This window comes from Bacillus cereus group sp. BfR-BA-01453 (assembly GCF_022662915.1).
GTDB classification, from domain to species: domain Bacteria; phylum Bacillota; class Bacilli; order Bacillales; family Bacillaceae_G; genus Bacillus_A; species Bacillus_A paranthracis.
This window is the reverse complement of sequence record NZ_JAKUEN010000009.1, coordinates 57,672-173,014: the sequence shown is the minus strand read 5'-3', so window position 1 is coordinate 173,014 and position 115,343 is coordinate 57,672. Positions and strand designations below refer to the sequence as shown.

Sequence of the window (115,343 nt, the reverse complement as noted above, 5' to 3'; positions counted from 1 at the left end):
GAATGATACGATGCTTTGTATGAATGAAGAAACATTTGGACCGGTTGCACCAGTTGCGAAATTTAAAACGGTTGAAGAAGTAATTGAGCGTGCAAATAATACGCCATATGGTTTAGCCGCGTACATTTTCACGAAAGATATTAGTCAAGCATTCCAAATTAGTGAAGCGTTAGAGTACGGTATTATCGGTTTAAATGATGGCCTCCCATCAGTTGCACAAGCACCGTTCGGTGGGTTTAAAGAAAGCGGTATTGGCCGTGAAGGTGGTCATTTCGGTATCGAGGAATATTTAGAAATTAAATATATTTCATTAGGACTATAAGTAGTATACTAGAATCTCTATAAGGTAACAGAGAAGGAGATTCTAGTATGGTATATTGGCTATTATTACTTGTAACAATTATTTTTGAAGTAGCTGGAACAATTGCGATGAAATTATCAAACGGTTTAACAAAGCTCATTCCAAGTGTACTTATTTTTGTATTTTACGGAATTTGTTTCAGCGTATTTGCTATCGTTGTCAAAAAAATTCATTTAAGTATCGCTTATGCCATTTGGTCTGGCGTAGGAACATTACTTATTACAATCATTAGCGTATATTTTTTTAAAGAGCACATTAGCTTATTCCAAGCGTTTTGTATTCTCTTTATCGTTTTAGGCGTAATTGGACTTAAGGTTTCATCTGCATCATAAAAGGCTATCTTCCAGTGTGGAAGATAGCCTTTTGCTTTTATTAAAACGCCCAATTACCTTTACGGAAGATTGGTTCATGTCTGCCATCAGCTGTAATGCCGTCGATATCAAGCTCAGCTGATCCAATCATGAAATCTTCGTGTGTAATACTAGCGTTTGCGCCATTTTCAGCAAGTTCTTCTTTAGACATCGTTTTTCCGCCAACTAAGTTAAATGCATAAGCATTTCCGATTGCAAGGTGGCAAGATGCGTTTTCATCAAATAGCGTGTTGTAGAATAAAATATTTGTGTTTGAAATTGGTGAATCATGAGGTACTAAAGCTACTTCTCCTAAGAAGTGAGAACCTTCATCTGTTTCTACTAAATGTTTTAAAGCTTCTTCTCCAACTTCAGCTTTATAATCTACGATACGTCCGTTTTCAAATGTTAACGTGAAGTTATCGATAATGTTACCTGCAAATGCTAACGGTTTTGTACTAGATACTTGGCCATTTACACCTGTTTTAAGTGGCATTGTAAACACTTCTTCAGTTGGAATGTTCGCCATAAATGGTACGTTCTTTTCATTTAAGCTACCAGCACCAGCCCATACATGTTTTTCTGGAAGTTCGATCGTTAAATCTGTTCCAGGACCTGTATAGTGAAGAGCTTTATAATGCTTTTCGTTTAAGTAATCAACTTTTGTATGTAATGTTTTATCGTGTTCTTTCCATGCTTCCACAGGATTTTCTAAATCAGCACGAGTAGCTTTGAAAATAGCATCCCATAGTTTTGCTTCTTGTTCTTCTGGTGCAACGTCAGGGAATACTTTCGCAGCCCATTCTTTCGTAGGAACAGAAATGACACACCAGCTTACTTTATCAGCTTGTACGTAATCACGGTATACTTTCATTGCTTCACCAGCTACTTTATGAGCTGTTGCGATACGCGTTGGTTCTACACCTTTTAATAAATCAGGGTTTTCTGCATAAATAGACATAAATGCAGCGCCTTCTTTTGCTAATTCTTCACGAGCGTGTGCTTTCCAAGATGGAAACTCAGCGAATGCTTCTTCAGGAGCTAGATCGAACTTTAAGCGTGTTAACGTCTCATCATTCCAATCCACATATACGTGTTTTGCACCAGATTTATATGCTTTTTCTGTAACGAGGCGTACAAATTGTACAGCTTCAAGAGGTGCGCTAATTGATAATGTTTGTCCTGGTTGAATATTAACACCAACATTGACTGCAAGGGCAGCATATTTCTCTAACGTTTGTTCAAATGACATATGTATAATCTCCTTTAATTTGAAAGATTTCTTACTATATATAATACAAGAAAATTCAAAAAATATATATAAATATAGCGTAAAAAGAGAGCTCAAAATATATTGAGCCCTCATCGTTATTTAATCGAAGAAGCAAACTGTTCTACGGTCGTCGTATGGTGTATGCGAACACGCTTCATTTTTAACAATTCATCGGGTTCACCTTTTGTAATGAATTTTCCGGGTTTTGTTGTCGTCGCAAATTGATAATATTTCTTCGTTTCTGCAACGACTTTATCATCTACATGACCGAATGGATAAGCAACTGCGATAACGGGCTTACCTGTTATTTTTTCTAACTTTTCTTTTGATCCTTTTAATTCCTCTTCATAGTTTGTAATTTTCGGTAAGTCTGCATGCGTCGCTGTATGAGATTGCACTGAGAAAATGCCGGAATCGACCATTTCTTTTATTTCAGAAGTAGACAGTGATCCTTCTACATCAACGTTATCAACAATCATATATTCTGTTGCCGCCGGTTTAAATGTATCGTCTTTTAGCTTTTGTAAAACATGGAATGCATTCATATTATTTTTCATACCGTCATCAAATGTAACAAAGATAGGTTTATTTACTTTATTAATATCACCCCAACGTTCAAAAGTTAGTAATGTATAGCCGTTGTCTTTTAAATATTTCATTTGGGCTTCAAAGTTAGCAGGTGAGACGAATAAATCTTTAATGCCTTGTCCGTGATAATCATCGATTGCATGATACATAAGAACGGGAACCTTTTGTTCGAAAGTAATAGCAGATTTTGTGAGTGGAATGGTTTTCCCATCTTCTTTTATGCCTATTGCTTCAATTTGGAACTCACCACGTTTTCCTTCAAATTCTTTTATATCAAAAGGAAGTGTAAACTGTTTCTCCTTTTCTTTAGAAGAAAAAGATTTAGTGTGTTCCTTTCCATCAGCAGTACGCCAAATTTTATATTGTACTTCAGTTAAAGTATCTTTTATATCTGTTATATGAATAGTAGTATTTGTAGACTCGTGTGTAATGGGCTGATAAGAAATTTTACCTTGTTCTTGCACAGTTTCTGTTTGTTTCTTAACTTCTTGAACCTTTTTCTCTTTTTTAAGTTCCTGGCTTACATTGCTAGTATTACAACCTGCTAGAATGGCAGATGTACATAAAGCAATTGCTGCGTATTTTCTCATAAAATCACCTTCTATTGTGTAGTATGTTACATATTTACATTAAAATCCCCACCGCTATAAGAGTGGTGGGGACATACCCTTGTTCATCATATCATTTGAAGAAAATGGATGGAATGAGAAAAGTAACAATAGATAAAAAAATCACCTTACTTCAACGAGTAAGGTGATTTTTACTAAATAAACAATCCAGCGATTGTTGCAGATAAAATAGAAGCAAGTGTTGATGCAAATAGCATTTTCCAACCAAATTTCGATACGACGCTTCCTTGTTTCTCAGAAAGAGCACGAATTGTACCAACGATCGCGCCAATTTGGCTAATACTTGCGAAGCTAATTAAGAATACTGTAACGATTCCAACTGTACGTGGAGATAATGTTGCTGCAACACCTTTTAAATCAAGGATTGCTACAAACTCGTTTAATACAATCTTCGTACCCATAATTCCGCCAGCTGGGATAATATCTTGAGCTGGAATCCCCATTAAGAATGCGAATGGAGCAAGTACGTAACCGAAGATTTGTTGTAACGTAATAGCGTGTCCCATTGCACCTGAAGCTGCGCTAATTACGTAGTTTACAACTTCCATAACACCGATGAAAGCGATCATTAATGCGGCAACGATACCAGCTACTTTTAAACCATCAAGCGCACCGTTAATCATTGCGCCAATAAAGCTGTCTCCGAATAAAGTACGATCAAATTTCTGAACTACTTCGTCTTCTTTTTTCGTATCAACAGGTGTTAATAACGAACAAACAATTAAGCTTGAGAATAAGTTTAATGGAAGAGCTGCTAGTACATATTTCGCATCTAACATCATTACGTATGATGCTGTAACAGAAGCAGAAACTGAGCTCATCGCAGAACAACAAATGATAAACATACGGTTTTTATTGAAATGTTGTAAATCATTTTTAATAACGATTAACGCTTCACTTGAACCGAAGAATACAGAGTTTACCGCATGGAACGATTCAACGCGTGGTAAACCAGTAATTTTTGAAATGGCACCGCCGACAACGCGAACGATGAATGGTAAAACACCTAAGTAACTAAAGATAGAAAGTAGTGCTGAGAAAAATACGATAATTAATAGTACGTTTAAGAAAAAGACAAAGTCTCTTTGAATTCCATTAAAGAGAAAATCAACACCTGTCGTACCAAGTTTAATTAGTTTGTTGAAAACTTTACTAATGAAAATAATGATTTGTTGACCAATCTTTGTGCCAAACATAAACCAACCGATTAAAATTTGAAAACCAATCATAATAGCAATTGCACGGAAGTTGATTTTACTTTTGTTGTTTGACAAAGCAAAACATAAACCTAAAACAACAAGAATACCGATAATGCTCATTACATATTGCATGTAGTTGCCCCTTTCAGAAGTTCGTATAAAGTTTGTACATAAAACGCTCGTTGTATTACTAAAAATAAAACAAAGAGGTTTTATGTCATACGTAAGATGTCTGACCTTTTAGAAAAATGGAAATAAAAAAAGACCCATATGGATTCACTTTCATCTATGAGAGAAAGCTAATCAATATGAGTCCTTTTTTGCACATAGGCTAATATTCATTAGTTTTCCCCATAGTCCAGCAATTTAAGGTTGCCGGGTAGAAACTCTCGATCCATATTATCGAGTATATATGAGGTAACATCGTCCGTATTAAATTAGTAGTAGCGTAACATTAACAGAGAACTATCGTCAATAGCTTTTTTTCTTCCAATAGAAATAGACCATATAAGTATGATAAAATGTAACGCAGTGTTATGAAAAAGAGAGGTCGGAAAATGAGTACAAAAATGACGCCACCAGTTGAAAAAAACGAGTTTATAGATGTAGTATTTGAAGATTTAACACATGATGGTGCCGGTGTTGCGAAAGTAAAAGGCTATCCTATTTTCGTTAAAAACGGATTACCAGGTGAAGAAGCGCAAATTAAAATTATTAAAGTGAAGAAAAACTTCGCATTCGGTCGTTTAATGAAGCTTCATACAGAGAGCCCATATCGTAAAGATGCCGAATGCCCAGTGTACAATCAATGCGGCGGTTGTCAGCTTCAGCATTTAACATATGAAGGACAATTACAAGCGAAAGAAAAACAAGTACGCGACGTTATGCAGCGCATTGGAGGACTAAGCGATGTTCCTGTTCATCCTGTACTTGGCATGAAGAATCCGTGGGTATACCGTAATAAAGCACAAGTACCAATTGGAGAACGTGAAGGCGGACTTGTAGCTGGTTTCTATCGTCAAGGAACGCATGACATTATTAATATGGAATCATGTTTAATTCAAGCAGAAGAAAACGATACATTGATTCAAGAAGTAAAACGAATTTGTGAAAAACACGGTATTTCGGCCTACAACGAAGAGCGTAACAAAGGAACACTTCGTCACGTAATGGCGCGCTATGGACAAGTAACAGGGGAGATTATGCTTGTCTTCATTACTCGTACAGCAGAACTGCCAAACAAAAAAGCAATCATTGAAGAAATTGCTACGAAATTCCCAGAAGTAAAATCAATTGTTCAAAACGTAAACCCGAAACGTACAAATGTAATCTTCGGAGACAAAACGACAGTACTGTACGGATCAGAATATATTTATGACTTTATCGGCGATATTAAATTTGCGATTTCAGCACGTTCATTCTATCAAGTAAACCCAGAACAAACGAAAGTGTTATACGATAAAACGTTAGAATACGCCAAATTAGATGGCAACGAAACAGTAATTGATGCCTATTGCGGAATTGGATCAATCTCCTTATTCCTAGCACAAAAAGCGAAAAAAGTGTACGGTGTTGAAATTGTGCCAGAAGCGATCGAAGACGCGAAGCGTAACGCAGCGCTAAACAATATGACAAACGCTGAATTTGGCGTAGGAGAAGCAGAGGTAGTCATTCCAAAATGGTATAAAGAAGGTGTAATTGCTGACACAATGGTCGTAGATCCACCGCGTAAAGGTTGTGATGAGGCACTACTTAACACAATCATCGACATGAAACCAAAACGCGTCGTATACGTATCATGTAACCCAGCAACATTAGCACGTGATTTAAAAGTACTAGAAGAAGGCGGATATAAAACACAGGAAGTACAACCTGTTGATATGTTCCCGCATACGACTCATGTGGAGTGTGTAGCTTGGCTTAAGTTGGTATAATAGAAAAGCAGTTGATATAGGAAAATCTATACCATCTGCTTTTTGGTTTATTGAGAGTTTGAAATTGTATTCATATTGAGAGGATTTGAATTTGAAATGATAGATAATTTTTGGCGTGAATTACCACGACCGTTTTTCGTACTTGCACCAATGGAAGATGTGACAGATGTTGTTTTCCGTCACGTAGTAAGTGAAGCTGGTCGTCCGGACGTATTCTTCACAGAGTTTACAAACTCGGATAGCTATTGTCATCCAGAAGGTATGAAAAGTGTACGTGGCCGTTTAATTTTTACAGAAGACGAACAACCGATGGTAGCACATATTTGGGGAGACAATCCCGAATACTTCCGTCAAATGAGTATTGGTATGGCAGAACTAGGATTTAAAGGTATCGATATTAACATGGGTTGCCCAGTACCGAACGTTGCATCAAGAGGGAAAGGTAGTGGCCTTATTCTACGTCCAGACGTTGCGGCAGAACTTATCCAAGCTGCAAAAGCAGGCGGACTACCTGTCAGCGTAAAAACAAGACTTGGCTTTAAAGAGTTAAGTGAGTGGGAAAATTGGTTAACGCATATTTTCAAACAAGATATCGCGAACCTTTCAATTCACTTACGTACAAGAGAAGAAATGAGCCAAGTGGATGCGCACTGGGAGCTAATTCCGGAAATTAAAAAATTACGTGATCGTATTGCACCAAATACGCTACTAACAATAAATGGTGACATCCCTGACCGTAAAACTGGGCTGGAACTTGCTGAAAAATACGGCATTGATGGCGTAATGATCGGACGAGGTATCTTTAAAAATCCGTTTGCTTTCGAAAAAGAACCAAGAGAGCATAGCAGTAAAGAACATCTAGATCTTTTAAGACTACAACTTGATCTTCAAGATCAATATGCAGAAGTACTGCCACGCTCAATCACAGGACTTCATCGCTTCTTCAAAATTTATGTAAAAGGCTTCCCAGGAGCTGCTGAATTGAGAAATCAATTGATGAGTACGAAATCGACTGATGAAGTGCGTGCATTGCTTGATAAGTTTGAGGCGAGTGTTAGTGAGACACAGGGTAGTGAAACGGTGTAACTTTTGAAAGTTAGAAGGGATGGAGTGTAGTAATTTTATTAGTGTAAGGTGAACCGTATCATAAGTAAGTGAGGTATTCTATATAAAACAAGGGTAAGAAAAGAATACAGGAGAAAATGGTAGGTTGATCTTGATGTTCACTGATATTAGCATGTTTATTTCACCCCGCTATTTGCGGGCAGTAAAACTCCCACCTTAAAATTCTGCTAGTGCAAAGAGGTTAGGTTGGATTCAGGCTGATAATAAGTGGGGGGATGAATCACCACCCCCCTCACTTATTAAAGTTGCACTTTATTACGCCTATAATTGGAGGCTATGCAAATGTTAAGTGATCAGACGAGATATTCTAGGCTCGCGAATATAACCAAAATAATAAATACAAAATTAGAATTACGTGAAGTATTGCAGCGTGTAACAATGGCGATATCAGAGGAGATTGTTAGGTGTGACGCTGTTGGAATTTATTTACCTGAAGAAGATGGAACATTTAGAGGGTTTGCAGGAAAACCAGAGACCATAAATGGCGTAACGCTCGATACGCAGGTAATTGATCCTGAAGTAGACTTACTGGCAAAAGAAGTTATTGAAACTAAAAAAACCATCTATATTCCTGATACCTCAAAGGATCATCGACCGGATTCGAGACCAGTCGATGCGTTTAAAATTAAGTCTTTATTAGCTCTGCCTATCTCATTTGGGCAAGAGTTATTTGGTCTTGTTTTTTTATTTGATTATGGAGTTCCAATGAACTTAACAGATTCAGAAATTCAAAGTGTTGAAGCTTATGTAAACATGGCGGCGGTCGCCATTCAAAACGCAAAAAATTTAACCCAAAAAGAAAATCTTATTGCCGAGAAGCAGCTGTTACTAAATGTTACCCGTGATTTATCAATGTGTTCCTCAATACAGGAGAGTTTTGATAAATGCTTTTTTTACTTAGGACAGATTTTAGAGAGTAAAAACATGGCTGCCCACCTTTTAGATCCGCTAGACAAAACAACGATTAAGACAACGAAGTTAAGCTCGGGCTGTGATTGGATAGAAGCAGATTGGATGGAGAAAAACTATGAAGCCAAGATTCAAGAGATTATTCGAACAAAAAATATAGATAGTAAGGGTTTACTGATGATTCCATTGGTTTCAATGGGAGAAGTATTAGGGGTAATCGTCGTTGGCAAAGAGGAAAAAATTCATAATTACGATGATTCCCGAATTCAACTGGCAAAATCTATCGTTGATGCCACAGCTCCTACGTTTTCAAACTTGTTATATATGGATCAACTTGAAAGCAGGGTGGAAGAAAGAACGAGAGAACTAGCTGCTGCTAATGAAAAAGTTACAAGTGTGATTGAAAGTATTACGGATGGATTCTTGACTTTGAATAATAAATGGGAATTTATGTATGTAAATAAACATCAACATTTCCCGCAAAGAAAAACAGTAAAAGACGTATTAGGTAAGAATATATGGGAGGTCTTCCCAAGTAGCGTAGATACAGTTATATATAAGGAGCTTCATCGTGTAATGTCAGAGCGAACTACAGTTCATTTTGAATTTTTTTCTACCTCTGATGAATATTGGCATGAAGTTATTGCATATCCGTATGATGATGGTATTTGTTGTATTTGTAAAAACATAACAGAAAAAAAGCAATATGAGCAGGAATTGAAAAGGTTATCCAACATAGAGTTAATAGGGCAAATGGCAGCAGGTATCAGCCACGAGATTAGAAATCCAATGACAACAGTACGAGGATTTTTGCAGTTATTAAAAGAAGAGAACAACTATGAGAAACATAGTAAGTACTTTAATTTAATGGTTGAAGAACTTGATCGTGTCAATTCTATTATTACTGAATTTCTCTCAATAGGTAATACAAAGAAATCAGATTTACAGATGTTAGATTTAAATTCGATTATCCACGATATTATTCCTTTAATAAAGATAGATACGCATAATCAAAATAAATATATTCAAGTCGATACAAATGACGTTCCAGTATTACTTTTAAATCGTAATGAGATACGGCAATTATTAATGAACCTATACCGTAATGGCTTAGAAGCGATGAGTACAGGGAAAACTCTAACTATTAGCACCTATAAGGAAGGGCAAAATTGTGTGGTGCTTGCAGTGCGGGATGAAGGGAAAGGTATCAGCCCTGAAGTATTAGAGAAACTGGGGACTCCATTTTACACAACTAAAGATAATGGAACTGGATTGGGATTAGGCGTATGTTATGCCATTGCTACCCGTCATAATGCAAAAATAGAAATTCAAACAGGATCGGAAGGCACTACCTTTTTTGTTAAATTTAATTATGAAAATAATAAAAAATAATCTTATTTAGATTAGTTACGATAAACTGTATTACAAATAAAAAGTTAAAAATAATCAACATTTCAGGAGGAAACCCAATGGCAATGAGCAACAACGATATATTAAAAAGAGTAAGATATGCTTTAGATATAAAAGATATAGATATGGTAGAAATTTTTAAACTTGGCGGAATGGAAGTAACGAAAGAAGACGTAGTTGATATGCTTACAAAAATAAAGAGAGCGCCTCAGCACGAACCTGAAAACCCTGATGTGGAAGAAGATGAGTACGTAAAAACATGCGATATGATGATGTTAGAGGCATTTTTAAATGGATTTATTACTTTAAAAAGAGGTAAGCAAGATCCGAAACCTGGACAACCGGCACCTGTACAAAGCAAAGAGAGTGCTAATAACCTTCTTCTAAAGAAAATGAAAATCGCACTTTCATTAACGAGTGAAGATGTACTTGATATACTAGATAGCGTAGGCGTTAAGGTGACAAAAGGAGAACTAGGCGCTCTATTAAGAAAAAAAGGCCATAAAAATTACAAAGAGTGCGGCGATAGATACGCAAGGAATTTCATTAAAGGATTAGCTGTAAAGTATAGAGGATAATGATTCCGTTAAAGCGGTAAATGATATAATAGGTAGAGTAGGGTGTTCGTATCCTACTCTTTTTTATTTGTAAAAATAATATGCTAGGTGATGAAATGGTACATACATATTTAGGCGAAACAATTAATTTTCATATAACTTATAAAAAGAAAAAATCGGTGCGTTTTTTGGTGGATTCTTACGGGAATGTTGAGGTGCAAGCTCCAAAAGGGACACCTGTTGAATATTTAGTCCAGTTGCTAGAAGAGAAGTGGGATTGGATTCAGACAACACGTAAGGAAATGGCGGAGCGAGCGCGTGGACCACAGGAAAAGGATTATGATCAAGGAGAAGGCTTTTTGTATTTAGGAAGTACGTATCCGATACAAATTTCTCAAGATACAAATATTACGCAAGACAATGCAGTGTTTGAAGGAGATAAGCTACATATTTATGTGAAAGATCTTAAAGATGAGAAAATACAGCAAGCTTTAAAACGATTTTACTATAAGCAGTGTAAGTCATTAGTAGAGAAGAGTATTAAAGCGCATCAAAGTAACTTTAAAACAAAACCACGTTCTATTCGTATTACAGATAGTAGTCGCACGTGGGGTACTTGTGATTCGAATTTACAACTAACCTTCAATTGGAAGCTAGCGATGGCACCACAGCGAGTAATTGATTATGTAGTCGTTCACGAAATGTGCCATATGGTTCATTTAAATCATGATCGCTCTTTTTGGCGTCTTGTCGGGAAGATAATGCCCGATTATAAGGAAATGGAGAACTGGTTAGCGTTATCTAGTTGGAAGATGACGGTTTAATGTTACGCTTTGTATAGGTTGCGATTATTGTCAATCTTTGTCGGTAAGTCGATATATTTTGGAAATCGCTGATATATTTGGAGTTGCGCCGATATATTTCAAAAATCGCTGATATATTTGGAGTTGCAATCGATATGTTCAATGAAGAGAAAGCAAAAGGAGATGTCACAGCAGACATCTCCTTTTTTTCTGGCGTAGCAATTATCGTCCAAACTTCACAACAAAATCTCCGTCCACTTTCTCCATTTCATACCCGCGATAACCATCCGAAAGCAAAGCCTGCTGTCCAACAGCATCACTCATCGGAACACTCTTAATCTCCGTCCAATCTCTTTCCTTGTCCCCACGCAATTCCTTCACAAAAACATACCGCAGACTCCCACCATACTTTTCCTTCAGCGCAGCAATCTCCATCCCTTGTGAGAACTTATCTTTTAAGCTTGGAATGTTAAAAGGTGCAACGGTGCAGCACACATAATCATATTTGCTGTTTTCTTTTTGTAATTCGTCCATGATGACTGTCGCTAATATTTTTTGCATCCCATTACCTCGGCAGTTCGGGTGAACGTTTGAGATTTCTTGATAGATGACGCGGTGCAGTTCACTTTCTGGTAAGCCGATATCAAGTCCTAAATGTTCATCGTCAATAGGAGGGACGAGTAGGGCGCGAAATGCGATGAGTTCGTTTTTGATAAAAGCACCGATCATCATGCCATTTCCTTCTAGAATGTATTGAAATTCTTCTTGGGAGAGTGGTTGTAGACGACTTTTATCTTCTAGTGCTTCAACTACAACGTTTTGTAATAATAAAATTTGTTCGATGTGCTCTAGTGATAGTAATGTAACGTGAAATAGCTCGTTATTTTGTTTTAATCTGCCCTCGTATAGAACTGTCATGCGTTAGCCCTCCTTTAGCGTACAACGTCTTGAAAGACGGTGAGTTCTTGCAGGATATCCTCATTTATTTCAATGCCGAGTCCTGGCTGTTCGTTTAAGCGAATAAATGGTACGTCGTAATGTAAGTTTCCGATGTCTTTCGTGAACTTTAATGGACCTGTTAGCTCGACGCTCGTAATGATTTTTTTCGAGAAAGCGACATGGAATCCTGCGGAAGAGGCAACGGATGATTCGACCATGGATCCAACTTGGCATTCGATGCCGGCCATTTCTGCTTGGTGAGCGAGTTTTACAGCGGGATATATGCCACCGCATTTCATTAGTTTTATATTTACTTTATCAGCCGCGTCTAATTTAATGATTTGGCGCATTTCACGAGAACCTTTTAATCCTTCATCAATCATAAGCGGAAGGTCTGTTTTCGAACGAATGTGAACCATTGCGTCAATATCGTCTGCAATGACAGGCTGTTCAATCCAGTCGATGTTTAAATGACCTAATGAACGAAGTGCTGTTAATGTGTTGGCGCTATTTTTCCAACCTTGGTTTACATCAACACGAATCGCAATATCATTTCCTACACGTTCACGTACCGCTTCAATTCTTTTTACATCTTCTTTTACATTTGTACCGACTTTCATTTTGAAAGATTGGTAACCTTTTTGAATCATAGAGGCAGCTTCTTCGGCCATTTCTTCTGGATCTGCGATACTTAATACATGAGTGATAGGAAATTCTTCATGGTATCGTCCACCAATTAATTGATATACAGGTTGATTTAATTTTTTACCTATTATATCAAAACAAGCAATATCAATCGCAGCCTTCGCTGTTGGAACACCGTAAATGGTATTGTCCATCATATCGTGTATTTTTTCTATATTCATTGGATTTTGTCCGATGAGCGCAGGAGCAAGTGTATGTTTTAAAGTATGGAAAGTACTTTCCCATGATTCGCCTGTAACGTGATCATCAGCAACGCCTTCACCATAACCGATAATACCTTCATCTGTTTCCATTTTGACAATAATAGAAGGCATATCAGAATAAGAACCGTAACTAATAACAAACGGATCGCGAAGCGGTAAACGAATTGCATAAAGATGAATAGCTGTAATTTTCATTAGGTAGAGACCCCTTCCTGTTTACAATGTTTTTGTACATTTGATATAGTTGACGTTAAATAGTCGTTAATTAATGATAAGGAGTTAGAGAAATGATGATAAAAATTGCAGTTGTCGGTTCAAAAGAGTTTATGGAGACACTTTTACCTATTGCTCATAAAATAGAAGAAATAGAAATTGATCCATATATTTATCTTCATCCGGCAGAATCTTCTGAACTATTAAAGCGTTTAAAGCCTTGTGATGTCATCTTTTTCTCAGGTGCTTTACCTTATTATATGGCAAAAGAAATAAGAGAACAATTACGAATTCCAAGTACGTACTTACAGCAAGACGAGACAACTGTCGCATCTTCCATTCTTTCTATCATGTATCATCAAAGTATTCAACCACATAACATTTCTATCGATTTAGTAGACCGCTCATTTATTACAAATGTGTTCCATGATATCGGTATAAAAGAAAGTCCACAAGTGTTTGATTATGAAAATATGCTGTGGAGTAAAGATGAAATAAATAGAGTTATCGATTTTCATGTAGCTAAATATCAATCTGGAGAGGCTCATTTAGCTTTAACTAGTATTCACGCTGTTTACGACGAGCTTCAAAAACTAGGTGTTCCTTCAGAGCGAATGATTGATCCAACACAGTCCATTATACATGGGTTAAAAGGTGCAAAAATAAAAGCGGAGTTAGCAAAAAGCTATTCAGCTACTGTTGGTGCTTGTATTATTTCTTCCTTAGAATTACGAACGAATTTGCTTGAAAAACTAGATGTCATTTCAACAGAACTACGTGGTTCATTTAAACAAGTGGATGAAATGACATGCATTTTGTATACAACTCGTGGTGATATCGAATCCATTATAAAAACAAATATAATAAATAATTTATTTGCGAGTATAGAAGGAACGATAGCTATTGGATTTGGTTACGGAAAAACTGTGAAAGAAGCGGAGCAAAATGCAAAAATTGCTCAAAGTTTTGCAAAGAATAATCCAATAGATCGTTGTTTTTATATACTAACAAGTGATAAAGATTTATTTGGTCCGTTCCCGAAAGAACAGAGAGTACAAAGTTTGAAAAATGATAATCCGGAACTAATGAAAATAGCGAAGGAAACGAAGCTTAGTCCGGCCAACTTGTCAAAAATTATTCAATTTAGTCAATCGCATCCGTCATTGAAGTTTACAGCAGCTGACCTTTCTGAGTACTTACAAGTGACTCGAAGATCGACAGAAAGGTTGTTAAAGAAATTAGTTGATTACGGGTATGCTCATATTTGCGGCGAGGAAATGCCCTATCAACAAGGACGCCCTCGCGCAATATATGAACTGAGTTTACCGTTATCTTTAAGCTTCTAATTGAGCTTTTTGTTTTTTTAGTAGTTCTGCTTTCTCAATGTCAGATAGTTTTGTAATTGTGAGGCCAGTTATACCGTAAATGATTGAGATAATAGGTACAATGAAATTCAAAATAGCATAAGGGGCATATTCAAATGCACCTACGCCAAGTGTTGCGAGAATAAATACACCGCACGTATTCCAAGGAACAAAGACAGAAGTTAATGTTCCACCATCTTCTAATGCTCTGGATAAGTTTTTTGAATGTAGTCCTTTTTCCGTGTATGCATTTGCGTACATTCTTGAAGGGACGACAATTGAAATATATTGTTCAGAGCAAGTAAGGTTTGTTGCAAAGCAAGATGCGATAGTAGAAGCGATAAGCCCTTTTGCTGATGTCGCTAATTTTAAAATTTGATTTACAATGGAGCGAAGAATACCTGTATGTTCTAATACTCCTCCGAAAGTCATAGCGACAATTGTCATAGAGACTGTATTCATCATCGAATCTAAGCCACCGCGGTTAAATAGTTCGTCTACTAGCTTGTTTCCAGTGTCTATAACAAATCCAGCTTGGAGTGCACCGACAGATGCGGAGACAGAACCACCTTGAATAAAGACTTGTGATAAAAATCCTAAAATAATACCGACGAGAATGGCTGGTATGGCAGGAACTTTTTTAGCAACCAATACCATAACAACTACAGGTATGATTAATAGGAAAGGTGAGATAACAAAGTTTTGCTGCAATACTTGTAATGTTTGCTCGATACTTTTGGCATCAATATTGTTAGCACCGAAGCTTCTTCCTAAGAACGCATAAACGATAAGAGTAATAATTAAACCTGGAATTGTAGTAAATAACATATGACGAATATGTGTGAATAAATCTGTATTTGTTAATCCTGCGGCTAAGTTTGTTGTGTCTGAAAGCGGTGACATTTTATCGCCGAAATAAGAACCGGAAATGATAGCACCGGCAACCATTGGAGCTGGGATTCCCATACTAAGGCCAATGCCCATTCCTGCAACACCAATTGTTCCCATTGTAGACCAAGAGCTACCAATAGCTAATGCAACAATAGAACAAATAATTGTAATTGAAACTAAAAATAGTGATGGAGTTAATAGATTTAAACCGTAATAAATCATTGTTGCGACGATTCCACCACCAATCCAAGCACCGATCGTTAAACCTACTAGGATAATGATAACGATAGCGGGTAATGCGAGGCGAATTCCTTTATACATTGCTTCTTCAATGTCGTTCCATTTGTAACCGTAACGCCAAGCGACGATGGAAGCAACGGTTGTACCGATAATAAGTGGGACGTGAGGGCTTTGTTTTAATACAACAATTGTAACCATCATAACTGCAACTGTAATGATAATAGGGATCATGGCTACACCAAAAGGTATTTCTTTTTTCATAAATGTCCTCCTTGTTATGTATGTTTGTTTGTATTTTTAGAATTGTCGTAAAATAGACGTTTATTAGGTTATGATAACTAAAAGTTTATGTAAGCGTCAACATAAAAACAGAAAATAACGAATGTTCTAGTTGTTTGTTTAGTTTGTAATATAGGTGAGAAGTAAGCTTTTTAAGTATTTAAAAATAAATAATTGACTTTTTTCTTAAAATTCAATATGTTCATAAAAACATCTGTTTTTCATAAGTATAATTAACCCGAATCGTTTGTAATGTGGGAAGGAGACTGGAACGTTGAAAACATTAGAACTACAAGAGCGCTTAACGGAGATTTTTCAGCATTTACACGAAAACCCTGAAGTAAGTTGGAAAGAATATGAAACGACAGCATATATTACTGACTTTTTAAAAGAAGAAGGAATTTCATATAGAACATTTGATGATTGTCCAGGTGTAATTGCTGAGATTGGAGGCGGGAATCCAGTTATTGCGATTCGTGCTGATATGGATGCACTTTGGCAAGAAGTAAATGGAGAATTTAAAGCGAACCATTCATGTGGCCATGATGCTCATATGACCATTGTAATGGGGCTTATTTTACAATTGAAAAATATGAGATGGAAAAGTGGTACGGTTAGATTTATTTTTCAGCCGGCAGAAGAGAAGGGGAATGGTGCTTTGAAGATGGTGGAGAAAGGTGCTGTAGATGATGCCGATTTCTTATTTGGCGTCCATCTAAGACCAATTGAAGAACTATCTTTGAAACAAGCAGCCCCATCTATTCGTCATGGAGCAGCAGGGTTTTTAGAGGGTATGATTCATGGGGAGGATGCACACGGTGCAAGACCACACCAAGGTGTGAATGCAATTGATGTCATTTCCATGATTAATATCGGTTTGAAAAATATTTGGCTGCCACCGCAAAGTTCTTATTCAGTAAAAATGACGAGATGCCAAGCTGGTGGTGATAATTTAAATATCATTCCGGGAAATGGTCATTTCAGTTTAGATGTAAGAGCAGAGAGTAATATACTATTAGAAGAATTAAAGAAAAAGATTGAGCATGTAATAGAATCAGCTGCATCGATGGGATCAAAAACTTCATACGAATGGATGGATCTTGCACCAGGAGCAGAGGTTTCCGAAGAAGCAGAGCGCTTTATGCGTAAAGGTATTCTCGAAGTGTATGGGGAAGAGAGATGCACAGGGCCTCTCTATACGACAGGAAGCGATGATTTCCATTACTATACAGTGAAAAGACCACATTTAAAAGCTGTCATGCTTGGACTAGGAGCAGACCTACAACCTGGATTACACCATCCGTATATGAAGTTCGATCATAGTTGTATTATGGATGGGGTAGAAATATTAAAACAAACTGTATTGAAAGTGTTAGAAGACAGGGGCTAGAGAGCTCCTGTTTTTTGTCGTGAATTGTCGGCAAATCGATATATTTGAAAAACCGTTGATATATTTTGAGTTATGATAGATATATTGAGAAAATCGTTGATATATTTGAAGTTACGATAGATATATTAAGAAAACCGTTAATATAATTTCACGTACCTATTAATTTGATGAAAAATGAGCCTCCAGTACATGGTGTATAATAATAAGTACCATTTTCTAATAGGAGAAGACGAATGAACGAACAATATTACGATGCAGTTTTACATATAAAAACAGTCGGTGAGCAAAAAGGGTTTAACAAGTCTATGCATTATCATCGCTATGAACCGACACCGTATAGCGGGTTAGATGAGTTATTGAATCAATATGAAATACGAAGTAGCGACCGAATTGTAGACTTTGGGTGCGGAAAAGGGCGATTAAACTTTTATATGCATCATAAATGTGGTGCTTCAGCAGTTGGAATTGAAATGAGTGAAGAGTTTTATAAAGAAGCGATGGATAATCGAGATCGTTATGCACGAAAGGCACGAAACAGTAAGGGGAAAATTCAATTCCAATGTTGTTTAGCGCAGGAATATGAGATTGATCCACATGATAATAGGTTTTATTTCTTTAATCCGTTTTCTGTGCAAGTGTTTATGAATGTAGTAAATAACATTTTGCTTTCAGTAGAAGAAACGGGGAGAGAAGTAGATATTATTTTATATTATCCTTCTGAGGACTATATTTTCTTCTTAGAAAATCAGACTGCGTTTGAGCTGCAGAAAGAAGTTAGATTGCCAGGTGCTTATGAGAAGAATGGGAATGAGAGGTTTTTAGTTTATAGATTGGAGTGTTAATGTATGGGGGCTTGGGGAGTAGTAATATTATCAGACGATATTGCTGAGGATATTAAGTTACTGTATAAGGATTTGTTAGCAAATGAATATTCAAATGAGGAAGCAAGTAGGATTGTAATTGAGGAATACATGAATGAATTAGATGATGAAGAGACTATTGTTTTTTGGTTAGTATTTGCTTCCATACAATGGAGGTTAGGGAGACTTCAAGAGAATGTTAAGCAGGAGGCATTGCAAATAATAGAAAGTGGTGCAGATTTAGCCCGCTGGGAAGAAGAACCTAAATTACAGAAGAAACGTGAAGTAGTTTTAAATAAACTAAGAGAGCAGTTACATTCTCGGCAGCCAGAAGCTAAAAAAGTGCCGAAAAGATTTATAGCTAATACTTCTTTAAAAGCAGGTGATGCTGTTAGTTATGAATTAGCATCAGGGAGTTATATTATTCTTAAAGTCATTGAGATTATTGAGGAATGGCACGGAGATCGGTATCCTCTATTTGAAATATGTGACTGGGAAGGCAAAGAAGTTCCTTCAAAGGAACAAATTAACCAATTCGGTTTAAAGAAAAGGATTTATGAAGATGGAAAGCAAGAAATGATGAAACTTGCTATTTATCCTTCAGGAAAAAGAGATAATCCAACTAAGAGAATGCAAGTAGTAGCAGAAAATGTAAAGGTAGTATTAAATGTAGGAACACCTTATACAGTAATGAGTTGGAAGGAACTTGATAACTATTTACATGAAATATAATAAAAAAGACGCGCTACCTATTGGTAGCGCGTCTTTTTTATTAGTTACGGATTAAGTAATCAAATGCGCCTAAAGCTGCGTTTGCACCTGAACCCATAGAGATGATGATTTGTTTGTACGGATTATTTGTACAGTCACCTGCAGCAAACACTCCTGGTACGTTTGTAGCGCCGTGCTTGTCTGTTACGATTTCACCGCGAACGCGTTCAACTGTTTCGCCTAACCAGTCTGTGTTTGGAACAAGACCGATTTGTACGAATACACCTTGTAATTCAACGTGATGAACTTCTTCAGTTTCACGATCGATGTAAGAAATACCGTTTACTTTATCAGTACCAGTAATTTCTTTTGTTTGAACGTTTTTCAGAACAGTTACGTTTGGTAAGCTGTTAAGACGTTCTTGTAATACAGCATCAGCTTTTAATTCTGGCATGAATTCAAGAACAGTTACGTGCTTAACAATACCAGCTAAGTCGATAGCTGCTTCAATACCAGAGTTACCTCCACCGATAACTGCTACGTCTTTTCCAGTGAATAATGGACCGTCACAGTGTGGGCAGTATGCTACACCTTTATTTTTGAACTCAGCTTCACCTGGTACGCCAACATTACGCCAGCGAGCACCTGTTGAAACGATTACGCTCTTACTTTTCAGAATAGCGCCGTTTTCAAGTTCCACTTCAATAAGTTCTTTTTTCTCTAAACGTTTCGCACGTTGTAGATTCATTACATCGATGTCGTATTCTTTAACGTGCTCTTCAAGACTTGCCACTAGCTTAGGACCTTCAGTGCGTTTTACGCTGATGAAGTTCTCAATGCCCATAGTATCCATTACTTGACCACCGAAGCGCTCAGCAACGATACCAGTGCGGATTCCTTTACGTGCTGCATAAATTGCTGCACTTGCACCAGCAGGGCCGCCACCAACAACAAGAACATCGTATGGATCTTTATCAGAAAGCTCTGATGCATCTGGACCGTTACCCATTTTAGCTAAAATTTCTTCAAGTGTCATACGACCGCTGCCGAAAGATTCGCCGTTTAGGAAAACTGTTGGTACTGCCATGATGTCTTTGCTTTCTACTTCCTCTTTGAATGCAGCGCCATCAATCATAGTATGTGTAATACCAGAGTTAAGAACGCTCATTACGTTAAGAGCTTGTACAACATCAGGACAGTTATGACAACTTAGGCTGATATAAGATTCAAAATGATATTCGCCTTGAATGTTTTTAATTTGATCGATTAATTTTTGTTCAACTTTTGGAGCGCGTCCACTTACTTGTAGTAAAGCTAACACTAATGAAGTAAATTCGTGTCCTAATGGAATACCAGCGAATACGACACCAGTGTCTTCACCAGGGCGGTTTACGCTAAAGCTTGGTGTTCTCTCTAATTCAACTTTTTCTACTGTAATCTTAGATGACATAGTAGCTAATTCGTCTACTAGAGCTAACATATCTTTAGATACGTCATCGTCTCCTGCGCTTACTTTAAGTAAAATATCGTTCTCCATTAATTGAAGATATTGGGATAGTTGTGTTTTTATATCTGCATCTAGTATCATTTTGATCGAACTCCTTAGATTTTGCCTACAAGGTCAAGGCTTGGTTTAAGTGTAGCAGAACCCTCTTGCCATTTAGCTGGGCAAACTTCACCTGGGTTGTTACGTACGTATTGAGCTGCTTTAATTTTGTTAACAAGAATGCTTGCGTCACGGCCGATACCGTCAGCATTGATTTCCATAGATTGGATAACGCCGTCTGGATCGATGATGAATGTACCACGAGCAGCAAGACCTTCTTCTGCCATTAAAACGTTGAAGTTTGTAGTGATTGTGCGAGTTGGGTCACCAATCATGATGTACTCGATTTTACCGATAGTTTCTGAGCTATCATGCCATGCTTTGTGAGTGAAGTGAGTGTCTGTAGATACAGAGTATACTTCAACGCCTAACTCTTTAAGAGTTGCATATTGGTTTTGTAAGTCTTCAAGTTCAGTTGGGCAAACGAATGTGAAGTCAGCTGGGTAGAAACAAACTACACTCCATTTTCCCTTTAAACTTTCGTCAGTAACTTGGATAAATTCTCCATTATGGTAAGCGTTAGCTTTAAACGGTTTTACTTCTGTGCCGATTAATAACATATTAAAATTCCTCCTAAATGTTGGTTTTGAGCATCAAAAAATAGTGTGCTCATAAAATATATTTTTTAATTAACTATAATAATTCTAATTCGATATTAATTATCATATAGAAGTGGTTATTTTGTCAAGCGAATAAACGAACTTTATATCAATTTAATTAATATTTATTCTCAATTAAGGATAACAGGGAATGGAAAGATAATTTTAAGTTTATAAATTTTCAATGAGTGCTTGAAAGAGTAGTGTGTATGTTAGAGATATGATGTAAGTATAAATTCTTAGGAAGGAAATATTTCTTAGAAGTTGTCTTTTTGAAAAGGAACTGCGTATTTCTATTTTACAAAGAATTGTGTGATAAATAAAATAAAATGAACTAGAATCTTTTTGAACAATTTTTGTCCTCTCAAATATATAATTAGGAAGCATATTGCAATGACATAGAAACGTTGACTCAAGATATTAACAAGATATAATAAAACCTAGATATACATTTCAAAAAGAAGAACATATATTATAGGATGAAAGATTTAATCCTATTATTTTTTATAGCTTTTAGAAAACGCTTACAATTAGTGTGGAGGGGAAACCATGTCTAAGTTCACGAAGTATTTTTTAATGGAAGCTAGCGATGTGATTGTATATGTGAAAGAGAAATTATGTAAGTTTGAACATGCAAAGGGGTTACAGTGTAAAGAAATAGGTGATGGTAATTTAAATTATGTATTCCGCGTTTGGGATGAACAGAAGAACATTTCTGTCATTGTAAAGCAAGCTGGGGATACAGCACGTATTTCAGATGAGTTTAAGTTGTCGACGAATCGTATTCGTATAGAATCAGATGTTTTGCAGTTAGAGGAAGAGTTAGCACCTGGACTTGTTCCGAAGGTGTATTTGTTTGATAGTGTGATGAATTGTTGCGTAATGGAGGATTTATCGGATCACACAATATTACGTACAGCACTTATAAATCATGAAATATTTCCGAGGCTTGCGGATGATTTAACGACCTTTATGGTAAATACGCTCTTATTAACATCGGATGTTGTAATGAATCATAAAGAGAAGAAGGAGCTTGTGAAGAATTATATAAATCCTGAGTTATGTGAGATTACAGAAGAACTCGTATACGCTGAGCCATTTACAAATCATAATAAGCGTAATGAGTTATTTCCGTTAAATGATGGATGGATTAGAGAACATATTTATAGTGATAAAGAGCTCCGTATAGAAGTAGCTAAACTTAAGTTTTCTTTTATGACGAATGCACAGGCGCTTATTCACGGTGATTTGCATACTGGTTCTGTTTTTGTAAAAAATGATTCCACAAAGGTAATCGATCCTGAGTTTGCCTTTTATGGACCAATGGGATATGACGTTGGGAATGTAATGGCGAATTTAATGTTTGCTTGGGTAAATGCAGATGCAACCATGCCGCCCGGTGCTGAGAAAGATACGTATATGAGTTGGTTACAAACGACAATGGTAGAGGTAATTGATTTGTTTAAGAAGAAGTTTTTAAGTGCATGGGATATTCATGTGACCGAGATTATGGCGAAGGAAGAAGGCTTTAACGAAGTATATTTGCAGTCTGTATTAGAGGATACAGCTGCAGTGACAGGCCTTGAGTTAATTCGTCGTATTGTTGGGCTAGCGAAAGTAAAAGACATGACTTGCATTGAGAATGAGGAAGCACGTGCTAGAGCAGAGCGTATTTGTCTTCAAGTAGCGAAGAAATTTATTTTACAGGCGAATCAATATAAAACAGGTACAAGCTTTGTAGAAACGTTAAAAGAACAGTCAATGCACTATGCGAAGTAAGGGGAGAAGATGATGGAAGAGCAATTAATACCAATCCAGTGGAAAGATGATGCTTTAGTTTTATTAGATCAAACATTATTACCGAATGAGGTTGTCTATGAATCTTTCAAGACAGCTGAAGGTGTGTGGGATGCCATTCAAGTAATGAAAGTAAGAGGTGCGCCAGCGATTGGTGTTTCAGCAGCTTACGGTGTGTATTTAGGAGCCAAGGAAGTTACTCAAAATACGGTGGAAGAATTGATAGAGGAAGTAAAAAAGGTATGTGCATACTTAGCAACATCAAGACCGACAGCAGTAAACTTATTTTGGGCACTTGAAAGAATGGAGGCAGTCGCGACAGAGAACGCACACTTATCAATCGCCCAGTTGAAAGATAGATTATTAGAAGAGGCAAAAGAGATTCATAGAGAAGATGAAGAAATTAACCGTCACATTGGAGAACATGCACTAACATTATTCCATGATGGAATGGGAGTATTAACACATTGTAATGCAGGTGCGTTAGCGACGACTAAGTATGGTACTGCGACAGCTCCAATGTACTTAGCGAAAGAAAAAGGATGGGACTTGAAAATCTATTCAGATGAGACACGTCCTAGATTACAAGGTTCAACGTTAACGGCATTAGAATTGCAGCGAGCGGGAATTGACGTCACTGTCATTACAGATAATATGGCAGCTATGGTCATGTCACAAGGGAAGATTGATGCGGTAATCGTTGGATGCGACCGTGTGGCAGCAAATGGTGATATAGCAAATAAAATTGGGACATTAGGCGTATCTATTTTAGCGAAATACTACAACATTCCGTTTTATGTAGCAGCACCAACACCGACAATCGACTTAAAAACACCGACAGGAAAAGAAATTCCGATCGAGGAAAGGGATGCTTCTGAAGTGATTAATCGCTTTGGGCAATATTCTGCTCCGAAAGAAAGTAAAGTATATAATCCAGCATTTGATGTCACGCCACATGAAAATGTAACAGCGATTATTACAGAAAAAGGGATTGTAAAAGCACCGTTTACGGAGAACTTAAAAAATCTATTTCAATAAGTAGATAGATACAAAGTCAGTCATCATAAGCTTCATACTTAGGGGGATGTATATGTTATTACAAAAAGAGAGAGAAGAAATTGTAGCGTATGGAAAGAAAATGATTTCTAGCGGTTTAACAAAGGGGACAGGCGGTAATATTAGTATTTTCAATCGGGAGCAAGGCCTTGTTGCCATTAGCCCAAGTGGTTTAGATTATTATGAAACGAAGCCTGAAGATGTAGTTATATTAAACTTAGATGGCGATGTAGTAGAGGGAGAGAGGAAACCATCAAGTGAGCTCGATATGCATCTTATTTATTATAGAAAGCGTGAAGATATAAATGCACTTGTGCATACACATTCACCTTACGCAAAGACGATTGCATCATTAGGATGGGAACTTCCTGCTGTATCATATTTAATTGCTTTCGCGGGACCGAATGTGCGCTGTGCACCGTATGAAACATTTGGGACGAAGCAATTAGCAGAGGCTGCTTTCGAAGGGATGATTGATCGCCGTGCTGTTTTACTTGCAAACCACGGTTTAATTGCAGGTGCAAATAACATAAAAATGGCGTTTACTGTTGCGGAAGAAATTGAGTTTTGTGCACAAATTTATTATCAAACGAAAAGCGTTGGAGAACCGAAGTTATTGCCAGAAGATGAGATGGAGAATTTGGCGAAGAAGTTTGAAGGGTATGGGCAGCAGTAGAATAAAAACACCCTCAAGATTTCATTCTTGAGGGTGTTTTTTACGCCTTCTTAAGCAACAAATACATAAAGTAAGGAGCACCAATTAAAGCGACAACAATACCTGCTGGGATACCGTTAGGTTCAACGATATTTCGTCCAATTGTGTCTGCTAGTAGCAATAGCCATCCACCGATTAAAAGGGCGATAGGCATGAAAATTTGATGTCTTGGACCTACTAAAGATTTTGCGATATGAGGAGCCATTAGTCCGATAAAGCTAATTCCTCCTGTTACGGAAACTGCAGCAGCTGCAAGCGCAACGGCTGCCACTAATAAGTATCTGCGTTCTTTTTCAATTTCAATTCCAACGCCAATTGCGACCGGTTCGTTTAATGCTAGAATGTTTAATCGGTTTGCTTTATAGAAAACGAACGGAATGAATACGATTAACCATGGAAGCATTGCTAAAACGAAGATCCAGTCATCTCCCCAAATGTTACCGGCAATCCATTTGGCGATAAAGTCCACTTTCATACGATCTGCGGATGAAATAAGGACAATCATCATTCCAGATAGTGCAAATGCAAAACCGATACCGGTTAATGTTAATCGCACCGGCTGAAGTCCAGTTGATTTACTATATGAAAACAAGTAGATTAGAACAGCTGTTAGAAATGCTCCAATAAATCCAACGACAGGTAGTAAGTAAAGAAATGAGCCTACATCTATTGGAAAGTATAAAAAGAAAATAGCAACAGCAACACCGGCCCCAGAGTTGATTCCGAGAATACCAGGTTCCGCTAAATCATTTCGGGTAATACCTTGCATGATAGCACCTGATAAAGCGAGAGCCATACCAGCTAATAATGTAATAATAATTCTAGGTAGTCGTAAAGAGTATAAAACAAACTCCTCTTTAAAAGTCCCTTGTCCCATTAATGTTGGGAGTAGTCGATCATAAGATAAAGATGCTGAACCGAGCCCCATTCCAATTACAATAGTTGTAATGGTTAGTATAAGTAAAGCGAGTATAATAAGACGTTGTTTTCTTAGAATAGATGGGATCATGAGAACATTTTTCCTCCTTTACGTACAATGAATAGGAAGAATGGTAATCCTACAATTGCGACAATAGCGGCAACTGGTGTTTCGTACGGAGCGTTAATGGTACGTCCAATTGTATCTGCAAGTAGCATAAAGGAAGCACCAGCAATTGCTGACATCGGTATAACAAATCGGTAATCTGGACCGACAATTGGGCGTACCATGTGAGGTACCATTAAACCGATAAATGCCATATTTCCGACAAGTGCTACAGACGCACCTGCAAGTAAGATAATAATGATAAATAGAATGGTTTTAATAACAATAATTTTTTGACCTAGTCCAATAGCCACTTCTTCACTGAAACTAAGAACTGTCAATTTTTTTGCTAGTAAGATAGCGATAAAGATACTAATTGAAATGACTGGAATAATAACTTTCAATTGGCTCCAAGTAGTTCCGATTACGCCTCCAGCAGTCCAAAGTGATACATCTTGTGAAATTTTGAAGTAAATGCCGACTCCTTCTGAAATTGCGAGTAGAAATGCTGAAACGGCAGCACCAGCTAATACAATTCGAAGAGGGGAGAGCCCGCCTTTTTTCACCATACCAATTCCAAATACCATAATTGCGCCAACTGCAGCACCGATAAAGCAAGCTAATGTTAAGTAAAGATAGCTTATGGAAGGATTGAAAGCAAGTGTTAGTGCAAGCGCAGCATTTGCTCCACCAGATAGCCCGAGTAATCCAGGATCGGCAAGTGGATTTCTTGTTAATCCTTGCATAATTGCTCCAGAAACAGCAAGTCCAGCTCCTACAAAAATAGCGGCAACTTCACGGGGCAAACGTATTTCGCGAATAATAGATATTTTATCCCCTTTAGCGGAGGAAGTGAGTGCTGACCATACGTCTTTTATTGAAGTATCTGCAGCACCTAATACCATTGCTACCATAAAAATAAGAAAGAATGCAATTATGCTTAAAATTAATTTGTATGTAAAAGCTATAGAACGTGTATTGTCATGTTCTTTTGTCATTCGTTTCACATCTTTTCTTTTCATAGAATAAAGGAAGAGGAATTCTTAATTTAAGAATTCCTCATGTTTGTATTATTTACCAAGAAAGCTCTTCTTGAAGAAGTCTAGTTGGAAGTCTAATGTAAGTGGATCGTTGAAATAGAATTCCATCATGTTTGCTTCGTATACGCGATTATTTTTTACTGCTGGGATGTTTTTATATGATTCTGTCTCTTGGAATGAGTTATCAGTATCTTTGTTTTTACTTACGATTAAGTAATCACCAGCAAACTCAGGTAATACCTCAGTAGATAATGCGTAGTAACCTTCTTTTAATGCTTTTTCTTTTACTTTTTCAGGCATTTTTAATTTCATTTCTTGGTACAGAATTTCTGTTCCACGACCCCAGTTCTCGCCGTATACATAAAGCTGTTTGTTGAAGTTTTCTACAACAGACACTGTAGCATCTTCACCGATTTTTGCTTTAATTTCTTTACCAGCTTCTTGTGCACGTTTCTTGAAGTCATCAACCCAAGTTTTTGCTTCTTTTTCTTTGTTTAATAACTTACCAATTTCTAAATGCTGTGTTAAGTAATCAACTTTTCCGTAAGTGTATGTTACAGTAGGAGCGATTTTCTTTAACTTATCAACATTTTTAATATTTGATAAACCGATGATTAAATCTGGATTTAGTTCAGCGATTTTTTCAACATTTTCATCTGATACTTCAGCAACATCTTTAAGTTTGCTATCAAATCGTGGGTTTTGTTTAGACCATGAATCTACCCCAACAAGATTTACACCTAGTGACATTACGTTACCAGCGAATGATGATAAAACAACAACGCGTTTTGGATTTGCAGGAACTTCTACTTTACCATTTTCAGATTGGTATGTAATTGTTTCTGATTTACTGCCTTTTGCATCGTTCTTTTTGTCTGTAGAGCCATTGCTACAAGCACTCATAACAAGAACGAAAAGAACTGTTAGTGAAATAAATAACTTTTTCATCGTCTTTCTCCTTTAACATAGATGATATGTGTATACGATAATTTGTTTAACTGCAATCTGTTTGAAAGAGTAGTGGTAATGCAAAATATTTATTAAAAATCTTGAATGTGAGATTCTACAATATAGTATTAACCATATTAATGAGAGAAGATGTAATCTCAAATTTACTAATTATTAACAAATTGATAATGATTATCACTATTGATTCTTTAAATAATATAATTTTATATAGGTGTATTGTCAATAGTAATTTTGATTGTAAATTTTGCGGAAACAGGTTATATTTTATTGAGAATGATAATCAATGATTGATAGCTGAGGAGTGAGCACGAATGAATCGAGAAGAATTGTTTGATGTAACTGTGATAGGCGGAGGACCTGCAGGGCTTTATTCAGCTTTTTATAGTGGACTCAGAGAAATGAAAACGAAAATAATAGAATTTCAACCACAGTTAGGTGGAAAAATACATGTTTATCCAGAGAAGATGATTTGGGATGTAGGTGGACTATTGCCAGTTACAGGTGATAAATTAATTGAGCAACTTGTACAGCAAGGGCTAACATTTAAGCCAGAAGTGGTGTTAGATACAAAAGTAGAATCAATTATTCGCAATGAAGATGGTACTTTTACGCTAAAAACAAACAATGGCGCGGAACATTTTTCAAAAACAGTTATTGTTGCAACTGGAAGTGGTATATTGAAACCACAAAAGTTATCAATTGAAGGTGCGGAGCGATTTGAAGTATCGAACTTAAATTATACAGTTAAATCGTTAAAACGTTTCAAAGATAAAACGATCATTATTTCAGGCGGAGGTAACTCTGCAATTGATTGGGCAAACGAGTTAGAACCAATTGCGAAAAAAGTTTATTTAACATATAGAAAAGAAGAATTATCTGGTCATGAAGCACAAGTGAAGCAACTTATGAACAGCTCAGCGGAGTGTTTCTTTAATACCTCTATTACAAAATTAATTGCTGGTGATAATCATGAAGCGATTGAATATGTAGAATTAACGAATCATGAGACAGGTGAAGTTTCTCATTTACCTATTGATGAAGTTATTATTAATCATGGATATGAACGTGACATTACATTATTAGAAAATAGTGAGTTAGACGTTGCGATTATAGATAATTATTATATTGCTGGTAATGCAAATAGTGAATCTTCAGTAGACGGATTATATGCTGCTGGGGATATTTTAAAGCATGAAGGAAAATTACACTTAATTGCGGGAGCATTCCAAGATGCTGGAAATGCTGTAAATAAAGCGAAACAATTTATTCAACCAGATGCAAGTGAGTACGGAATGGTTTCTTCGCATAATGAAGTATTTAAGAAGAGAAATCGTGAATTGATCAAGCAGATGATGAAATAATAGTAAATAAAACAGAGTGATCTTCTTAGGTCTCTCTGTTTTATTTATATAGATGAATATCATTCGATTATTTCTAAATTCAACGCCTCTAATTCAATGTTCGTTGTAATTAAATCAAGCTTTTTTTCTATAAACAATGGGCAATAATAGCATCTCGTGTATCTCTAAAATATAAATCGTTATAGCCGCCTTTTTTTAAAAAAAGGTTAGTTTCAGAAACGTTTAATTGAAAAGCGAAGCATAAGCTAATTAACGTATTTCTACTTGGATGTTTTTGTCCTTTTTTTATTTGGTAAAAATATGATTTACTTAGGTTAGCTGCATTAAAGATATCTGTATTTTTCACATCGAGTTTTTTACAGATGTTTTCAATGTAATAGCTGATTAAGGTTGGTTGTCCTTTTATATCGTTGTTTAACATAGATATCTTTTTAATTAATGCTTTCACATTTAATGCACCTAGGACTATAGACTTTAAGGGATTATACGAGACAGCGCTAGTTGCCAGAGGTCCAAGTTCATTTGTAATCTCTAATATAATATTACGTTCTGATTTCATAGATTTCCTCCGTTTGGTCTGCTTTTAGTGGACCATTTTTTATAAGTATATATGTATAATTAAATTATAGTAACGAATTACAGAAAAAGGTAGGCTATAAAAAAAAATATAGGGATTGGGTAGTATGGTGAAAAAAATAAAGTGCAGTTTAAAAGAGTGGAGTTACAAATATTTTAATGATGTAGTAATAAAAGGAACTAACGCTAGAAAGATAACGTCTTGGTTTTTTAATATTGGAAATATAACAGCGATGTGTCTTTCATGGGAAAGAAACCACTCAGTATTTTGGTTATTTATTAATACATTTTTTGGATGGTTTTATGTCCTGTATTATTGCGTCGTAAATTTTTTATTTTGATTATATAAGTTAAATAATGAAGGAGTGTAGGATCTATGTTTAATAAGAAAAATATTAAAGAGAAATTTGATAGTAAAAAATTTGAAAAAGAAAATAAAAAGTATCAAAATCGGGCTAGTGCATACTTAGAAGATGAAAGTAAAATACAAACTTTAATACAAAAAGGGATGAAAATATCTCAAAATAATAAAGGGGCTTTAACTGATGTTTGGGATAATCTTCAAGTTTTATTTGAAATGATGAATTGTTGGAGAAAAGGGGAATATCGGGAAATTCCGAAGAAATCACTTCTTGCTATTGTAGGCGCAATTTTATATTTTGTATCACCAATAGATTTAATTCCAGATGTCATTTTAGGATTAGGGCTAATAGATGATGTAGCGATAGTTAGTTTAGCCATTAAACAAGTTAGTAGTGACATTGAAAAATTTAAAGAGTGGAGAAATGAATTGGATAACGAGGATAATGTTAGTAATTTCGAATAAAATGTTTAGGGCCCCCATTTACTTCTCTTTTCGAGTGACGAGAGAGGTAAATGGGGGTTTTCCTGTTTACTATATTTTCAATCATTATAATGACACCGGTTTCATCAGTTCATGTGAAATGAACGTTTTATTTGTAAATCTTCCTATAAAACAATGAGTCTATGTTTTGCTGACGCAGAACAGTCTTACATTATGCTGTTCCTTTAGCTCGTTCGTTAGGAAATGGCATATTTAATATAGAAGCAATGTACTGCTTTCCATGCATTCGAGCTAATGATTCTAATATTTGACGGACACGTTTTGTAAGATGTCCTTGTGCCTTTATAGCTTCACAATATGCGTCATAGAAAGCGTATTTAGCCCAAAGGAAATCATCTTGTTGGAATAAAAAATGATTTTTGTACCATTCCCCAATTGTATGGTAACAATTGTTTTCATGTATTGCTGCGCTTTGAGAAAGAATACGATCAGATAAAGATGTAGTTAAATGCGAAATTGTGTTTTCTGTTTCAACCTGTAATGTTTTTTCTAACATTGTAATGATGTGACGAGTAGCCATATGTTAACTCTCCTTTGTGTAAATGGGTAATACCATTCTATATTTAAAAAAATCCTTACTATATTATTATACAATATATGGAATGCATCCACCTTCTTTTTAAATTGCATTTACAAAATCTTTTTTATCAATTTAGCCAAGAAGACTCCTTCCTCAAGGAACGTGAAGGACGTAGTCCAGTGAGTAGGTGGGAGATGAATTGGCTTCGAACAAGAGATGACAGGAAGTCATCTTAATTGTTCGACATATGTAAAGTGTTACCCAACAATTTGTAATAATCACTTCACTACCAATCGAATATATGTTTGGTATATAATAGACATATATCGAAATGGAGGTGAAACGAAGGATGATTAATAAAGCGTATAAATTTCGTATCTATCCAAATAAAGCACAAGCGATCCTGATTAATAAAACGATTGGTTGTTCGCGTTTTGTATTCAATCACTTCCTATCTCTATGGGATAATGCATACAAAGAAACAGGAAAAGGTTTGACATATGGTACATGCTCTGCCAAACTTCCTGCCATGAAGAAGGAGTTTGTTTGGCTAAAAGAAGTGGATAGTATTGCTATTCAAGCGTCTGTTCGCAACCTTGCGGATGCTTACACACGCTTTTTTAAAAAACAAAACAGTGCCCCGCGTTTCAAATCTAAAAAGAACAACGTACAATCTTATACCACAAAACAAACAAATGAAAACATTGCTGTTGTGGGAAACAAAATGAAATTGCCGAAACTAGGTCTTGTTCGATTTGCCAAAAGTCGTGAAGTAAAGGGACGTATTTTAAATGCTACGGTTAGACGGAACCCTTCTGGTAGATACTTTGTGTCATTGTTAGTTGAAACAGAAGTGCAAGAACTTCCGAAAACACATTCTTATATTGGAATGGATGTAGGATTAAAAGATTTCGCCATTTTGTCAGATGGAACAACCTATAAAAACCCTAAATTTTTTCGCTCATTGGAAGAGAAGTTGGCAAAAGCACAGCGTGTTCTTTCTAGAAGAATGAAAGGATCTTCTCGCTGGAATAAACAAAGAGTAAGGGTAGCTAGAATTCATGAATATATAGCTAATGCTAGAAAAGATTACTTGGACAAAATCTCAACTGAAATCATCAAAAACCACGATGTTATCGGTATAGAAGATTTACAAGTATCGAATATGTTAAAAAATCATAAGTTAACAAAAGCGATTAGTGAAGTATCTTGGTCACAATTTAGAACATTGCTAGAATACAAGGCAAAATGGTATGGAAAACAAGTCATTCCGGTATCCAAAACATTTGCTTCAAGCCAATTATGTTCTTGTTGTGGGTATCAAAACAAAGACGTTAAGAATTTAAATCTACGTGAATGGGATTGTCCTGCGTGCAATAGTCATCACGACAGAGATATTAACGCAAGTATCAATCTTAAAAAAGAAGCTTTAAGGCTTCTAACCGTAGGAACTACGGGGATAGCCTAATGAATTAGAAGCCACTAGGTTTCTGTACTTAGGAATCTCCCACTTTAAACAGTCCATAAGGACGTTAAGTGGTGAGTAGTTCAATTGTTTACAAAAATAAAGTAAGATACAGTATATAGGAAAAAATAATAAAGGAATGAACGAGTTGTATATAACAGTAGAAGAAGCTGCGGAGTATTTAAATTTACCAAAGTCGTATATTGAAGAGTTAATTCAGCAAAAGAAAATTCGTGCACTATTTGATGGAGAGCAGTATTTATTAAATAAAGAACAATTCAATACACATTTAGAACAAATGGAGAAATATAAGCAATTAGTGGAAGAAATATTGAACGAACCAATTCCAGAAGATATGGATGTTAAAGACGAAGATTAAACTATGGGAAATCCCTTATGCAGATACGCAGAAATGTATCTTCATAAGGGATTTTTTGTTTAAAGATATTAAAAGCATAAGGAGTTCTTAGCCTTTCTTCAAATTTTGATAGGTAGTAGTCTACCATGTTAAAAGCATATTTTTTTCTAGCTAGGACAAACATAGAGAACGTAACCTGTACAGATACATATACTATCAGTGCAAAAGCTTATAAATTAATGGAAGGGGTTTTCTCGTGAGTTTATTTCATTGTGATTTTTTGAAAGACTTAATTGGATCTTTTGTGAGAGTAAACAGGGGTGGTCCAGAATCTCAAAAAGGAACAATAATATCAGTATGTCCGGACTACTTCGTATTACAGAATGAAAAAGGTGAGCTTTATTACTATCAACTTAATCATCTGAAAAGTATTACAAAAAATGCGAAAGAATGTGGATCAAGTGATTGCGAGTGGGAAGATTGCGCTTGTGCAGAAGACTTTGAAGCATTGCTTGAAAGTTTCAAATACTGCTGGGTGAAAATTAATCGCGGTGGTCCAGAGAAAGTGGAAGGCATTTTACAAGATGTTTCTTGTGACTTCGTAACATTAATCGTAAAAGAAGAAATTATATTAATTGCAATAAAGCATATTAAAAGTGTTAACTATAATGCTTTAGCATGCGGAGAGAGCGATGAGAGCGACGATAGTAAGGAAAGTAGCAATAATTCAGGTCGTGCTCGTGCACAAAGACAATCAAGTAGAGGAAGATAATAAGAAAGGGGGATACAAAATTGGTATTATGCTGTGACCAAATTAAATGTTTAGTTGGTGAGACTGTAAAAGTAAACCTTCGCGGACCAGAAAGTCGAGTTGGTGAGCTCGTATCGTTAGGCAAAGATTATCTAACGTTACAATTACCTCATGGTGAATTAGTATATTATCACTTGAAACATGTGAAGAGTCTAGTTAAGAAAGTAAAAGAAAGTAAATGTGGCGATTGCTATAGTTCATGTTTCTGCTCTGATGAGGATACTTTTCTAGATATATTAAAAGACTTGAAGTATAAGTGGGTAAAAATTAATCGTGGTGGTCCAGAATGTGTGGAAGGTTTGTTAAGTGAGGTACACCATGATTGCATTACACTAGTAAACTGCGATGAAGTGATTTATGTAGTTAAGTCTCATATTAAGAGTGTGAGTCAAGTAGTTAAATGTAAAAAGAATGAAGATGAATAATGTTTAATAAATAAGAGGGGCATTATGAGGGAAAGAGAAGAACAATTTCTTATTTCGATAGTATGAAAAGGAATTACTTACTATTAAAACAGAACTTTGCCCTGATTATTTTTTTAGAAATGAAAGACAGGAAAGAAGAAATTCATAGGAAGGAGGATATAGATGAATGAGTTAAACAAAAGTATTGGAGAAAATATATATGTTAAATTAATTGGTGAAAAAAGGTTTAAAGGTGTATTAATAGACGTAGGAAATGATATCGTTGTTCTTTACAATGGACAAGACTACGTATATATATCTTTATACCATGTACAATATTATAAATTTTTACGACCACATGATGAAGAAATCTCAAAACCAGATGTGGATTCTGTAATTAAGAGAGAGTCACCTTCAATTTCTTTGAGGAAAGTATTAAGTACTTCCAAAGGGATTTTTACGGAAATTTATGTAGCAGGAAATGCTCCAATACATGGGTATGTTACAAGTGTAATGAACGATTATATTGTTTTTTATAGTCCAGTTTATAAAACTGTATATATATCTTTAAAACACTTGAAATGGTTAATTCCGTATAAAGAAAATCAAGTGCCTTACGCCCTCAATAAAAATGAACTCCCCGTGAATCCCTTAAATATTACGTTAGCTCGAACGTTTGAAGAACAACTTATTAAAATGTCTGGCAAAATTATGGTGTTCGATTTAGGTGAGGAATATAATAAAATCGGAAAGATGGCGAAGATTGATGAAGGGCATATTGAAATATTAAAAGCGCGTGATGCGAAAATGTATGTAAATATTCAACATGTAAAATCTGTCCATTGTCCGTAAGTTAATTGAAAGGGCTGGCTTTTTCTTTTATATGCAGAAGAAAAGGTCGAGCCTATTTGTTTAGCTTGAACTGAATATGAGGGGAAAAATGAATTGAATATAAATATGTTAGTATGACTGTTGAAGAGGAAATTTTGTACTAAATTATAAAGAATATGTACGAGCTATCTTTTGATGTATTCAATTTATTTTTTTGAGGGAGAACTGCTTAACTAATATATTAAAGGGGTTTTGTTGGTGGAGCAGTTTCCAAATTCGTTATCGATTACATTACTTGGTAGTGCTGGTGGAGCAGCAAAAGCAGTTTTAGCGATTTTAAATCAAGCGATAGTAAATGAAAAAGACCCGATTTATGAAGTGATAAAGAATGTTACATTTTATTTGGTTGATATAAAACAAAAAGATAGGACGTATTATGACGAGTTGTTTCCAAATTTGGAAGATCAATTGTTTTTATCCGAAATAGATCTCCAAGATGTAGTGACATTTAAAAAACATTTAAAAGAAAGTAGTACGAGCGTTGTGATTGATGTTTCAGGGGCAGATACGATCAGAGTATTAAGCTGTTGTAATGAACTTGGAATTTGTTATATTAATTCAGCTTTGGAAAACGAGGCAGTAGATCAGGACGATAGTTTAATCGGCTTTCAGCTTACGGAAAGATATACGAGATTTGAGAAGGAAAAAGATAAATTTAAAAATACAAAAGCAATTATAGGTTCAGGTATGAATCCAGGGGTTGTTCAATGGATGGTTGTTGAACTTATGAAGGAACGCCCGAATGAAAAGCCAAGAGCATGCTATATAGTAGAACATGATACGTCATTTTTGAATGATACAGCACTGATAAAGCCTCATACACTGTATGCTTCATGGGCAGTAGAGCGATTTCTAGATGAAGCGATATGGAGTTATCCGATGTATATGAGTCATCATCGTCCTCTTTACTTTTATGAAGATGTATATGCTTCAGAGTATAAAGTAAAGTTGGGAGAGAAAGAGTTTTACGGTTGTTTGATGCCACATGAGGAAATTTTAATTTTAGGGAAAAACTTTAACATGGAAGTAGGGTTTCTTTACCGAATTAACGAGTATACAACAAATATAATTAGACAGAATTTAGATAAGGTAGAAGATCTATGGAATTGGAATCGTAAAGTATTTAATCCAGCCGAAGAAGAGATTGCGGGCGAGGATCTAGTCGGTGTATTACTCGTTTATGAAAATAGCGAGACCTATATGTATAACGTGATGAATAGCAGTCAAGTTTTTCATAAATATAAAACGAATGCGACATACTTCCAAGTAGGATGTGGCATTTATGCTGGCTTGTGTAGTTTACTGTTCGATAACTTTAAACAAGGTGCCTATTATGTAGAGGAATTATTATTAAATACAGAAAGTAAGTACGGAGAATATTTGAATTTATATATGAATGATTTTGTAGTTGGTGGAAATGACTTTACGGATGGACTGCTACATGATCGAGTAAGGTGGATATAAATTGTGATGAAAAGGAAGGGGAAATCTCCTTCCTTTTAGCGTTATAAGGTTATTTTATGAGCAATCCTTTTATATGTTGTACAGATAATGGAAAGTTATGCAGCACAATATAGAGTGAATTTTTAATTGCAAGTAGATGGGAGTAGGAACGAAAGTGGAATTTTCTTTACCGTCAGTATAATGTGCTAGAAGAAAATATTTTTCAGAAAAGTGTTCTTGTTGTGTAAATATAAACATTTGATAAAATGTTTCAAGAAGGGTTTTTTTTATAAAATACTTCGTTTATAATGGAGGAAAATATCGACATGAGATTTGTTATTCATGTAACGGTTCGGTAGTGTTAGAAAAAGAAGGGGTGCACGCGCATCCTTTTTTCTATGCAGATATTATGAAAGAGGTGGTATGATGGAATTAACATTAAATTCGACTGTATGCTTGCACACAATTCAATTTCGAAAAGAGCAAAAGAATTATATTGTAAAAGATACAATTACAGGAGAAAAATATGAAATGCCGCCACTTTGGATTGATGCATTGGCAATGATGCGTGACGGTTTTTTATTAGGGGAAATTGAGGAGAAATTAAAAGAAGAGTATCCGGAAGAAGAAATAAATATGTTAGCATTTACGAGGCAACTGTTAGAGCTAGAGCTTGTCGGAATGGTCGATGGGGAAGAAATAGCTTGTACAAAGAAGAAAGAGAAAGATTATTTAGCTTGGTTACGTCCTCGCGTTGAGCAATTCTTTCTTAGTTTAAATAAAAGAAATAGAAGCAAAGGTCAATGATGATCTTTGCTTTTTTGTATAGTTTGTTTAAAAAATTACAGCGAATGCTCTTGCGAAAGCACCGTCGCTATTTTTAATTTTTAAAGGTGCCGCTGAGAAAAAGAAACGTTTCGCATTAATGGCATCTAAGTTTGTTAAGTTTTCGATTAAATAAATATTATTCCCAAGTAGTATGTGGTGAATTGGCGATGTTTCTGTCGTTACCTCGTCAGGAGAAATGAAATCTAAACCGACAGATTTTACTTTTAATTGAACTAATTCTTCAGCTAATTCTTCGGAAAGATAAAAGGCTTCTTGTTCATACGCTTCTGTATTCCATTTATTAGATAGGTTGGAATGGAAAATGAGAATATCACCTTCTTTTATGTCAGCATTGTGTAATACTTCTTTACGTAGTTTTCGTTCTTGTACATGAGTTACGTCGATAAGAACAGCTTCACCTACAAATTGGTCTAGGGGCAATTGATCAATAGTCGTTGCGCCTGAAATGAAATGAGCAGGAGCATCACAATGTGTACCAACATGAACGACAGAATGAAAATCTGTAACTTGATAGCCTGTCTCTTCAACACTTGTAATGGCTTCTAAATTGATTTTTGGTGTTCCAGGAAATTGAGACATATTGTTTTCAAATGTTTGGGATAGGTCAATTACTTTCACTTTAAATACCTCCAAATATATATTTTGAAATATAAAAAACTCACCTTTCATAATCAAGAAAGATGAGTTTTGCACACAATAGTTACGTCTTATCTTTCAAAATGCAATGCATTTTGCAGGAATTAGCACCTATTCAGTTTGTATAAACTGAGGTTGCTGGGCTTCAAAGGGCCGGTCCCTCTGCCTCTCTTGATAAAGGTATATTCAATTTAAAGTTCGGAATTTTCGTGATAATAAAATTGTAATTCATTTCCTTTTTCTGTGCAATACAAAATAGGTATTCACCCAAATAAAGTTGCTCGCATATTGTAGCTTATGTAAATAGAATGCTGCGAAGGAGTGAGTGCAGTGACAGGGAATGTATTGAATTATTATGCTGGTGGAAATACAGCTAGAGGATTTCATAATTTATATGAAGAGAATTTAAAAGAACTAAACAGATTATTTATTTTAAAGGGTGGACCTGGAACGGGAAAATCTTCTTTAATTAAGGTAATAGGTCGTGAATGGGTTGAAAAGGGATATGATATTGAATTTTTACACTGTTCTTCTGATAATAAATCGGTTGATGGTGTCATTATCCCGAAGTTAAAAGTAGGAATTGTTGATGGAACATCACCGCATGTTATTGAGCCAAAAATGCCAGGAGTTGTCGAGGAGTATATTAATTTAGGAATTGCTTGGGATTCAGATAAGTTAAGAAAGCAGAAAGTGGAAATTGAACGATTTGTTTCAGAAGCAAGCAAGGCTTTTCAAGCTGCTTACGCTCGTTTTAACGAGGCATTAGTTATACATGATGAGTGGGAGAAAATATATATTAGTAATATTGATTTTAATAAAGCGAACGAACTAACCGAGCAGCTCATTCGGAAATTATTTACAGATAAAGTTGGGAAAAAATCGCTTGTGAAACATCGGTTTTTAGGAGCAGCTACACCGAAAGGAGCAGTTGATTTTGTTCCTAATTTAACAGAAGGATTACCACATCGTTATTTTATAAAAGGGCGCCCAGGTTCTGGGAAATCAACAATGCTCAAAAAATTAGCTAAAGCAGCAGAAGAAAAAGGATTTGAAGTTGAAGTATATCATTGTGGGTTTGATCCAAATAGTCTTGATATGGTGATCGTAAGAGAATTAGGGTTTGCGATTTTCGATAGCACCGCACCACATGAATATTTTCCGAGCCGTGAAGGTGATGAAATTATAGATATGTATGCCCTTATTGTAACACCAGGGACGGATGAGAAGTATGCGGAGGAAATTCGTGACGTCTCTATTCAATATAAAGCAAAAATGAATGAGGCGATGTCTTTTTTAGCGAAAGCGAAATCAGTTCGTGATAAATTAGAACGAATTTATATTGCTGCTATGGACTTTTCAAAAGTAGATGCATACAAAGAGGAGATTCAAAAAGAGTTTGAACGAATTGCGGTTAGTGTAACTGAAAAGAACAAGTAAAAAATAACGAATTTTGACAGGCTGTCGGAAATTTTCTGACAGCTATTTTAGTATGTAGTAAACTTAGTAATATATTTGTCGAATTTCCAAGGAAATAATCAAAAAATGGAGAGGGTATGAAATGAGAGAGAAAATTAAGTTGGAGTTAGAACGAATTGAGAAAGAAAATGATGTGAAAATTTTATTCGCTGTGGAGTCAGGGAGTCGTGCATGGGGATTTCCATCAAAAGATAGTGATTATGATGTTAGATTCGTTTATATGCACCCGGTAGAATGGTATTTATCCATTCATGATAAACGAGATGTAATTGAGTATCCGATTAGTGATGATTTAGATATAAGCGGATGGGATATTAAAAAAGCGTTACAACTATTTGCAAAGTCAAACCCAGCTTTACTCGAATGGATTCGATCCCCCATTTTTTATTCGAAAAACTCTAATTTTCCAGAACAGCTTCAGCAAATGAGTGAAAAGAATTTTGATCCAAAAGCAACGATATATCATTACTTACATATGGCTTCAAAAAATTATCGTGAATTTTTGCAAGGTGAGAATGTAAAGTTAAAAAAGTACTTTTATGTATTGCGTCCTATTTTGGCTTGTAAGTGGCTAGAGGAGAAAACAACTTTGCCTCCTGTAGAATTCGATCGATTAATTACAGAATTATCATTGGAGCGTAGCGTATTAGATGAAATTGAACAGTTGTTAATAAAGAAAAAGGCAGGTACTGAATTAGATGTTGGATTAAAAATTGAGGTGTTGAATCAATTTTTAGAAGAACAAATTCATTACTATCAGCAATACGTAAAAGGAATTGAAAAGGGATCAGGGATCGATATTGAGATTTTAAATACATTGTTTCGAGATATGTTGTTTGCGGGATATGAAAAAGAGCACAAGTAAGTTGAACTGCACCCCAATTGTTAGACACAGTCTAACAATTGGAGGTGCAGTTTTTCTATGGCTAAATTTACAGCTGATGAAAAAATCCAAATCGTTCTACGTTATTTGAACGGAAATGAAAGTTATCGAGAAATGGGTAAATCGATTGGTATAAGTGACACAATTATTTTGAATTGGGTAAACCAATATAAACAGAATGGTATGGAAGCTTTTCTAAAACGATGTACAAATTACACACAACAATTTAAACTAGACGTACTAAACTTTATGATTGAAAACGGTATGTCCTTATTTGAGACGGCAGCTATCTTTAACATTCCTGCCCCTTCAACGATTTCTGTTTGGAAAAAACAGCTCGAAACACAAGGAATTGATGCCCTTCAATCTAAGAAAAAAGGGGCGTCCATCCATGAAAAAAGATTCAAATAAACAAGTAAAACAAGCTTTAGCTGAAGGGTCAGTCGAAGCACTTGAAGCACGTATTCAACAGCTTGAAATGGAAAATGAGTACTTAAAAAAGTTGAATGCCTTAGTTCAAAACAAGGAAAAATCACGAAACAAGACAAGGCACAAGTAGTCTATGAATTAAGGCATAAATATTCGGTGAAGGCACTCGTGGAGCTAGCTGGTATTCCACGGAGTACGTATTATGATTTAGTAAAGAAAATGAATCGTCCGGATCAAGATGCCGATTTGAAAGCTGAAATTAAAGCAATTTATGAGGAAAATGAAGGTCGTTATGGCTACCGTCGCATTCGTGATGAGTTAACGAATCGTGGCCAAAAAGTGAATCACAAGAAGATTCAGCGCATTATGAAAGAGCTTGGATTAAAGTGTGTTGTGCGTATGAAGAAATATAAATCCTATAAAGGGAAAGTCGGTAAAATTGCACCTAATATTTTAGAGCGTAATTTTTATACAGATGTCCCGAATCAAAAATGGGTAACGGACATCACAGAGTTTAAATTGTTTGGAGAGAGACTGTATGTATCACCTGTATTAGACTTATATAATGGTGAAATTATTACCTATACAATCGGTTCTAGACCGACATATTCACTTGTTTCAGAGATGTTAGAGAATGCATTAAAACGTTTACCTGAAAACCATCAACTATTAATGCATCCGGATCAAGGATGGCATTATCAAATGAGACAATACGTCCGTACACTTGAATCAAGGGGGATCGTACAGAGTATGTCTCGAAAAGGAAACTGTTACGACAACGCAGTAATAGAGAATTTCTTTGGGATTATGAAGTCGGAGTTCCTCTACATAAAAGAGTTTGAAAGTGTAGATCATTTTAAAATAGAATTAGAAAAATATATAGATTATTATAATACGAAACGGATTAAGGCAAAATTAAAAATGAGCCCGGTACAATACCGGACTCACTTTTATCAAGCTGCCTAATGAAATAACCGTGTCTAACTTTTAGGGGTCACTTCAAAGTTTGTGCTCTTTTTATTTTGTAGGAATAAAGAAAACAGATATAGCCGCGAGAAGACCTGCAAATGAGAATAAGTAAAAATTCCATACTAAGTCATATTGCATTGTCATAATAATACCGACAAGAATAGGGCCAGCAATCGCACCAACTCGGCCAAGTCCAAGTCCCCAGCCTAAGGAAGTAGCTCGGATATGGGATGGGAAGTATTGTGTCACATATGCATTTAATATTTGAGTAATACCGACCGATCCAATTCCAGCAAGACCAATTAAAAGATAAATGATTGTAACAGATGGTTTAATTGTTAATAGTCCAATACATACAGCTGCCAGAAGATAGGAGATGCTAATAACAATTTTGGCTCCTATACGATCTGCGATTGCTCCAGCAAATAATGCACCGATAGCGGCGGTAATATTTAGCATAAGTAGAAATGATAAACTAGATCCAAGAGGATATCCTGCCTGTCGCATCATCTGAGGCAACCAAGTATTTAAACCGTATATTAAAAACATCCCCATTATATAAGTGATCCAAAAAAGCAGCGTTGCTTTTATGTATTCTTTTGAGAATAAAGTAAGAAATCCATTTTTCTTTCGTATATTAGATGGGGGTTGATGAGTTTTCTCTTTTGCATGGAATTCAATTTGAAAACGATTAAGAATTTTATCCACTTCTTCTTGGCGGTTACGTGATAACAAAAATTGAATGGATTCAGGTAAATAACGAATAATGAAAGGAATGAGGAGTAGTGGAATCATTCCGATGCCAAACATAATTCTCCATCCGAAGTCTTCTAACATAAACATGGACAAAATAGCGCCTAACACGATACCTAAAGGATAGCCAGTAAACATAAGAGCGTAAATAAAAGATTGTCGCTTTTTTGGTGAATATTCAACAGTAAGTGCGGAAGCTGTTGGAATAACACCCCCTAATCCGATCCCTCCAATAAATCGCCATATCCCAAATAATTCAGGAGAAGGAGCGATAGCAGCTAGGCCCATTGTAATAGAAAAAAGTGCTAAACAGCATATAAGCGTCCATTTTCGACCGATTAGATCTGTAATGGTTCCAACTAGAATAGCGCCAATAAACATTCCAAATAAAGCATAGCTTGCAATTGTACCAGCGTGAGCTGGTGAAAGTGCCCAGCTCTTATCTTCTAGGAGCTTTGGCAGAACGGCACCGTAAATACCTAAATCATAGCCGTCAGCTAGAATGGCTAGCCAACAAATAAAAACAACAAGTTTTGTAATAGAGTTTGAAAAGATAGTTTTTGTAGGTTCTAGATGAGGTGGAGCTGAAGGTTGCATAGTATTCACCCCTTTTAATTTGTAGCTGAGTATATTATTTTATTTGGTGTTAATATTTTCCTTCTTGTATCGGGATTTATATGAAAAGGTTTTATAACAAATAAAGAAGTTCAACAGAAATCCTGTTGAACTTCTTTATTTATTTACTCATTATCAACTCGTTTTAACGGTTGATCTGCCGGACCTTCAATAACATCTCCCTCAATTGAAAAGCGTGAACCGTGGCAAGGACAGTCCCAAGTACAATCTCCATTATTCCATTCAACTTCGCAGCCGAGATGTGTACAAGTTGTATCGACAATATGTAATTTTCCATCTTTGTCCTTATAAGCACCTGCTCGTTTCCCGTTAACATGTACGACAGATCCTTCACCAACTTCGAGGTCTTCTGGTTTACGTAATACAGTTTCAATCTTTCCTTCAATTAAATGTTTCGCAACATCAAGGTTTTGGGAGAGGAACGTTTTTATATCTGGATTTGCATGGAAGCGTGATGGTGCATACAGTTCTTTATATGGACTGTCTACTTTTAGAATGGAATCCTTCAGTAAATGAGCGGCAGCAGTTCCAGTTGTCATTCCCCATTTACGATATCCAGTTGCAACAAATATATTTGGATTGCTCTCGTTAATATGTCCAATATAAGGGAGCTTATCTAGCGTGATTAAATCTTGTGTTGACCATCTATAAGGAACTTCATCTATTCCAAACGTTGCTTCCGCAAAAGAATAAAGTGCTTCGTAATGAAGCATCGTGTTTATTCCTTGTCCTGTTTTATGACTTTCTCCGCCAATTAAAATTAATTTTTCCCCATTGTTTGTTGTGTAACGTAAGGAGCGTTTTGGGTCATCAATACTTAAATACATGCCACCTGGATAATCTGTTTTTGCTTTAATAGCAAGAGCATAAGAGCGTTCTGCGTACATTCGCGTAAAGAAAAAGCTATTCGCATCATAAAAAGGAAAATGTGAACAAGAGACAATATATTCACAAGTGATGCGATGTCCGCCTTTTGTAATGACTTGTGGATAATCACCCTTTTCTACATCAATAGCTGTAGTTTGTTCATAAACTTTTCCGCCCAACTCCACAAACTTTTCTAAAAGTGTTTTCAAATAAAGAAGGGGATGGAATTGTGCTTGATTTTTCATGACAAGTGCAGATTGTACTGGAATTGGAATCGATAGAGATTGAACATAGTCACAAGGTATATTTAATTTTTGATAGGCTTCATATTCTTTCGATAAATTTCTTAATCCCTTATCGGTAGTTGTATATAAATATGAATCTTCATTTGAGAAATTACAGTCGATTTTATATGTTTGCACAGTTTCATTAATAAATTGTAGAGCATGATTATTTGCTTCATAGTAAAGCCTGGCTTTTGCCAAACCGAAATGATTTATGAATTCATCATAAATTAAATCATGTTGAGCTGTTACCTTTGCTGTTGTATGCCCAGTCGTCCCGTTTAAAATAAGCCCAGAATCAATTAACACAACATCGATGCCTTCTTTTGCAAGTAAATAGGCAGTAGTAATACCTGTAATACCAGCACCGATAACAGCAACTTTTGTCTTTATATTTTCAGATAAAGGGGGAAAAGTTGGGATTTGGGTAGATTCAATCCAATAAGATGATGGGAATTGTGGAAACGTATCGCTTGTCATTAAGGAAACCTCCTGATTTAGAACAATTTTCCTTTTAATATTTCCATATGATATGAAATTCATGTGTGTTGTTTTAGAGGTAGGCTATTTTTATCCCACTTTAATGGGTAGTAAGACCCCCACCTCAAAATTCAGCGAGAGTGAAGAAGTTAGGTGGGGGGCAGGCTACCCATTAAAGTCCGATTGGTGAGGGCTAATAATCAGTGGGAGATGAAGCCCCCCACTGATTAAAGTTTCACTTTATTTAAAAGAAAGATAAAATTATTTTAATATAATTATTGGGCGTTATCGGTATGAAGAGATAGGAGTTGTGTAAAGCTAGATTTAGATGAGTATATTTGTTGTTTAAACAGAGAGTTCTTGAATAAGATAGAGTCTATAGCATGGCAAAGTACGTATATGTATAATGAATGAAACCTTATAAAATCTATGTTTTTTCTTTAGTGGAATAAAGTATAATTATAAAAATATAATCAACTTTTATTACTAGGTCATAAAAGTTGTTGACAATGTGGAAATTCTATTGATATGATTCATCATGTGGAAAGGTTGATAGAGAGTAAAAAGATAAATGTTTTTCATTGATAATAAAAGCGAAAAATAAGTGACGATAGAGTGAGTATATTTTCCTTATAATAGATGCTTTTTAATCACCTAGTAAAATCAATCTGGAAGCAAGAACTGATATATGTAAGTTGCGCAAGGCGCGGCATAAGAAAGGAGCAAAAGGATGAAGGAGCTTCATACGTTTGGGTGGTATGCAGCACGTGTATCACCACATTTGCCGAAAAAAGCATTTAAACCAGTGCCTACTCGTTTATTTGGTGGACTGGCTTATTTCCTTGTGGCATTGGCGGGGTTAATATCGATTGGTGTATTTGAATTGAATGTGTGGGCGAATCTAGGAATTGCGATTGTTCTTGGATTATGTTTTGCTTCACTAGGATTTTTAGGGCATGAAATTTTACATGGAACTGTTGTAAGAAAGGCATGGCTTCGTGACTTCTTAGGCGCGATTGCATTTATGCCATTATCAACAGGGCCAAAGCTTTGGAGAAAGTGGCATAATGCAACGCATCATGTTCATACACAACATGAAGAGAATGATCCAGATGCATGGCCTACACTTGAGAAGCTTAAAAAGAGTAAGTTTTTGAGCTGGGTATATCGCATGCCTCTTCATGTACGTTCATTCTTTAGTTTTCTGTCACTAACCATTCAATTTACATTGCATTCGACTCGAATGTTCTTTCATTTTATAAAAGAGTTCAAGTCATCCAATCAAAAATCTGTATGGCTTCAACTTCTTTTGCCTTGGACAGTTTGGATTAGTTTATTGTTTATTATGGGACCTGGAAAATGGTTATTTGCATATGTCATTCCGTTGTTAATTGCTAACTTTATTGTAATGGCATATATCGCAACAAATCACCGCTTAAATCCAATTGTTCCAGTAAATGATCCGTTAGCAAACTGTTTGTCAGTAACAGTGCCGCGCTGGGTAGACGTTTTACATTTCAATTTCTCATATCATACAGAACATCATTTGTTCCCTGCTATGAGCTCTAAATACTACCCGTTAGTAAAAGAGAAAATTAAAGAAATGTGGCCGGAACGCTATCATGAGATGCCGATGACAAAGGCTTTGGCAGCGCTATGGAATACACCACGTGTGTATTATCAAGGAAGTGAATTAGTGGATCCGCATAGAGAGCATTTCTATGGTTCTTTAGGAAATGGACTAGATCCTCATAATATTTCATATCGTGAGGAACATATAGAGGAAGAAGAGAGTATTAAAAAAGTAAATCAGTAAAAATTGATATATGTTGCAGTGAAAAAGCAAGCCATCTCAGGCTTGCTTTTTCTTATAAAGAAACTTCCTTTTTGTTCTTTGTATGGACTTGGACGGAGTTAGTTTCTTTTCTTTGTAGTCGTTTTTCTAAAAGGTTAACAAGGTAAGTGAATAGGAGAACGAGCACGAGATAATATAAACCAACGATTATATATGTATCTAATTGTTGGAAGTTCCCTGCAGCGATTGATAAACCTGACCCCCATAATTCGGACAATCCTACGTAAGCAACAAGTGAAGAATCTTTTAATCCAATAATAAATTGATTTCCTAAAGGAGGAATAGATTGACGAAATGCTTGCGGTAATACAATACGTCGCATTGCTAAAGAATACGGCATCCCTAGAGAGCGAGCAGCTTCCATTTGTCCACGATCGACAGATTGGATAGAGCCGCGAAAAATTTCAGTAATATATGCACCGTTATGGATTGCTAAAGCAATGGCTCCTGCCCAAAAAGGAGTAAAAACAACAACGGATGTAATCCCAAAATAGAGAATGGCGATTTGAACAATTAAAGGTGTACCACGAATAATGGCGATATATACGTGAGCAATACTATTTAAAACTTTATTGTTAGAGATTCGAAAGAAAGCGAATAGTAATCCAATTAGTGAACCGAGTAATAGGGATGTTAGTGTTAATTGTAATGTGACAATAGTAGCTTTTAAGAGTGTGGGATAGGTAGAGATAAAAATTTCAAACATGCGTTTCACCTCATATTGTATAGATTTTAGTAGAGAATGAAATGCCCCACACAAAGTGGGGCATGATTTATGGAAACTTTGAAGGGCTAAATTACTTCGTTTTTTCCTCTTCACCAAGAATATTACGCCCAAACCATTTTTTACTGATCTTTTCATACGTACCATCTTTAATAATTTCATCTAAAGCTTTATTTACTTTCTCGACCATTTCTTTATCATCTTTACGAATAGCAATTCCCATTTCATCAAGGTTTAGTGGTTTTCCAGCTTCTTTTATATTTGATTTACCTTCTTTGATCATGCGTAAACCAACCATTTGATCTGTAATTACTGCGTCGATACGTCCAGGCTCTAAGTCCATAAGTGCAGTAATATCGCTATCGTATTCTGTAATTTGATCTGTATATTTTGCAACGAGGTCTTTAAAGGTACTAGCTTTTACAACACCAATTTTCTTACCCTTTAAATCTTCGGGAGAAGAGATAGATGTATTCTTTTTAGCTACAAAAATTTGGGCACCAGAACGATAATAAGGATTTGAGAAATTAACAGCTTTTAAGCGTTCTTCTGTAATTGCCATACTGCCTAGTATTACATCATACTTTTTCGCTTTGAGACCTTGGATTAGCGTTTCCCATGGATTTGTAATAGGGGTTGGTTTCATATTCATTTTTTTCGCAAGTGCTTCACCTAGTTCTACATCAAAACCGACAAGTTTTCCGTCATTTTCTTTATAGTTAAAAGGTTTATATAAGCCACTCATCGCATAACGAAATTCTTTTTCACCATTTGAAGAAGTAGTAGCACTTTCCTTACTACAGGCTCCTAGTATAAAGGATGTGCATAATGTAATACTCGCAACAATGGTTAATAGTTTTCTTTTCATAAAACCCCTCCTATATATTAATCATACGGATGGTTTTTAGTATGTTATTGAAATATTTTATTTAGATGATTAGTTGTGCACCGTATGAATGTATTTCTTTTCGTTTGAAACAGAAGTTATATTATAAAACGTTACGTAAAAATTGTTTCGCTCGTTCATGTGATGGAGCTGAAAAGAATTGTGCTGGCGGAGCATCTTCTACAATTTTTCCATCATCCATAAAAATGACGCGATCAGCTACATCTCTTGCGAAATTCATTTCATGAGTAACAATAACCATGGTCATTCCTTCTTCAGCAAGTTCTTTCATAACTTGCAATACTTCTCCAACAAGTTCAGGGTCTAAAGCTGAGGTAGGTTCATCAAATAGCATAATTTTAGGATTCATAGCAAGAGCTCGTGCAATAGCAATACGCTGTTTTTGACCACCTGATAGGAGATGGGGCGTTACATCTGCTTTATCTTGTAGGCCGACTTTTTGCAGAAGCTGATTTCCGATTTCTTTTGCATTTGCTGCTTCTAATTTTTTTACATGAATAGGTGCTTCTATGATGTTTTCTAGTGAGGTCATATGAGGAAAGAGGTTAAAGTGCTGAAAAACCATACCGACATTTTCGCGGACTTTGTTTAAATTTGAATGCTTTGGATCAATTCGTTCCCCTTGTAAGTGAATTTCACCTTCATCGTACATTTCTAAAAAGTTAAGACAGCGAAGTAATGTACTTTTACCGGAACCACTGGCACCAATTAAAACGACAACTTCTTTTTCTTGTACTTCTAAATCAATTCCTTTTAAAACGTCAAGTGAGCCAAATGATTTTACTAGATTTCGAACCTGAATCATACAAAACCCCCAGTCAAAAATATATTTTACAAATGTTGCCCCTTATTTCTGTTATTAGTCACAAATTGTCAGAATCCTTTATTTTTTTTAGTGGATTTGATATTCAAGGAAATAATAATTTTTTAAATCCCTATATCCTTCTATAAGGAAAATATGGATAATAATATATAGGTAGTACTTATATTACTTATAAAAAGGGGGAAAGAAGAGATGGAAAAAGAAAGGAAGGCATTTTCCTTTGGCTTACGTACACAACTTATGCTATTCACTACAGTTTTAGCTTTAATTACATATTCAACAAGTATATTTTTTATTTATGTGATATATGATTATTTTCAAAGTTATGTAAGTCAAACTGCATATAATATTATCGTTATGTTATTAGGGGTAGTATGGTCTGGAATTTTAGCATATGGAGCAGCGGTATTTTTAATTAAACCGCTTCGAAAGTTAGAGGAGGCGGCGAGAAAAGCAGCTGAAGGAGATATTCGTGAAGATGTTCCATTACCAAAGACTGATGATGAAATTAAATCTTTAAGTGTTGCATTTAATATGATGCTAGGGAACTTAAGGGGCATGGTAAAAAATATTGATACAACATTTTCGTATACAAATAATCAAGTACAGCAAATTAGAAAACAAACAGGCGAAGCAACGAAACAAGCACAAGGTGTTTCTGAAACACTTGCAGAGATTTCTTCTGGAGCTGAGCAATCAGCGGCGTCCATTCAGGCAATTGTTTCTGCTGTTGATACCACAACTTCTATTGCAAGTGAAGTAGAAGAGAAAGCGAAACAATCTGATGAGTTGTCTTCAGAAATGGTTCAAGCTTTGGGGCATAGTACTCGTGTCTTTACGTCTTTAATTCATGGTATTCAAACATTGGCGAAAGAAAATGAAGATTCAATGCAAAATGTACAGAAGTTAGAGGAAAGAATGAAACAAGTAGAACACATTGTATCTGTTGTGAGTGAGATTGCTAGCCAAACGAATTTATTAGCACTTAATGCTTCTATTGAGGCTGCTCGTGCTGGAGAGCATGGACGGGGCTTTGCCGTTGTAGCTGAAGAAGTACGTAAACTTGCAGATGAAAGTGACCATTCTGCAAGAAATATATCGCAGTTATTACGAAATATGCAAGAGGAAGTGCAACAAGTTGCAACGAAAATGACAGAACAAGTGAAAATAGCTAAAGAAGAGGCGAAACGTGGGGAAGCTACCGAATTAATTTTAAAAGAAATGTCATCAAGTGTTATGGAAGTAGCGGATGCAACGAAGCAAATTAGTAGCTATATGAATGAACAAGTGAGTCACATTCATCAAACAGGTGCACAGACGAAGGCTGTAGCAGCAATTGCTGAGGAAACATCAGCTGGTTCACAAGAAGTGGCGCGTGTGACGTTGCAACAATCTAAAAATATGGTAGTAATTGATCAATTATTAAAGGATTTAGAGCAACAAGCAGAGAACTTGAAACAAACAATTGAACGATTTTCAATGTAAAAGAGAAGAACAGAATACTGTTCTTCTCTTTTTTAGCTAGATTTAATATCTATAGTTAAAAGATATAAACTATGAACGTTTCCGCAACATTCTTTTCTGTCCCTTTCGGATGAAAATTATAGCGAGCTATAATATTAAAAGGGGTGTCTTTTATGAAAAAAGAAAAAAGACAACGATTAATTAAACAATTTGTAAAAGAGTATGAAATAGAGAAACAAGAAAGATTAGTAGAATTGTTAGCAAAAAAGGATGTATTAGTAACACAAGCTACGGTTTCTCGAGATATTCGTGAGTTAAACTTAACGAAGGTACCTTCTCAAGAAGGATTGATGATATATAAAATTTTCTCAGAAGAGCATTTACAAACTGATATAAAGTTAAAGAAAAAATTACGAGAGGTTGTTGTGAAAATCGATTGTGTAGATCAATTAATGGTTATTAAAACATTACCTGGAAATGCACATGTTATTGGTGTTTTGTTTGATGAGTTAGATTGGAAAGAAAAAATAGGATGTATATGTGGAAATGATACATGCCTTATAATTTCTCAGTCGAAATCAGATAGGGAGGTTTTAGAAGAAAGATTAAATTTAATTCTTTAGATGCAAAATCCTGTTTTTAATTTTTATTAAAAACAGGATTTTTGTGTAAATACGGAAGTTAAATATTCAACATATATGCGTAATATATGTATTTTTTATTAAAAAATCGGGATGGATTATTATAAAAATACAAATTAATATGATTTTAAAAAAATAACTTGTTTAATATTTCACAATGATAATGTGGATGATTTCACAAAGGTGAAAGCGTGTAGCATTTATTATGTACTTGTAAGACATCAAACATATTTAAAAGGAGGTACAACAAATGAAGCATCCGATACATGTTACTTCAGAAATTGGGGAGTTACAAACGGTTTTATTAAAACGACCTGGTAAAGAAGTGGAAAACTTAACACCAGATTATTTGCAGCAATTATTATTTGACGATATTCCATACTTACCAATTATTCAAAAAGAGCATGATTATTTTGCACAAACGTTACGCAATCGGGGTGTTGAAGTTCTTTATTTAGAAAAACTAGCCGCTGAGGCGTTAGTAGATAAAAAACTTCGAGAAGAATTTGTTGATCGTATTTTAAAAGAAGGACAGGCCGACGTAAATGTTGCACATCAAACTTTAAAAGAATATTTACTTTCCTTTTCAAATGAAGAATTAATTCAAAAAATTATGGGTGGTGTACGGAAAAACGAAATTGAAACAAGTAAGAAGACACATTTATATGAATTAATGGAAGATCACTATCCGTTTTACTTAGATCCAATGCCTAATTTATATTTTACTCGTGATCCAGCAGCTAGTGTGGGCGATGGCTTAACGATAAATAAGATGAGAGAACCAGCGCGTAGACGTGAATCATTATTCATGGAGTACATCATTAAATATCATCCAAGATTTGTAAAACATAATGTACCAATCTGGTTAGATCGTGATTATAAATTTCCAATTGAAGGTGGCGACGAGCTAATTTTAAATGAAGAAACAATTGCGATTGGAGTATCTGCTCGTACTTCAGCTAAAGCAATTGAACGTTTAGCCAAAAATCTCTTTAGTCGACAAAATAAAATTAAGAAAGTGTTAGCAATAGAAATTCCAAAATGCCGGGCATTTATGCATTTAGATACAGTATTTACAATGGTTGATTATGACAAGTTTACAATTCATCCAGCTATTCAAGGGCCAAAAGGGAATATGAATATTTATATTTTAGAAAAAGGACCAGATGAGGAAACCCTCAAAATTACACATCGTACTTCTTTAATGGAAACATTAAAAGAAGTATTAGGCTTAAGTGAATTAGTTCTTATTCCATGTGGAGGAGGAGATGTAATTGCTTCTGCTCGTGAACAATGGAATGATGGCTCGAATACATTAGCAATCGCGCCAGGTGTAGTTGTTACATATGATCGCAACTATGTATCTAATACGTTATTACGGGAACACGGTATAGAAGTGATTGAGGTGCTAAGTTCGGAATTATCTCGTGGTCGTGGGGGTCCACGTTGCATGAGTATGCCAATTGTTCGTAAAGATATTTAGTATAAATAACGGAGAAAGTAGGGATGAAGTATGTTAATGACTAGACCAAATTTAAAAGGAAGAAGCTTTCTAGCAGAAAAAGATTTTACACAAGAAGAATTGTTATATTTTCTAGATTTGGCAGCAGAATTAAAAGAGAAAAAGAAAAATGGTATCCCGCATCATTATTTAGAAGGTAAAAATGTGGCACTCTTATTTGAAAAAACTTCCACTCGTACGCGTTGTGCATTTACAGTAGCATGTACAGATTTAGGAGCGAATCCTGAATATTTAGGGAAAGGTGATATTCAGCTTGGGAAAAAAGAATCTGTAGAGGATACAGCAAAAGTATTAGGGCGTATGTTTGACGGAATTGAGTTTCGTGGATTTAATCATGAAACTGTAGAATCTTTAGCACAAAATTCTGGTGTGCCGGTTTGGAATGGATTAACAGATATGTGGCATCCAACACAAACACTAGCAGATTTATTAACAATTAGAGAACATGTAGGGAAATTGAAAAATGTGAAGCTCGTTTACGTTGGAGATGGACGAAATAATGTTGCTAATAGCTTACTAGTTGGTGGCGCAATCGTTGGAATGGATGTACGTATTTGTACACCGGAAACTTTATGGCCTGCACAAGAAGTAATAGATTTAGCAAAAAAATATAATGAACAGGTAATGATAACAAGTAATGTGGAAGAAGCTGTTGCGAATGCAGATGTAATTTATACAGATGTATGGGTGTCTATGGGAGAAGAAGAAAAATTTGCTGAACGTGTCGAGTTATTGAAACCTTATCAAGTAAATATGAAAATGATTAAAGAAACAGGGAATGAAAACGTGATTTTCTTACATTGTTTACCTGCATTTCATGATGTCGAAACAATGTATGGCGAAGAAGTTTATGAGAAATATGGGTTGAAAGAAATGGAGGTAACTGACGAAGTATTCCGCAGTAAACATTCAAAAGTATTTGATCAAGCTGAAAATAGAATGCATACAATTAAAGCGGTTATGGCAGCTACTTTAGGAAACATGGAGTAAAGAAGAAAGGGAGTCTTCCTTTCTTCTTTCTCCTCCTTTAGACACTATCATTCACTATTGCTTTTGTATTGTTATTGCAATTAAAGAGAGGTGAGTGGAATGGGTGAAGATAAGAAACTAGGGTTGTTTACATTAACGGCTCTTGTAGTGGGGTCTATGATTGGCGGTGGAGCCTTTAATTTAGCGAGTGATATGGCAAAAGGTGCTGGAGCTGGAGCCATTATTATTGGCTGGGTTATAACAGGAATTGGGATGATTGCACTTGGATTATCTTTTCAAAATCTAACTGTAAAACGGCCAGATTTAGATGGTGGTATTTTTAGCTATGCAAAAGCAGGTTTTGGTAATTTTATGGGGTTTAATAGTGCGTGGGGATACTGGCTATCTGCTTGGCTTGGGAATGTAGCTTACGGCACATTATTGTTTTCTTCATTAGGGTATTTCTTCCCGATCTTTGAAGGCGGGCAAAATGTAGCGTCCATTGTTGGTGCGAGCATATTATTATGGTGTGTTCACATGTTAATTTTACGTGGAGTTCAATCAGCAGCACTTGTGAATTTAGTAACTACAATCGCAAAATTAGTACCTGTATTTGTATTTATTGTCATAGGAATCTTCACGTTTCATATTGATATGTTTTTAGATGGATTTTGGGGGCAAACTGGTTCTTTTTCATGGGGAGCAGTTGGCAGTCAAGTTAAAAGTACAATGCTTGTAACTTTATGGGTATTTATTGGGGTAGAAGGTGCTGTTGTTTTATCCAGTCGGGCAAAAAATAGAAGTGATGTAGGGAAAGCAACGGTTATTGGCTTAATTGGTACACTCATCATTTACATTTTAATCACATTATTGTCTCTTGGACTTATGCAGCAAGCAGATATTGCTGGTTTGAAAAATCCGGCTATGGCTTATTTATTTGAAAGTGTTGTTGGAAAATGGGGTGCTATCTTTATTAATTTAGGTTTAGTCATCTCTGTATTAGGTGCTTGGTTAGGTTGGACTTTGCTCGCTTCTGAAATTCCATATTTAGCGGCTAAAGATGGAGTATTTCCAAAATGGTTCGCAAAAGAAAATAAAAATAAAGCTCCAGTAAATTCATTATGGATCACAAATGGTTTAATTCAAATGTTCTTGTTAACATTCGTCGTTTCTGATCAGGCGTATAACTTTGCATTCTCTTTAGCATCTTCAGCTATTTTAATTCCATATGCTTTTTCAGCATTTTATCAACTGAAGCATAGCTTAAAGTCTGAGGAAGTAGATCGAAATAAAAATATAGTAATTGGCTTGATAGCAAGTATTTATGGCGTTTGGTTAGTTTATGCAGCTGGTTTAGAGTATCTATTATTAACAATGACTTTATATGCGCCAGGTATTTTTATTTTTTACAATGTTCAAAAGCAAAAGAGTTCGAAGCGAATATTTACTCGAGTGGAATTAGCGTCATCCGTAGCAATTGGTGCTTTAGCATTTTTTGCGATTTATGGATTAATTACAGGCAGCATTACTTTATAAAGCTCTGTGAAAACGAAATAAACTGGAGGGCTGAAATATGGCACGAAGAAAAATTGTAGTTGCACTAGGGGGAAATGCGATACAGTCTGGAAAAGCTACTGCGGGAGCGCAGCAAGAAGCGTTGGAAAAAACGGCGGAACAACTTGTAAAAATAATGGAAAATGATGTAGATATAGTAATTGCACATGGAAATGGCCCACAAGTGGGGAATATTTTATTGCAGCAAAAAGCTGCAGAAACGGAAAAGACACCTGCAATGCCATTAGATACTTGTGGGGCAATGAGCCAAGGAATGATTGGATATTGGATGGAAAATGCGATTGAAAAGGCATTGAAAAAACGGAATATAAAAAAAGATGTAGCAACGGTTATAACACGCGTTGTTGTGGATAAAAAAGATGAGGCATTTAAAAATCCAACTAAACCAATCGGTCCTTTTTATACAGAAGAAGAGGCCAGAAGATTAATGGAAGAAACAAAAGCAGTGTTTAAAGAAGATGCGGGTAGAGGGTGGAGACGTGTTGTTCCATCACCGAAGCCTGTAAGTATTCATGAACATAAAGTGATTAATTCTTTGGTGGAAGATGGAAATATAGTGATAGCTGTTGGTGGTGGTGGAATTCCAGTAATTGATTCTGAAGAAGGACTAAAAGGAACTGAAGCGGTTATCGATAAAGATTTCGCTGCGCAGAAATTAGCAGAATTAGTAGATGCCGATACGCTCGTTATTTTAACTGCAGTTGATCATGTGTATGTAAATTATAATCAACCGAATCAAAAAAAATTAGAGCATGTCACAGTGAATCAATTAGAAGAATACATTGAGGAACAGCAATTTGCTGCGGGAAGTATGCTTCCAAAAATTGAAGCTGCTATCAATTTTGTTAATACAAATCCAGAACGAAAAACAATTATTACGTCTTTAGAAAAAGTATATGAAGCATTAGAAGAAAAAGCTGGTACTATTATTTCAAAACAGAATGTATGCATGTATGTTTAAGTAATTATGTACGCTACTTATTAGTAAAAAGAATGAAGTTAGTAACTTCATTCTTTTTATTTATTAATATTTTTTGTACTCATTGTTCATAAAGTTTTCATGATGAAATCCAAATATATAAGTTAATTATGATAAAATTCAACTTGAATACGCTTTCTTGATTTTTCGATCCAACATACAGCAAGAGAGAGGGAATTTTATGAATAGACGCAACGTAGTTAAAGACTTAAAGCAGTTTGAATTATTTGCTCATTTAACAGAAAAGAAATTGAAAGGTTTGACGGAGTTTGTCTATTGGCGAACTTATAAAAAGGGTCAATTTTTATTTTTAGAAGGGGATTCAAGAGAAAGAATTTACTTCATGTTAAATGGATTTGTAAAGTTAGAGCGGGTAAATCAAAGTGGGAATTTATTATATGATGACTATGTAAAGAGGTATTCTATTTTTCCTTATGGTGGTATGTTTACAGACAGAGGATATAACTATACGGCAGAAGCGATGACAGATGTAGAGGTCTATTATATTCCGACAGTAATTTTTGAAGATATGGTGAAATCTAGTAGGACACAATTAATGTATGTTGTTCAGCAATTATCATCGATATTAAAGCTAAACGAAAATCGAGTACAAAATATTACAATTCCTAATGCACAAGATCGGGTCATTCAAACATTAAATTATTTAATGCAGGATTTAGGAGAACAGAGTGGCGAAACGATTGTAATTTCCTGCCCACTTACAACAATTGAAATATCGAAAATATCTGGTACGTCTCGAGAGACGGTTAGTAGCGTATTAAAACAATTAAAAAATGATAGTATTGTTACAATTCTAGATAAAAAAATTACAATACATAATCCAACATATTTTGAGGAAATCTCTATGTGAAAATTGTAGATTGATTTTTTAATTCATATTGTATATTAATAAGGTTCTTTATATATTTATAAGGAACTTTTTTACGTTATCCTCTATAAAAAGATTGTATAGTATAGTAATAATGGCTAAAATCGATAATAAAAACAAAGTGAAGGGGAGAAGGAATGATTCGCATTGAGTATGATCGATTAGTAGCTATTTTTTACAGTATAGGGGTTTTATTATTATTAAAAATTCCAAATGATAATGAATTAATAGGGGAAAAGCTATTTAGTCTCTATAAGGTTCCGATACATACGGATATTTATATGAATTACAAAGTTTCAAATATATTGATTGTTTCTTTCTTACTACATGTAATTGCATTTATATTATTTTTAAAATGGCTAGGAAAAAAGGAGCCTAGTACATTTAGAAAAATGAATAAGATAAAAGTAGTAGGTATTAGTATTTTGATTTTAATGATGCCGTTTATTTTAAATAACATCCTCCAGACATTGAATAAAACATGGTACTACGCAGGAAAAACAGGCTTAGAAGCAATAGAATATAAAAAAGATGATAGCCAGTGTAGAATGGAGAAAAATGGAGAGGATATCGAACGAAAGTGCATTGTTACTTTAAAAAATTATCGTAATCATTCACAAGCATTAAAAGTTGTTTTATATGAGGATTCAAAAAGTTATCCAGTACCAAATCCAATCTATTTACAAAAACATGAGACAAAGCAAGTCGAATTTCAAATTCCTGTTGTTTATAGTAGCGGTATTGAAAAAGATGAAGTTCCAAATATTAAAATACATTCATTGCATGAAAATGATACGAAATAAAATTAATCTGTAAGTAAAAGTTTATGAGTAGGAGCAATAATTTGAAACGATATAGAAAATCAACTTGAATCATCCGACATGCTACGAGGCAATGGCATATTGGATGATTTTTTATTTTATCCCCTTTTTACGTATGAAAAGGTGGGATACAAAAGAGAAAAATTTTCGTAACTATGATGTAAGCTTCTTAACCGAAATGGTATACGACGTTCACGTGCGTGGACAAGAGCAGTTGAGGAATGAGATTTGCCTTTGTGAGAAATAAATAAAGCATAAGAATAAAGAAACTACATAGAGTTCAATGAAAACAGTTGCAAACTATTCATATTTTGTTATGATAGTGTTACGAAAACGTTTGCATAAAATTATGATGAGATGCAAAAGGAGAGAATGACTATGAATAAGACATGGTGGAAAGAAGCGGTTGCTTATCAAATTTATCCACGTAGCTTTATGGATTCAAATGGCGATGGTATTGGAGATTTACAAGGTATTATTGCGAAACTGGATTATTTAAAAGATTTAGGAATAGATGTAATTTGGATTTGTCCAATGTATAAGTCACCTAATGATGATAATGGTTATGACATTAGTGATTATCAAGATATTATGGATGAGTTTGGTACGATGGAAGACTTTGATGCTTTACTAGATGAAGTTCATAAACGTGATATGAAGCTTATTATTGATTTAGTTATTAATCATACAAGTGATGAACATCCATGGTTTATTGAGTCTCGTTCATCTAAAGACAATCCGAAGCGTGATTGGTATATTTGGCATGATGGTAAAGATGATGCGGAACCAAACAACTGGGAAAGTATTTTTAATGGTTCGGCATGGGAATATGATGAAGTAACAGGACAATATTATTTACACTTATTCTCGCGTAAACAACCAGATTTAAACTGGGAGAATAAAGAAGTTCGCGAAGTGTTATACGACACAGTTAATTGGTGGCTTGATAAAGGAATTGATGGTTTCCGTGTGGATGCGATCAGTCATATAAAAAAAGAAGACGGCTTTAAAGATATGCCAAATCCAAAAGAACTAAAGTATGTGCCATCTTTTGATAAACATATGAATGTGGATGGTATTCAACCGTTATTAGAAGAGTTAAAAGAAAATACATTTTCTAAGTACGATATTATGACTGTTGGTGAAGCAAATGGCGTTAAGATTGAAGATGCTGAGCTTTGGGTTGGAGAAGAGCAAGGTAAGTTCAATATGGTATTCCAATTCGAACATTTAAGCTTATGGGATGCTGAAAAGAAGAAAGACCTTGATGTTGTAGGACTGAAAAAGGTATTAACGAAATGGCAAAAAGGGTTAGAAAATAAAGGGTGGAATGCTTTATATATTGAGAATCACGATAAACCACGTATCGTTTCAACTTGGGGGGATGATAAACAATATTGGCGTGAAAGTGCAACGGCTCTAGGCGCAATGTACTTCTTTATGCATGGTACACCGTTTATTTATCAAGGGCAAGAAATTGGGATGACAAATGTCCAATTACCAAAAGTTGAAGATTACGATGATGTTGCAACTAAAAATTTATATCGTGAGAAAATTGCAGAGGGCGTATCACATCAAGATATGATGGAAATTATATGGGCTTCTTGCCGCGATAATTCACGTACACCTATGCAGTGGAACGATGAGATGAATGCTGGCTTCACAACAGGTGCACCTTGGTTTAGTATAAATCAAAACTACAAAGAGATTAATGTTGAAAAGCAGAAAAATGAAGAAAACTCTATTTTCAATTTCTATAAGAAAATGATTGCCTTGAAAAAAGAGCACGATGTACTGAATTACGGTACGTACGATTTACTTTTAGAAGATGATCCGCAAATTTATGCATATACTCGTACATTAAGCGATGAAAAAATCGTTGTAATTAGTAATATCTCAAAAGAGGAAGCTGTATATAATGAGGGTTCATTCGCACTAGAACGCAAACGTTTGCTTTTAAATAACTACGAAGTTGCGGAACATGAACCAGTAACTACAATCACGTTAAAGCCCTATGAAACAAGGGTTTATCGCATTTCATAATAAAAAAGGATGCTCCTAGAGCATCTTTTTTTATGAAAAAAAATAAATTTCTATTGCAAAGTGAAAACGCTTTTATTAAAATAGATTTATGAAAACGGTTGCGTAAAGGATAAAAACAAATTAAAATGAGGAATCGTTTTCATAAAGGGAACAGAAATTATAATTTAAATCATTATGTTGTTATAAATAAAGGGGAGGAAGAACAGATGAAAATTACGTCTTTTGATTTTTGGCAAAAGTTCGGGAAAGCGTTATTAGTTGTTGTAGCTGTAATGCCAGCAGCTGGTTTAATGATTTCTATCGGTAAGTTAATTGGAATGTCTGCTGGGGATATTAACGCAGTTCATACAATCGCTCGCGTAATGGAAGACATCGGTTGGGCAATTATTACTAATCTACACATCTTATTCGCAGTAGCAATTGGGGGATCTTGGGCGAAAGATCGCGCAGGTGGTGCATTTGCAGCGCTATTAGCATTCGTCTTAACAAACAGAATTACAGGAGCTATATTTGGCGTAAACGCTGAAATGTTAGCGGATTCAAAAGCGAAAGTTTCTTCAGTATTAGCAGGGGACTTAATTGTAAAAGATTACTTTACTTCTGTACTTGGTGCACCAGCATTAAACATGGGGGTTTTCGTAGGGATTATCACAGGTTTCTTAGGAGCTACTTTATATAACAAATATTATAACTATAACAAACTGCCACAAGCATTAGCATTCTTTAACGGAAAACGATTCGTACCATTCGTTGTAATTGTTTGGTCTACAGTAACTGCAATTGTATTATCACTTTTATGGCCATTCATCCAAAGTGGATTAAATGAATTTGGTCGCTGGATTGCAGCTTCAAAAGATAGTGCACCAATTGTTGCACCATTTGTATATGGAACGTTAGAACGTTTACTATTACCATTCGGTTTACACCATATGTTAACAATTCCGATGAACTATACTGAGCTAGGTGGAACATATACGATGTTAACTGGTTCGAAAATTGGACAAGTTGTAGCAGGACAAGATCCTTTATGGCTTGCATGGATTACAGATTTAAATAACTTATTAGCAAATGGAGATACAAAAGCATATAACGATCTATTAAATAATGTTGTACCAGCTCGTTTCAAAGCTGGACAAGTTATCGGTTCAACAGCAGCATTAATGGGTATTGCTTTCGCGATGTTCCGTAATGTTGATAAAGAAAAACGTGCAAAATATAAACCAATGTTCTTATCAGCAGCATTAGCAGTATTCTTAACAGGTGTAACAGAACCAATTGAATTCATGTTCATGTTTATTGCTCCAGTATTATATGTTGTATATGCAATTACAACAGGACTTGCATTCGCATTAGCAGATTTAATTAACTTACGTGTTCACGCATTCGGATTCATTGAGTTAATTACTCGTACACCGATGATGGTTAATGCAGGATTAACTAGAGATTTAATCAATTTCGTTATCGTTTCATTAGTATTCTTCGGTCTGAACTTTACATTATTCAATTTCTTAATTAAAAAGTTCAACTTACCAACACCAGGACGTGCAGGTAACTATATTGATAATGAAGATGAGGCATCAGAAGGAACAGGAAATGTACAAGATGGTTCATTAGCAACAAAGGTTATTGATTTATTAGGTGGAAAAGAAAATATTGCTGACGTAGATGCTTGTATGACACGTTTACGTGTAACAGTAAAAGATTTAGATGTTGTTGCACCAGAAGCGCAGTGGAAACAAAATGGTGCTTTAGGACTTATCGTAAAAGATAAAGGTGTACAAGCGGTATATGGCCCGAAAGCTGACGTATTAAAGTCAGACATTCAAGATATGTTAGGTGCGTAATAATATGAAATTGCTAACTTTAAACTGTCACTCTTGGCAAGAAGAAAATCAAATAGAAAAGATAAAATATCTTGCTAAAGTCATTCAAGAAGAAGAGTACGATGTTATCGCATTGCAAGAAGTAAGTCAGTCGATAGGAGCTAAAAATGTATGCGGTAACAAGAAAGAAGATAATTTTGGACTTTTACTATTAGAAGAGTTAAAAGCGTTACATGTAAAAGATTACAATATTACTTGGGATTTCTCTCATATTGGTTATGATGTGTATGAAGAAGGATTAGCGATTATAACGAAGCATAATGTTGTAAAAGAAGATACGTTCTTTATTTCAGAAAATAAGGATACAACGTATTGGAAAACACGCAAAATTGTAAGTGCAACAATTGCTTACAATGGTAAGAACATCACGTTTTACTCTTGCCACCTCGGTTGGTGGAATGATGAAGAAGAATCATTTAAAGATCAAGTGAATCGTTTGATGGAGCGTGTAGATAGCAATGAACTTTCCTTCTTAATGGGTGATTTTAATAATAACGCTCGTTTGCAAGGGGAGGGTTATGAATATATGATGCAAAAAGGTTTGTACGACACATATGAACTAGCAATAGAGAAGGATGAGGGAACAACTGTCCAAGGTGAGATTGCTGGTTGGGATGAAAATAAACATAATTTACGAATCGATCTAATATTGTGTAACCGAAGTGAAAAAGTTCGTTCTTCAAAAGTTATTTTTAATGGTACAAACCGAAATGTAATTTCAGATCATTTCGGTGTAGAAGTACAAGTAGATATATAATAGAAGAAATCCTCACAGATGATAAAAAGCTGTGAGGATTTTTTTGAGGAATACAAGTATTTCCAAGAGAAAATACTTGTATTTTTTATGACATTTCCTATATATTTGTTATTATTGAATGTAAAACCGATTTGGTCATTTTGTATTCATACTTTGACTTACTTCGTTATATAATGTAGTAAGTCAAAGTTAATGGGAAAAAATAGTTCGTTTTCGGTTAATCCACGATGTAGAAAGTGATATAATTGCAAAATGTATGTATCATTTTCTAAAGAAGGAAAAATATATAATTAGGTGATAACTTCTATGAAACAAATTTGGCGTATTTATAAGACAGATTTACGGAATGTAGCAAAACATTGGGCTGCAATTGTTATTGTTGTAGGGTTAATGATTTTACCATCGTTATATGCATGGTTTAACATTAAAGCTTCTTGGGATCCATATGGAAATACAAAAGAAGTTCCCATTGCAGTTTCTAACGAAGATGCAGGCTCTAATTTAAGAGGAAAAGATATCAATATCGGGAACGAGATTGTAGATTCTCTGAAGAAAAACAAAAATCTTGGCTGGAAATTTGTAGATGAAAAACAAGCAATTTACGGAGTTGAACGCGGGGATTACTATGCAAGCATTACAATCCCAAAAGACTTCTCTGAAAAGATTGCAACTGTTCTGGATGAAAATCCACAGAAACCAGAACTTGATTACTATGTAAATGAAAAGGTAAATGCGATTGCACCGAAAATTACAGCAAAAGGTGCATCAGGTATTACAGAAGAAATTAGTAAAAACTTTGTTAAAACAGCGAACGGTGAGATTTTTAAAATCTTCAATGACCTTGGAATCGATTTAGAAACAAACTTACCAAGTATTGAGAAAGTAAAAGATCTTGTATTTAAGTTAGAAGCGCAGTTCCCAGAAATGAATACACTGATGGATAAGGCGTTAGATGATGCGACTCGAGCAGAGGATGTTGTGAAAGTAGCGCAGAAAGAATTGCCGGTTGTGGAAAGTGTTATTAATGATGGTCAAGAAGCGTTAGGGAATTTAGATAAATTCTTTGCAAACAATGATGAAACATTAAAGAATGCACCTGGAACAATGAGAAATAATTTAACTGTAGCAAAGGATGTAATGGATAAGGCCAATGCTTTTACGAACTTTTTAATGAATCCAGGGATAGACCTTTCTGGTATGAAGGGATTGCCGGAGTTTCCAGCACGCCCGGATCTTTCAAAGATGAACGATGAAGGTTATAAAAATATTGCAAGAAACATTAATCAAACAGTGAATAACGTTTTAAACTCAGCACGTGCAGGAACAGCATATGGAAAAAGTGTTGTGAATGGATTGCAAAATGGTCAGTTTGATCCAGAAAAGGCAAAACAAGACCTTAATGCGGTTTCTGAAAATCTTCAAGGTCGTACAGATAGTATTGCATACCTTATTAATGTATTTACTGAACTTCAAAAATCGGCGACGACTGATTTTGGCCAAAGTTTTTTCAAAGGACGAGTGGATCGCTTAACTAGTCTTAAGGGGAAAATGGAAAATGCTAACAACGGTATTAAAGATATTGTAAATGTTATCGGCACAGGGCAAGAAGTAAAGAAAGATGTAACAGATGTAGCGAATCAAAAATTAGATGCAGCAAATGGATTAATTGATCAAGTGGAAAAAGATTATAATGAAACGTTTGTAGCAGATTACAAAAAAGCAGTTAGCACAGTCGATCAAGCTAAAGCTGATGCAAATGAAGCATACGATAGTGTGAAAAATGAATATGAAAAGGCAAAAAGTAATTTAGAAAGTGTTATAGCAGACGTAAATAATAGAGGTGTTAATGGATTAGATAGTACAAAAGTAGCTTTAAACGATTTAAATGGTCAACTACAAGCTACTAATAATCTAATTGGTGATGCGATTCCGGTTCTAGAAAGTACAAATAAGGTGTTAGCAGATGTAAATAGCGGAAAAAACCTTAATGGCGGAATTGCAAAATTGAACAAAATACAAAATTCTGTTCAAAAAGGTATAGATGCAACGAATAAAGCAACTACACTAATTAACAATGGACAGAAGCCTACAAAAGAGGTTGTAGAAAGTATTAATGAAGCGACTAAAAATGCTTCAGCTCAATTAGGCGATTTCTTAGCAACGTATGATTCAGAAATCGTTCCAAACTTTAACACAGCAATTGAACGTACGAAACGTATGTCTAAAAACACATCTCAAATTTTAAAAGAAGCAGACAAAAAGCTTCCAGATGTTAAAAAATTACTAGAAGATTCATCAAAAGGCTTAGTAGACGGTAGAAAGAAATTAGCAGATATTAAAGCTGAAATGCCAGCTACTGAGAAAAAGATTAAAGAATTAGCAGATAAAATTCGTGATTTTGAATCTGAAGAGGATTTAAAAGACATCATCCGTTTGTTGAAAAACGATGTTGAGAAGCAAAGTGATTACTTTGCGAATCCAGTCAATTTAAAAGAGAATAAATTATTTGCAATGCCGAACTATGGTTCAGCAATGTCACCATTCTATACAGTGCTTGCATTATGGGTAGGCGCATTATTAATGGTTTCATTATTAACAGTAGAAGTACATGAAGAGGGCGCGAATTATAAGAGCCATGAAATTTACTTCGGACGTTTATTAACATTCTTAACGATAGGTCTTTCACAAGCGTTTATCGTATCAATGGGAGATATATTCTTACTCGGTACGTACGTAGTCGATAAGTTCTGGTTTGTATTATTTAGTTTATTTATTGGTGGAGTCTTCGTTTGTATCGTATACTCACTCGTTTCTATTTTCGGAAACGTAGGGAAATCGATGGCGATCATTTTACTTGTACTACAAGTAGCAGGGTCGGGCGGAACATTCCCAATTCAAATGACACCGAAATTCTTCCAAGCAATTTATCCGTTCTTACCGTTCACATATGCAATTAGTGCAATTCGTGAAACAGTAGGCGGAATGCTGTGGGATATTGTAACGCGAGATTTACTTGTATTAAGTGCTTTCGTAGTAGTTATGATTGTTGCTGCGTTATTACTGAAAACACCAATTAACAAATCAAGCGAAAAATTCGTTGAGAACGCAAAAGGAAGTAAAATCATTCACTAACATAAAAGGTTCCTACCGATAGAGGTAGGAACCTTTTTGTTTAATCAAATTTTAATTTCTTTAATGCTTCTGCAAATGGGTTATTTAATGGTTCTTCTTCTTTTTTCTGTTGTTTCATATATTTTTGAACGTCACGCTTATCAGCTTTGTTTCCAGATTCTTTTTTACGTCTTTCTTGGAATGTGGATAATTTTTCGCGATAGCCACATTTACATGCAAAGATTTGTCCTGCACCTTCACCACGTAATTCTAACTTCTTCTTACACTGAGGGCAACGAGCGTTTGTTGTACGAGATACATTTTTACGATGACCACATTCACGGTCTTGGCAAACGAGCATTTTTCCTTTTTTGCCGTTTACCTCTAGCATTGGTTTACCGCAATCTGGACAAGACTTCGTTGAAATATTGTCATGTTTATATTTTTTATCACTCGATTTAATTTCAGAAACAATTTCTTTCGTATAGTTCTTCATTTCGGAAATGAATACTTCTTTTTTCAGTTTACCCTTTGCAATTGCCTCTAGCTTTTGTTCCCACTCACCAGTTAGTGTAGGTGATTTTAACTCTTCTGGTACTAAATCAAGTAACTGACGGCCTTTTGAAGTAATGTGAATATCTTTACCACGTTTTTCAATTAAGAATGAATTGAATAGCTTGTCGATAATATCAGCACGCGTTGCTACAGTACCTAATCCACCAGTTGATTTTAACGTATCAGCAAGTTGTTTATTTTGCGTATCCATATATTTTGTAGGGTTTTCCATTGCTGAAAGTAAAGTCGCTTCGTTAAAACGTGCAGGTGCTTTCGTTTGACCTGATGTTTGCATAATTAACTTTACAGTCAATGTATCGCCTTTTTCAATGCGAGGTAAAAGTTGCTCTTTTACGTCATCAGTTACATCATCATCTTCAAAGCGATTTTCATATACTTCCTTCCAACCTGCATGTAAAATTGTTTTTCCGCGTGCAATGAACGTTTCATTGCCGACTTTTGTGCGTAACGTTAGTTGTTCGTATTCGAATGCTGGGAATAAAACAGCTAAGAAACGTTTTACAACTAAATCATAAATTTTACGTTCTTTATCTGTGAAGGCGGAGAAGTTAACGTATCCTTCTGTCGGAATAATTGCGTGATGATCACTTACTTTACTATCATCAACAAATGATTTATTAGCCTTGATAGGCTTTTGTAATACTTTATGTGCTAAGGAACGGTACTCTCCAACACCACATGCTTTTAGACGTTCTGGAAGTGTTCCAACGATATCAGATGAAATATAGCGTGAATCTGTACGAGGGTATGTTAGGACTTTATGTTGCTCATACAATTTCTGCATAATGTTCAATGTTTCTTTCGCAGAGTAACCGAACTTTTTATTGGCATCACGTTGTAATTCAGTTAAATCGTAAAGACCAGGAGAGAATGATTTCTTCTGTTTTTTATCAATTTCCACAACGGTAGCATTATGCTTATCTAAACCTTTTACAATACCATCAATTTTTTCTTTATTGAAGCTGCGGCTATTGCCGTTTGCATCTTGCCAAGTTAGTTTTAACTGATTTGTCGTTTGAGCCTCGATGCCGTAGTAAGTTTGAGCTTTGAAATTCTTTATTTCATCTTCACGATTAGCGATCATTGCGACAGTAGGTGTTTGCACACGGCCACAGTTTAGCTGGGCATTAAAGCGAGTCGTTAAAGCGCGAGTCGCGTTAAGACCGATATACCAGTCAGCTTCTGAACGTGCGACAGCTGAAGCATATAAATTGTCATATGCCTTACCTGGTTTTAAATTTGCAAAACCATCTTTAATTGCTTTATCAGTAACAGATGAAATCCATAAACGTTTGATTGGTTTGTTAATTCGAACTTTATCAATAATCCAACGAGCAACTAATTCTCCTTCGCGTCCAGCGTCTGTTGCTACAATAATTTCATTTACATCTTTTCTAAGTAGCTGACTTTTTACAGCACTAAATTGTTTCCCTGTTTGTTTAATAACAGTTAATTTCAAACGTTCAGGTAGCATCGGTAAATCTTCTAAATTCCACTTTTTATATTTCACATCATAGCTTTCTGGATCTGCTAATGTAACAAGATGACCTAAAGCCCAAGTTACAATATATTTACTACCTTCAAGGTAACCATTTCCTTTTTTATCGCACTTCAGTACACGTGCAATATCTCGTGCAACGGAAGGCTTTTCAGCGATTACAACGCTTTTTGACATATTTAAAACATCCTTTCAAATTTCCATACGTTAACTATAGCATACATCTTCTTGAGATTCAGTTTCGCTCCATATTTGAACAGTTTTTAATGGGATAACATCTGTTTGAAATTGAATGATCGTGACAAAACATAATATGCACCATGATGAGACTGTGAGAAATAGATAGTTATTATGCGTATTGTTTTATTAGTTGCTTCTATATGAAATAGAAAAGTAAAGAACTTGTTATTTTACTAGAATAAGAGTAGACTTTGAAGTAGAAGAATACTAAACACATGGGAGTTTGTGGATACAAACTGAGAGTATGACTAGTCCGTCATTGACCATTTGAACCTGTTGGATAATGCCAGCGTAGGGAGAGTGTAAAAGCACATGTTCAGGCACTTTGCGTACGCGCAAAGTGCCTTTTTGTGTATCTCCCATAACTATAGTTAGGAGATGAGAAGGATGAATAGGAAAGAAATTAGTAAAGTAGTGGATTTGGTGAGAGAATCTAATCCGCTCGTTCATAATATTACAAATGTTGTTGTAACAAATTTTACAGCTAACGGTTTGTTAGCGTTAGGGGCATCGCCTGTAATGGCGTATGCAAAAGAAGAAGTGGCAGAAATGGCTAGCATTGCTGGAGCGTTAGTATTAAATATGGGAACACTTCGTCCGGAAGAAGTAGAAGCGATGTTACTTGCCGGTAAATCAGCAAATGTGAACAATGTACCAGTACTGTTTGATCCAGTTGGTGCAGGAGCAACATCGTATCGAACAGAAGTTGCGAGACATATTCCGGCTGAAATTGAATTAGCGATTATTCGCGGAAATGCAGCTGAAATAGCGAACGTTATTAATGAGAGATGGGAAATTAAAGGGGTAGACGCTGGTGCTGGAAATGGTAATGTCGTAAGTATTGCAAAACAGGCAGCGGATGAATTGAATACAGTTGCGGTGATTACTGGAAAAGAAGATGTTGTTACAGATGGAGAGCGAACTGTTCTCATTCGAAACGGTCATCCTATTTTAACGAAAGTTACGGGAACAGGTTGTTTACTAACTTCTGTAATAGGAGCATTTGTAGCGGTAGAAAAGGATTATGTAAAGGCAGCGGTAGCGGCATTAACGTTTTATGGGGTAGCTGCGGAACTGGCAGCTGCCAAGACGGTGGAAAAAGGACCTGGTAGTTTTCAAATTGAATTTTTGAATCAGTTAGCGAATACGACTTCAGGTGATATAGAGAAGTATGGGAAAATTGAGGTTATATAGTAAGGAGGGAAAATAAATGTCACGTATTTCAAAGTCAGAAATGTCTAGGTTGTTATCAGTATATTTTATTATGGGAAGTAACAATTGTACGAAGGATCCACTACAAATATTGAAAGATGCACTTGAAGGTGGTATAACAATTTTTCAATTTCGTGAAAAGGGGGAAGGCGCTTTAACGGAAGAGAAACGCATTTGTTTTGCAAAAGAACTACAAGCAATTTGTAAGGAGTACGGTGTACCGTTCATTGTAAATGATGATGTGGAACTAGCTCTCAAGTTAGATGCAGATGGCGTGCATGTTGGGCAAGATGATGAAGGAATTACCTCTGTTCGTGAAAAAATGGGTGATAAGATTGTTGGTGTATCTACACATACAATTGAAGAAGCACGCTGGGCAATTGAAAATGGGGCTGACTATTTAGGTGTAGGACCTATCTTTCCAACGAGTACGAAAAAAGATACGAAAGCAGTGCAAGGAACGAAAGGGTTAGCTCATTTTAGAGAACAAGGAATTACAATACCGATTGTCGGAATTGGAGGCATTTCAATTGAAAATACCGCTTCGGTTATAGAAGCAGGTGCGGACGGTGTTTCAGTTATTTCAGCGATTAGTTTAGCTGAATCTGCGTATGAAAGTACGAAGAGGCTAGTAGAGGAAGTGAGTAACAGTTTGTAGAAGAAGGCTATGTAGTATTAAAACGCTACATAGCTTTTTATGTTTTGATATCGATAGTTAGAAAAAGGGGGAGGATTGTTTGAAAAGGAAACAGTTTATAGAGTTGCAAAATGAGTTGTTTCGTTTATTCGAAAAAAGAGAATTCGAAGCGATTTATAGATGCATAGATAAAGCAAAAAGGGAGTTTCCTGAAAGAATAGAAAAAACTAGTTTCTGGGAAGTGTGTGCACTTTCGGCAGAAGGTAAGTATGAGGAAGCGATTGTTAGTTTAAACGAAGCTTTAGAAAAGGGGATTTGGTGGAATCCACATACACTTATGGGGGATGAAGATTTAAAGGGATTACGAGAGAATGCAGCTTTTAAAATGATAGTGAAAAAGTGTGAAGAAATCTTTAAGAAACAGCAGCTAACAGCCGAACCGAAATTATTTACTTATGGAAATAAAGAGGCGAAGATAGGGTTATTTTCTTTGCATTGGAGAGGATCAAATATAAATGATTTTGCACCATATTGGTGTGAAGAAGAAATACTAAATGAGTATATATTAGGTTTTCCCCGGTCCTCACAAATACATGGAATGAAGTCGTATAGCTGGGATAATCATGAAATAGCTATAAAAGACGTTATGAAAACTTTTAATGATTTTGTAAATAAATATAACTTGGAGGACATAATCATCGCGGGAGCTTCTCAAGGGGGAAATATAGCGATAGAGTTAGCGTTAAAGAATATGTCAGCGACTCAAAAATTTATTGCAGTTATACCTGCTATTCGAGATGTTAAGGAAATTGAAAGTATAGTTGTATCAAATGATATAACGAATGTAGAAGGATATATTGTTACGGGAGACAAAGATCCATTTTATGAAAACACACTTCAATTAATGTCTATGTTTGAGGAATATAATGTGGACTGTAAATTAATTGTGAGAGAAGGTTTGGGGCATCTTTTCCCAGCGGATTTTACACAAATATTAAAGAACATAATGGAAGAATGGACAGCTAAAAATATTTAAACAAACGTTTGATTAAAAAAGCACAAACCCTGTAAATTTGTAGGTTTGTGCTTTTTCTTTAAAACATAATTGATATTAAGAGCATTCCAATTCCTATAGAAGTGAATGTTGCGATTAGGCCTGGAATCATAAAGCTATGATTTAAAACATATTTACCAATGCCAGTTGTACCAGTACGATCAAAGTTAATGGCAGCAACGATTGTTCCGTAGTTTGGAATGAAGAAATATCCATTTACTGCAGGGAACATCGCGATCAGTAGTGCTGGTGGAATACCGAGTGATAATCCAAGAGGCATTAAAGCACGTACTGTTGCGGCTTGGCTATATAGTAAAATAGATAGAATGAATAATGCGATGGCAAATAGCCATGGCGCACTTGTTACTAGATGCTGAATTGATCCTTGAATCATATTTAAGTTTCCGTTAAAGAAAGTATCTCCCATCCAAGCGATACCGAAAATAGCAACAACTGCTGTTGCCCCCGCTTTAAAGACGTTACCAGACACGATGCTTTCTACATTTGGTTTACAGAAAATAATAATAAGAGCTGCAATCGTTAACATAACCATTTCAATTGTGTTTGGCATGGAAAGACGGGCTAACTTCCCATCAACTATCCATCCTGGACGAAGTACTTCAAATGAACCGAGAAGTACGACAAGAAAAGTTCCTACTAGGAAAAGGATAACTGATAATTTAGCGCCTTTTACACCAACAAATTCTTTTTTCTCTTCAATCTTAGGAATCATTCCTTCTTTTAATCGTTTTAAGTATTCAGGGTCTTCATTTAATTCTTTCCCCATTTTGCTAGCAACAAATGCAGCTACCATACAAGCGATGAAAGTAGAAGGGATACTTACTTTTAAAATATCTAATAAAGTGATTTTATAGTCAGCTAACATTGCTAAAAGTGCAACTGTTGCAGCTGATATAGGACTAGCTGTAATTGCTTGTTGGGAAGCAATTACGGCAATTGACATTGGTCGTTCTGGTCTAATTCCGGATTCGCGAGAGACTTCTGCGATAACAGGAAGTACAGAATAAGCAACGTGACCAGTTCCCGCACAAAGTGTGAATAAATAAGTAACAATTGGAGCAAAGAATGTAATGCGTTTTGGATTTTTTCGTAATGCTTTCTCAGCCAGATGAACAAGGTATTCCATTCCTCCAGCGGCTTGGAGTGCACCAGCAGCTGTAATTACTGCCAAAATCATAAGCATTACATCAATAGGAGGAGCTGTAGGTTGTAAGTGGAAGACGAAAACAAGTATTGCCATACCAACGCCACCCATTACCCCTAGACCAACTCCGCCTAGGCGTGCGCCAATAAAGATGCAGAGTAGTAACGTAAGAAATTGTAGCCAAAACATGATAAACTACCTCCGAAATTCATTAGTTAAGATATATTCGAATAATTTAATTTAAATGAAAATTAAAATAAATATTCAAAACAATCCTTGTGTTATATACATTTTTTATTATATAACACAAGAAATGTAACATTCACGTACTTTGTTAAATTATTTCGAAAAAATAATACATTAAAACTTTGCATTTGCATCTCTAAATAGGTAGACATTTTAATTTTTATGTTGTAATCTTTGATAGAGAATAATGTAATTCTCATAGAACTCCCATATCGTTCAACTCGTTCAGCGAGAAAGGCAAACTGGTGGAAACATTAGGACGCAAAACTACAGGAGCTAAGGCCGAAAGGCTACGCTAGCCAGTTACCGGACGGATAGGGTTGGTCTTGACCAATGCTTTTTCATTGGTCTTTTTTTATTTGCAAACAAATGAGAAACCTTATCAGTTGTTGATAAGGTTTTTATTTTAATAGTTTTCCTTTATATTAAGTTAATTAAGAAAGGTGATGTTGATGAAAAAATATTGGCACAAGCTATCATTTCTTCAAAAGAATGTATTGTTAACTGTGTTAGTTATTTTGACGCTTGTTGGTACTATGGGAGCGTTAAGTTTTAACATGTTTCAAAATAGCATGATGTCTATATTTGAAAGGCATTCTTTTGAAACAGGAGATACGGTATTACATAAATTAGACGAAGAAATAGTGAGAGATGTTACAAAGGATCCAGTGGCACAAAGAGAAAAGAGAGAGAAGTTAACAGAGAAATTAGATGAAGCGACGGAAGAATTGAATAGTGTCGGACAAACCTATATTGTTGGAGCAGAAAAAAATGAAAAAGGTGAGTTACTAATCGTCGACTTGTCTACAGACTTATCAAATATTGTTGAAGTAAAGCCGGGAGAATATTATAAACAACCAGATCTTTGGATGGAAGCATATGATAAGGTAATGAGCACGAAAAAAGCAAACATGACAGTAGTATATGAAGATCTATTAGGATCATGGGTAACGATATTAGAGCCAATTAAAGATGGAGACGGAAATATTGTGGCAATTGTTGCAGCCGATGTAGATGCTTCTATTGTTCCTATTACAAAGGAAAAATTCATTATACAAGGTTTAATGTTTATTTGTATTTCTGTTTTAATTGCAACTGTTATTCAATTCTTAATCGTACGTAACGCACTTGCTCCATTGCGGGATTTACGTGAAGGATTACGCAGAGTTGGTGAAGGTGATTTAAGTATTAAATTAGAGGAAAGACCAGATGATATTGGTATTATTAATGCGTATTTTAATAATAACATCGAGAAGTTTAAAGGAATTATAGATAAAGTGAAGCAGACAGCAGAACAGGTTTCCTCATCTTCACAAGAATTGTCAGTGAGTACGAAAGAAAATAGCATGGCAGTCCAAGGAATCGTAAGTTCTATAGTTGAGTTAAGGGCTGGCGTTCAATTGCAAGAAACGTCAGTACCAAAGTATTTAGATATTGTATATGAAATGGAAGATAGGATGGAAGAGATAACTAATATTGCAAAACAAATGACGAAAGAGTCTGAAGGTACGAAGCATCATTCAGAAAAAGGAAATGGTATTATTGAACAGACGATGAATCAAATGAACATAATACAAAATGCAGTACAAGATTTATCTTCTATCATTTATTCTTTGGAAGTAAGATCAAAAGAAATTAGTGATATTGTAACTGTAATTACAAGTATTTCAAATCAAGCGAATTCGCTAGCTTTACATGCTACTATTGAAGCTTCACGTGCTGAGGAAACTGGAGAGGGATTTGCCGTTGTTGCTGATGAAGTGCGTAAATTAGCAGAGCAGACGGAAGCATCAGCAAAAGATATAGCAAAATTAATAGGGGAAACACAAGCAGGAACGGAAGAAGCTGTTGTTTCAATGCAAAAAACCTCAAAAGAAGTAGAGTCTGGAATGAAACTTGTTGAAAGTAGTGGTGCTTTCTTTGAAAAAATGTCGAAATCAGCACAAACTGTTACCAATCAAGTTGGAGTTGTTTCTAGCAATTCAAATAATATATTGCAAAATAGCCAAAATATTGTTCGTGTTGTAAATGAACTATCACTTATTGCAAATAAGTATGCGAATAGTAGTAGTAATGTTGAAGAAATCATGAAAGAACAGGAAATGTCTGTACAGGATATTGCTGAATTAGCCAGTTCTTTAAGCTGGCTCTCACAGGAGTTACAAGAGTTAATTGGGGAATTCAAAAGTTAAATGAAATGATTATACATGCTTTTGTTTGTTCAATAAAATAAATCATGCTACAATGAAAACGAATTAAGGACCGGGGAGCCAATTGGCTGAGAGGATGTGAGCAAACATCGACCCTCAACCTGATCTGGATAATGCCAGCGTAGGGAGTTACTTAAAGTGATGTAGCATATGTTATTCTATAATAACTTGCATACAAGGCTTTCCTACGTAGTAGGAAAGCCTTTTCTTGTTTTAAAATTTAATTTCATAAGGGGGATTTTATTATGTCACAACAAGTTACAATTTCGTTTTCAGTAGTACCACAAGCAAAGAACAAAGATGTGTATTCTGTTGTTGATAAAGCGATTGAGGTTGTACAACAATCGGGAGTTCGTTATGAAGTAGGGGCAATGGAAACGACGCTGGAAGGAGAATTAGATGTACTTCTTGATATCATTAAACGTGCACAACAAGCTTGTGTGAACGCTGGAGCAGAAGAAGTGATTACTTCTATTAAAATCCATTATCGTCCAAGCACTGGTGTAACGATAGATGAAAAAGTTTGGAAGTACCGTGATGAATATGCAAAACCAGAAGCAATCTAAAATAATTACAGCAATTTGGCTTATCCTTCTCATTGCGATATGGGAAGGATCTGTTTCATTATTTAAAATTGAACCGTGGATTTTACCGAAGCCTTCTGCCATTGTTCAAGAATTAATTGGAATGAAAGATTTACTATTACCGAATACGATGCAGACGCTGCAAGAGGTTATAATTGGACTGTTCTTTGCGATTTTAATTGGGACAAGCATTGCAATTCTTATGGACGTTATCCCTTTATTTCGTATTTTAATAAATCCGTTGCTTGTTATTTCGCAAACGATTCCAATCGTTGTACTTGCACCGTTATTTATTATTTGGTTTGGATATGGAATGCTACCGAAAGTAATGGTAGTCATACTCGTTTGTTTCTTCCCGATTGCGCTTAGCATTTTAGAAGGTTTTCAAACGGTAGATAAAAATATGTTGAAGTTGTTGCAAACGATGAAGGCAACGAAATGGCAAGTTTACCAGAAAGTAAAGTTTCCAGCAGTGCTTCCATACTTTTTCTCCGGTTTAAAAATTGCAGTTACATATAGCGTAATGGGAGCGATTATTGGAGAATGGCTCGGTGCCAGTGAAGGATTAGGAGTTATGCTTACAAGGGCTACGAAATCCTTTTTAACAGCCCGAGTATTTGGTGTTGCAGCAATTATTGTAATGGTGACATTATGTCTGTATTTTATCGTGGAGTTTATGGCAAGAATAACAGCACCATGGATATATAGAAAGGACGGCAGAAAATGAAAAAAGGTTTAAAAGTTATGTTGGCTGCCTTATTAGCAGTAGGTGTAGCTGGATGTAATCCGGCGAAGAAAGAAGAAAGTGCAAGTAAAGATCAAAAAGTAAAAGTCGTATTAGATTGGTTTCCGAATACGAATCATACTGGCTTATATGTAGCACAAGCGAAAGATTATTATAAAAAACAAGGCTTAGATGTAGAAATCATTCAGCCTGGTGATAATGTGACGGCGGAGCAAATGATAGCTTCAGGAAAAGCTGACTTCGCAATAAGCGCACAAGAAAATGTAACGTTGGCTCGTGTGGAAGGTATTCCTGTTGTATCTGTAGGTGCGATTATTCAGCATAACACTTCAGCTTTTGCATCGCTTAAGAAAGATAATATGACGTCACCGAAAGATTTTGAAGGGAAACGTTACGGTGGCTGGGGAGGACCAGCGGAAGAAGCGACATTAAAGACAATTATGGATAAGCACCAAGCCGATTTTAATAAAGTTGAAAAAATCATTTTAGGACAAACAGATTTCTTTAAATCAATTGGTCGTGATGCAGACTTTGAATGGATTTATTACGGATGGGATGGAATTGAAGCGAAGCGCCAAGGAAAAGAGTTAAATACGATTATGGTGAAAGACTTAGATCCAGCACTTGATTTCTATAGTCCTGTTATGATTACGAGTGAAAAACATACGAAGCAAGATAAAGACTTTGTGAAAAAGTTTATGAGTGCAACGACAGAGGGTTATAATTTTGCAATTAAAGAACCGAAAGAAGCTGCCGATATTTTAATTAAAGCTGTTCCAGATGTAAATAAAGATTTAGTACAAGAAAGTCAAAAATGGCTAAGTACGAAGTATCAAGATGATGCAAAAGCGTGGGGAGTACAGAAGGAAGAAGTTTGGACGAATTACATGAATTTCTTATATGATAACAAAGTTATTAAGAAGAAAATTGATGTGAAAGATGCCTTTACAAATGAGTTCCTTCCAAGTGAAAAATGAGTGGATTACAAATAAAAGATATTGTGAAATCTTTCGATGGCAAGAATGTATTAGCAAATATTAGTGCTTCTATACGAGAGGGAGAGTTCGTTTCCTTTGTAGGACCGAGTGGTTGTGGGAAAAGCACACTATTAAATATGATCGCAAATATTGAAGATCCAACAAGTGGAAGTGTAACGTATAACGATAAGCAAATGCAAGAGCAAGATGTTGTAAGTTATATGCCGCAACAGGATTTATTACTACCGTGGCGATCAGCTTTACAAAATATCGTTCTTCCGTTAGAAATTGAAGGGAAGCCGAAAAAACAAAGGCTGACAGAAGGAATGGAAGCATTAAAGCAGTTTGAACTAGATGAATATGCAGACCATTATCCAGATGAATTGTCTGGAGGGATGCGTCAAAGAATTAGTTTCCTGCGCACATATTTATGTGAAAAGCCAATTATGCTACTTGATGAGCCTTTTGGTAAATTAGATGCTTTTACAAAAATGGAAGTACATAGCTGGCTTTTAAACTCTTGGCACCAAGAGAAGCAAACAATCGTTATGGTTACACACGACTTAGATGAGGCAATCTTGCTTTCGGATCGCGTATTTATTTTATCTCAAAGACCAGCATCGATAGTTGGCGAGGTACAAGTGAAATTACCTAGGCCGAGAACGATGGATATGTTAACATCACTTGAGTTAAAGAAGGATAAGGAAGAAATTTTGAGAGTATTAGCACCTTATATGAAAAAATAGAAAAAGTCTTTTAACAGTTTTTGGTATAATTACTGTTAAGAGGCTTTTTTTATAGGGGGAGAAAGATGAAATCTATAGAGCAAATAGTTGATTCGTTAACAGCTGATAATCTTGAAAAAGGAAAGTCCTTATTAAAAAATTATATTTTATTAATGAAGTATGGTATGGAACATCATGAATTAAAAGAAGAAGAAATGATAGAAGTTTTAAAGTGGGTTCAAGGCCGGGATCAATTGAGAAAAGGTGTACCAGAATTATGTGATTTACATTTAGTTAAAAAGTTTCAAGCATTATTAGATGAATTTATTCATTCTATAATTACAAATGGTTATGTGGAAGATGCGGTAGAAATTCTAGAGAGTGTATTAAAAAGTATGGGAGCAGTCGCTCATATTGTAAAAATTATGTTTGTTGGCAAAAGGAAAGTTAATAGAAATTCTTTAGAAATGGTAGAAGAGTTAAAACGAGAGTGCTACAACTTAATGGAAAAGCGTGCTGCTGTCGGGTTGCATGCTCAAATCTTTCACGTTTTAGGTTTCGTTCATTCGATTCAGTTTGATTTAGAAGAAAGGTCACAGGAACATGGGCGAAGTGTAATAGGATTTTTAACAGATTTTAAAACGAATGAATTGAAGTCTGTGCAACAATTTCAAACTGAAGATCATATCCCAGAAGTGAAAAATATAGTGAGTAAAGAGTATGGGATAGAATTACAAAGAAGAATTTATATGTGGAAATCGTTAACAATTATCTTTACAAGTCCATATGCATTAGAAAAGATGTATAAAGAAATTTATGCAGAGAACGATAAAACGGAGAAGGAACAAAAAGAACAATAGAGAATAGAATATAAAAGAGTAGTTTATACTCTTAATATCACAAATGTTAAAGGAGTGAAAGGATAAAATGACTTTATCAACTGTTCTTCAAATGGTTTTAGCTTGATAAGGGAGAAGTCTGCCCATTTTTAACGATTAAGCTAAATTGAAGACAGCAGGTAAAGAACCTTAATCCTTTCTTACGATAATATGTAATGGGTAAGGTGTATTCACCTTACCCATTTTTTATATGCACAATTAAATAAGGCGTTATACTGTTGCTTTCTCTATTTAGCTTATGAACCATAAGTAAAGGAGAGAAAAACATGAGTATATTAACAGTAGAAAATTTAAGGCATTCGTATGGTGAGAAGACCATTTTATATAATGCGTGTTTCCGATTATTAAAGGGTGAGCATGTTGGGTTAGTAGGGCAAAATGGAATTGGAAAATCAACATTGTTAAAAATTTTAACAGGAGAACTTATACATGATGATGGGAACATTGAATGGTTTCCGCATGTGAAGGTAGGTTTCTTGCAGCAGCATATGGATTTACAAGAAGGGATGACAATTGAGGGATACTTGCAAAGTGCATTTGCTGATTTGTATGCGATTGAATACGAAATGTTAAAAATTGCTGAAGAAATGAATGGAGCAGGAGAAGTAGAAAAACTGTTAGTAAAGTATGGAGAATTACAAACTATATTGGAAAGCTCTAATTTCTATCACATTCATACAGAAGTTGAAGAAGTAGCAATCGGTTTAGGATTATTTGAAATAGGGCTTAAAAAGGATGTTTCAAAGTTAAGTGGAGGGCAGCGAACAAAGTTATTACTTGGGAAGCTTCTTTTAGAAAAAGCTGATGTTTTATTGTTAGATGAGCCAACAAATTATTTAGATACAGCTCATATAGAATGGTTGCAATCATATTTGAGACTATATGAAAAAGCTTATGTAATCATTTCGCATGACGAATTATTTTTGAACAGTATTACAAATGTTATTTTTCATCTAGAAGGAGGAAAAGTGAAGCGATACGTAGGAAACTATGAAAAGTTTGTGCAAAGTTACCAAGTGCAAAAGAAACAATTACAATCGGCGTATGTGAAACAACAAAAAGAAATCTCTCAGTTAGAAACATTTATTCAAAAAAATAAAATTCGAAAAGCGAAACAGGCTAAAAGCCGAGAGAAAGTATTGGAGAAAATGCAGAGGGTTGAAAAGGTTAATCCTGTAACTCGATCACGTTTTGATTTCAATGTTTATGAGGAGCCAGTGAGTCGTATACTACAAGCTGAGAAACTAAGGATAGGTTATAGTGATCCTTTATGTCCAGAGTTGAATTTACAAGTGAAAAAAGGAGAAAAGATAGCGATTATTGGTCATAATGGAATTGGAAAAACGACGATGTTAAAAACATTATTAGGTCAAATTAAGCCGCTAAGCGGTTCAATTTCTGTTGGAGAACGAGTAAATCCTGCGTATTTTGCCCAGGAAGAGTTTGCTTCAGAAATAACACCTTTAGAGAAAGTTTGGGCAGAACGACCAGATATGACAAAGAAAGAAGTGCGCCAAGCATTAGCAAAGTGTGGATTGCAAGAAGAACATGTATTAAAATCTATTCGTTTATTAAGCGGAGGAGAACAAACGAAAGTACGTTTATGTGAACTTATCGTAAAGAAAAGTAATGTTTTAATTTTAGATGAACCAACTAATCATTTGGATCTAGAAACAAAGAAGGCGTTGCAGGAAGCGCTACAACGATATAAAGGAACCGTTTTACTTGTATCACATGAGCCTTCTTTTTATGAAGCATGGATAACAAAAGTGTGGAATATAGAAGAATGGAACGCTGAACAATATGAATAAAGAAAAGGCATTAGCTTGTATAAGCTAATGCCTTTTCTTTGTGATTAACATGATTTTCGAGAACTCTTACATGAGAATTGTATGAAGAAGCACTCTTATGGTGCGCTTATAAGCGTGCTTTTTCTTTTGTTATGTTTATATTTATAATAATACTAGATGCCTTTCCCTAATAGGCGACTATCCTTCTTTATGTATATATAGATAGTTTGAAATGGAATGAAAATAATTCCTATATGTAAAGGATAATGTGATTAGTATAGGAAGACAATAGAGCTTAAAGGAAATTCATGTAAAATTCAGGTGAACTTCACACGAACTTCATATTGTAAACTAAATATAGTTATAATAGGTTATTATAATGTTGATTTGTGATTTTTCATAAAATTAAAAGTTTGAATTTAGGAGAGAGGAATCAAACCTAAATTCAAACTTTAGTGAAATAATTATTGGAAGTTACGTTTAGTTTTCGCTAATGGATGGATTTACAAGTTCAGCAGGAGTGCCTGTTCCTGCTCCTCCGATTGTAATCGATCCACCAGGAGGAATTTCACCATTCCATCCTGCATTCGTAATTACGTAATGATTATTTATTTTACTACTAATTTTAGAATCCCAAACTTGTGTTAAATTGCCGTTATAATCAAATTCTAATTTCCAGTTTTTAATAGAGGTCGTTCCACTATTTTTAATTACAATCGAGAAGTTGTAACCACTTCCCCAATTTGAAGTGACTGAAAAGGTAGCATTGCTATTTCCACCAGGAGGTGTTGTGTTAGCATCATCTGTTTTTACAATAATAGAAGTAGGCTGTGATTTATTCCCAGCAGCATCTTTTGCTATTATTGAAAATGTGTATTCTGTATTAGGTTTTAAGTTTTTAATTGCAATGCTATTTGTTGTTGTACTCCACTTCTCTTCTCCAGCAGTAATTTCATATTCCGTAACTCCTACGTTATCAGTAGATGCCGTCCAGTTTAATTGAACTGAGTTTGAATTTTTATTTGTTACAGCAATATTTTTTACGTTTGTTGGTGGCTCAATATCTTTTTGAGTAATAGGTCCACCTAGTAATTCTTTTACTAACGTATCAAGTAATTTTGGTCCACTACAACTATATTTTGGACTTGTACGGCAATCCCCGCTTAGCTCCCAAAACATTGCGCCACTTAAACCCTTTGTTTTTATATAGTCTGTTTTATATTTCATAGATTCACTGTCATCATAGCTAATAAAGGTTCCTGTAGTCGCATTATATAAATAAGGTACCTTCGCTACATCGTTCCAATAGCGAACAAAACCATTTTTATTAACATAATTAGCTGCTAAATCACCATAATCGTACACACCTGTGTCACCGGTAGAATAATCATCCCAAGTACCTTTAGAAGCGAGCTTTCCATCACTACCTGGTTTACAAGGTTGGTATTGTCCGTTATTTTCTTTTCCACAACTTTTCCACCCGCGTCCGTAAAATGGTACACCTAATACGAGTTTATCTGCTGGAACCCCTTCATTTGTATAAATGTCTATCGCACCATCTACGTAAAAATTCGTATCCGCTGCTGGGTCATTTGGATCTTTGTATAGAGCTGCATTATGATTAGAAGTAGCTTCCCATCCACCGTGGAAATCATATGTCATAATATTAATCCAATCCAGTATTTGAGAGATTTTCTTTAGCTCTGTATGATCAGCATAACGTTGGCTTGCACCTGATGCAATTGTTAGTAAATATTGTTTACCATCTTCTGCACCAGCTTTCGTTAATGCATTTCGAACATCTTGAAGGAGTAGGGTGAAGTTTTGCTTATCTTCAGGGCGATAACTACCACCAGGAATCGTTTCTACGCCTGGATATTCCCAATCTAAATCAACGCCGTCAAATCCATATTCGCGTAGGAAATCGACTGTAGAATCAGCGAATACTTTTCTTGTTTTTTCATCAGCGGCCATGTCAGAAAAGCGGTTAGACCAAGTCCAGCCACCAACGGAAATAATTGTTTTTAGGTGAGGATACTTAGCTTTTAATCGTTTCAGTTCGCCGAAATTTCCGCAGCGTGCGTATTTATCACAATCTTCCCAAGTTGTACCTGAGCCAGGATAAGATTTTGTGACATCAGCCCATGGCTCACCGAGTACGAGAGTACCATTAGGGACCTCTTTATTTTGCAGTGGTACACCAGATTCTTTACAGTTCCACGTTTGTTTATTTGGATTATCAGGGTGAGTAGAAGGATTTCCATGTTTTCCATTCCAACAAATATCAGCGAAAGCATAGTTTAAATGAGTTAGCTTTGATGCATCAATATCTGCAACTTGATAATTACGTCCGTAAATGCCCCATGAAGGAAAATACCCAACAATTTTTTGACTTTGCTTTTGTGAATCTGCTAATGCGACATTGGGAGTAATAAAGTTTGTGAGAAAAAGAGGTAAGAAGAGTAGTAGGGATAGTAATAGCAGTGTGAATTTTTTTGATTTCATAGCCATTTCTCCTTTCAAAATAAAAGATATATTTAAAGGCATGCGCCAATAAATCAAAATGAATCTAGATAAAAATGATCAGACATCACGAAGTCTATACAAGGAGCTGAAGCTGATTAAATCGTAGCAAATGTAAGATTTGGTGTAAACGCTTTATTGAATTCGAAAAGACTTTCTCAATATGAAATGGCTCTAATACAGATTACACATGAAAATAAAATATCGATTAGAGAGGAAAGGGCTTCTTGGAGTTAAATTTGAGAAAAAATTGTATGAGGTCAATTTGTATTAGCGTAGCAAGATAATGAAATTTCATGTAAAATAATAGTAAAAATATGTAAGGGAGGGAGTAATGTGGATGTCTTTTTGAACATTGCTGAAGAAAAAATTCGACAAGCAATACGGAATGGAGACCTTGATCATATTCCGGGAAAAGGAAAACCACTACAATTAGAAGACCTTTCAACGGTACCTCCAGAACTGAGAATGAGTTATAAAATTTTAAAAAATGCGGGCATGATTCCACCAGAAATGGAACTACAAAAAGATATATTAAAAATAGAAGACTTAATTGCGTGCTGTTATGATGAAGCGGAGAGAAAAAAATTACAAGAAGAGTTAACAACAAAAACGCTGCGTTTTCAGCAGGTAATGGAAAAGAGGAAAATGAAAGATAGTTCAGCTTTTCGTATGTACCAAGATAAGGTATTTCGTAAATTACGCTAAGAGGGATAAGATGAATACATTTGAAACGATAGAAGAATTAGCAACATATGTTGAAGAACAACAATTAGTACTGCTCTTTATTAAAACGGAAAATTGTGGTGTCTGTGATGTTATGCTAAGAAAAGTAAATGGTCTATTAGAGAATTATGATTACGTAGAGAAAGTAGAAATATTACTACAAGACATGCAAGAAATTGCAGGGCGATATGCAGTATTTACAGGGCCAACAGTTTTATTATTTTATAATGGAAAAGAGATCCTTCGTGAATCGCGCTTTATTTCACTTGAAAATCTAGAGAGAACTATTCAATTATTCGAAGATTAAGGGAGGTTTTTATATGGAATTTATTATTTTCATACTATTATTTGTTGTAGTTGTAACAATCTTAACAGCAGTTCGATCAAACAAAAAGAAGGTAAATCTTACAAAACAAAATAACATTCATAACTCATCTAACAACTCATCACCATTATTTTTCTTTGCGGGATCTGATAATGATAGCTCGCACGATGGAGGCTCACATGATTGCGGAGGATCTTTCGGTGGAGATAGCGGAGGTAGCTGCGATGGAGGCGGAGGTGGCGGTGATTGATGAAAATGCGCCTTATATAGGCGTATTTCTTTTTAAAACAAACGTTTGATTAGTTGGCTTACATATGCATAAAAACAGTTAAACAAACGTTTGATTAATATTTTTAACGTACTAAGGGGAATAGAAATGAAAAGGGAACCGAAAGTGAAAAACAAGGGGAAAGTAATGTTATTTTTATTAGCTGCGGGAGGCGTATTTCTTGTTAAATTAGGATTTAAAATTGGAATCATACATATGATTCGAACATGGTTTGAAAGTACGTTTTCTTAAATAAGGAATATAGCCTCTTGCGATAGAGGTTTTTGATTTGTTATTATTAGACTGAACGGTCGGTTTAAAGAGGTGTGAATATGAGAAGAAGTGCAGAAGAGATAAAGAAAGAAATTGCATATAAAGCAGAAAGTTTGTTTTCACAGAAGGGCTATGCAGCTACATCTATGGAAGAGATTTGTGAAATTACAGAGCGAAGTAAAGGAAGCATTTATTATCACTTTAAAAGTAAAGAAGAATTATTTTTATTTGTAGTAAAGCAGCATACGTATGATTGGCTTGAAAAATGGAATGAAAAAGAGAAGTTGTATAGTACGAATACTGAAAAACTATATGGTCTCGCGGAATATCATGTCGAGGACATACAGCAACCAATTTCAAATGCAATAGAGGAATTCTCTATGAGCCAAGTTGTAAGTAAAGAGATTTTGGATGAACTATTAGCTTTAACTAGAGAATCGTATGTTATGTTTGAGAAACTAATTGAAGCAGGCATACAGTCTGGAGAGTTTCGTGAAGATAATACGCGTGATCTTATGTATATTGTGAATGGATTATTATCAGGGCTTGGAGTACTTTATTATGAGTTAGATTATAAAGAGCTACAACGTATTTATAAAAAGGCAATAGATGTATTGTTAAAAGGAATGGCAGCTGAATAATAAGTCAGTTGCTTTTCTATAAAATAAATTAGACCGAACGGTCGGTTTATGAAAGGGGAATGAAAATGAACGCTTTATTAAAAAACCGAGCATTTATGCTCGTTATGGCGTCTGATATTTTACAACAATTTGCAATTTGGATCAGAAATATGGCCCTTCTATATTTCATAATGGAGCGAACGAATAATGATCCAGTTTCCGTTTCATTGTTATCGGTTATGGAATATGCACCTATTTTTATTTTCTCGTTTATCGGTGGTGCGCTAGCTGATCGCTGGAATCCGAAAAGAACAATGGTCGCTGGAGATGTGTTAAGTGTACTATCTATTATAGGTATTGTCTTGTTGTTAAAGCTGGATTATTGGCAGGCTATATTTTTTGCAACACTCATTTCCGCAATTGTAGGTCAGTTCTCTCAGCCATCATCTTCGCGTATATTTAAGCGCTACGTGAAAGAAGAACAGATAGCAAATGCGATTGCATTTAACCAAACATTACAGTCATTATTTCTGATTTTTGGACCAGTGGTAGGATCGCTTGTGTATACACAACTTGGTTTATTTACGTCACTATATAGTTTAATCATTTTATTTTTGTTATCTGCTATCGCCCTTTCGTTCTTACCAAAATGGGTTGAAAAAGAGCAAGTGGCGAGGGATTCATTAAAAAATGATATAAAAGAAGGGTGGAAATACGTTCTTCATACAAAAAATTTACGTATGATTACGATTACTTTCACCATTATAGGCTTAGCTGTTGGACTAACGAATCCATTAGAAGTGTTTCTTGTAATAGAACGGCTTGGAATGGAAAAGGAAGCAGTTCAATATTTAGCCGCAGCTGATGGGATAGGTATGTTAATCGGTGGTATTGTTGCTGCAGTTTTCGCTTCAAAAGTGAATCCGAAAAAGATGTTTATATTCGGTATGAGCATATTAGCGATGTCATTTTTAGTAGAAGGGATATCTACATCATTTTGGATTACTAGTTTCATGAGATTTGGAACAGGTATTTGTTTAGCTTGTGTTAATATCGTTGTCGGTACGCTTATGATTCAACTTGTACCAGAAAATATGGTCGGGAGAGTAAATGGAACAATTTTACCGCTGTTTATGGGGGCAATGTTAATCGGAACTTCACTAGCTGGAGGATTGAAGGAGATGACCTCACTAGTTACTGTATTTTGTATAGCGATGGCACTTATTTTATTTGCTATAGGACCAGTTCTACGCATGCAAATAAATAAAGAAGATGTCGCGAATAAAGAGGAACTAACAAGTTCGTTAGCCTCGAAATAACTATTGTAAGGGAGCAAAACTGCTCCCTTTTTTGTGGTAGTCTTTTGACAATGAAATGTACCGATTATATACTAATGTTGTAAAAACGATTTTACATGTTAGGAGAAAAGATGTGAAAAATCAAATTTATGAATTACGCACTGAAAATAATATTTCACAAGGTGCATTAGCTGATAAATGTAAAGTTTCAAGACAAACGATAAATGCAATTGAGAATAATAAATATGATCCAAGCTTAGCATTAGCTTTTCGTTTAGCGGAAGTATTAGGAACAACTGTTGATAAACTATTTTTGTATAAGATGTAGCGTCTTTCATTGTGGGACGTTATTAATAAAAGTATAGAAAAGATCCTCTTCTTATGTGAAGAGGATCTTTTTCTTATAGTGTTTTAGTCTTTGGATTAGGTGGTGTAACGGATGTATGATTTTCTGGAACTCTAGTTAGTAAGAATCCCCCGATAAGGAATAGTACAATAATGCTAAGGACACCAGCGTTTGTTTTTCCGGTTAATTGCGTTGTAACACCGACTAATATTGGACCCATAATCGCGGCAAACTTGCCAAATATGTTATAAAATCCGAAGAATTCATTTGCCGATTCTTTAGGTACTAGTTTTGCAAAATAGGAACGACTAAGTGCTTGAATCCCGCCCTGAGAAGTAGCAACTAGCATTGCTAAAATCCAGAAATCGAGTGTCGTTTTTAAGAAATAAGCATATATGCAGATAATGATGTAAATAATAATACCGACATATAGCATTTTTTTACCGGTAAATGTCTCCGATAGTTTTCCGTACAATAAAGCGAATGGACAAGCTACAATTTGTGTGACGAATAATATGATTAATAGATTTGTCGCACTAATACCGAGGTCTGTTCCGTAAGCGGTGGACATAGTAATAATTGTATCGACCCCATCAATATAGAAAAAGTAAGCAATTAAGAACATAAAGACCGTTTTATATTCTTTAATATTTTTAAAAGTATCAGCAAGGCGTTTGAAGCTCATTGTAATTGGTCTTGGGTGACGTTCAATATAGTGCGTTTGTTCTACGTTTTTTAGCATTGGAATTGTAAATAATCCCCACCAAAGAGCTGTGATCGCAAATGAAATTTGACTAGCAATGCCGACTGATAAAGGGATAGTTCCTTTTTGAGCAAGAATGATAAGAGCGATACAACCGATAAATGGAATAGTACTCCCAATATAGCCTAAAGCGAAACCTCTTGTAGAAATTCGATCCATTCTATCTTCAGAAGTGACATCTACTAAAAATGCATCATAAAAAATGTTTGCTCCAGCAAAACCGACTAATGCGAGCATATAGCATCCTAGTAATAAGTACCACTGAGATGTTGGAACGACTGCTAGCATACTTGTAAATACGATACCGAGTCCAAAGAAGAATGTGAAAAATCGTTTTTTAAATCCTTTATAATCAGCAACTGTGCCGAGAATAGGAGCAAGTATAGAAATTAAAAGTGTTGCGAACGAGTTTGCATATCCCCAATATGCTGTTGAAGTTGCACCAGATAACCCGGCTTCTTTTGCAGCTGCTTTAAAGTAAATTGGGAATAATGCGGTTGTAATGACGAGCGAATATACGGAGTTCGCCCAATCGTATAATATCCAGCTTTTTTCTTGTCTGGACATTTTTTTCATATAATGTTCCCCCTCAAATTTGTTCTACTAACAGTGTACAAAAATAAAAATTATAAAAAGAGAAACAATGATGAATTTTACATAACTTTTACATATATACACAGTTCTTTACAATTGGAGTAAATCCTCTACAATTGATCCGTCTGTTTCACCTAAGTGTAAACCGAGTAGTCTAGCGATAGTTGGGCCTTCATCAATAAGTCTCATATACGGTATGGTAATGCCGCTTTTTATTCCTTTCCCGACAGCTATAAAAATTGTTTCATAGTTAGGTTTTGTTGGAGAGTATCCATGCGTACCAAATGTATATTTTTTACCAGGCGTAACATCTTTTTCAGTAATTTCTTTTATAAAATCTCCTGTATAGTTTTCAGTAAAATAATACCCTTCTCGTGCTTCTAACATAAATAAACAATTGCCATCTGCACCGCATTCCTTCGCATCCTCATCATGAAGTATAAATTCAATACCGTTTTGTTTATTTTGAAGCAGTTCTTCAAGGAGTAGTTGTACTTCTCGAATTGTATCGGTATCGTTTTTGTCTTTCACATATACATAGGCGGACCCATCGCAACTTTGGCAATAAGCATTCCAGTCTACTAATTTTCCTTTTGAATTTATAGAGATAAGCCCTTTTTGATGAAATAATACATTTAATTGAATGGCTTTGTTTTCACTTAAAGCGCTATGATCACCAAGAGCGATAATGGTGCTCTCTTCGTATAGTCCACTGTCTTTTAAAGCTTGAATAATTTTCCCTAGTCGCTCATCATGTCTATGAATTGCGGCTATTGTTTCTTTTGATTCAAAGCCGTGATAGTGTCTTTGGGTGTCTAAATCGGTGAAATGTACAAACATGACATTAGGCTTTTTCGTCTGGATTGTATGCACAGCAGAAGCAAGTACGAAATCATCAAGTTCAGGTTGTGACAGTCCATTTCGTATATGACCGAAACGACGATTTAAATCTAATTGATATAGCGGGCTACCGCTAAATAATGAAACTAAAACTTGATTTTGCCACGGTCTATTTGGAAAGATTTCTGGTAAATTGTAATCAATATTTGCTCTGCCGGTAACAGGCCATAGAAGGGCAGCTGTCGTTAAATTTGCTTTATGTGCTTCATCATATAACGTTGTTCCTTGTATTGATTTTCGGTACCAATGCCAATCGGGTGATTCACGTCCAGGTTGAAGTAACGTATTGCTAACAACACCATGTTTATTAGGGTAATTACCAGTTACGATTGTTGAGTGACTTGGGTATGTTACAGAAGGATAAATTGGTTCTACTTTTTCGACAACCGTGCCCTTTTTGATTAGAGATTGGAAGTGAGGTAATTTTTGTAGTATAGGAAAATCTAAAGCTGATAAACAGTCGAATGATAAAATGATGACACGATTCGTTAATGCTTTATCCATAAAGTAATCCTCCTAATTATATAAAACCTATTACTATATACTACTATTAATACCTAGTAATAAAAATATGTTTTTAAATAAAATTTATTATTTATTTTCAGAAAAGTTGAACATATAATAAGTATAAGGGAATCTATGGAAGGAGGGAATAGTATGGACTGGTTAGATGGATTTGGTATATTTTACATCATTGGCGGAATCACGATTATCCTTGTATTTGCTATTTCGTATTTACTAAAGAAACGGTTTCCAGACAAGCAGTTCGATATTATATTTGCACTTAGTTTAATACTTCTTTGTTTAGCATCCTTTCCTGTTACAATGATGGTTATTGGTGGATGGGAAGGAATGGGGTATGGGTTTATTGGTTTCTTCGTCCTACTTGGTACACTTATTGGTATGATTGCACATCAACTTTTAAAAATATCACGAAAAAGCTACGTATAAAACTGTAAAAAATGAAAAGAATATATAAAAATAAGAAAATTCACTCTTGTTTTGAAGTGAAATTTATATTATGATATTCAACAAATTTATTTTGTTATAACGATGAAAAAGGACTAGTATATGTTCAACCTTTTTAGCAGAGAGAGAATCCGTCAGGCTGAAAGATTCTTAAAAAGACAACATGGAACCTACCTTTGCGTTCTGCATATGCAGCGGGAATTTCCCGTTATCAAAAAGAGAGCATGCGCAATTTTTGTGCATGAATCAGGGTGGTAACGCCGGCAAAGCTCGGTCCCTATTTAGGGACGCGGGCTTTTTTGTATTTTCTAGAAGGAGGAAAACTGACTATGGCAAAAGAACAAGTACAAGCGATTACGAAGATGGAAGAGGACTTTGCACAGTGGTACACAGATATTGTAAAAAAAGCAGAACTTGTTGATTATTCAAGTGTAAAAGGATGTATGATTCTACGTCCGTACGGCTATGCCTTATGGGAAAATATGCAGAAAGTTATGGATGAGAAGTTAAAAGCAACTGGTCATGAAAATGTGTATATGCCAATATTTATCCCAGAGAGCTTATTACAAAAAGAGAAGGATCATGTAGAAGGATTTGCTCCTGAAGTAGCATGGGTGACACATGGGGGGGATGAAAAATTAGCAGAAAGACTTTGTATACGCCCTACATCTGAAACTTTATTCTGTGAGCACTTTTCAAAAATTGTGCAATCCTATAATGATTTGCCAAAGTTATATAATCAGTGGTGTTCAGTAGTTCGTTGGGAAAAGACAACGAGGCCATTTCTTCGCACAACGGAATTCTTATGGCAAGAGGGACATACAATTCATGAAACAGCAGAAGAATCTCAAGCTGAAACGTTAAATATTTTAAATCTATATGCTTCTTTCTGTGAAGACTATTTAGCGATACCAGTAATTAAAGGACAAAAAACAGAAAAAGAAAAATTTGCGGGTGCAAAGGCAACTTATACGATTGAAAGCTTAATGCATGATGGGAAAGCACTTCAAACAGGAACATCCCATAACTTTGGAACGAATTTCTCTGAAGCATTTGATATTAAATTTTTAGATCGTACCGGTAAGTGGCAATATGTACACCAAACATCTTGGGGCGTATCAACGAGAATGATAGGTGGACTGATTATGGTTCATAGTGATAATAATGGGCTTGTAATGCCTCCTAAAGTCGCACCAGTGCAAGTTGTTATTGTACCGATTGCGCAGCATAAAGAAGGAGTTTTGGCGAAAGCGATAGAGTTACAAGGACATATTCAAAAGGTTGCACGAGTAAAAATAGATGCTAGTAATAAAACACCAGGTTGGAAATTTAATGAGTATGAAATGAAAGGTATTCCAATTCGATTAGAAGTTGGTCCTAAAGATATTGAAAAGAATCAAGTTGTACTCGTAAGAAGAGATACGAAAGAAAAAGAGTTTATATCAATGGATCAATTAGAAGAACGCATTCCAGCACTACTTGAGGAAATTCATAACTCTTTATTTAATAAAGCAAAAGTATTTCGTGATGAAAATACGTATAGTGTGACGAAGTTTGAAGAGATGAAAAAAGTAGCTGATGAAAAGCAAGGATTTATTAAGGCAATGTGGTGCGGAGAACTAGCTTGTGAAGAGAAATTAAAAGAAGAAGTCGGAGTATCTTCTCGCTGTATGCCTTTTGAGCAAGAGAATTTAGCTGACGAATGTATTTGTTGTGGTAAAGAAGCGAAACAAATGGTGTATTGGGGAAAAGCGTATTAATGCTCTTTTGGATAGGAAGGATGAAAAGGACTTTAGGCTGCATAATAAAATGCAATCCAAAGTCCTTTTTAGTTTTACAATTTGTTTCATGTATTTTTAAGATGGAAGGATATGTTTTTATTTTGCGTTTTTACGGCGAATGAATAGTAACATACCAATTAGGAATGTTGAAAATCCCATTAAAATAGATGCAGGATAATGTGTTGCAGTATTCGGTAACTTATCGCCTTGTTTTTTCGCGTTATCTTTTACGTTACCACCTTGAGAGTCAGTTTCTCCTTGAGAACTGCTATCGCCTTTAACGCGGTTTCCGCCTTGAGAGCCACTGCCGCCAGAACCGTTGCCACCAGAGCCACTGCCATCAGAACCGTTGCCGTCAGAGCCATTACCACCAGAGCCACTGCCGCCAGAACCGTTGCCACCAGAGCCACTGCTATCAGAACCGTTGCCGTCAGAGCCATTACCACCAGAGCTATTGCCACCAGAACCGTTGCCACCAGAACCGTTGCCACCAGAGCCATTGCAACCAGAACCGTTGCCAACAGAACCGTTACCACCAGAACCATTGCTACCAGCGCCGTTACCACTAGAACCGCTACCGCCAGAACCGTTGCCACCCGAGCCATTGCCGCCAGAACCACTGCCATCAGAGCCATTGCCATCAGAACCGTTGCCACCAGAGCCGCTACCGCCGGAACCATTGCCGCCAGAACCATTGCCATCAGAACCGTTGCCACCAGAGCCGTTACCGCCAGAACCATTGCCGCCGGAACCACTGCCATCAGAGCCGTTACCGTCAGAACCATTGCCACCAGAACCACTATCGTCCTGAGAACCACCGTTTCCAGGTGGTTTATTATTATCTTTTGAGTTACCTTCTGCGAGATGATCGTTATTTTGTACAATCGCGTTTGTTATTGGAGAGAAGTTTTCTGTTGCTGCATTACCGATATTTAAACCACTAAAAAAAGATAAAGAAAGAGTTGATGCTAAAATAAAAATTTTCGTCATTGATTTCCTCCTGAAAAATTAATATTCCATCTAAAATACATCCCTTTGTAATATTTCATAGGAAAAAGAGTTTTATGCAAAAAAAACTATATATAGAAAAAGGTGGTGTATTTCTAAAGAGAGAAAAGAGTTAGTGTAAATTCTTTATAATAGTAGAGTAGTGGGAATTTCACACCCATTACAGTAGAGGAAGTGACAGCAGATGAAAGAGTATATTGCATTTGATATTGGTGGTACACACATTAAATATGGAATTGTTTCAGAAACAGGAACAGTACTAAAGCATAAAACAGTTCCAACAGAAATTCATTTGGGCGGAGAAAAAATCATTCAAAAACTCATTCTTTTATCAAAAAAATTAATAAGTGAACATACGATTTCGGGAATGGGTATTAGTACTGCGGGAATTGTTGACGTTAATAAAGGGATTGTGACGGGAGGTGTGGATCATATTCCGGGCTATAGTATGATTCCTATTATGAATAGATTGGAAGATGTATTAAAAGTTCCTGTATCTATTGATAATGATGTGAATTGTGCAGCGTTTGGAGAAAAGTGGAATGGTAGTGGAAGAGAGAAAGAAAACTTTATTATGCTCACCCTTGGAACTGGTATTGGAGGAGCGATTTTTATAGATGGAGAGTTATATAGAGGGCATTCGTTTAGTGCTGGTGAGTGGGGAAATATGTTAATAGAAGGAAAAGCGTTTGAAGAGGTCGCTTCCGTTTCAGGGTTAATTCATCTTGTCCGAAAATATAAAGGAGAAGGTGATTGGAATGGGAAAACGATTTTCGAACTGTATGATAAAGGAGATAGGGAAGTTACGCAAGTAGTTGAGGTGTTCTTTAAACATTTAGCGATTGGAATTAGTAATCTTGCTTATATTTTTAATCCAGAAACAATTATTATTGGTGGAGGAATTACAGCTAGAGGAAATGAGTTTTTAAAAGAAGTAAAAGAAGAGGTTAGTAAATACTTAAATAAAGAGATTTATAGTAATTGTGAGATTGAACTTGCGCAAAACGGTAATTGTGCAGGAATGGTTGGTGCTATTTACCACTTCTTACATCATCATAAGTAAATTATATGAATGTTTTCATATAACTGAGAATTTATCCTTTTTATCACTAGGTAAATAATGCTACAATATAAGGGAAGAATACAATATTTTCCGATTTGGAAAATGCTTTGTAGAAAGGGAGAAACTGCATGCCTATTATTTTAGAAAAAGGTCAAAAGATCGATTTAACGAAAGGACAACCAAAAGTAGCAAAACTACAGGTTGGCTTAGGCTGGGATCCAATTGGGCAATCAGGTGGATTTCTGTCTTCATTATTTGGAAGTAAACCAAATGTAGATTGTGATGCATCTGTTGTTATGTTAGAAGGGGATCGTTTTTTAAATAAAAACGATTTAGTTTACTTCGGAAACAAGCTTTCTACTTGTGGTAGTATTATTCATTCAGGAGATAATTTAACAGGTGAAGGCGCTGGTGATGACGAAACAATTTTCGTAGAATTACATAAAGTTCCGAGCCGTATTAATCGTTTAGTATTCGTTGTAAATATTTATGACTGTGTAAATCGTCGTCAAGATTTCGGGATGATTCGTAATGCATATATTCGTATTCAAAACCCGCAAACTGGTGAAGAATTCGCACGCTATAATTTATCTGATAATTATGCTGGCAAAACGACTCTAATTGCAGGTGAAATGTATCGCCACGGAAGTGAATGGAAGTTTTCAGCTGTTGGAGAAGGCACACAAGATAAAAACTTAAGTGAGATTGTATCACGTTATCAATAAAATAAACCGAGGAGGAATTGTGTATGGCATCAATTTCATTGAAAAAAGGACAAAAGGTAGACTTAACAAAAACGAATCCAGGTCTTTCAAAAGTTCTTGTAGGACTTGGTTGGGATACAAATCGTTATGATGGACAAGCTGATTTTGATTTAGATGTTAGTATTTTCTTAGTAGGTGCGAACGGTAAAGTTTCAGGTGCAGAGGATTTCGTTTTCTATAATAATCCAAAAGGCGCAAATGGTGCTGTAGAGCATTTAGGAGATAACCGAACTGGCGAAGGTGAAGGCGATGATGAATCTATCAAAGTAGATTTGAAAAATGTACCTGCACATATCGAACGTATTTGCTTCACAATCACAATTTACGATGGAGAAGGACGCAGCCAAAACTTCGGACAAGTTTCTAACTCTTTCGTACGTATTTTAGATGAAGAAAAGAATGCAGAGTTAATTCGTTACGATTTAGGAGAAGATTTCTCTATTGAAACAGCGGTTGTAGTAGGTGAATTATACCGTCATGCAGGTGAATGGAAGTTCAATGCAATCGGAAGTGGATTCCAAGGTGGATTAGCGTCTCTATGTAATAACTTTGGTTTAGACGTAGAGTAATAGAGTTATATATCCATCCTTAAATATATATTTGCGGATGGATATATTCTTTAAGATTAAAATATAGAGGTGAATATAAATGGCCATTCAGTTACAAAAAGGACAGAAAATCGATTTAGGTAAAACAAGCCCTGGCTTAACGAAAGCAGTAATTGGTCTTGGTTGGGATATTAAATCTTATGATGGTGGAGCTGATTTCGATTTAGATGCATCTGCCTTTTTATTAGATGTGAACGGAAAATGTACGAAGGAAACTGATTTTATCTTCTATAACAATTTACAGTCTCCTTGTGGATCTGTTCTACATACAGGAGATAATCGTACAGGTGAAGGTGAAGGCGACGATGAGCAACTTGTTGTGGACTTAAAGAAAGTTCCAGCAGATGTGCACAAAATTGCTATTACAGTTACAATTTATGATGCAGAAGGCCGTAGTCAAAACTTTGGACAAGTAGGAAATGCGTTCGTTCGTTTAGCGAATGAAGAAACGAATGAAGAAGTTCTTCGTTTTGATTTAGGGGAAGATTTCTCCATCGAAACAGCAGTTGTCTTTTGTGAATTATACCGTCATAATGGACAGTGGAAGTTTAATGCAGTAGGAAGTGGATTCCAAGGTGGCTTAGGTGCGCTTGTAAGAGCGTATGGCTTGGATGCATAGGAAGGAAACGATATTCGTTTCCTTTTTTTGACCTTTCTATAAATCTAGCAAAGAATAGGGGATATAGGTAAGATGAGTATTTTGCAAGGAATCCTTGATACGTATGCTCAATTTTTCGACTTGGACATGTGGATTAAAGTGTTGCAGGATCCAGTATCTTGGGGATTAATAGGTACACTTGTTGTACTTGAAGGATTGTTATCTGCTGATAACGCACTTGTATTAGCGGTAATGGTAAAACACCTTCCGGAAGAAAAACGTAAAAAAGCATTATTCTATGGACTTATTGGAGCTTATGTATTTCGATTTATCGCAATTGGAATTGGAATGTTCTTAATTAAATTAGCGTGGGTAAAAGTGTTAGGTGCACTTTACTTAGCATGGCTTTCAGTTAAATACTTTATTGATAAACGAAAAGGTAATGCAGAAGAAGAGGAAGCTCATGGTATGAACCAAAACAGTATTCTCTTCAGAATGTTTGGTGTCTTCTGGGGAACAGTTGCGATGGTTGAATTAATGGATATCGCATTCTCTGTAGATAGCGTACTTGCTGCATTTGGTGTATCAAATGAAGTTTGGATTCTATTATTAGGTGGAATGCTTGGTATTTTAATGATGCGTGGTATCGCTGGTGTATTCTTAAAATTGTTAGAGCGTATTCCAGAACTTGAAACGACAGCATATATTTTAATCTTAATTATCGCAGCAAAAATGTTACTGTCTGTTATTCATATTGAAATAAGCCATACAGTGTTCTTCATTATTTTAGTTGTAGCATTTGGAGCAACATTTATACTTCACTACATGAAGAATTCTGGACAAGCTAAAGAAGAAGTTGCAGCTACTAAAGAAGACAATAAATAATTGAAATGGGTTTGCTCGTTTTACGAGCGCCCATTTTTTATAACCAAAAATAGTTTATAATAGAAGAAAGACTTAGAAAAAACGTAAATGTTTTTGGAGGTGAACTGTTGTGTTTTCACGTTTTACACTTCAACCATATGCATTAAAAGATGAATCAGATTTAAAGCAATTTGAAACGCTTTTAGAAAAACGTCCACAATATGAGCTGACAGAGAATGAGATGAAATTTAGTTATATAGCATGTCGAATCCTTGGCGTTCCTAATGATGTAGATGAATATTTCAATGAACTATTTGATTATAGTGAAGCGAAAGGAATTGAAGTTTTACATGAACAAAATTTAAATAAAGTAATTGATTCAGAAAAACTTCGTCATATTCAAGAAGTGTTCGGATTACATCAAGAAGCACCAAATGGTCTAACAGTAAATAGGCTAGTGGCGCACTTATCTGGGAAACAACTTTTGCCAAAAGTAGACAATCCGGATTTACAACATTATATACATACGACATTTATTTCTGTATTGAAATTATATGAGAAACAACATAATCAATCTTTAAAGACAGAAGGCTTCCGTCGTTTCTTAATCGATATGATTAAATTAAGCGAAAATTACGTAGCGAAGTGGTTCTCTACGATTAACTATAAGAAACAAATGCCGCGTATCGTTTGGTACGGTGATGCACAGGAAAGCCGTATATATTTCTTATATTTTCTTATTATGCTCGGCTGCGATGTACTTTATTATCATCCAGAAGGAAAAGATGGATTTGAGAATGTTGATGAAGAAGGAAGAAGTTTTATTGTGTCTCATCCAGGTCGCATTTCTCTTGAACCATTTCCAGACCGCCGTCGCGAGCGTGTAGCAACAGTAGCGTATCAAGCTTCAAAAGAAATTGAGCAAGTACTTCACCACGATAATTCACTGCTGTACAAGCCGTGGCAATTTCGTTCCTATACGCCTGTAGCTCGTACATTAAAAACAACATACGATGAACTCTTTTTAATTACGAAGGAAAAGGCGTTCGTACGCCCGACATTCTTTGTTGAAAATAAACACATTTATATTCCTTCTTTATTTGCGAAAATATCAGGTGTTTCAAAAAATGATAAAGAATATTTTCAACGATTAAAGGCTGTTACATCATTTGATAATAGTTTATTAATTAATGTATTTCCGTTTACGAAAGAACAGAAAGCAAATTTCCAATACCATTATCGAGATGCATTAGACCGCGGGGGAAAATTGCATCCAGATTTAATTATGAACAGTCATTGGTGGCCGCATAAACGATTGCCAGAAGGATTACAACATGGTATTGCAGAGGCAATCATCCATACGTGTGAAAGTGAAATGTGTAAACCAATTGCAAAAGAGACGAAACAAGATGTAGCGCTATATGTTTTTGCACAACTTTCTCAAATACCACCAAATATTTTAGAGCAGCTTGAGAAATTTGATTATTCACAAGATGTACCAAAAATTGTTATATTTAATAATGAGAAGAGTGGAGAATTGACTCGTTCTGATGCTGTTTTATTACTATTTTTAAATCAAATAGGAGTAGATGTATTCCACTTCAATCCAACAGGAAGAAACGACATTGAACCGTATATTGAAGCGGAGGCATTTGATTCACATTGGCTTGAAGAAGTTAATTTCGATCTTGAGTTTCATGGTTCATCAGCCTATAAAAATTTATCACAAACAATAAAAGGACTATTTCGTCCATTTTTATAAGGAAAGGGAGAATACCATATGAATAACCCAGTCATACTAGATTCGAAAACAGAATTAAATGAGCAAACAGCACAAGATGTTCGCTTGCAGCTTAGACAAGATGCAGATGTACAACGTATTTATAATGCGGTAGATATTAAAGATCAATTAGAATTAATCGAACTTGGAAAAGAACCTTCTATGGAAATTTCACGTTTCGCTGATCAAATTTTACATACAATGTCATTATCAAAAATAGAAGATTCGGGTGAATTATTAAAACAACTTGGTAAAATTATGGACCGATTCGATAGCAAAGACTTTGCGGAAGAGAAAAGTGGTTTCTTCTCACGTATGTTCAAAAAAGCGGATAAAATGATTGAACAAATCTTTAGCAAGTATCAAACGATGGGCCGTGAAATTGATAAAGTGTATGTGGAAATTACGAAGTATCAAGATGAAATGAAGAAATCAATTGGTACGTTAGACGGTTTATATGAGCAAAACTTAAAATATTACTTAGACTTAGAAAAATATGTAGTAGCAGGGGAAATGTTATTAGAGCGTTTAAATACAGAGCTAGTTCCAATGTATGAAGAGCGTGTACGTAACAATGACCAATTAGCAGGTATTGAATTAGAGTCTCTTAAAAACTCTGTTGAAATTTTAGAACAGCGTATTGATGATTTAGAAAAAGCACGTATGGTTGCGTTACTTACAGCACCACAAATTCGTATGATTCAACGTGGTAATAATAAATTAATTGGTAAAATCAATACAGCATTTATTACGACGATTCCTATCTTTAAAAATGGTATCATTCAAGCAGTAAATGCGAAGCGTCAAAAGCTTGTTGCAGATTCTATGGCTGAACTTGATCGCCGTACAAATGAATTACTGAAGAAAAATGCACAAAATATCGCGACGCAAAGTGTGGAAGTAGCGAGGTTATCAGGTTCTTCTAGTATTAAGATGGAAACGCTTGAGGAAACTTGGAACATTATTTCAAGAGGCATGCAAGAAACACAACAAATTGAAGAGCAAAACAAACGTGAGCGTGAAGAAAGTCGCAAACGTATGGCTACATTAACTGAGAACATTAAAAAAGAATTACAAGGATAAAGTGAAACTTTAATCAGTGGGGTTTTGTTCATTCCCGCTGATTATTAGCCTTCACCGATCGGATGTTTACTGCCCGGTGAATAGTGGGATAAATGAAAAGGCAATGAGGAATAGTCCTCATTGCCTTTTAGTTTTTCTTCGCTAATTTAATGATTTCATTCACAACAAGCGGAATGATACTTAATAAGAGAACAAATCCCCAATCTCGCAGCGTTAATGCATGCACACCAAATATATTTGCAAGGGGCGGGATGGAGATGATACAAACTTGCATAAGAACACCGATAAGAAGGGAGAAGACTAAATATTTATTTGTAAAAATCCCAATTGAAAAAATCGATTTCGTTCTTGAACGTAAGTTAAATGAATGAACGAGCTGAGAAAAACTAAGAACGACAAATGCCATCGTTTGAGCGTGTAATAGAGCGTCCTCATCAATTCGCTCTGGGAAAAGAGGGAATAAATTTGTATCTCCAGTATAGAACTTTGCTCCGGCAATAAAGGCTATTAGCGTTAAAAGTCCAATGACAACCCCATTGAAAATAAGGAAAGGAACGCTACCACTAAATAAGCTTTCTTTCGCATGTCGCGGTTTTTCCTTCATCACATCAGGATCTTCAGGATCAACCCCAAGTGATAATGCGGGCAGCGTATCTGTAATTAAATTTACCCACAAAATGTGAATAGGTCGTAGTGGTGTTGCCCAGCCGAGTAAAATGGCTAAAAATAAAGTGATAATTTCTCCGAAGTTACAAGAGAGTAGGAAGAGAATTGATTTTTTTATGTTACGATAAATGTTTCTACCTTCCTCAACAGCTTTCACGATAGATGAGAAATTATCATCTGTTAATACGACATCCGCTGCCCCTTTTGCAACGTCTGTTCCTGTAATGCCCATCGCTACGCCAACATCTGCTTGTTTTAAAGATGGAGCGTCATTGACGCCATCACCAGTCATAGAAACGATATTGCCTTTTTCACGTAATGCTTTTACGATCTTTACTTTATGTTCTGGAGAGACTCTAGCGAATACATGTAAGTGATCAATTTTGCTTGCTAGTTCTGTATCTGAAATGTTATCTAATTCAGTTCCAATCATAATTTCAGATATTTCTTCAGCAATGCCAAGTTCTTTAGCAATTGCAAAGGCGGTATCTTTATGGTCACCAGTAATCATAACTGTGCGAATACCGGCTTTTTTACATTCTGTAATTGAATCTTTTACTTCAGTTCGCGGTGGATCGATCATACCGACAAGACCAATAAAGATGAGGTTTTCTTCGAGATGATCTATATCCACATCGTTTGAATTGTATTGTTTAAACGCGAATGAAAGTACTCTTAAAGCTTCTTGAGACATTGACCTAGCGGCTTCTAATATTTGATCTTTATCAGCATCTGTTAGAACCTCGATTTTACCGTTTTTAAATATGTGGGTACATCGAGGTAAGAGTTTGTCGATAGCACCTTTCGTCATGCTATAGTAGCTTTCATCATATGTATGCACGGTTGACATCATTTTACGATCTGAATCGAAAGGCAGCTCATTTACACGTTCATGTATTTTTTTCAAATGATCTTTTTGCATATTAAAGGTGCTGCCGGCAACGAGAAGAGCAATTTCAGTCGGGTCTCCCGTTTGTGATTCATTGTTGTAAGACGCATCGTTACATAGCACCATATTTTCTAACAATAGACGTTGCACATCATTATTTACATTTAAATTTTCTAATTGATCGTATGTGTTATCACTATAAAAGTGAGTAACGGTCATTTTATTTTGTGTTAACGTACCTGTTTTATCTGAACAAATAATTGTGACAGAACCGAGAGCTTCAACAGCTGGTAGTTTCCGAATGATAACATTTTGTTTAATCATACGCTGCACACCAATTGCAAGAACGATGGAAACGATAGCTGGCAAACCTTCTGGAATAGCTGCAACGGCTAAACTAATAGCAGTCATAAACATTTCTAGTGTATCTCGTCCTTGTAAAAAGCCGATGAGAAACATAACGATACAAATCACTACAGCAACAAAGCCTAAATACTTTCCGACTTGTGCTAAGCTTTTTTGAAGTGGTGTCATATCATCGTCTGCTTCATGCAACAGGGTAGCAATCTTACCAATTTGTGAGTTCATTCCAGTTTCAACAGCAACACCGACGCCTCTTCCATATGTTACAAGGGTAGACATGAAGGCCATGTTTTTTTGATCACCGAGTGGTACTTGTTCATCACTTTGCATGGAAGGGTGGTAGATTGCCTCTTTATCAACAGGGACAGATTCACCAGTTAGAGCAGATTCTTCAACTTTTAAATTTGCGGTTTCGATCAGGCGTAAATCGCATGGGATATATCGTCCGGCGTCGAGCATAACGATATCACCTGGAACGACGTGCTCAGATGGAATTTCTTTTAGTTCACCATCTCGCTTGACGATAGCTTTAGGTGTCGCCATCTTTTTCAATGCCTCTAAAGCTTGTTCTGCTTTCGATTCTTGGACGACACCGATAACAGCATTTAAAACTACAACGAGTGCAATAATACTTGCATCAGCCCATTCACCTACAAAGGCAGAAATAAGAGCAGCAATAATAAGGACATATACGAGGACGTCATTAATTTGGGCGAAAATACGCTGCAATAAAGTGCGTTTTTGTTTTGTAGCTAATTCATTAAAACCATATTGCTTTAAACGTCCATTTACAATTTCTTCTGTTAAACCGTGTTGTTCGTTTGTTTCTAAGTCGATTAATGTTTGGTCTTTCGTCTTACTGTACCAATTGCTCATAAGTAAGCACCTCCAGTAAAAACAGTTAGCAATGGTAGTGTTGCTATTATTTGTGAGTAGTATGTATGGAGAAAAAATCTAAGGTGAGGTTCTACTTCTATTGTACAATATTTTACAGTTGCTTGAGGGAAAGAGAAGAGTTGTCATGAATTTGTTGGAAATAAAAAAGAGCCTCATAAACGAGGCTCCTTTACTTTTTAATTAATGTACCTAATTCTTCTGTAATAGCTTGCATTTCACTAATGCTGAATGTTTCACGTTTCATAACATGCTCATAAATGTCACGTAAGTCTTCGTACATTTCTTCATTAAAACTAGCAGCTCTCATCGCTCCAGCATTAACCATACGTAATTTTTCTTTAATAGCTTCGACCATATATTCAACGTTTTCTTCTGACTTTACGGATAAATCCACCGAAGTGTCCCCCTTTAAAATAACATAAGGCTATCTTAACATTTTTTATCATTTTCGTTAATGAATCTTTTCAATCCTATTAAATTAGTAGGGATTTCCTTTATATTTAATAATTGGTTGTTTATACTATAAGTATATATAAAGAAATGCACCAAGAAAGGAAGAAACAAAAATATGGTTCAAGTATTGTTTGTTTGTCTTGGGAACATTTGCCGTTCTCCGATGGCAGAAGCGATTTTTCGAGATCTTGTCGTAAAAGAGGGACTCGAAGAGAAAATTGTCATTGATTCTGCAGGAACTGGAGATTGGCATGTTGGCCATCCGCCACATAAAGGAACACAAAAAATTTTAAAAGAAAATGCAGTCACTTTTGAAGGAATTAAAGCAAGGCAAGTAGAAAAAGAAGACTTAACAAAGTTTGATTATATTATTGCCATGGACAACAAGAATATAGCAGATTTAAAAAGTTTAGGTAAAACTGGAGGCTATATTGGTAGGCTGTCCGATTTTGTTCCAGACGGTGGCTGGACAGACGTTCCCGACCCTTACTATACAGGGAATTTCCAAGAAGTATATGACCTTGTAACAGAAGGGTGTGCAAAGCTATTAGCTTTCATTCGAAAAGAACAAGGAATATGAGGAAGCTTAGAAAGAAATACTTTCTAACATAAGAAATGAAAGGGTGAAGGAATATGGCAAAGAAAAATAATATTGCTCGAAACATTGCGATTGGTGTAGCTGCAGGTGTAGCTGTATCTATGTTGAAGAAAGAAAACCGTGAAAAAGTAAAAAATACTGCAGAAAAAGCAAAAACAAAGATGATTGAAATTGGTGAAAATGCAAAGATTAAAGAAAAAGTGCAAACTGTTACAGATAAAGGACGCGAACTTGCTGATTTAAATGTAGTGAAAGCAAAAGTAGCAGAAATTAAAAAATTGACGCCGTCTGTTGTAGAGACGTTAAAAGAAACGAAAGAAATTTTTAGTAAGAAAAAGGTTGAGCCAGCAGAGAAGCCAGAAACGATTGAAATTCAAGCCGTTTCTCCAAAAGTAGATGAACTGAAAGCAGAAGAAGAGCCGGTAGTTGCTGAAGATGGCGGTATGAAAGAAGCGCGTGAACTATTTATGAAAGACTCCAATGTAGAGGAAAAAAAAACTGAAGCGTACATTGAGTTGAAGCAAGATAAAGAAGAGAAGAAAAGCGTTTAACCATATATGAGAAAAATTTTAGAAAAGGTGAGAAGAAATCGTACTTATTCGTTTGGTAAAGATTTATATGACCGAACGATGCGCGATGATGTAGCGGGCTTGGCAGCACAGCTCGCTTATTTCTTCTTGCTTGCGATTTTTCCTGGGCTTGTTTTCTTAATTACGCTTCTTGGATTCATTGACCTTCAAACAGAAAGTGTGCTCAACTTATTAGAACCGTACGTACCCGAAGATGCAATGTCTTTAATTGAAGTAAACGTTGATAAAGTTGTAAATGAGCAAAATGGTGGTTTATTATCATTTGGTTTATTATCAATGCTATGGTTTGCTTCAAATGGTGTAAATGCGGTGATGAATGCTTTTAACCGTGCGTATGATGTAACAGAAACACGTTCTTTTATTAAAACGAGGGCGTTATCAATTGTATTTACATTAGCGATTATTTTTATGATTGTGTTTGCACTAATTGTTCCAGTGTTTGGACAAGTCATTGGGGCAGCTGTATTTAAAGCAATTGGTTTATCGGATAGTTTTTCTTACGTGTGGAGTATTACGCGTTTAGTAGCGAGTTTCTTCGTGTTATTTGCATTGTTTAGTTTTTTATATACATTTGCACCAGATCGAAAATTAAAAAGAAGAGAAGTCATTTCAGGAGCAACATTTGCTACTGTAGGATGGATTGTGGTATCGTACTCATTTGCTTATTATGTAGATAAGTTTGCGAATTACGCCAATACATATGGTGGTCTCGGTGGTATTATTATTTTAATGTTATGGTTTTACTTAACTGGATGGGTAATTTTACTTGGCGGTGAAATTAATGGTTTACTCCATCATTATAGGACGGGTGACAATAATTCCCGTAATGAAAAGTGAGCTCTTGTTCCATAATAATAGGGAACAGGGGGGATATTTCATGAGTAATAATAAAAAGAATCACAACAATAAAAATAACAATAAACAAAAGAGTAGTTCGCATCCAAAGCATAAGACGAGTGGTAGTGCAAACGGGCATAATAGCTACCATTAGAAAAAACGGGTCCTTTATGAGGGACCCGTTTTAATTGTTTCCTTTTAATAATCGTAAGCCATTTAAAATAACAAGAATCGTACTTCCCTCATGCCCGATAACACCGAATGGAAGAGCTAAAAATTGCATGAAGTTTGAACAAATGAGCATTGCAATTACAGCTAGTGAAAAGATTACGTTTTGCTTTACAATACGGTTCATTCGTTTTGATAAACGAATTGCTTGTGAAAGTCGAGATAACTCGTTCTTCATAAGTACAACGTCTGCCGTTTCTAAAGCTACGTCTGTTCCTTCTCCCATTGCTACACCAATGCTAGCAGTAGCGAGTGCAGGGGCATCATTTATACCATCTCCGACCATTGCTACTGTCCCGTATTTTTCTTTTAGCTTTTTAATCGTTTCCACTTTTGTTTCTGGTAAGCATGATGCGTAATATTCCTTTATATTACTTTCAGAGGCAATTGCTTTTGCTGTTTCTTCATTATCACCAGTAATCATAATTGCTTCGACACCGATACTTTGTAATTCGCGAATAGCAGCTATCGTTTCTGGGCGAAGCGTATCTTTTAAAGCGATAAGGCCAAGAATGCCATCCTTATCACTAATATAAACGACAGTTTTACCTTCTTTTTCAAGTGAGGCAGAAACACCATTATGAAATGTCTTTGTTTCTTCACCAATAAAATCAGCTTTACCTATTTTATAAGCTTTGCTTTCAAATATTCCTTTTAGCCCAAAACCAGTTACATCTTCAACATTTTCTGGTTTTTTTAATGTAATGTCATACGTATGTTGTGCATATTTCACAATAGATTCAGCTAAAGGATGTGTAGAGTGACTTTCAATTGCTGCTGTAATAGAAAGTACTTCTTTTTTTGTCATATTTTCTCGAACATATACATCTGTTACAGTAGGTTTTCCTTCTGTTAATGTTCCTGTTTTATCAAAAGCAATTGCTTTTACTGAAGCGAGACGCTCTAAATGTATGCCACCTTTAAAGAGAATTCCGTTTCTTGCGCCGTTAGAAATAGCAGATAACGTTGCTGGTGTAATGGCAGCAACGAGTGCACAAGGAGATGCGACTACAAGTAAGATCATAGCGCGATAAAACGTTTCATTCCAGCTCCAATCTAGTAAGAAATGAGGGACGAACATCATAAGCGCAACAACGAGTAGTACACCTTTTACATATGTTCCTTCAAACTTTTCGATAAATAGTTGTGATGGTGATTTTTCACTTTGTGCACTTTGAACGAGACGAATAATCTTTTGGAATAATGTTTGATCACTCGGCTTCGTAATTGTAACTTCGATAGCACCGCGTAAATTTACAGTACCAGCAAATACTTCATCACCATGTTTTTTTTCATTTGGAATAGGTTCACCAGTAATCGCTGCCTCATCGATATTTGTTTCACCGCTATGAATCGTACCGTCAGCAGGAACGCGCTCACCTGGCTTAATTAGAATAATGTCGTTAATTTGTAATCGTCCAACAGGAACACGTTCTTCAGTTCCATTTGAAATACGTAATGCTTCTTCCGGTTGTAAATCAAGAAGCGCTGAAATTTCTTTTTGACTTTTACTTAATGTATAAGATTCCATCGCACCGCTTAGTGCGAAGATAAAGATTAAAATGGCACCTTCTGCCCAGTAGCCAATAATTGCAGCACCGATAGCAGCAAAGAGCATAAGCATTTCGACATTTAGCTCTTTCTCCTCAATTGTATCTTCAATACCTTCTTTTGCTTTTGCATATCCACCAACTATATAAGCAAGGATATAGCAAGTAATGCCTACATTCATTACATCGTTCTTTGTGAATAACCAACCAGCTAAAATGAAAATACCAGATGCGATTGCAAATATAAGTTCATAATGTTTCTTTAATGTATCCCATAAAGAGGGATCAGAAATAGACTTTTGTACTTGTAATGTTTTTACTTCTGAGTTCATTACTACTCGCTCCTTCCAAATTCTTATTGAGAAAAATAATCAAAATCGAAACCCCTATAAAACGACGAAAGCTGCCATCCATAATGGATAGCAGCATTTCTGTTGAATCTGTTTTTAACAGTTATTATGTTGTAATTATTCTATAGTATAGCATATGTTTTCGTTAGATGATATGTTTTTGTTTGCATATAAACTGAAAACTTGTGTTTTCACACTTCCTTTGGTATATATGAATATTGTTCGTAAAAAAGATCGGAAAGGAAGACAACAAGTGAAGACAGAGAAATTTTTTACCCATCCGATTGGCGTATTTATTGCTGCAATAGTAGCAACTTTTTTATGGGGAAGCGCATTTCCTTTTATTAAATTAAGTTATGCTGAACTTGGAATTCAGCCACAAGAAGTTGGGGAGCAAATATTATTTGCTGGTTATCGTTTCTTCTTATCTGGGGTTATGCTTTTATTCTTCTTTAAAGCGTTAGGAAAAGATATGAGCTTCAAAAAAGGAACGGGGAAGCAGTTAGTACAAATTGGCTTATTTCAAACATTTCTTCAATATATATGTTTTTATATTGGAATGAGTTATAGTTCTGGCATTGAAGGAGCTATCATTTCAGGAACATCATCATTCTTTCAAATTTTACTTGCGCACTTCTTATATAAAGACGATGCGCTCAATATGAAAAAAATAATTGGAGTCTCTATCGGATTTTGTGGTGTCGTTTTAGTAAATGTACCGAGTGATGGTAGTTTGTCATTCCATTTCGGAATTGGTAGTTTATTACTTATGAGTGCAGCAATGTTGTACTCGTATGGGAATATATTGGCGAAAGAAGGTAGTAAAACATTAGATGTTGGCTATATGACAGCATACCAAATGATTTTTGGTTCTATCGGGCTATTATGTATAGGGGGTTTGCAAGTTGGAGTCATGCCATTTACATTTAGTGTACATGCAATACTTATGCTTATCTACTTATCTTTCTTATCCGCAGCAGGCTTTTGTATTTGGAATACAATTATGAAGTACAACAAAGTTGGAAAAGTATCAATGTACATGTTCTTTATACCCGTATTTGGTGTGTTATTATCGAGCATGATTTTAGGAGAAGCAATTCATTCATTTGTATTATTTGGTTTAGCATGTGTAGCCGTGGGAATTATCGTGGTGAATCGTACGCCAGCTAAGCAGAAAATGGAGCAAGAAAAACAAGTAGCATAAATAACAGAAAACCGATTACAATGGAAGAACAGTACTGTTCTTCTTTTTTTATGTAGAAAAAGGATAATAGACTAGGTATAACGAAAAAAGATACAAAAAGCATTTATTGGGGAGAACGTGTTATGAATCTACTTTACATGGTGTTAATTGCACAAATCATTCTTTTTTTAATTGGTGTAATTTATGCAATAGGACAGACAAAAAAGAAAAGAAATAATATGCCGTTACCTTTAGCGGTGCGTCTTATTCTTAGTTTTTCTTTAACAGCAAGTGCAATTTGGATATGGTTACAAGATCCATCAGTAGATTATAGTACGTGGGTTGCACTAGGTATGACGTTATCAACTGTAGGGGATTTATTTATGGCAGGTTTAATTCCAATTGGTCACAGGCTAATTGGAGGGATGATTACTTTCGCGCTTGCGCATTGTTTTTATGTAAAAGCATTTTTGCAAACAGGCATTTCATGGAATGGTTTTTGGATTGGTTTACTCGTATACGGACTCTTTCTCATTATAGGATGGTTCTTTTTTATTCGAAATGAGAAACAAGATAAATTGTTTACGATAGGGGCGCTAATTTACGGATTGTGGGTTGGAGGAATGGCTTGCTTTGCATTCGCCTTATACTATGAGAATACAGGAATATGGTGGATACCAGCTTTTGGTGGTTTACTATTTGTGATTTCTGATTTTATTATTGGCGTGACAGATATTGGAGGGCGCAAATTAAAGTATGAACCACTTTGGATTTGGTTTACATATGTAGCGGCTCAAATGTGTATTGTATATGTGGGAATATAAAAAGATACTCTTCGAATAGTGGATAGACTATTTGAAGAGTATCTTTTTTGTTACTATGCTACAATGTTTTTTTGTTGTAGAGCAGAAAGGCTGTATTCATCTGCTGCTTTATAACCTTGGGATAATAAATCATTGATGTAAAGCTTGTTGTAAATAAAGCAGAAGACTAAGTTAGAGAATCCGAATGTAAACATACTAGCGACTAAAATAATTAAAAACCATTTCCAGTCTCCACGGAATATAGCAGGGAAGAAACCAAAGAAAAATACAGTCCAACTAAAACCAATTTTTGCTTGTTTAATTTGACCGGTATTTTCATTTTTAAGCATAACTTTCATAGAAAAAGTCCTCCTAAGTAACTAAAAATATAATGATAAATGCAAGGTATAGTATATCAAAATAATACATTCTTGAATATTATTATTTGTATTTTTGTAATATTGTAATTTCGCAATTCAGAATCTTGTGGAAAATATACAGTTGAAGTCTTTATAATAAAAGTAAAAAAAACGATAAGATGGTGGAATGATGCAAAAGAAAAAACGTTTGCGTGAATTCTTTGGAACAATTGCAATTGCTTGTTTGCTCGTGCTTTTGGCGAAAATTTTCGTATTTTTTCCTACGACTGTAAAAGGGGCGTCTATGAAGCCAACGTTACAAGATGGGGATAAGGTGATTGTGAATAAGTTGGCAAAGAAATTTGAAAGTTATGGGAGAGAAGATATTATTGTTGTAAAGACAGATAATTTTTATGTGAAAAGGGTTATTGGTTTGCCTGACGATGTTATTGAGGTGAGAAATGATCAATTATATGTGAATCATGAAGTGATAGAGGAATCGTATTTGTATAGTAATAAAAAACAAGCTGAAAAAAAACTTATGAATTTAACGGAGGACTTTGGACCGATTACAGTTCCTAAAAATAAGATTTTTGTTATGGGAGATAATCGCTTAATAAGCAGAGATAGTAGAAATGGTTTAGGACTCATTGATAAAGCTGATGTATTAGGAGAATTAGCAGCAATTTATTATCCATTTGAACATATGAAAATAATGAATTAAAGTAAAAAACCAAGCAAATTTCAGTTTGCTTGGTTTTTTATGTTAAATCGTAGGAGACTCATTAAATTCATAGACGTCTTCATTGTTTTTGTGCGTACTTAAAACGAATTTGTGCTGTAATAGTTGCAGTTTAAAGAATGCTAACGGATCGTGATAAGTTTCTGGGTTGCTTCTTAACGTTGCTAATGTTTGCTCGTCTTCCTGTATTTCAAGTTGAGCGGCTTCTACATTTTGTTTCAGTATGCTAAGTGGATCTTTAAAGAACATCATGATATCTCGTTCTAATGCGCCTTCAAATACTTCAAATTGAAGGAAGAATTGTTTTGAAATCGTTTGAGCAATTTCCGTATAGTCTTCCGTTTCAATATATTGTTTATATTTGTTTGCAAGCATAGATTGATTTTTTTGCATGTTACCAAATAGTTTTCCTGCACTCTTTAAGAAAAATTGTGTCGGTGTAAAACGTAATAAAATATTGATATTCGATACTGTAATTCTATTGGTCATGCGTACAACATCTCGATGCCAATCATCTAGTAATTTGAAATCGCAAGGAAGTTTCATTCGTTCTTCTTTATATAATTTATTAAACGTTTCACTCATTTCATCTAAATAAGATTGAGCTTGAATAAATTCATTATGTGCTGTTTCAATCCACTCTTGAATAAACCCAGTAAATTTAGGGAGAAGCACTTGCTGTACATGTTTTTGAATTCGTTCGTTCATCGCAGTATTTAATTCTTCATGAACTAATTTGAAATCACTATCTTCTTGAACAAGGTCAGAGCAGCTCTGTAATAATTCAGGAATTTGAGAATGGATATCTCTTGTGATTTCTTCTTTCGTTAAAAGATAAGATTCTGTAATAGAACGAATTTTATCTTTTTCAAGAGCAGTAAGATTGTTAATAAATCCGTTTAGTTTTACTGAGATATGTTTATTCCAGCGTACTGATTTGACTAATGTATTTTCTAATTCCACACGTTCATTTACAAGGTATGCGATTGTCTTTTGAGTAAACCATATTAGTTTTTCGATACGTTCTTGTTCTATATCGCGTTCTGCTAGATTAGAAAGAATAGACTCTGTCACGTCCCCAAGTTGTTGGCTCCCCTCTTGTGAAGGAGAGTATGGGAAGAACTGTGCATTTGAGAAATGGACTTTCATCTTACTCATTAGTTTTTCATTCTTGTCCGCACTATTTGTGTGTAATACGAAATGAATTTGTAAGTTTGGTACTTGTTCACGTAAATAAAGTAATGTATCAAGCTCTTCACCATGTAACGGCGAAGCAGAATTTAATACGTAAATAAGGCTATCTGCCGCTTGTAAGTATTCAAAATATGAGCTGTTTTTATCCACTTGTCCTTGAACAGATGGTGTAACAAGAAATGCAAATTTATTCTTTCTCAAAAATCTACTTGGTAATTTAATTTCTATACATTTGTTCTCAAGTTCTGATTGTTCAGGTGTAGCCATTATTTGATGGAATTCATCAAAGTTCGGTATATTGTGCACATCTAACGCAGTGAATTCTGTTATTTCAGTTTGGCTATCATCTTTAAATAGAATAGGAGTTGTTATAGTTTCAGTTAAGATGTTCTCTCCTAATATTGAATTGACGAATGATAATTTATCATGGTCACTAGTTCCCGAAATTAGTAATTTTGTAACATTTAAATCACATAGTTCATGAACGAGTAACGTAAATTGATGACTTAAATCTACATCATTTTTTTCAGCCCATACAGCAATTGTTTCGAATAAATGAGAAACAGTTTCCATATTCACATTTGTTTCAGCTGTTGAATTAGAGAGTAGGGCTCCCGCACTTTTTACGAGTAATGACTCTAAAGTTGTAGGTGAAACTTCATTCCACGCTAACACTGCAGCAGAGACGAATAGGGCGTCTTTTGCTCTCGTTAAACTAAACCAATTTGTTAATAAGTCAGGTACAAGTCCTTGCATTTCATGCATGAAATGTTCACCAGTAATTAATTCAAAGTACGTATCTTGATAGCGTTCAACAATTTCATGCCAATCGTCATTGTTGTCTGTCTCAATATGTAAGAATAAATGATTGATTGTTTGAATCCAAGGTAGATGTGACTTTTCATTTTGATAGCTGTTCCAAAGAGCGATAACAAGTTCCTTAAATTGGACTTGATCAATTGCATATAAAGCTTTTAAAGATTCATAGAAATATTCTGGTTTGATTTGTTTCGTAAATCCTTGATTCACATAATTAATTAAAGTATCGAACCAGTGTAATGATTTTGTTCGAATTCCTTCTTGAACGGCAAGTTCGATGGCATTATTCCAATCTTCTTGTTTTTCATAGAACGAGCGAGCAATTGAAGTAATATTTGGATAGTCAGGTTGAAATGCAACAGCTTCACTAATCGTCTTAAATGCTAGACCTAAACGATCTTGTTCGATATAAAGAGAAAGAAGTTGTAAGGAAACTTCCATTGTAAGAGTTGTATCTTCCGTTTGGATAGATTGATACATTTCTTCTGCTTTTGGTAAGAATCCTAGTTCAAAATAAGCATCTGCAATATTTTTGGTTGCCCAAAGTGCAAGCTCGTTATTTACTTTCTCCCATTTAAATATCGCTGCTTCAAAGTCTTTATTTTGGTAATAAAATTCACCTTGAGCAAAGCGAATATTAGAAATGTTGGAGAATTCATTTGTAGATTCATTTATATATGCTTCACCGAGTACTTCTGATACTGGAGTAGAAGTTTCTTCTGTTAAAAATGTTTTATAGTAAACCTTTTGGATAAATTGATTTTCAATGGTCATGTTCGTTCCCCCTGTATAATTTAGAAAAATGATGTTGTATGTAAAGGGTGCATGTTCTTTTAATAGGTAGAAGTTGCATTATATCGACCAAACTGTGTTTTTGCTAGGTATATCATTTTTCCTGAGAGTTAAACCGTTGCGAAAAGTAACTTTCCTTTATTGTAACAAAAAAACAAGCATATGAATTTTTATTTTTTTATCATGGTATTTGTGGATAGTAAGATTAGTCCTTCAAGAGGAGATGGATATAAGAAAAGAAGGCGGGAGTCTAAGTCTAGCACATGATTGATGTCACTGATTAATAGTTCAATTTCTGCCTGCTAAAGGAATGGATAGAAGTAGAGTTCATTATAAAAACAATGTATAGTGAATATGTATACCATGTTTGTCTGAAAGATAGAAAGGGCACAATGTGGAATAACGATCGTGTATAGGATGTGTCTTCCGAATGGAACAACATATTGGCGAGTTAATCGCACATTATGGGTATTTTGGAATTATTATAGCTTTAGCTGGCGGGATTGTTGGATTACCGATACCAGACGAGTTTTTATTGACCTTCGTTGGTTATAACGTTTCAAAAGGCGTTATGTCAGGAACTGCTGCGTTTTTAAGTGGGATGGCTGGTGCGATGTTAGGCATTACATTAAGCTACATATTAGGTTTAAAACTTGGACTCCCTGTTTTAAAAAAATATGGACCGAAAATTAGAATTAAAGAACATCACATTGAAAAAACACATATTTTATTTGAAAAATATGGCCCATTTCTTTTAATAGTTGGTTATTTTATCCCAGGAGTACGTCATTTAACAGCGTATTTTGCTGGGATGTCGAATTTAACACTTTGGCGTTTTTGTTTGTACGCTTACGGTGGTGCACTTATTTGGATAAGTGTTTTTATTGGACTTGGCTGGAAGTTAGGAGAGAAGTGGCGTTTCGTTGAGTATAGTTTGCATCATTATGGAATATGGATTTTATCCATTTCAGTAGTTGTTACATGTGTCGTATGGTTTTACATAAAGAAAAAGAAAAACCGCGAGTAGCGGTTTTTTAGCTGAAAGCGATAAATAGTACACCAGCTGTAATAAAGACAACACCAATACCAGTCATAAAGTTTAATTTTTCGCCGAGTATAATCATAGCGAGAATGATAGAAAATACGACGCTTAATTTATCGACAGGAGCTACTTGTGAAACTTTTCCTGTTTTAAGGGCAAGAAAATAAAATAGCCATGACGAAGCACCTGCAATTCCGCTTAATGTGATAAAGAGAAGTGCTTTTTTATTTAGTAGTACGTCGCCAATATTTTGAAATTTACCTTGTATAATAATAACGCCTACCATAAATAATGCCATGATAATAGAACGAACCGTCGTAGCAACATTGGCATCGATTCCATCTAAACCAATCTTACCGAAAATAGATACAAGGGCAGCAGCAATTGCTGATAATAGTGCGAATAAGAGCCATGAACTCATAGTAAAATTCCTCCAATCTTACATTATTATACATGAAAATCATTCTCATGTATAAAGTGAATGGGGTTTTACCGCCTCGCAAAGAGCTGGATAGATAACGAAATAATCCCCACCTTATATTTTTCATAAGGTGGGGATTATTATACTACTCTGCAATTTCTTCATATAAAAAGTACGTTACATTATAAATATGTTCTACTTCATCGTCTGTCATAAACAATAATTCGTCACGCTCAATCCCTTTTTTCTTTTCGATAAACTCAATCATGTTTTTACGTTCTTCTCTTTTCATCAATTTTATTTCTCCTCTCAATCTGTTTTAATACAGTTTATTTAAGTTACTGCTATTATATAACAGAATCTTTAGAAAGTTCCACCTATTTTATTGTTTTTTTCAGAAGAACTTTTCGACAAAACAAGCCCACCTAAAGGGGGCTTGTTTTATCTTATAGTCGTAAAAACTCGGGCTCCGTCGTACCGGCACCATCGATGTAATAAATTGTATCGGGATTGATTTTAATTAGTACATAATTAGGGTCTTCAGGACCGAGTAACCAACGTTTTAAGCTATTATTCCAAAACTTGTTTTTTAATGTTGAGTCTTCCTCGATGGAGGCTAAGCCTTCCACTTCAATATAATCTTCATCTAATTTTTTTCCTTCACGACCAAGTAGTACATGTACATTTGGATTGTTTTCGATATCTGTTATCTTTTTTGATTGTCGATCTGTTGCAACATACAGTACAAAATCTTCGTGGAAAAACATCATAAAGGCGCTATGTGGTTTCTCATTTCGTACTGTAGATAATACACCGGTACGTTGACCTTGAATAATAGTTGCGATTTTTTCTTTTAAGTGCATAATTTTAACCCCTTTTCATAATTTATAATTCTGTCTGTTTCAACAAGGTAATTTAAATATCTTTCATACTGTTTTCTTCAATCCGATTTTTTAAACGTAATTGTGATGAAATCGGACAAGTTAGGAGAAGAATAATAATAATATCGAGGAGAAATACATACGATGGAAGGATGAAAAGCATGTTTAATAAAATATTTCTTATAGTGGCGCTTATAGGTGTACCATTGTCTGTACTTGGGAAAACACTTCATTGGCCTCAAACAATTATGTTTGCTGTGTATTGTATTACGATTATCGCATTAGCGGGTTTTATGGGGAGAGCGACAGAAAG

General features: G+C 35.4%; 105 protein-coding genes, 1 pseudogene, 5 riboswitches and 1 other annotated feature (2 of these 112 cut by a window edge). Of the genes and pseudogenes, 73 read left to right on the top strand and 33 right to left on the bottom strand.

The genetic code is table 11. The features are described from left to right. Together gabD and MR070_RS18475 are read left to right on the top strand one after the other, a co-directional pair. Nucleotides 1–322 carry the final stretch of an NADP-dependent succinate-semialdehyde dehydrogenase gene (gene gabD / locus MR070_RS18480; protein WP_070805114.1) on the top strand. It extends 1,130 nt beyond the left edge of the window, so only the last 322 of its 1,452 coding nucleotides appear in the window; its start codon lies off the left edge, out of view; its stop codon occupies nucleotides 320–322. Nucleotides 323–369: 47 nt separating this feature from the next. Further along, nucleotides 370–693 (top strand): DMT family transporter, encoded by a 324-nt coding sequence (locus MR070_RS18475; RefSeq protein ID WP_000263254.1) that lies wholly within the window; start codon nucleotides 370–372, stop codon nucleotides 691–693. 40 nt (nucleotides 694–733) lie between these two features. Here the strand turns inward: MR070_RS18475 and MR070_RS18470 are convergent, their stop codons facing one another. The 3 genes from MR070_RS18470 to MR070_RS18460 all read right to left on the bottom strand — a co-directional run bounded on the left by MR070_RS18470 (nucleotide 734) and on the right by MR070_RS18460 (nucleotide 4,532). Beyond that, nucleotides 734–1,963, bottom strand: coding sequence for an aminopeptidase (locus tag MR070_RS18470; RefSeq protein WP_000007360.1), 1,230 nt, complete (start codon nucleotides 1,961–1,963; stop codon nucleotides 734–736). Nucleotides 1,964–2,079: 116 nt separating this feature from the next. Further along, nucleotides 2,080–3,162 (bottom strand): polysaccharide deacetylase family protein, encoded by a 1,083-nt coding sequence (locus MR070_RS18465; RefSeq protein WP_242261773.1) that lies wholly within the window; start codon nucleotides 3,160–3,162, stop codon nucleotides 2,080–2,082. A gap of 173 nt (nucleotides 3,163–3,335) precedes the next feature. After that, complete coding sequence (locus MR070_RS18460) at nucleotides 3,336–4,532, bottom strand: NupC/NupG family nucleoside CNT transporter (protein WP_001200502.1); 1,197 nt, start codon at nucleotides 4,530–4,532, stop codon at nucleotides 3,336–3,338. 202 nt (nucleotides 4,533–4,734) lie between these two features. After that, a riboswitch (purine riboswitch) is annotated at nucleotides 4,735–4,836 on the bottom strand. Between the two features lie 121 nt (nucleotides 4,837–4,957). On the opposite strand from MR070_RS18460, the gene rlmD reads away from it, so the two are divergent. The 5 genes from rlmD to MR070_RS18435 all read left to right on the top strand — a co-directional run bounded on the left by rlmD (nucleotide 4,958) and on the right by MR070_RS18435 (nucleotide 11,159). Further along, nucleotides 4,958–6,334, top strand: coding sequence for a 23S rRNA (uracil(1939)-C(5))-methyltransferase RlmD (gene rlmD / locus MR070_RS18455; protein WP_000105046.1), 1,377 nt, complete (start codon nucleotides 4,958–4,960; stop codon nucleotides 6,332–6,334). Between the two features lie 96 nt (nucleotides 6,335–6,430). Further along, the gene (locus tag MR070_RS18450; RefSeq protein ID WP_242261772.1) at nucleotides 6,431–7,420 is read left to right on the top strand and encodes a tRNA dihydrouridine synthase; all 990 of its coding nucleotides are present in this window, start codon (nucleotides 6,431–6,433) and stop codon (nucleotides 7,418–7,420) included. Nucleotides 7,421–7,741: 321 nt separating this feature from the next. Then, a complete protein-coding gene (locus MR070_RS18445; protein ID WP_242261771.1) occupies nucleotides 7,742–9,760 on the top strand; it encodes a GAF domain-containing sensor histidine kinase in 2,019 nt (672 codons plus the stop codon). Between the two features lie 77 nt (nucleotides 9,761–9,837). Further along, nucleotides 9,838–10,356, top strand: a complete 519-nt coding sequence (locus tag MR070_RS18440; RefSeq protein ID WP_001251708.1) for a YehS family protein — start codon at nucleotides 9,838–9,840, stop codon at nucleotides 10,354–10,356. 95 nt (nucleotides 10,357–10,451) lie between these two features. Continuing rightward, on the top strand, nucleotides 10,452–11,159 hold the full coding sequence (locus MR070_RS18435; RefSeq protein WP_044790837.1) for a M48 family metallopeptidase: 708 nt from the start codon (nucleotides 10,452–10,454) through the stop codon (nucleotides 11,157–11,159). A 201-nt stretch (nucleotides 11,160–11,360) separates the two neighbouring features. On the opposite strand, the gene MR070_RS18430 is transcribed toward MR070_RS18435, so the two are convergent. Further along, complete coding sequence (locus tag MR070_RS18430) at nucleotides 11,361–12,056, bottom strand: hypothetical protein (protein WP_044790836.1); 696 nt, start codon at nucleotides 12,054–12,056, stop codon at nucleotides 11,361–11,363. A gap of 14 nt (nucleotides 12,057–12,070) precedes the next feature. Next, the gene (locus MR070_RS18425; protein ID WP_242261770.1) at nucleotides 12,071–13,180 is read right to left on the bottom strand and encodes a mandelate racemase/muconate lactonizing enzyme family protein; all 1,110 of its coding nucleotides are present in this window, start codon (nucleotides 13,178–13,180) and stop codon (nucleotides 12,071–12,073) included. A 92-nt stretch (nucleotides 13,181–13,272) separates the two neighbouring features. Between MR070_RS18425 and MR070_RS18420 the strand changes: the two genes are divergently transcribed. Further along, nucleotides 13,273–14,544 (top strand): transcriptional regulator, encoded by a 1,272-nt coding sequence (locus tag MR070_RS18420; protein WP_242261769.1) that lies wholly within the window; start codon nucleotides 13,273–13,275, stop codon nucleotides 14,542–14,544. On the opposite strand, the gene nhaC is transcribed toward MR070_RS18420, so the two are convergent. Next, nucleotides 14,533–15,954 (bottom strand): Na+/H+ antiporter NhaC, encoded by a 1,422-nt coding sequence (gene nhaC / locus MR070_RS18415; RefSeq protein WP_000711543.1) that lies wholly within the window; start codon nucleotides 15,952–15,954, stop codon nucleotides 14,533–14,535. The genes MR070_RS18420 and nhaC overlap by 12 nt on opposite strands. 292 nt (nucleotides 15,955–16,246) lie before the next feature. Between nhaC and MR070_RS18410 the strand changes: the two genes are divergently transcribed. The 3 genes from MR070_RS18410 to MR070_RS18400 all read left to right on the top strand — a co-directional run bounded on the left by MR070_RS18410 (nucleotide 16,247) and on the right by MR070_RS18400 (nucleotide 18,954). Beyond that, entirely contained in the window at nucleotides 16,247–17,362 is a 1,116-nt protein-coding gene (locus MR070_RS18410) for a M20 peptidase aminoacylase family protein (protein WP_000853515.1), read from the top strand. Nucleotides 17,363–17,595: 233 nt separating this feature from the next. Continuing rightward, complete coding sequence (locus MR070_RS18405; protein WP_242261768.1) at nucleotides 17,596–18,204, top strand: SAM-dependent methyltransferase; 609 nt, start codon at nucleotides 17,596–17,598, stop codon at nucleotides 18,202–18,204. Nucleotides 18,205–18,207: 3 nt separating this feature from the next. Continuing rightward, nucleotides 18,208–18,954: a hypothetical protein gene (locus MR070_RS18400; RefSeq protein WP_242261767.1), complete on the top strand. Its 747-nt coding sequence runs from the start codon at nucleotides 18,208–18,210 to the stop codon at nucleotides 18,952–18,954. Between the two features lie 40 nt (nucleotides 18,955–18,994). On the opposite strand, the gene ahpF is transcribed toward MR070_RS18400, so the two are convergent. Next, nucleotides 18,995–20,521, bottom strand: a complete 1,527-nt coding sequence (gene ahpF / locus MR070_RS18395) for an alkyl hydroperoxide reductase subunit F (RefSeq protein WP_000599492.1) — start codon at nucleotides 20,519–20,521, stop codon at nucleotides 18,995–18,997. Nucleotides 20,522–20,535: 14 nt separating this feature from the next. Further along, complete coding sequence (ahpC, locus tag MR070_RS18390; RefSeq protein WP_242261766.1) at nucleotides 20,536–21,099, bottom strand: alkyl hydroperoxide reductase subunit C; 564 nt, start codon at nucleotides 21,097–21,099, stop codon at nucleotides 20,536–20,538. Between the two features lie 588 nt (nucleotides 21,100–21,687). On the opposite strand from ahpC, the gene mtnK reads away from it, so the two are divergent. The 3 genes from mtnK to MR070_RS18375 are packed head-to-tail and all read left to right on the top strand — an operon-like array spanning nucleotide 21,688 to nucleotide 24,667. Continuing rightward, on the top strand, nucleotides 21,688–22,917 hold the full coding sequence (gene mtnK / locus MR070_RS18385) for an S-methyl-5-thioribose kinase (RefSeq protein WP_000033262.1): 1,230 nt from the start codon (nucleotides 21,688–21,690) through the stop codon (nucleotides 22,915–22,917). Nucleotides 22,918–22,929: 12 nt separating this feature from the next. Next, nucleotides 22,930–23,973: an S-methyl-5-thioribose-1-phosphate isomerase gene (mtnA, locus tag MR070_RS18380; RefSeq protein WP_242261765.1), complete on the top strand. Its 1,044-nt coding sequence runs from the start codon at nucleotides 22,930–22,932 to the stop codon at nucleotides 23,971–23,973. 52 nt (nucleotides 23,974–24,025) lie between these two features. After that, nucleotides 24,026–24,667 (top strand): L-fuculose-phosphate aldolase, encoded by a 642-nt coding sequence (locus MR070_RS18375; protein ID WP_000926547.1) that lies wholly within the window; start codon nucleotides 24,026–24,028, stop codon nucleotides 24,665–24,667. A 40-nt stretch (nucleotides 24,668–24,707) separates the two neighbouring features. Here MR070_RS18375 and MR070_RS18370 read toward each other — a convergent pair whose 3' ends face one another. From MR070_RS18370 to MR070_RS18360, 3 genes are read right to left on the bottom strand one after another with little or no spacing between them, the layout of a single operon-like run. Continuing rightward, the gene (locus MR070_RS18370) at nucleotides 24,708–25,715 is read right to left on the bottom strand and encodes a FecCD family ABC transporter permease (protein WP_242261764.1); all 1,008 of its coding nucleotides are present in this window, start codon (nucleotides 25,713–25,715) and stop codon (nucleotides 24,708–24,710) included. Next, on the bottom strand, nucleotides 25,712–26,752 hold the full coding sequence (locus MR070_RS18365; protein ID WP_000823048.1) for a FecCD family ABC transporter permease: 1,041 nt from the start codon (nucleotides 26,750–26,752) through the stop codon (nucleotides 25,712–25,714). The genes MR070_RS18370 and MR070_RS18365 overlap by 4 nt, the downstream gene beginning before the upstream one ends. A 48-nt stretch (nucleotides 26,753–26,800) precedes the next feature. After that, the gene (locus tag MR070_RS18360) at nucleotides 26,801–27,718 is read right to left on the bottom strand and encodes an iron-hydroxamate ABC transporter substrate-binding protein (RefSeq protein WP_000732578.1); all 918 of its coding nucleotides are present in this window, start codon (nucleotides 27,716–27,718) and stop codon (nucleotides 26,801–26,803) included. A 332-nt stretch (nucleotides 27,719–28,050) separates the two neighbouring features. Here MR070_RS18360 and MR070_RS18355 point away from each other — a divergent pair, with 332 nt between their 5' ends. Next, the gene (locus MR070_RS18355) at nucleotides 28,051–29,100 is read left to right on the top strand and encodes an NAD(P)/FAD-dependent oxidoreductase (protein ID WP_242261763.1); all 1,050 of its coding nucleotides are present in this window, start codon (nucleotides 28,051–28,053) and stop codon (nucleotides 29,098–29,100) included. A gap of 127 nt (nucleotides 29,101–29,227) precedes the next feature. Here the strand turns inward: MR070_RS18355 and MR070_RS18350 are convergent, their stop codons facing one another. Beyond that, nucleotides 29,228–29,659, bottom strand: coding sequence for a hypothetical protein (locus tag MR070_RS18350; RefSeq protein ID WP_242261762.1), 432 nt, complete (start codon nucleotides 29,657–29,659; stop codon nucleotides 29,228–29,230). Between the two features lie 393 nt (nucleotides 29,660–30,052). On the opposite strand from MR070_RS18350, the gene MR070_RS18345 reads away from it, so the two are divergent. Then, nucleotides 30,053–30,502, top strand: a complete 450-nt coding sequence (locus MR070_RS18345) for a YkvA family protein (protein WP_000482304.1) — start codon at nucleotides 30,053–30,055, stop codon at nucleotides 30,500–30,502. 190 nt (nucleotides 30,503–30,692) lie between these two features. Here the strand turns inward: MR070_RS18345 and MR070_RS18340 are convergent, their stop codons facing one another. Then, nucleotides 30,693–31,061, bottom strand: coding sequence for a hypothetical protein (locus tag MR070_RS18340; protein WP_000235479.1), 369 nt, complete (start codon nucleotides 31,059–31,061; stop codon nucleotides 30,693–30,695). A gap of 349 nt (nucleotides 31,062–31,410) precedes the next feature. Here MR070_RS18340 and tnpB point away from each other — a divergent pair, with 349 nt between their 5' ends. The 7 genes from tnpB (at nucleotide 31,411) to MR070_RS18305 (ending at nucleotide 37,240) form a co-directional block, all read left to right on the top strand. Continuing rightward, on the top strand, nucleotides 31,411–32,529 hold the full coding sequence (tnpB, locus tag MR070_RS18335) for an IS200/IS605 family element RNA-guided endonuclease TnpB (RefSeq protein ID WP_070805128.1): 1,119 nt from the start codon (nucleotides 31,411–31,413) through the stop codon (nucleotides 32,527–32,529). A 136-nt stretch (nucleotides 32,530–32,665) separates the two neighbouring features. Further along, complete coding sequence (locus MR070_RS18330) at nucleotides 32,666–32,905, top strand: helix-turn-helix domain-containing protein (protein ID WP_001004507.1); 240 nt, start codon at nucleotides 32,666–32,668, stop codon at nucleotides 32,903–32,905. 235 nt (nucleotides 32,906–33,140) lie between these two features. Next, nucleotides 33,141–33,656, top strand: a complete 516-nt coding sequence (locus tag MR070_RS18325; protein ID WP_073536169.1) for a spore coat protein — start codon at nucleotides 33,141–33,143, stop codon at nucleotides 33,654–33,656. A 20-nt stretch (nucleotides 33,657–33,676) separates the two neighbouring features. Then, nucleotides 33,677–34,120, top strand: a complete 444-nt coding sequence (locus tag MR070_RS18320) for a spore coat protein (protein ID WP_242261761.1) — start codon at nucleotides 33,677–33,679, stop codon at nucleotides 34,118–34,120. A 162-nt stretch (nucleotides 34,121–34,282) separates the two neighbouring features. Then, nucleotides 34,283–34,951 (top strand): LSm family protein, encoded by a 669-nt coding sequence (locus MR070_RS18315; protein ID WP_001004273.1) that lies wholly within the window; start codon nucleotides 34,283–34,285, stop codon nucleotides 34,949–34,951. A gap of 237 nt (nucleotides 34,952–35,188) precedes the next feature. Then, the gene (locus MR070_RS18310; protein WP_242261760.1) at nucleotides 35,189–36,454 is read left to right on the top strand and encodes an S-adenosylmethionine decarboxylase related protein; all 1,266 of its coding nucleotides are present in this window, start codon (nucleotides 35,189–35,191) and stop codon (nucleotides 36,452–36,454) included. Nucleotides 36,455–36,859: 405 nt separating this feature from the next. Then, a complete protein-coding gene (locus tag MR070_RS18305) occupies nucleotides 36,860–37,240 on the top strand; it encodes a hypothetical protein (RefSeq protein WP_000424113.1) in 381 nt (126 codons plus the stop codon). Nucleotides 37,241–37,267: 27 nt separating this feature from the next. Here the strand turns inward: MR070_RS18305 and MR070_RS18300 are convergent, their stop codons facing one another. Further along, a complete protein-coding gene (locus MR070_RS18300) occupies nucleotides 37,268–37,900 on the bottom strand; it encodes a cyclase family protein (protein ID WP_242261759.1) in 633 nt (210 codons plus the stop codon). Nucleotides 37,901–37,986: 86 nt separating this feature from the next. Beyond that, nucleotides 37,987–38,099, bottom strand: a riboswitch (SAM riboswitch). A 149-nt stretch (nucleotides 38,100–38,248) separates the two neighbouring features. On the opposite strand from MR070_RS18300, the gene MR070_RS18295 reads away from it, so the two are divergent. The 3 genes and pseudogenes from MR070_RS18295 (at nucleotide 38,249) to MR070_RS18285 (ending at nucleotide 41,675) form a co-directional block, all read left to right on the top strand. Then, the gene (locus MR070_RS18295) at nucleotides 38,249–39,358 is read left to right on the top strand and encodes a PRK06851 family protein (RefSeq protein ID WP_242261758.1); all 1,110 of its coding nucleotides are present in this window, start codon (nucleotides 38,249–38,251) and stop codon (nucleotides 39,356–39,358) included. A gap of 121 nt (nucleotides 39,359–39,479) precedes the next feature. Further along, nucleotides 39,480–40,262, top strand: a complete 783-nt coding sequence (locus tag MR070_RS18290) for a nucleotidyltransferase domain-containing protein (protein WP_242261757.1) — start codon at nucleotides 39,480–39,482, stop codon at nucleotides 40,260–40,262. A 57-nt stretch (nucleotides 40,263–40,319) separates the two neighbouring features. Next, nucleotides 40,320–41,675: pseudogene (locus MR070_RS18285) on the top strand (IS3 family transposase). 51 nt (nucleotides 41,676–41,726) lie between these two features. Here the strand turns inward: MR070_RS18285 and MR070_RS18280 are convergent. Together MR070_RS18280 and MR070_RS18275 are read right to left on the bottom strand one after the other, a co-directional pair. After that, the gene (locus MR070_RS18280; protein WP_242261756.1) at nucleotides 41,727–43,028 is read right to left on the bottom strand and encodes an MFS transporter; all 1,302 of its coding nucleotides are present in this window, start codon (nucleotides 43,026–43,028) and stop codon (nucleotides 41,727–41,729) included. Between the two features lie 143 nt (nucleotides 43,029–43,171). Next, nucleotides 43,172–44,698, bottom strand: coding sequence for an FAD-dependent oxidoreductase (locus MR070_RS18275; protein ID WP_242261755.1), 1,527 nt, complete (start codon nucleotides 44,696–44,698; stop codon nucleotides 43,172–43,174). A gap of 730 nt (nucleotides 44,699–45,428) precedes the next feature. On the opposite strand from MR070_RS18275, the gene desB reads away from it, so the two are divergent. Further along, the gene (gene desB / locus MR070_RS18270; RefSeq protein WP_242261754.1) at nucleotides 45,429–46,514 is read left to right on the top strand and encodes a Delta(10) desaturase DesB; all 1,086 of its coding nucleotides are present in this window, start codon (nucleotides 45,429–45,431) and stop codon (nucleotides 46,512–46,514) included. A gap of 52 nt (nucleotides 46,515–46,566) precedes the next feature. Here desB and MR070_RS18265 read toward each other — a convergent pair whose 3' ends face one another. The 3 genes from MR070_RS18265 to MR070_RS18255 form a co-directional block, all read right to left on the bottom strand. Next, on the bottom strand, nucleotides 46,567–47,259 hold the full coding sequence (locus MR070_RS18265) for an amino acid ABC transporter permease (RefSeq protein WP_070805131.1): 693 nt from the start codon (nucleotides 47,257–47,259) through the stop codon (nucleotides 46,567–46,569). Nucleotides 47,260–47,350: 91 nt separating this feature from the next. Then, nucleotides 47,351–48,145 (bottom strand): ABC transporter substrate-binding protein, encoded by a 795-nt coding sequence (locus tag MR070_RS18260; RefSeq protein ID WP_000823738.1) that lies wholly within the window; start codon nucleotides 48,143–48,145, stop codon nucleotides 47,351–47,353. 121 nt (nucleotides 48,146–48,266) lie between these two features. Next, nucleotides 48,267–48,989, bottom strand: a complete 723-nt coding sequence (locus MR070_RS18255) for an amino acid ABC transporter ATP-binding protein (protein WP_000616944.1) — start codon at nucleotides 48,987–48,989, stop codon at nucleotides 48,267–48,269. Between the two features lie 210 nt (nucleotides 48,990–49,199). Between MR070_RS18255 and MR070_RS18250 the strand changes: the two genes are divergently transcribed. The 12 genes from MR070_RS18250 (at nucleotide 49,200) to MR070_RS18195 (ending at nucleotide 65,682) form a co-directional block, all read left to right on the top strand. After that, on the top strand, nucleotides 49,200–50,492 hold the full coding sequence (locus MR070_RS18250; protein WP_242261753.1) for a methyl-accepting chemotaxis protein: 1,293 nt from the start codon (nucleotides 49,200–49,202) through the stop codon (nucleotides 50,490–50,492). Nucleotides 50,493–50,644: 152 nt separating this feature from the next. After that, nucleotides 50,645–51,094, top strand: coding sequence for an arginine repressor (gene argR, locus MR070_RS18245; protein WP_000711841.1), 450 nt, complete (start codon nucleotides 50,645–50,647; stop codon nucleotides 51,092–51,094). A 268-nt stretch (nucleotides 51,095–51,362) separates the two neighbouring features. After that, a complete protein-coding gene (arcA, locus tag MR070_RS18240) occupies nucleotides 51,363–52,595 on the top strand; it encodes an arginine deiminase (RefSeq protein ID WP_070805135.1) in 1,233 nt (410 codons plus the stop codon). Between the two features lie 30 nt (nucleotides 52,596–52,625). Further along, complete coding sequence (gene argF / locus MR070_RS18235; RefSeq protein WP_070805136.1) at nucleotides 52,626–53,624, top strand: ornithine carbamoyltransferase; 999 nt, start codon at nucleotides 52,626–52,628, stop codon at nucleotides 53,622–53,624. A gap of 99 nt (nucleotides 53,625–53,723) precedes the next feature. Beyond that, nucleotides 53,724–55,139, top strand: coding sequence for an arginine-ornithine antiporter (gene arcD, locus MR070_RS18230; protein WP_242261752.1), 1,416 nt, complete (start codon nucleotides 53,724–53,726; stop codon nucleotides 55,137–55,139). 37 nt (nucleotides 55,140–55,176) lie between these two features. Next, nucleotides 55,177–56,139, top strand: coding sequence for a carbamate kinase (gene arcC / locus MR070_RS18225; RefSeq protein WP_070805138.1), 963 nt, complete (start codon nucleotides 55,177–55,179; stop codon nucleotides 56,137–56,139). A gap of 199 nt (nucleotides 56,140–56,338) precedes the next feature. Continuing rightward, nucleotides 56,339–57,028: a Crp/Fnr family transcriptional regulator gene (locus tag MR070_RS18220; protein WP_242261751.1), complete on the top strand. Its 690-nt coding sequence runs from the start codon at nucleotides 56,339–56,341 to the stop codon at nucleotides 57,026–57,028. A gap of 155 nt (nucleotides 57,029–57,183) precedes the next feature. Beyond that, complete coding sequence (locus MR070_RS18215) at nucleotides 57,184–57,849, top strand: ABC transporter permease (protein WP_242261750.1); 666 nt, start codon at nucleotides 57,184–57,186, stop codon at nucleotides 57,847–57,849. 396 nt (nucleotides 57,850–58,245) lie between these two features. Continuing rightward, on the top strand, nucleotides 58,246–59,910 hold the full coding sequence (locus MR070_RS18210) for a glycoside hydrolase family 13 protein (protein ID WP_242261749.1): 1,665 nt from the start codon (nucleotides 58,246–58,248) through the stop codon (nucleotides 59,908–59,910). A 206-nt stretch (nucleotides 59,911–60,116) separates the two neighbouring features. Next, nucleotides 60,117–61,754, top strand: coding sequence for a PTS transporter subunit IIBC (locus MR070_RS18205; protein WP_000705535.1), 1,638 nt, complete (start codon nucleotides 60,117–60,119; stop codon nucleotides 61,752–61,754). A 4-nt stretch (nucleotides 61,755–61,758) separates the two neighbouring features. Then, entirely contained in the window at nucleotides 61,759–62,550 is a 792-nt protein-coding gene (locus tag MR070_RS18200) for an endonuclease/exonuclease/phosphatase family protein (protein WP_242261748.1), read from the top strand. Nucleotides 62,551–62,856: 306 nt separating this feature from the next. Beyond that, the gene (locus MR070_RS18195; RefSeq protein WP_242261747.1) at nucleotides 62,857–65,682 is read left to right on the top strand and encodes a YhgE/Pip domain-containing protein; all 2,826 of its coding nucleotides are present in this window, start codon (nucleotides 62,857–62,859) and stop codon (nucleotides 65,680–65,682) included. A gap of 40 nt (nucleotides 65,683–65,722) precedes the next feature. Here MR070_RS18195 and topB read toward each other — a convergent pair whose 3' ends face one another. Further along, complete coding sequence (topB, locus tag MR070_RS18190; protein WP_242261746.1) at nucleotides 65,723–67,912, bottom strand: DNA topoisomerase III; 2,190 nt, start codon at nucleotides 67,910–67,912, stop codon at nucleotides 65,723–65,725. 268 nt (nucleotides 67,913–68,180) lie between these two features. Next, nucleotides 68,181–68,290: riboswitch (TPP riboswitch) on the top strand. Nucleotides 68,291–68,362: 72 nt separating this feature from the next. Between topB and thiM the strand changes: the two genes are divergently transcribed. The 3 genes from thiM to MR070_RS18175 all read left to right on the top strand — a co-directional run bounded on the left by thiM (nucleotide 68,363) and on the right by MR070_RS18175 (nucleotide 70,860). Further along, nucleotides 68,363–69,169, top strand: a complete 807-nt coding sequence (gene thiM, locus MR070_RS18185; RefSeq protein ID WP_001080177.1) for a hydroxyethylthiazole kinase — start codon at nucleotides 68,363–68,365, stop codon at nucleotides 69,167–69,169. 16 nt (nucleotides 69,170–69,185) lie between these two features. After that, complete coding sequence (thiE, locus tag MR070_RS18180) at nucleotides 69,186–69,845, top strand: thiamine phosphate synthase (protein WP_000086992.1); 660 nt, start codon at nucleotides 69,186–69,188, stop codon at nucleotides 69,843–69,845. Between the two features lie 79 nt (nucleotides 69,846–69,924). Then, nucleotides 69,925–70,860, top strand: a complete 936-nt coding sequence (locus tag MR070_RS18175) for an alpha/beta hydrolase (RefSeq protein WP_073541583.1) — start codon at nucleotides 69,925–69,927, stop codon at nucleotides 70,858–70,860. Between the two features lie 58 nt (nucleotides 70,861–70,918). Here MR070_RS18175 and MR070_RS18170 read toward each other — a convergent pair whose 3' ends face one another. Continuing rightward, nucleotides 70,919–72,232 carry an anaerobic C4-dicarboxylate transporter family protein gene (locus MR070_RS18170; RefSeq protein WP_000498726.1) on the bottom strand — a complete coding sequence of 438 codons (1,314 nt, stop codon included), beginning with the start codon at nucleotides 72,230–72,232 and terminating at the stop codon, nucleotides 70,919–70,921. Nucleotides 72,233–72,515: 283 nt separating this feature from the next. Beyond that, a riboswitch (cyclic di-GMP riboswitch) is annotated at nucleotides 72,516–72,600 on the top strand. Nucleotides 72,601–72,741: 141 nt separating this feature from the next. Here MR070_RS18170 and MR070_RS18165 point away from each other — a divergent pair. The 7 genes from MR070_RS18165 (at nucleotide 72,742) to MR070_RS18135 (ending at nucleotide 80,240) form a co-directional block, all read left to right on the top strand. After that, nucleotides 72,742–74,481 (top strand): methyl-accepting chemotaxis protein, encoded by a 1,740-nt coding sequence (locus MR070_RS18165; RefSeq protein WP_242261745.1) that lies wholly within the window; start codon nucleotides 72,742–72,744, stop codon nucleotides 74,479–74,481. 61 nt (nucleotides 74,482–74,542) lie between these two features. Next, nucleotides 74,543–74,644, top strand: a riboswitch (TPP riboswitch). A 100-nt stretch (nucleotides 74,645–74,744) separates the two neighbouring features. Further along, entirely contained in the window at nucleotides 74,745–75,065 is a 321-nt protein-coding gene (locus tag MR070_RS18160; protein WP_242261744.1) for an MTH1187 family thiamine-binding protein, read from the top strand. Then, complete coding sequence (locus MR070_RS18155; protein WP_001057149.1) at nucleotides 75,037–75,810, top strand: ABC transporter permease; 774 nt, start codon at nucleotides 75,037–75,039, stop codon at nucleotides 75,808–75,810. The genes MR070_RS18160 and MR070_RS18155 overlap by 29 nt, the downstream gene beginning before the upstream one ends. Further along, nucleotides 75,807–76,805, top strand: a complete 999-nt coding sequence (locus MR070_RS18150; RefSeq protein WP_000715551.1) for an ABC transporter substrate-binding protein — start codon at nucleotides 75,807–75,809, stop codon at nucleotides 76,803–76,805. The genes MR070_RS18155 and MR070_RS18150 overlap by 4 nt, the downstream gene beginning before the upstream one ends. After that, nucleotides 76,802–77,551, top strand: coding sequence for an ABC transporter ATP-binding protein (locus MR070_RS18145; protein WP_242261743.1), 750 nt, complete (start codon nucleotides 76,802–76,804; stop codon nucleotides 77,549–77,551). Before MR070_RS18150 ends, MR070_RS18145 begins: the two co-directional genes overlap by 4 nt. Nucleotides 77,552–77,616: 65 nt before the next feature. Further along, nucleotides 77,617–78,390: a hypothetical protein gene (locus MR070_RS18140; protein WP_242261742.1), complete on the top strand. Its 774-nt coding sequence runs from the start codon at nucleotides 77,617–77,619 to the stop codon at nucleotides 78,388–78,390. A 305-nt stretch (nucleotides 78,391–78,695) separates the two neighbouring features. After that, entirely contained in the window at nucleotides 78,696–80,240 is a 1,545-nt protein-coding gene (locus MR070_RS18135; RefSeq protein WP_242261741.1) for an ABC-F family ATP-binding cassette domain-containing protein, read from the top strand. Between the two features lie 459 nt (nucleotides 80,241–80,699). On the opposite strand, the gene MR070_RS18130 is transcribed toward MR070_RS18135, so the two are convergent. Continuing rightward, the gene (locus MR070_RS18130) at nucleotides 80,700–82,724 is read right to left on the bottom strand and encodes a glycosyl hydrolase family 18 protein (protein ID WP_242261740.1); all 2,025 of its coding nucleotides are present in this window, start codon (nucleotides 82,722–82,724) and stop codon (nucleotides 80,700–80,702) included. 354 nt (nucleotides 82,725–83,078) lie between these two features. Here MR070_RS18130 and MR070_RS18125 point away from each other — a divergent pair, with 354 nt between their 5' ends. The 7 genes from MR070_RS18125 (at nucleotide 83,079) to MR070_RS18095 (ending at nucleotide 86,580) form a co-directional block, all read left to right on the top strand. Next, nucleotides 83,079–83,450 carry a DnaJ family domain-containing protein gene (locus MR070_RS18125; protein ID WP_000382360.1) on the top strand — a complete coding sequence of 124 codons (372 nt, stop codon included), beginning with the start codon at nucleotides 83,079–83,081 and terminating at the stop codon, nucleotides 83,448–83,450. A gap of 10 nt (nucleotides 83,451–83,460) precedes the next feature. Continuing rightward, on the top strand, nucleotides 83,461–83,775 hold the full coding sequence (locus MR070_RS18120) for a thioredoxin family protein (RefSeq protein ID WP_001091219.1): 315 nt from the start codon (nucleotides 83,461–83,463) through the stop codon (nucleotides 83,773–83,775). 13 nt (nucleotides 83,776–83,788) lie between these two features. Then, complete coding sequence (locus MR070_RS18115; protein ID WP_044790812.1) at nucleotides 83,789–84,043, top strand: hypothetical protein; 255 nt, start codon at nucleotides 83,789–83,791, stop codon at nucleotides 84,041–84,043. Nucleotides 84,044–84,169: 126 nt separating this feature from the next. After that, a complete protein-coding gene (locus MR070_RS18110) occupies nucleotides 84,170–84,313 on the top strand; it encodes a hypothetical protein (protein ID WP_000817976.1) in 144 nt (47 codons plus the stop codon). A gap of 80 nt (nucleotides 84,314–84,393) precedes the next feature. Further along, nucleotides 84,394–84,975: a TetR/AcrR family transcriptional regulator gene (locus MR070_RS18105; RefSeq protein WP_001254436.1), complete on the top strand. Its 582-nt coding sequence runs from the start codon at nucleotides 84,394–84,396 to the stop codon at nucleotides 84,973–84,975. A 65-nt stretch (nucleotides 84,976–85,040) separates the two neighbouring features. Beyond that, the gene (locus MR070_RS18100) at nucleotides 85,041–86,273 is read left to right on the top strand and encodes an MFS transporter (RefSeq protein ID WP_242261739.1); all 1,233 of its coding nucleotides are present in this window, start codon (nucleotides 85,041–85,043) and stop codon (nucleotides 86,271–86,273) included. 55 nt (nucleotides 86,274–86,328) lie between these two features. Next, entirely contained in the window at nucleotides 86,329–86,580 is a 252-nt protein-coding gene (locus tag MR070_RS18095; RefSeq protein ID WP_002078892.1) for a helix-turn-helix transcriptional regulator, read from the top strand. A gap of 73 nt (nucleotides 86,581–86,653) precedes the next feature. Here MR070_RS18095 and MR070_RS18090 read toward each other — a convergent pair whose 3' ends face one another. Both MR070_RS18090 and MR070_RS18085 read right to left on the bottom strand, forming a co-directional pair. Next, a complete protein-coding gene (locus MR070_RS18090) occupies nucleotides 86,654–87,937 on the bottom strand; it encodes an MFS transporter (protein WP_044790809.1) in 1,284 nt (427 codons plus the stop codon). Nucleotides 87,938–88,045: 108 nt separating this feature from the next. Beyond that, entirely contained in the window at nucleotides 88,046–89,359 is a 1,314-nt protein-coding gene (locus MR070_RS18085) for an alkaline phosphatase family protein (protein WP_242261738.1), read from the bottom strand. Nucleotides 89,360–89,512: 153 nt separating this feature from the next. On the opposite strand from MR070_RS18085, the gene MR070_RS18080 reads away from it, so the two are divergent. Both MR070_RS18080 and proS read left to right on the top strand, forming a co-directional pair. Continuing rightward, nucleotides 89,513–89,806, top strand: a complete 294-nt coding sequence (locus MR070_RS18080) for a YesK-like family protein (RefSeq protein WP_000383851.1) — start codon at nucleotides 89,513–89,515, stop codon at nucleotides 89,804–89,806. Nucleotides 89,807–89,899: 93 nt separating this feature from the next. Further along, nucleotides 89,900–90,106 (top strand) — a binding site (T-box leader). A 47-nt stretch (nucleotides 90,107–90,153) separates the two neighbouring features. Next, nucleotides 90,154–91,584 carry a proline--tRNA ligase gene (proS, locus tag MR070_RS18075; protein ID WP_242261737.1) on the top strand — a complete coding sequence of 477 codons (1,431 nt, stop codon included), beginning with the start codon at nucleotides 90,154–90,156 and terminating at the stop codon, nucleotides 91,582–91,584. A 117-nt stretch (nucleotides 91,585–91,701) separates the two neighbouring features. On the opposite strand, the gene MR070_RS18070 is transcribed toward proS, so the two are convergent. Beyond that, nucleotides 91,702–92,595, bottom strand: coding sequence for an LPXTG cell wall anchor domain-containing protein (locus MR070_RS18070; protein ID WP_242261736.1), 894 nt, complete (start codon nucleotides 92,593–92,595; stop codon nucleotides 91,702–91,704). A 202-nt stretch (nucleotides 92,596–92,797) separates the two neighbouring features. Between MR070_RS18070 and MR070_RS18065 the strand changes: the two genes are divergently transcribed. The 7 genes from MR070_RS18065 (at nucleotide 92,798) to MR070_RS18035 (ending at nucleotide 99,373) form a co-directional block, all read left to right on the top strand. Next, nucleotides 92,798–93,676 (top strand): ROK family protein, encoded by an 879-nt coding sequence (locus tag MR070_RS18065; RefSeq protein WP_242261735.1) that lies wholly within the window; start codon nucleotides 92,798–92,800, stop codon nucleotides 93,674–93,676. A 128-nt stretch (nucleotides 93,677–93,804) separates the two neighbouring features. Beyond that, on the top strand, nucleotides 93,805–94,401 hold the full coding sequence (locus MR070_RS18060) for a TerD family protein (RefSeq protein ID WP_001121583.1): 597 nt from the start codon (nucleotides 93,805–93,807) through the stop codon (nucleotides 94,399–94,401). A gap of 23 nt (nucleotides 94,402–94,424) precedes the next feature. After that, the gene (locus tag MR070_RS18055) at nucleotides 94,425–95,009 is read left to right on the top strand and encodes a TerD family protein (RefSeq protein WP_000146723.1); all 585 of its coding nucleotides are present in this window, start codon (nucleotides 94,425–94,427) and stop codon (nucleotides 95,007–95,009) included. Nucleotides 95,010–95,088: 79 nt separating this feature from the next. Further along, complete coding sequence (locus MR070_RS18050) at nucleotides 95,089–95,667, top strand: TerD family protein (RefSeq protein ID WP_001007531.1); 579 nt, start codon at nucleotides 95,089–95,091, stop codon at nucleotides 95,665–95,667. A 72-nt stretch (nucleotides 95,668–95,739) separates the two neighbouring features. Next, nucleotides 95,740–96,531: a TerC family protein gene (locus MR070_RS18045; protein WP_000025694.1), complete on the top strand. Its 792-nt coding sequence runs from the start codon at nucleotides 95,740–95,742 to the stop codon at nucleotides 96,529–96,531. Between the two features lie 109 nt (nucleotides 96,532–96,640). Then, nucleotides 96,641–98,272 carry a YceG family protein gene (locus tag MR070_RS18040; protein ID WP_070805153.1) on the top strand — a complete coding sequence of 544 codons (1,632 nt, stop codon included), beginning with the start codon at nucleotides 96,641–96,643 and terminating at the stop codon, nucleotides 98,270–98,272. 18 nt (nucleotides 98,273–98,290) lie between these two features. Continuing rightward, nucleotides 98,291–99,373, top strand: coding sequence for a toxic anion resistance protein (locus MR070_RS18035; protein ID WP_001064400.1), 1,083 nt, complete (start codon nucleotides 98,291–98,293; stop codon nucleotides 99,371–99,373). A gap of 127 nt (nucleotides 99,374–99,500) precedes the next feature. Here the strand turns inward: MR070_RS18035 and MR070_RS18030 are convergent, their stop codons facing one another. Together MR070_RS18030 and MR070_RS18025 are read right to left on the bottom strand one after the other, a co-directional pair. Then, nucleotides 99,501–102,167: a cation-translocating P-type ATPase gene (locus tag MR070_RS18030; protein WP_242261734.1), complete on the bottom strand. Its 2,667-nt coding sequence runs from the start codon at nucleotides 102,165–102,167 to the stop codon at nucleotides 99,501–99,503. A gap of 190 nt (nucleotides 102,168–102,357) precedes the next feature. Continuing rightward, on the bottom strand, nucleotides 102,358–102,582 hold the full coding sequence (locus MR070_RS18025; RefSeq protein ID WP_000366197.1) for a DUF1128 domain-containing protein: 225 nt from the start codon (nucleotides 102,580–102,582) through the stop codon (nucleotides 102,358–102,360). A gap of 174 nt (nucleotides 102,583–102,756) precedes the next feature. Between MR070_RS18025 and MR070_RS18020 the strand changes: the two genes are divergently transcribed. From MR070_RS18020 to MR070_RS18010, 3 genes are read left to right on the top strand one after another with little or no spacing between them, the layout of a single operon-like run. Next, nucleotides 102,757–103,221, top strand: coding sequence for a low molecular weight protein-tyrosine-phosphatase (locus tag MR070_RS18020; RefSeq protein WP_000250909.1), 465 nt, complete (start codon nucleotides 102,757–102,759; stop codon nucleotides 103,219–103,221). Between the two features lie 53 nt (nucleotides 103,222–103,274). Further along, a complete protein-coding gene (locus tag MR070_RS18015) occupies nucleotides 103,275–103,790 on the top strand; it encodes a DUF4075 domain-containing protein (RefSeq protein WP_001085393.1) in 516 nt (171 codons plus the stop codon). A 6-nt stretch (nucleotides 103,791–103,796) separates the two neighbouring features. Then, a complete protein-coding gene (locus MR070_RS18010; protein WP_001226530.1) occupies nucleotides 103,797–104,666 on the top strand; it encodes a YihY/virulence factor BrkB family protein in 870 nt (289 codons plus the stop codon). 184 nt (nucleotides 104,667–104,850) lie between these two features. Here MR070_RS18010 and MR070_RS18005 read toward each other — a convergent pair whose 3' ends face one another. Continuing rightward, nucleotides 104,851–106,776, bottom strand: coding sequence for a heavy metal translocating P-type ATPase (locus MR070_RS18005; protein WP_242261733.1), 1,926 nt, complete (start codon nucleotides 106,774–106,776; stop codon nucleotides 104,851–104,853). 271 nt (nucleotides 106,777–107,047) lie between these two features. Here MR070_RS18005 and MR070_RS18000 point away from each other — a divergent pair, with 271 nt between their 5' ends. Together MR070_RS18000 and MR070_RS17995 are read left to right on the top strand one after the other, a co-directional pair. Next, nucleotides 107,048–107,998 (top strand): DMT family transporter, encoded by a 951-nt coding sequence (locus MR070_RS18000; protein ID WP_014481564.1) that lies wholly within the window; start codon nucleotides 107,048–107,050, stop codon nucleotides 107,996–107,998. Between the two features lie 122 nt (nucleotides 107,999–108,120). Further along, nucleotides 108,121–108,801, top strand: a complete 681-nt coding sequence (locus MR070_RS17995; RefSeq protein WP_001051052.1) for a lysoplasmalogenase — start codon at nucleotides 108,121–108,123, stop codon at nucleotides 108,799–108,801. Nucleotides 108,802–108,854: 53 nt separating this feature from the next. On the opposite strand, the gene MR070_RS17990 is transcribed toward MR070_RS17995, so the two are convergent. Next, the gene (locus MR070_RS17990; protein WP_000867043.1) at nucleotides 108,855–109,139 is read right to left on the bottom strand and encodes a hypothetical protein; all 285 of its coding nucleotides are present in this window, start codon (nucleotides 109,137–109,139) and stop codon (nucleotides 108,855–108,857) included. 187 nt (nucleotides 109,140–109,326) lie between these two features. Here MR070_RS17990 and lepB point away from each other — a divergent pair, with 187 nt between their 5' ends. Next, entirely contained in the window at nucleotides 109,327–109,863 is a 537-nt protein-coding gene (lepB, locus tag MR070_RS17985; RefSeq protein ID WP_242261732.1) for a signal peptidase I, read from the top strand. 42 nt (nucleotides 109,864–109,905) lie between these two features. Here the strand turns inward: lepB and MR070_RS17980 are convergent, their stop codons facing one another. After that, nucleotides 109,906–112,668 carry a tetratricopeptide repeat protein gene (locus MR070_RS17980; RefSeq protein ID WP_242261731.1) on the bottom strand — a complete coding sequence of 921 codons (2,763 nt, stop codon included), beginning with the start codon at nucleotides 112,666–112,668 and terminating at the stop codon, nucleotides 109,906–109,908. A gap of 448 nt (nucleotides 112,669–113,116) precedes the next feature. Between MR070_RS17980 and MR070_RS17975 the strand changes: the two genes are divergently transcribed. Continuing rightward, nucleotides 113,117–113,713, top strand: a complete 597-nt coding sequence (locus MR070_RS17975) for a DedA family protein (protein ID WP_000434856.1) — start codon at nucleotides 113,117–113,119, stop codon at nucleotides 113,711–113,713. A 7-nt stretch (nucleotides 113,714–113,720) separates the two neighbouring features. Here the strand turns inward: MR070_RS17975 and MR070_RS17970 are convergent, their stop codons facing one another. From MR070_RS17970 to MR070_RS17960, 3 genes are all read right to left on the bottom strand, one after another. Further along, the gene (locus MR070_RS17970; protein ID WP_000100304.1) at nucleotides 113,721–114,149 is read right to left on the bottom strand and encodes an EamA family transporter; all 429 of its coding nucleotides are present in this window, start codon (nucleotides 114,147–114,149) and stop codon (nucleotides 113,721–113,723) included. 145 nt (nucleotides 114,150–114,294) lie between these two features. Further along, entirely contained in the window at nucleotides 114,295–114,441 is a 147-nt protein-coding gene (locus MR070_RS17965) for a BH0509 family protein (RefSeq protein WP_000817786.1), read from the bottom strand. 154 nt (nucleotides 114,442–114,595) lie between these two features. After that, nucleotides 114,596–115,012: a pyridoxamine 5'-phosphate oxidase family protein gene (locus tag MR070_RS17960; protein ID WP_000550219.1), complete on the bottom strand. Its 417-nt coding sequence runs from the start codon at nucleotides 115,010–115,012 to the stop codon at nucleotides 114,596–114,598. A gap of 179 nt (nucleotides 115,013–115,191) precedes the next feature. On the opposite strand from MR070_RS17960, the gene cax reads away from it, so the two are divergent. Beyond that, nucleotides 115,192–115,343, top strand: the 5' end (the start) of a protein-coding gene (cax, locus tag MR070_RS17955) for a calcium/proton exchanger (protein ID WP_000482144.1). Its footprint extends 904 nt past the window's final position; the window shows 152 of its 1,056 coding nt (coding positions 1–152); its start codon is at nucleotides 115,192–115,194; its stop codon lies off the right edge, out of view.

Excerpts from the sequence above, each read along its gene's own strand:
- MR070_RS18080 (WP_000383851.1), top strand. The coding sequence starts at position 89,513 with ATGGACTGGTTAGATGGATTTGGTATATTTTACATCATTGGCGGAATC.
- MR070_RS18140 (WP_242261742.1), top strand. The coding sequence starts at position 77,617 with ATGAAATCTATAGAGCAAATAGTTGATTCGTTAACAGCTGATAATCTT.
- MR070_RS18130 (WP_242261740.1), bottom strand. The coding sequence starts at position 82,724 with ATGAAATCAAAAAAATTCACACTGCTATTACTATCCCTACTACTCTTC.
- MR070_RS18215 (WP_242261750.1), top strand. The coding sequence starts at position 57,184 with ATGATTCGCATTGAGTATGATCGATTAGTAGCTATTTTTTACAGTATA.
- MR070_RS17980 (WP_242261731.1), bottom strand. The coding sequence starts at position 112,668 with ATGACCATTGAAAATCAATTTATCCAAAAGGTTTACTATAAAACATTT.
- MR070_RS18035 (WP_001064400.1), top strand. The coding sequence starts at position 98,291 with ATGAATAACCCAGTCATACTAGATTCGAAAACAGAATTAAATGAGCAA.
- MR070_RS18020 (WP_000250909.1), top strand. The coding sequence starts at position 102,757 with ATGGTTCAAGTATTGTTTGTTTGTCTTGGGAACATTTGCCGTTCTCCG.
- MR070_RS18425 (WP_242261770.1), bottom strand. The coding sequence starts at position 13,180 with ATGAAAATTACAGCTATTCATCTTTATGCAATTCGTTTACCGCTTCGC.
- MR070_RS18200 (WP_242261748.1), top strand. The coding sequence starts at position 61,759 with ATGAAATTGCTAACTTTAAACTGTCACTCTTGGCAAGAAGAAAATCAA.
- lepB (WP_242261732.1), top strand. The coding sequence starts at position 109,327 with ATGATGCAAAAGAAAAAACGTTTGCGTGAATTCTTTGGAACAATTGCA.
- rlmD (WP_000105046.1), top strand. The coding sequence starts at position 4,958 with ATGAGTACAAAAATGACGCCACCAGTTGAAAAAAACGAGTTTATAGAT.
- MR070_RS17990 (WP_000867043.1), bottom strand. The coding sequence starts at position 109,139 with ATGAAAGTTATGCTTAAAAATGAAAATACCGGTCAAATTAAACAAGCA.
- ahpC (WP_242261766.1), bottom strand. The coding sequence starts at position 21,099 with ATGTTATTAATCGGCACAGAAGTAAAACCGTTTAAAGCTAACGCTTAC.
- MR070_RS17960 (WP_000550219.1), bottom strand. The coding sequence starts at position 115,012 with ATGCACTTAAAAGAAAAAATCGCAACTATTATTCAAGGTCAACGTACC.
- MR070_RS18375 (WP_000926547.1), top strand. The coding sequence starts at position 24,026 with ATGTTATTACAAAAAGAGAGAGAAGAAATTGTAGCGTATGGAAAGAAA.
- MR070_RS18015 (WP_001085393.1), top strand. The coding sequence starts at position 103,275 with ATGGCAAAGAAAAATAATATTGCTCGAAACATTGCGATTGGTGTAGCT.
- MR070_RS18350 (WP_242261762.1), bottom strand. The coding sequence starts at position 29,659 with ATGAAATCAGAACGTAATATTATATTAGAGATTACAAATGAACTTGGA.
- MR070_RS18400 (WP_242261767.1), top strand. The coding sequence starts at position 18,208 with ATGGGGGCTTGGGGAGTAGTAATATTATCAGACGATATTGCTGAGGAT.
- MR070_RS18115 (WP_044790812.1), top strand. The coding sequence starts at position 83,789 with ATGGAATTTATTATTTTCATACTATTATTTGTTGTAGTTGTAACAATC.
- MR070_RS18360 (WP_000732578.1), bottom strand. The coding sequence starts at position 27,718 with ATGAAAAAGTTATTTATTTCACTAACAGTTCTTTTCGTTCTTGTTATG.
- MR070_RS18105 (WP_001254436.1), top strand. The coding sequence starts at position 84,394 with ATGAGAAGAAGTGCAGAAGAGATAAAGAAAGAAATTGCATATAAAGCA.
- MR070_RS18160 (WP_242261744.1), top strand. The coding sequence starts at position 74,745 with ATGTCACAACAAGTTACAATTTCGTTTTCAGTAGTACCACAAGCAAAG.
- MR070_RS18250 (WP_242261753.1), top strand. The coding sequence starts at position 49,200 with ATGGAAAAAGAAAGGAAGGCATTTTCCTTTGGCTTACGTACACAACTT.
- MR070_RS18405 (WP_242261768.1), top strand. The coding sequence starts at position 17,596 with ATGAACGAACAATATTACGATGCAGTTTTACATATAAAAACAGTCGGT.
- MR070_RS18010 (WP_001226530.1), top strand. The coding sequence starts at position 103,797 with ATGAGAAAAATTTTAGAAAAGGTGAGAAGAAATCGTACTTATTCGTTT.
- thiE (WP_000086992.1), top strand. The coding sequence starts at position 69,186 with ATGTCACGTATTTCAAAGTCAGAAATGTCTAGGTTGTTATCAGTATAT.
- mtnK (WP_000033262.1), top strand. The coding sequence starts at position 21,688 with ATGTCTAAGTTCACGAAGTATTTTTTAATGGAAGCTAGCGATGTGATT.
- proS (WP_242261737.1), top strand. The coding sequence starts at position 90,154 with ATGGCAAAAGAACAAGTACAAGCGATTACGAAGATGGAAGAGGACTTT.
- mtnA (WP_242261765.1), top strand. The coding sequence starts at position 22,930 with ATGGAAGAGCAATTAATACCAATCCAGTGGAAAGATGATGCTTTAGTT.
- MR070_RS18055 (WP_000146723.1), top strand. The coding sequence starts at position 94,425 with ATGGCATCAATTTCATTGAAAAAAGGACAAAAGGTAGACTTAACAAAA.
- MR070_RS18005 (WP_242261733.1), bottom strand. The coding sequence starts at position 106,776 with ATGAACTCAGAAGTAAAAACATTACAAGTACAAAAGTCTATTTCTGAT.
- MR070_RS18120 (WP_001091219.1), top strand. The coding sequence starts at position 83,461 with ATGAATACATTTGAAACGATAGAAGAATTAGCAACATATGTTGAAGAA.
- arcC (WP_070805138.1), top strand. The coding sequence starts at position 55,177 with ATGGCACGAAGAAAAATTGTAGTTGCACTAGGGGGAAATGCGATACAG.
- MR070_RS18065 (WP_242261735.1), top strand. The coding sequence starts at position 92,798 with ATGAAAGAGTATATTGCATTTGATATTGGTGGTACACACATTAAATAT.
- arcA (WP_070805135.1), top strand. The coding sequence starts at position 51,363 with ATGAAGCATCCGATACATGTTACTTCAGAAATTGGGGAGTTACAAACG.
- MR070_RS18195 (WP_242261747.1), top strand. The coding sequence starts at position 62,857 with ATGAAACAAATTTGGCGTATTTATAAGACAGATTTACGGAATGTAGCA.
- arcD (WP_242261752.1), top strand. The coding sequence starts at position 53,724 with ATGGGTGAAGATAAGAAACTAGGGTTGTTTACATTAACGGCTCTTGTA.
- argF (WP_070805136.1), top strand. The coding sequence starts at position 52,626 with ATGTTAATGACTAGACCAAATTTAAAAGGAAGAAGCTTTCTAGCAGAA.
- tnpB (WP_070805128.1), top strand. The coding sequence starts at position 31,411 with ATGATTAATAAAGCGTATAAATTTCGTATCTATCCAAATAAAGCACAA.
- MR070_RS18070 (WP_242261736.1), bottom strand. The coding sequence starts at position 92,595 with ATGACGAAAATTTTTATTTTAGCATCAACTCTTTCTTTATCTTTTTTT.
- MR070_RS18355 (WP_242261763.1), top strand. The coding sequence starts at position 28,051 with ATGAATCGAGAAGAATTGTTTGATGTAACTGTGATAGGCGGAGGACCT.
- MR070_RS18155 (WP_001057149.1), top strand. The coding sequence starts at position 75,037 with ATGAATATGCAAAACCAGAAGCAATCTAAAATAATTACAGCAATTTGG.
- MR070_RS18475 (WP_000263254.1), top strand. The coding sequence starts at position 370 with ATGGTATATTGGCTATTATTACTTGTAACAATTATTTTTGAAGTAGCT.
- nhaC (WP_000711543.1), bottom strand. The coding sequence starts at position 15,954 with ATGAAAAAAGAAATACCTTTTGGTGTAGCCATGATCCCTATTATCATT.
- MR070_RS18450 (WP_242261772.1), top strand. The coding sequence starts at position 6,431 with ATGATAGATAATTTTTGGCGTGAATTACCACGACCGTTTTTCGTACTT.
- MR070_RS18220 (WP_242261751.1), top strand. The coding sequence starts at position 56,339 with ATGAATAGACGCAACGTAGTTAAAGACTTAAAGCAGTTTGAATTATTT.
- MR070_RS18435 (WP_044790837.1), top strand. The coding sequence starts at position 10,452 with ATGGTACATACATATTTAGGCGAAACAATTAATTTTCATATAACTTAT.
- MR070_RS18095 (WP_002078892.1), top strand. The coding sequence starts at position 86,329 with ATGTACCGATTATATACTAATGTTGTAAAAACGATTTTACATGTTAGG.
- MR070_RS18330 (WP_001004507.1), top strand. The coding sequence starts at position 32,666 with ATGAACGAGTTGTATATAACAGTAGAAGAAGCTGCGGAGTATTTAAAT.
- MR070_RS18275 (WP_242261755.1), bottom strand. The coding sequence starts at position 44,698 with ATGACAAGCGATACGTTTCCACAATTCCCATCATCTTATTGGATTGAA.
- MR070_RS17970 (WP_000100304.1), bottom strand. The coding sequence starts at position 114,149 with ATGAGTTCATGGCTCTTATTCGCACTATTATCAGCAATTGCTGCTGCC.
- MR070_RS18165 (WP_242261745.1), top strand. The coding sequence starts at position 72,742 with ATGAAAAAATATTGGCACAAGCTATCATTTCTTCAAAAGAATGTATTG.
- MR070_RS18340 (WP_000235479.1), bottom strand. The coding sequence starts at position 31,061 with ATGGCTACTCGTCACATCATTACAATGTTAGAAAAAACATTACAGGTT.
- MR070_RS18100 (WP_242261739.1), top strand. The coding sequence starts at position 85,041 with ATGAACGCTTTATTAAAAAACCGAGCATTTATGCTCGTTATGGCGTCT.
- MR070_RS18170 (WP_000498726.1), bottom strand. The coding sequence starts at position 72,232 with ATGTTTTGGCTACAATTTCTTACGTTACTACTCTGCATCTTTATTGGC.
- MR070_RS18110 (WP_000817976.1), top strand. The coding sequence starts at position 84,170 with ATGAAAAGGGAACCGAAAGTGAAAAACAAGGGGAAAGTAATGTTATTT.
- MR070_RS18280 (WP_242261756.1), bottom strand. The coding sequence starts at position 43,028 with ATGCAACCTTCAGCTCCACCTCATCTAGAACCTACAAAAACTATCTTT.
- MR070_RS18060 (WP_001121583.1), top strand. The coding sequence starts at position 93,805 with ATGCCTATTATTTTAGAAAAAGGTCAAAAGATCGATTTAACGAAAGGA.
- MR070_RS18085 (WP_242261738.1), bottom strand. The coding sequence starts at position 89,359 with ATGGATAAAGCATTAACGAATCGTGTCATCATTTTATCATTCGACTGT.
- MR070_RS17965 (WP_000817786.1), bottom strand. The coding sequence starts at position 114,441 with ATGAAAAGAGAAGAACGTAAAAACATGATTGAGTTTATCGAAAAGAAA.
- MR070_RS18465 (WP_242261773.1), bottom strand. The coding sequence starts at position 3,162 with ATGAGAAAATACGCAGCAATTGCTTTATGTACATCTGCCATTCTAGCA.
- MR070_RS18290 (WP_242261757.1), top strand. The coding sequence starts at position 39,480 with ATGAGAGAGAAAATTAAGTTGGAGTTAGAACGAATTGAGAAAGAAAAT.
- MR070_RS18370 (WP_242261764.1), bottom strand. The coding sequence starts at position 25,715 with ATGATCCCATCTATTCTAAGAAAACAACGTCTTATTATACTCGCTTTA.
- MR070_RS17995 (WP_001051052.1), top strand. The coding sequence starts at position 108,121 with ATGAATCTACTTTACATGGTGTTAATTGCACAAATCATTCTTTTTTTA.
- MR070_RS17975 (WP_000434856.1), top strand. The coding sequence starts at position 113,117 with ATGGAACAACATATTGGCGAGTTAATCGCACATTATGGGTATTTTGGA.
- MR070_RS18150 (WP_000715551.1), top strand. The coding sequence starts at position 75,807 with ATGAAAAAAGGTTTAAAAGTTATGTTGGCTGCCTTATTAGCAGTAGGT.
- argR (WP_000711841.1), top strand. The coding sequence starts at position 50,645 with ATGAAAAAAGAAAAAAGACAACGATTAATTAAACAATTTGTAAAAGAG.
- MR070_RS18420 (WP_242261769.1), top strand. The coding sequence starts at position 13,273 with ATGATGATAAAAATTGCAGTTGTCGGTTCAAAAGAGTTTATGGAGACA.
- MR070_RS18210 (WP_242261749.1), top strand. The coding sequence starts at position 58,246 with ATGAATAAGACATGGTGGAAAGAAGCGGTTGCTTATCAAATTTATCCA.
- MR070_RS18145 (WP_242261743.1), top strand. The coding sequence starts at position 76,802 with ATGAGTGGATTACAAATAAAAGATATTGTGAAATCTTTCGATGGCAAG.
- MR070_RS18045 (WP_000025694.1), top strand. The coding sequence starts at position 95,740 with ATGAGTATTTTGCAAGGAATCCTTGATACGTATGCTCAATTTTTCGAC.
- MR070_RS18470 (WP_000007360.1), bottom strand. The coding sequence starts at position 1,963 with ATGTCATTTGAACAAACGTTAGAGAAATATGCTGCCCTTGCAGTCAAT.
- ahpF (WP_000599492.1), bottom strand. The coding sequence starts at position 20,521 with ATGATACTAGATGCAGATATAAAAACACAACTATCCCAATATCTTCAA.
- MR070_RS18430 (WP_044790836.1), bottom strand. The coding sequence starts at position 12,056 with ATGACAGTTCTATACGAGGGCAGATTAAAACAAAATAACGAGCTATTT.
- MR070_RS18255 (WP_000616944.1), bottom strand. The coding sequence starts at position 48,989 with ATGATTCAGGTTCGAAATCTAGTAAAATCATTTGGCTCACTTGACGTT.
- thiM (WP_001080177.1), top strand. The coding sequence starts at position 68,363 with ATGAATAGGAAAGAAATTAGTAAAGTAGTGGATTTGGTGAGAGAATCT.
- MR070_RS18050 (WP_001007531.1), top strand. The coding sequence starts at position 95,089 with ATGGCCATTCAGTTACAAAAAGGACAGAAAATCGATTTAGGTAAAACA.
- MR070_RS18345 (WP_000482304.1), top strand. The coding sequence starts at position 30,053 with ATGTTTAATAAGAAAAATATTAAAGAGAAATTTGATAGTAAAAAATTT.
- MR070_RS18460 (WP_001200502.1), bottom strand. The coding sequence starts at position 4,532 with ATGCAATATGTAATGAGCATTATCGGTATTCTTGTTGTTTTAGGTTTA.
- MR070_RS18135 (WP_242261741.1), top strand. The coding sequence starts at position 78,696 with ATGAGTATATTAACAGTAGAAAATTTAAGGCATTCGTATGGTGAGAAG.
- MR070_RS18205 (WP_000705535.1), top strand. The coding sequence starts at position 60,117 with ATGAAAATTACGTCTTTTGATTTTTGGCAAAAGTTCGGGAAAGCGTTA.
- topB (WP_242261746.1), bottom strand. The coding sequence starts at position 67,912 with ATGTCAAAAAGCGTTGTAATCGCTGAAAAGCCTTCCGTTGCACGAGAT.
- MR070_RS18260 (WP_000823738.1), bottom strand. The coding sequence starts at position 48,145 with ATGAAAAGAAAACTATTAACCATTGTTGCGAGTATTACATTATGCACA.
- MR070_RS18440 (WP_001251708.1), top strand. The coding sequence starts at position 9,838 with ATGGCAATGAGCAACAACGATATATTAAAAAGAGTAAGATATGCTTTA.
- MR070_RS18445 (WP_242261771.1), top strand. The coding sequence starts at position 7,742 with ATGTTAAGTGATCAGACGAGATATTCTAGGCTCGCGAATATAACCAAA.
- MR070_RS18265 (WP_070805131.1), bottom strand. The coding sequence starts at position 47,259 with ATGTTTGAAATTTTTATCTCTACCTATCCCACACTCTTAAAAGCTACT.
- MR070_RS18030 (WP_242261734.1), bottom strand. The coding sequence starts at position 102,167 with ATGAGCAATTGGTACAGTAAGACGAAAGACCAAACATTAATCGACTTA.
- MR070_RS18365 (WP_000823048.1), bottom strand. The coding sequence starts at position 26,752 with ATGAAAAGAAAAGATGTGAAACGAATGACAAAAGAACATGACAATACA.
- MR070_RS18315 (WP_001004273.1), top strand. The coding sequence starts at position 34,283 with ATGAATGAGTTAAACAAAAGTATTGGAGAAAATATATATGTTAAATTA.
- desB (WP_242261754.1), top strand. The coding sequence starts at position 45,429 with ATGAAGGAGCTTCATACGTTTGGGTGGTATGCAGCACGTGTATCACCA.
- MR070_RS18090 (WP_044790809.1), bottom strand. The coding sequence starts at position 87,937 with ATGAAAAAAATGTCCAGACAAGAAAAAAGCTGGATATTATACGATTGG.
- MR070_RS18305 (WP_000424113.1), top strand. The coding sequence starts at position 36,860 with ATGGAATTAACATTAAATTCGACTGTATGCTTGCACACAATTCAATTT.